This window comes from Halobacillus sp. HZG1, assembly GCF_035818575.1.
Taxonomy (GTDB): Bacteria; Bacillota; Bacilli; order Bacillales; family Halobacillaceae; genus Halobacillus; species Halobacillus litoralis.
The window spans coordinates 1-115,343 of sequence record NZ_JAYLVQ010000077.1 but is presented as its reverse complement, the minus strand read 5'-3'; the positions used below and the strand labels follow the sequence as shown (position 1 = coordinate 115,343).

Annotated in this window: 101 protein-coding genes and 1 riboswitch (1 of these 102 running past the window's edge); of the genes, 71 read left to right on the top strand and 30 right to left on the bottom strand. The window is 43.5% G+C overall.

Going from position 1 to position 115,343, the window contains the following annotated elements; translation table 11 throughout:
* The 19 genes from VKA52_RS15690 to VKA52_RS15600 form a co-directional block, all read left to right on the top strand.
* Positions 1-862: the 3' portion of a DUF3048 domain-containing protein gene (locus VKA52_RS15690; RefSeq protein WP_326316358.1), read on the top strand. It extends 197 nt beyond the left edge of the window; 862 of the gene's 1,059 nt are visible here — the last part of the coding sequence; its start codon lies beyond the left edge, outside the window; its stop codon occupies positions 860-862.
* A gap of 13 nt (positions 863-875) precedes the next feature.
* Complete coding sequence (locus tag VKA52_RS15685) at positions 876-1,178, top strand: YerC/YecD family TrpR-related protein (protein WP_089651501.1); 303 nt, start codon at positions 876-878, stop codon at positions 1,176-1,178.
* 131 nt (positions 1,179-1,309) lie between these two features.
* A complete protein-coding gene (locus tag VKA52_RS15680; protein ID WP_206947257.1) occupies positions 1,310-1,897 on the top strand; it encodes a YitT family protein in 588 nt (195 codons plus the stop codon).
* Positions 1,898-2,189: 292 nt separating this feature from the next.
* Positions 2,190-2,900: a heptaprenylglyceryl phosphate synthase gene (locus VKA52_RS15675; RefSeq protein WP_326316357.1), complete on the top strand. Its 711-nt coding sequence runs from the start codon at positions 2,190-2,192 to the stop codon at positions 2,898-2,900.
* Positions 2,897-5,134, top strand: coding sequence for a DNA helicase PcrA (pcrA, locus tag VKA52_RS15670; RefSeq protein ID WP_326316356.1), 2,238 nt, complete (start codon positions 2,897-2,899; stop codon positions 5,132-5,134). Before VKA52_RS15675 ends, pcrA begins: the two co-directional genes overlap by 4 nt.
* A 14-nt stretch (positions 5,135-5,148) precedes the next feature.
* Positions 5,149-7,149 (top strand): NAD-dependent DNA ligase LigA, encoded by a 2,001-nt coding sequence (gene ligA / locus VKA52_RS15665; protein WP_326316355.1) that lies wholly within the window; start codon positions 5,149-5,151, stop codon positions 7,147-7,149.
* A gap of 90 nt (positions 7,150-7,239) precedes the next feature.
* On the top strand, positions 7,240-8,385 hold the full coding sequence (locus VKA52_RS15660) for a CamS family sex pheromone protein (RefSeq protein WP_326316354.1): 1,146 nt from the start codon (positions 7,240-7,242) through the stop codon (positions 8,383-8,385).
* 440 nt (positions 8,386-8,825) lie between these two features.
* On the top strand, positions 8,826-10,376 hold the full coding sequence (gene pruA / locus VKA52_RS15655; protein WP_326316353.1) for an L-glutamate gamma-semialdehyde dehydrogenase: 1,551 nt from the start codon (positions 8,826-8,828) through the stop codon (positions 10,374-10,376).
* Between the two features lie 495 nt (positions 10,377-10,871).
* Entirely contained in the window at positions 10,872-12,383 is a 1,512-nt protein-coding gene (gene putP / locus VKA52_RS15650) for a sodium/proline symporter PutP (protein ID WP_160916099.1), read from the top strand.
* Positions 12,384-12,666: 283 nt separating this feature from the next.
* A complete protein-coding gene (gene gatC, locus VKA52_RS15645; RefSeq protein WP_089651494.1) occupies positions 12,667-12,957 on the top strand; it encodes an Asp-tRNA(Asn)/Glu-tRNA(Gln) amidotransferase subunit GatC in 291 nt (96 codons plus the stop codon).
* Positions 12,958-12,969: 12 nt separating this feature from the next.
* Positions 12,970-14,439 carry an Asp-tRNA(Asn)/Glu-tRNA(Gln) amidotransferase subunit GatA gene (gene gatA / locus VKA52_RS15640; protein ID WP_326316352.1) on the top strand — a complete coding sequence of 490 codons (1,470 nt, stop codon included), beginning with the start codon at positions 12,970-12,972 and terminating at the stop codon, positions 14,437-14,439.
* Positions 14,439-15,869 (top strand): Asp-tRNA(Asn)/Glu-tRNA(Gln) amidotransferase subunit GatB, encoded by a 1,431-nt coding sequence (gatB, locus tag VKA52_RS15635; RefSeq protein WP_326316351.1) that lies wholly within the window; start codon positions 14,439-14,441, stop codon positions 15,867-15,869. The genes gatA and gatB overlap by 1 nt, the downstream gene beginning before the upstream one ends.
* Before the next feature lie 156 nt (positions 15,870-16,025).
* Positions 16,026-16,946, top strand: coding sequence for a diacylglycerol kinase (locus VKA52_RS15630; RefSeq protein ID WP_160913944.1), 921 nt, complete (start codon positions 16,026-16,028; stop codon positions 16,944-16,946).
* A gap of 267 nt (positions 16,947-17,213) precedes the next feature.
* Entirely contained in the window at positions 17,214-18,596 is a 1,383-nt protein-coding gene (gene rlmD / locus VKA52_RS15625) for a 23S rRNA (uracil(1939)-C(5))-methyltransferase RlmD (RefSeq protein ID WP_326316350.1), read from the top strand.
* A gap of 48 nt (positions 18,597-18,644) precedes the next feature.
* Positions 18,645-18,830, top strand: coding sequence for a hypothetical protein (locus tag VKA52_RS15620; protein ID WP_244157098.1), 186 nt, complete (start codon positions 18,645-18,647; stop codon positions 18,828-18,830).
* A 295-nt stretch (positions 18,831-19,125) separates the two neighbouring features.
* On the top strand, positions 19,126-19,413 hold the full coding sequence (locus VKA52_RS15615) for a YkvS family protein (RefSeq protein WP_326316349.1): 288 nt from the start codon (positions 19,126-19,128) through the stop codon (positions 19,411-19,413).
* A gap of 178 nt (positions 19,414-19,591) precedes the next feature.
* Positions 19,592-21,001 (top strand): ABC-three component system protein, encoded by a 1,410-nt coding sequence (locus VKA52_RS15610; protein WP_326316348.1) that lies wholly within the window; start codon positions 19,592-19,594, stop codon positions 20,999-21,001.
* Complete coding sequence (locus tag VKA52_RS15605; RefSeq protein ID WP_326316347.1) at positions 20,998-21,702, top strand: ABC-three component system middle component 1; 705 nt, start codon at positions 20,998-21,000, stop codon at positions 21,700-21,702. The genes VKA52_RS15610 and VKA52_RS15605 overlap by 4 nt, the downstream gene beginning before the upstream one ends.
* Positions 21,699-24,086 (top strand): AAA family ATPase, encoded by a 2,388-nt coding sequence (locus VKA52_RS15600; protein WP_326316346.1) that lies wholly within the window; start codon positions 21,699-21,701, stop codon positions 24,084-24,086. The genes VKA52_RS15605 and VKA52_RS15600 overlap by 4 nt, the downstream gene beginning before the upstream one ends.
* Positions 24,087-24,181: 95 nt before the next feature.
* Here the strand turns inward: VKA52_RS15600 and VKA52_RS15595 are convergent, their stop codons facing one another.
* The 9 genes from VKA52_RS15595 to VKA52_RS15555 form a co-directional block, all read right to left on the bottom strand.
* Positions 24,182-24,961 (bottom strand): DeoR/GlpR family DNA-binding transcription regulator, encoded by a 780-nt coding sequence (locus tag VKA52_RS15595; protein WP_326316345.1) that lies wholly within the window; start codon positions 24,959-24,961, stop codon positions 24,182-24,184.
* A gap of 104 nt (positions 24,962-25,065) precedes the next feature.
* Positions 25,066-26,184 (bottom strand): 2-aminoethylphosphonate--pyruvate transaminase, encoded by a 1,119-nt coding sequence (phnW, locus tag VKA52_RS15590; protein ID WP_326316344.1) that lies wholly within the window; start codon positions 26,182-26,184, stop codon positions 25,066-25,068.
* On the bottom strand, positions 26,171-27,544 hold the full coding sequence (gene pbfA, locus VKA52_RS15585) for a (R)-1-hydroxy-2-aminoethylphosphonate ammonia-lyase (protein ID WP_326316343.1): 1,374 nt from the start codon (positions 27,542-27,544) through the stop codon (positions 26,171-26,173). Before pbfA ends, phnW begins: the two co-directional genes overlap by 14 nt.
* Positions 27,537-28,346, bottom strand: coding sequence for a phosphonoacetaldehyde hydrolase (phnX, locus tag VKA52_RS15580; protein ID WP_326316342.1), 810 nt, complete (start codon positions 28,344-28,346; stop codon positions 27,537-27,539). Before phnX ends, pbfA begins: the two co-directional genes overlap by 8 nt.
* Before the next feature lies 1 nt (position 28,347).
* Positions 28,348-30,114 carry a putative 2-aminoethylphosphonate ABC transporter permease subunit gene (locus VKA52_RS15575; protein WP_326316341.1) on the bottom strand — a complete coding sequence of 589 codons (1,767 nt, stop codon included), beginning with the start codon at positions 30,112-30,114 and terminating at the stop codon, positions 28,348-28,350.
* Between the two features lie 10 nt (positions 30,115-30,124).
* A complete protein-coding gene (locus VKA52_RS15570; protein ID WP_326316413.1) occupies positions 30,125-31,165 on the bottom strand; it encodes an ABC transporter ATP-binding protein in 1,041 nt (346 codons plus the stop codon).
* 93 nt (positions 31,166-31,258) lie between these two features.
* Positions 31,259-32,266, bottom strand: a complete 1,008-nt coding sequence (locus tag VKA52_RS15565) for a putative 2-aminoethylphosphonate ABC transporter substrate-binding protein (RefSeq protein ID WP_326316412.1) — start codon at positions 32,264-32,266, stop codon at positions 31,259-31,261.
* Positions 32,267-33,727: 1,461 nt separating this feature from the next.
* Positions 33,728-34,453, bottom strand: coding sequence for a polyphosphate kinase 2 family protein (locus tag VKA52_RS15560; RefSeq protein ID WP_326316340.1), 726 nt, complete (start codon positions 34,451-34,453; stop codon positions 33,728-33,730).
* A 333-nt stretch (positions 34,454-34,786) separates the two neighbouring features.
* Positions 34,787-35,356, bottom strand: coding sequence for a hypothetical protein (locus VKA52_RS15555; protein WP_326316339.1), 570 nt, complete (start codon positions 35,354-35,356; stop codon positions 34,787-34,789).
* A gap of 367 nt (positions 35,357-35,723) precedes the next feature.
* On the opposite strand from VKA52_RS15555, the gene VKA52_RS15550 reads away from it, so the two are divergent.
* The 11 genes from VKA52_RS15550 to VKA52_RS15500 are packed head-to-tail and all read left to right on the top strand — an operon-like array spanning position 35,724 to position 47,765.
* Positions 35,724-36,548, top strand: a complete 825-nt coding sequence (locus tag VKA52_RS15550) for a class I fructose-bisphosphate aldolase (protein ID WP_326316338.1) — start codon at positions 35,724-35,726, stop codon at positions 36,546-36,548.
* An 18-nt stretch (positions 36,549-36,566) separates the two neighbouring features.
* Positions 36,567-37,928 carry a phenylacetate--CoA ligase family protein gene (locus VKA52_RS15545; protein WP_326316337.1) on the top strand — a complete coding sequence of 454 codons (1,362 nt, stop codon included), beginning with the start codon at positions 36,567-36,569 and terminating at the stop codon, positions 37,926-37,928.
* Positions 37,929-37,958: 30 nt separating this feature from the next.
* A complete protein-coding gene (locus VKA52_RS15540) occupies positions 37,959-38,732 on the top strand; it encodes an amidohydrolase family protein (protein ID WP_326316336.1) in 774 nt (257 codons plus the stop codon).
* 15 nt (positions 38,733-38,747) lie between these two features.
* Positions 38,748-39,863 carry a 3-dehydroquinate synthase II gene (locus VKA52_RS15535; RefSeq protein WP_326316335.1) on the top strand — a complete coding sequence of 372 codons (1,116 nt, stop codon included), beginning with the start codon at positions 38,748-38,750 and terminating at the stop codon, positions 39,861-39,863.
* Between the two features lie 25 nt (positions 39,864-39,888).
* Entirely contained in the window at positions 39,889-41,142 is a 1,254-nt protein-coding gene (locus VKA52_RS15530; RefSeq protein ID WP_326316334.1) for a phenylacetate--CoA ligase family protein, read from the top strand.
* Positions 41,143-41,184: 42 nt separating this feature from the next.
* The gene (locus VKA52_RS15525) at positions 41,185-42,090 is read left to right on the top strand and encodes an ABC transporter ATP-binding protein (protein WP_326316411.1); all 906 of its coding nucleotides are present in this window, start codon (positions 41,185-41,187) and stop codon (positions 42,088-42,090) included.
* Positions 42,091-42,125: 35 nt separating this feature from the next.
* On the top strand, positions 42,126-43,463 hold the full coding sequence (locus VKA52_RS15520; RefSeq protein ID WP_326316333.1) for an ABC transporter permease: 1,338 nt from the start codon (positions 42,126-42,128) through the stop codon (positions 43,461-43,463).
* Positions 43,453-44,022 carry a hypothetical protein gene (locus tag VKA52_RS15515; protein WP_326316332.1) on the top strand — a complete coding sequence of 190 codons (570 nt, stop codon included), beginning with the start codon at positions 43,453-43,455 and terminating at the stop codon, positions 44,020-44,022. Before VKA52_RS15520 ends, VKA52_RS15515 begins: the two co-directional genes overlap by 11 nt.
* A gap of 18 nt (positions 44,023-44,040) precedes the next feature.
* The gene (locus VKA52_RS15510) at positions 44,041-45,342 is read left to right on the top strand and encodes an amino acid racemase (RefSeq protein WP_326316331.1); all 1,302 of its coding nucleotides are present in this window, start codon (positions 44,041-44,043) and stop codon (positions 45,340-45,342) included.
* Between the two features lie 12 nt (positions 45,343-45,354).
* Positions 45,355-46,845, top strand: a complete 1,491-nt coding sequence (locus VKA52_RS15505; RefSeq protein WP_326316330.1) for a class I adenylate-forming enzyme family protein — start codon at positions 45,355-45,357, stop codon at positions 46,843-46,845.
* Positions 46,846-46,880: 35 nt separating this feature from the next.
* The gene (locus VKA52_RS15500; RefSeq protein WP_326316329.1) at positions 46,881-47,765 is read left to right on the top strand and encodes a CPBP family intramembrane glutamic endopeptidase; all 885 of its coding nucleotides are present in this window, start codon (positions 46,881-46,883) and stop codon (positions 47,763-47,765) included.
* A 507-nt stretch (positions 47,766-48,272) separates the two neighbouring features.
* Here the strand turns inward: VKA52_RS15500 and VKA52_RS15495 are convergent.
* The 6 genes from VKA52_RS15495 to katG form a co-directional block, all read right to left on the bottom strand.
* Complete coding sequence (locus tag VKA52_RS15495) at positions 48,273-49,226, bottom strand: calcium/sodium antiporter (RefSeq protein WP_326316328.1); 954 nt, start codon at positions 49,224-49,226, stop codon at positions 48,273-48,275.
* A 212-nt stretch (positions 49,227-49,438) separates the two neighbouring features.
* Positions 49,439-49,738: a hypothetical protein gene (locus VKA52_RS15490; RefSeq protein ID WP_326316327.1), complete on the bottom strand. Its 300-nt coding sequence runs from the start codon at positions 49,736-49,738 to the stop codon at positions 49,439-49,441.
* A gap of 245 nt (positions 49,739-49,983) precedes the next feature.
* Entirely contained in the window at positions 49,984-50,226 is a 243-nt protein-coding gene (locus tag VKA52_RS15485) for a hypothetical protein (protein WP_326316326.1), read from the bottom strand.
* The gene (locus tag VKA52_RS15480; RefSeq protein ID WP_326316410.1) at positions 50,207-50,722 is read right to left on the bottom strand and encodes an RNA polymerase sigma factor; all 516 of its coding nucleotides are present in this window, start codon (positions 50,720-50,722) and stop codon (positions 50,207-50,209) included. The genes VKA52_RS15485 and VKA52_RS15480 overlap by 20 nt, the downstream gene beginning before the upstream one ends.
* 16 nt (positions 50,723-50,738) lie before the next feature.
* Positions 50,739-51,110, bottom strand: coding sequence for a group-specific protein (locus VKA52_RS15475; protein WP_326316325.1), 372 nt, complete (start codon positions 51,108-51,110; stop codon positions 50,739-50,741).
* 226 nt (positions 51,111-51,336) lie between these two features.
* A complete protein-coding gene (gene katG, locus VKA52_RS15470; protein ID WP_326316324.1) occupies positions 51,337-53,571 on the bottom strand; it encodes a catalase/peroxidase HPI in 2,235 nt (744 codons plus the stop codon).
* Positions 53,572-53,921: 350 nt separating this feature from the next.
* On the opposite strand from katG, the gene VKA52_RS15465 reads away from it, so the two are divergent.
* Complete coding sequence (locus tag VKA52_RS15465; RefSeq protein ID WP_326316323.1) at positions 53,922-55,295, top strand: hypothetical protein; 1,374 nt, start codon at positions 53,922-53,924, stop codon at positions 55,293-55,295.
* Positions 55,296-55,396: 101 nt separating this feature from the next.
* Here VKA52_RS15465 and VKA52_RS15460 read toward each other — a convergent pair whose 3' ends face one another.
* Positions 55,397-56,032 carry a YdhK family protein gene (locus VKA52_RS15460; protein ID WP_160913975.1) on the bottom strand — a complete coding sequence of 212 codons (636 nt, stop codon included), beginning with the start codon at positions 56,030-56,032 and terminating at the stop codon, positions 55,397-55,399.
* A 245-nt stretch (positions 56,033-56,277) separates the two neighbouring features.
* Between VKA52_RS15460 and VKA52_RS15455 the strand changes: the two genes are divergently transcribed.
* The 6 genes from VKA52_RS15455 (at position 56,278) to VKA52_RS15430 (ending at position 62,646) form a co-directional block, all read left to right on the top strand.
* Entirely contained in the window at positions 56,278-56,538 is a 261-nt protein-coding gene (locus tag VKA52_RS15455; RefSeq protein WP_326316322.1) for an SHOCT domain-containing protein, read from the top strand.
* Between the two features lie 17 nt (positions 56,539-56,555).
* On the top strand, positions 56,556-58,049 hold the full coding sequence (locus tag VKA52_RS15450) for a multicopper oxidase family protein (RefSeq protein WP_326316321.1): 1,494 nt from the start codon (positions 56,556-56,558) through the stop codon (positions 58,047-58,049).
* A 24-nt stretch (positions 58,050-58,073) separates the two neighbouring features.
* Positions 58,074-60,122, top strand: a complete 2,049-nt coding sequence (locus VKA52_RS15445) for a heavy metal translocating P-type ATPase (protein WP_326316320.1) — start codon at positions 58,074-58,076, stop codon at positions 60,120-60,122.
* A gap of 81 nt (positions 60,123-60,203) precedes the next feature.
* Entirely contained in the window at positions 60,204-61,601 is a 1,398-nt protein-coding gene (locus tag VKA52_RS15440) for a sensor histidine kinase (RefSeq protein WP_326316319.1), read from the top strand.
* Positions 61,576-62,247, top strand: coding sequence for a response regulator transcription factor (locus tag VKA52_RS15435; protein ID WP_326316318.1), 672 nt, complete (start codon positions 61,576-61,578; stop codon positions 62,245-62,247). Before VKA52_RS15440 ends, VKA52_RS15435 begins: the two co-directional genes overlap by 26 nt.
* A 72-nt stretch (positions 62,248-62,319) precedes the next feature.
* The gene (locus VKA52_RS15430; RefSeq protein WP_326316317.1) at positions 62,320-62,646 is read left to right on the top strand and encodes a four-helix bundle copper-binding protein; all 327 of its coding nucleotides are present in this window, start codon (positions 62,320-62,322) and stop codon (positions 62,644-62,646) included.
* 55 nt (positions 62,647-62,701) lie between these two features.
* Here the strand turns inward: VKA52_RS15430 and VKA52_RS15425 are convergent, their stop codons facing one another.
* A complete protein-coding gene (locus VKA52_RS15425; RefSeq protein WP_326316316.1) occupies positions 62,702-63,886 on the bottom strand; it encodes a cation:proton antiporter in 1,185 nt (394 codons plus the stop codon).
* 164 nt (positions 63,887-64,050) lie between these two features.
* Here VKA52_RS15425 and VKA52_RS15420 point away from each other — a divergent pair, with 164 nt between their 5' ends.
* Positions 64,051-64,650 carry a class I SAM-dependent methyltransferase gene (locus VKA52_RS15420; RefSeq protein ID WP_326316315.1) on the top strand — a complete coding sequence of 200 codons (600 nt, stop codon included), beginning with the start codon at positions 64,051-64,053 and terminating at the stop codon, positions 64,648-64,650.
* Between the two features lie 231 nt (positions 64,651-64,881).
* On the opposite strand, the gene VKA52_RS15415 is transcribed toward VKA52_RS15420, so the two are convergent.
* Positions 64,882-66,048: a DUF4317 domain-containing protein gene (locus tag VKA52_RS15415; protein ID WP_160913992.1), complete on the bottom strand. Its 1,167-nt coding sequence runs from the start codon at positions 66,046-66,048 to the stop codon at positions 64,882-64,884.
* Between the two features lie 177 nt (positions 66,049-66,225).
* Between VKA52_RS15415 and VKA52_RS15410 the strand changes: the two genes are divergently transcribed.
* Positions 66,226-66,702: a ferritin gene (locus VKA52_RS15410; protein ID WP_370551116.1), complete on the top strand. Its 477-nt coding sequence runs from the start codon at positions 66,226-66,228 to the stop codon at positions 66,700-66,702.
* A 64-nt stretch (positions 66,703-66,766) separates the two neighbouring features.
* Here the strand turns inward: VKA52_RS15410 and VKA52_RS15405 are convergent, their stop codons facing one another.
* Positions 66,767-66,940, bottom strand: a complete 174-nt coding sequence (locus VKA52_RS15405) for a hypothetical protein (protein WP_202412464.1) — start codon at positions 66,938-66,940, stop codon at positions 66,767-66,769.
* 195 nt (positions 66,941-67,135) lie between these two features.
* On the opposite strand from VKA52_RS15405, the gene VKA52_RS15400 reads away from it, so the two are divergent.
* The 4 genes from VKA52_RS15400 (at position 67,136) to VKA52_RS15385 (ending at position 71,978) form a co-directional block, all read left to right on the top strand.
* Positions 67,136-69,325 (top strand): ATP-dependent helicase, encoded by a 2,190-nt coding sequence (locus VKA52_RS15400; RefSeq protein ID WP_326316314.1) that lies wholly within the window; start codon positions 67,136-67,138, stop codon positions 69,323-69,325.
* 196 nt (positions 69,326-69,521) lie between these two features.
* Positions 69,522-70,106, top strand: a complete 585-nt coding sequence (locus VKA52_RS15395; RefSeq protein WP_326316313.1) for a sortase — start codon at positions 69,522-69,524, stop codon at positions 70,104-70,106.
* Between the two features lie 295 nt (positions 70,107-70,401).
* Positions 70,402-71,346 carry a homocysteine S-methyltransferase gene (mmuM, locus tag VKA52_RS15390; protein WP_326316312.1) on the top strand — a complete coding sequence of 315 codons (945 nt, stop codon included), beginning with the start codon at positions 70,402-70,404 and terminating at the stop codon, positions 71,344-71,346.
* Positions 71,347-71,465: 119 nt separating this feature from the next.
* A complete protein-coding gene (locus tag VKA52_RS15385; RefSeq protein ID WP_326316311.1) occupies positions 71,466-71,978 on the top strand; it encodes a DUF2199 domain-containing protein in 513 nt (170 codons plus the stop codon).
* Between the two features lie 151 nt (positions 71,979-72,129).
* On the opposite strand, the gene VKA52_RS15380 is transcribed toward VKA52_RS15385, so the two are convergent.
* Entirely contained in the window at positions 72,130-73,914 is a 1,785-nt protein-coding gene (locus VKA52_RS15380; protein WP_326316310.1) for a S9 family peptidase, read from the bottom strand.
* A 124-nt stretch (positions 73,915-74,038) separates the two neighbouring features.
* Complete coding sequence (locus VKA52_RS15375; protein ID WP_326316309.1) at positions 74,039-75,097, bottom strand: SDR family oxidoreductase; 1,059 nt, start codon at positions 75,095-75,097, stop codon at positions 74,039-74,041.
* Positions 75,098-75,368: 271 nt separating this feature from the next.
* Here VKA52_RS15375 and VKA52_RS15370 point away from each other — a divergent pair, with 271 nt between their 5' ends.
* From VKA52_RS15370 to VKA52_RS15340, 7 genes are all read left to right on the top strand, one after another.
* A complete protein-coding gene (locus VKA52_RS15370) occupies positions 75,369-76,550 on the top strand; it encodes a YecA family protein (protein WP_326316308.1) in 1,182 nt (393 codons plus the stop codon).
* A 31-nt stretch (positions 76,551-76,581) separates the two neighbouring features.
* Positions 76,582-77,043, top strand: coding sequence for a UPF0158 family protein (locus VKA52_RS15365; protein ID WP_326316307.1), 462 nt, complete (start codon positions 76,582-76,584; stop codon positions 77,041-77,043).
* Positions 77,044-77,246: 203 nt separating this feature from the next.
* A complete protein-coding gene (locus VKA52_RS15360) occupies positions 77,247-78,302 on the top strand; it encodes a M14 family metallopeptidase (RefSeq protein ID WP_326316306.1) in 1,056 nt (351 codons plus the stop codon).
* A gap of 605 nt (positions 78,303-78,907) precedes the next feature.
* Entirely contained in the window at positions 78,908-79,603 is a 696-nt protein-coding gene (locus VKA52_RS15355) for a phosphatase PAP2 family protein (RefSeq protein WP_160914010.1), read from the top strand.
* 71 nt (positions 79,604-79,674) lie between these two features.
* Positions 79,675-80,103, top strand: a complete 429-nt coding sequence (locus VKA52_RS15350) for a cell wall hydrolase (protein ID WP_160914012.1) — start codon at positions 79,675-79,677, stop codon at positions 80,101-80,103.
* A 169-nt stretch (positions 80,104-80,272) separates the two neighbouring features.
* Positions 80,273-80,737: a divergent PAP2 family protein gene (locus VKA52_RS15345; protein ID WP_160914014.1), complete on the top strand. Its 465-nt coding sequence runs from the start codon at positions 80,273-80,275 to the stop codon at positions 80,735-80,737.
* 44 nt (positions 80,738-80,781) lie between these two features.
* Positions 80,782-80,925, top strand: coding sequence for a hypothetical protein (locus VKA52_RS15340; RefSeq protein ID WP_202412465.1), 144 nt, complete (start codon positions 80,782-80,784; stop codon positions 80,923-80,925).
* Between the two features lie 66 nt (positions 80,926-80,991).
* Here the strand turns inward: VKA52_RS15340 and VKA52_RS15335 are convergent, their stop codons facing one another.
* Positions 80,992-81,165, bottom strand: a complete 174-nt coding sequence (locus tag VKA52_RS15335; RefSeq protein ID WP_160914016.1) for a hypothetical protein — start codon at positions 81,163-81,165, stop codon at positions 80,992-80,994.
* A 169-nt stretch (positions 81,166-81,334) separates the two neighbouring features.
* Here VKA52_RS15335 and VKA52_RS15330 point away from each other — a divergent pair, with 169 nt between their 5' ends.
* The 9 genes from VKA52_RS15330 to VKA52_RS15290 all read left to right on the top strand — a co-directional run bounded on the left by VKA52_RS15330 (position 81,335) and on the right by VKA52_RS15290 (position 92,100).
* Positions 81,335-82,321, top strand: a complete 987-nt coding sequence (locus VKA52_RS15330; protein WP_326316305.1) for a DUF3231 family protein — start codon at positions 81,335-81,337, stop codon at positions 82,319-82,321.
* A gap of 138 nt (positions 82,322-82,459) precedes the next feature.
* Entirely contained in the window at positions 82,460-83,287 is an 828-nt protein-coding gene (locus VKA52_RS15325; protein WP_326316304.1) for an amino acid ABC transporter substrate-binding protein, read from the top strand.
* The gene (locus VKA52_RS15320) at positions 83,274-83,972 is read left to right on the top strand and encodes an amino acid ABC transporter permease (RefSeq protein WP_160914022.1); all 699 of its coding nucleotides are present in this window, start codon (positions 83,274-83,276) and stop codon (positions 83,970-83,972) included. The genes VKA52_RS15325 and VKA52_RS15320 overlap by 14 nt, the downstream gene beginning before the upstream one ends.
* A gap of 12 nt (positions 83,973-83,984) precedes the next feature.
* On the top strand, positions 83,985-84,722 hold the full coding sequence (locus VKA52_RS15315; protein ID WP_326316303.1) for an amino acid ABC transporter ATP-binding protein: 738 nt from the start codon (positions 83,985-83,987) through the stop codon (positions 84,720-84,722).
* 252 nt (positions 84,723-84,974) lie between these two features.
* Complete coding sequence (locus VKA52_RS15310; protein WP_326316302.1) at positions 84,975-88,049, top strand: GNAT family N-acetyltransferase; 3,075 nt, start codon at positions 84,975-84,977, stop codon at positions 88,047-88,049.
* Position 88,050: 1 nt separating this feature from the next.
* Complete coding sequence (locus VKA52_RS15305) at positions 88,051-88,899, top strand: amidohydrolase family protein (protein ID WP_326316301.1); 849 nt, start codon at positions 88,051-88,053, stop codon at positions 88,897-88,899.
* Positions 88,900-89,024: 125 nt separating this feature from the next.
* The gene (locus tag VKA52_RS15300; protein WP_442788853.1) at positions 89,025-90,509 is read left to right on the top strand and encodes a protein adenylyltransferase SelO; all 1,485 of its coding nucleotides are present in this window, start codon (positions 89,025-89,027) and stop codon (positions 90,507-90,509) included.
* A 250-nt stretch (positions 90,510-90,759) separates the two neighbouring features.
* Complete coding sequence (locus tag VKA52_RS15295; protein ID WP_160914034.1) at positions 90,760-91,188, top strand: MarR family winged helix-turn-helix transcriptional regulator; 429 nt, start codon at positions 90,760-90,762, stop codon at positions 91,186-91,188.
* Positions 91,189-91,236: 48 nt separating this feature from the next.
* Positions 91,237-92,100: a pirin family protein gene (locus VKA52_RS15290; protein ID WP_442788851.1), complete on the top strand. Its 864-nt coding sequence runs from the start codon at positions 91,237-91,239 to the stop codon at positions 92,098-92,100.
* Positions 92,101-92,117: 17 nt separating this feature from the next.
* Here the strand turns inward: VKA52_RS15290 and VKA52_RS15285 are convergent, their stop codons facing one another.
* Positions 92,118-93,056, bottom strand: a complete 939-nt coding sequence (locus tag VKA52_RS15285) for a GGDEF domain-containing protein (protein ID WP_326316299.1) — start codon at positions 93,054-93,056, stop codon at positions 92,118-92,120.
* Between the two features lie 173 nt (positions 93,057-93,229).
* Here VKA52_RS15285 and VKA52_RS15280 point away from each other — a divergent pair, with 173 nt between their 5' ends.
* The 3 genes from VKA52_RS15280 (at position 93,230) to VKA52_RS15270 (ending at position 95,184) form a co-directional block, all read left to right on the top strand.
* Positions 93,230-94,441: a GNAT family N-acetyltransferase gene (locus VKA52_RS15280; RefSeq protein WP_326316298.1), complete on the top strand. Its 1,212-nt coding sequence runs from the start codon at positions 93,230-93,232 to the stop codon at positions 94,439-94,441.
* 51 nt (positions 94,442-94,492) lie between these two features.
* Positions 94,493-94,813, top strand: a complete 321-nt coding sequence (locus VKA52_RS15275) for a hypothetical protein (RefSeq protein WP_326316297.1) — start codon at positions 94,493-94,495, stop codon at positions 94,811-94,813.
* Positions 94,814-94,986: 173 nt separating this feature from the next.
* Positions 94,987-95,184 (top strand): cold-shock protein, encoded by a 198-nt coding sequence (locus tag VKA52_RS15270; RefSeq protein WP_089651440.1) that lies wholly within the window; start codon positions 94,987-94,989, stop codon positions 95,182-95,184.
* 313 nt (positions 95,185-95,497) lie between these two features.
* Here the strand turns inward: VKA52_RS15270 and VKA52_RS15265 are convergent, their stop codons facing one another.
* Positions 95,498-97,459, bottom strand: coding sequence for a hypothetical protein (locus VKA52_RS15265; protein ID WP_160914060.1), 1,962 nt, complete (start codon positions 97,457-97,459; stop codon positions 95,498-95,500).
* Positions 97,460-97,489: 30 nt separating this feature from the next.
* Complete coding sequence (locus VKA52_RS15260; protein WP_160914062.1) at positions 97,490-98,749, bottom strand: ATP-grasp domain-containing protein; 1,260 nt, start codon at positions 98,747-98,749, stop codon at positions 97,490-97,492.
* Positions 98,750-99,020: 271 nt separating this feature from the next.
* Between VKA52_RS15260 and VKA52_RS15255 the strand changes: the two genes are divergently transcribed.
* Positions 99,021-99,458 (top strand): YkvA family protein, encoded by a 438-nt coding sequence (locus VKA52_RS15255; RefSeq protein ID WP_160914064.1) that lies wholly within the window; start codon positions 99,021-99,023, stop codon positions 99,456-99,458.
* 88 nt (positions 99,459-99,546) lie between these two features.
* Positions 99,547-101,742: a Z1 domain-containing protein gene (locus VKA52_RS15250; RefSeq protein ID WP_326316296.1), complete on the top strand. Its 2,196-nt coding sequence runs from the start codon at positions 99,547-99,549 to the stop codon at positions 101,740-101,742.
* Between the two features lie 139 nt (positions 101,743-101,881).
* On the opposite strand, the gene VKA52_RS15245 is transcribed toward VKA52_RS15250, so the two are convergent.
* Positions 101,882-102,139, bottom strand: a complete 258-nt coding sequence (locus VKA52_RS15245; protein ID WP_160914068.1) for a hypothetical protein — start codon at positions 102,137-102,139, stop codon at positions 101,882-101,884.
* 256 nt (positions 102,140-102,395) lie between these two features.
* On the opposite strand from VKA52_RS15245, the gene VKA52_RS15240 reads away from it, so the two are divergent.
* The 3 genes from VKA52_RS15240 to VKA52_RS15230 all read left to right on the top strand — a co-directional run bounded on the left by VKA52_RS15240 (position 102,396) and on the right by VKA52_RS15230 (position 104,876).
* The gene (locus VKA52_RS15240; RefSeq protein ID WP_326316295.1) at positions 102,396-103,439 is read left to right on the top strand and encodes a MerR family transcriptional regulator; all 1,044 of its coding nucleotides are present in this window, start codon (positions 102,396-102,398) and stop codon (positions 103,437-103,439) included.
* Positions 103,439-103,909 (top strand): NUDIX hydrolase, encoded by a 471-nt coding sequence (locus tag VKA52_RS15235; RefSeq protein ID WP_326316294.1) that lies wholly within the window; start codon positions 103,439-103,441, stop codon positions 103,907-103,909. The genes VKA52_RS15240 and VKA52_RS15235 overlap by 1 nt, the downstream gene beginning before the upstream one ends.
* Before the next feature lie 163 nt (positions 103,910-104,072).
* Positions 104,073-104,876, top strand: coding sequence for a SurA N-terminal domain-containing protein (locus VKA52_RS15230; protein ID WP_326316293.1), 804 nt, complete (start codon positions 104,073-104,075; stop codon positions 104,874-104,876).
* Positions 104,877-105,037: 161 nt separating this feature from the next.
* Here VKA52_RS15230 and VKA52_RS15225 read toward each other — a convergent pair whose 3' ends face one another.
* Both VKA52_RS15225 and VKA52_RS15220 read right to left on the bottom strand, forming a co-directional pair.
* The gene (locus VKA52_RS15225) at positions 105,038-106,228 is read right to left on the bottom strand and encodes a NupC/NupG family nucleoside CNT transporter (protein ID WP_326316292.1); all 1,191 of its coding nucleotides are present in this window, start codon (positions 106,226-106,228) and stop codon (positions 105,038-105,040) included.
* A gap of 131 nt (positions 106,229-106,359) precedes the next feature.
* A riboswitch (purine riboswitch) is annotated at positions 106,360-106,461 on the bottom strand.
* Between the two features lie 170 nt (positions 106,462-106,631).
* Complete coding sequence (locus VKA52_RS15220; RefSeq protein WP_326316291.1) at positions 106,632-108,284, bottom strand: DUF2207 domain-containing protein; 1,653 nt, start codon at positions 108,282-108,284, stop codon at positions 106,632-106,634.
* Positions 108,285-108,586: 302 nt separating this feature from the next.
* Between VKA52_RS15220 and VKA52_RS15215 the strand changes: the two genes are divergently transcribed.
* Positions 108,587-109,807, top strand: coding sequence for a hemolysin family protein (locus VKA52_RS15215; protein ID WP_160914085.1), 1,221 nt, complete (start codon positions 108,587-108,589; stop codon positions 109,805-109,807).
* A gap of 58 nt (positions 109,808-109,865) precedes the next feature.
* Here VKA52_RS15215 and VKA52_RS15210 read toward each other — a convergent pair whose 3' ends face one another.
* The gene (locus VKA52_RS15210) at positions 109,866-110,963 is read right to left on the bottom strand and encodes an NADH:flavin oxidoreductase (protein ID WP_326316290.1); all 1,098 of its coding nucleotides are present in this window, start codon (positions 110,961-110,963) and stop codon (positions 109,866-109,868) included.
* 201 nt (positions 110,964-111,164) lie between these two features.
* Here VKA52_RS15210 and VKA52_RS15205 point away from each other — a divergent pair, with 201 nt between their 5' ends.
* From VKA52_RS15205 to VKA52_RS15195, 3 genes are read left to right on the top strand one after another with little or no spacing between them, the layout of a single operon-like run.
* Positions 111,165-112,577: a spore germination protein gene (locus VKA52_RS15205; RefSeq protein WP_326316289.1), complete on the top strand. Its 1,413-nt coding sequence runs from the start codon at positions 111,165-111,167 to the stop codon at positions 112,575-112,577.
* An 11-nt stretch (positions 112,578-112,588) separates the two neighbouring features.
* Positions 112,589-113,680, top strand: coding sequence for a GerAB/ArcD/ProY family transporter (locus tag VKA52_RS15200; RefSeq protein WP_326316288.1), 1,092 nt, complete (start codon positions 112,589-112,591; stop codon positions 113,678-113,680).
* Positions 113,677-114,768, top strand: coding sequence for a Ger(x)C family spore germination protein (locus tag VKA52_RS15195; RefSeq protein WP_326316287.1), 1,092 nt, complete (start codon positions 113,677-113,679; stop codon positions 114,766-114,768). The genes VKA52_RS15200 and VKA52_RS15195 overlap by 4 nt, the downstream gene beginning before the upstream one ends.
* A gap of 67 nt (positions 114,769-114,835) precedes the next feature.
* Here VKA52_RS15195 and VKA52_RS15190 read toward each other — a convergent pair whose 3' ends face one another.
* Entirely contained in the window at positions 114,836-115,099 is a 264-nt protein-coding gene (locus VKA52_RS15190; protein ID WP_160914093.1) for a hypothetical protein, read from the bottom strand.
* Positions 115,100-115,343 lie beyond the last annotated feature (244 nt).

The following is a 115,343-nucleotide window of genomic DNA, read 5'->3' as shown; positions in this document are numbered from 1 at the left end:
AGGTGAACCGACGGCGGATAAAGCCGATCATCGGGCCTTGTCCGTCATGGTGAACAACCACCCGAAAGCAAGACCGCAATCAGGGTTGAGCCAGGCCGATATTGTCTATGAAATTTTGGCAGAGGGGCAGATCACACGCTTCCTTGCTTTGTTCCACAGTGAGATTCCTGATACAATAGGGCCGGTAAGAAGTGCACGTCCATACTATTTCAAAATCGCTGATGGGTTTGATGCGCTTTACACGTACCACGGGGCGTCCATGGCCATCAATCAGCAGGTAGCCAGCAGCGGGATCGATTATCTGGATGGAGCGATGTATGATAACAACGGCTGGTTATTTGAACGGTCCTCCGATCGTTCAGCCCCTCACAACTCTTATCTTTTGACAGAGGGAGTCGAGCAGGCGGCTGCAACTAAAGGCTATGATGCTGAAGGGGCACCTGAAGCGCTGCCTTTTACTGAGAAAGACTCCTTCGATGGTACGCAGGTGGATGACGTACAGATCACATATGGCAGTCGGACGAATGTGAGGTTCACCTATGATTCTGAAAGAGAGCAGTTTTTACGTTCCAGTGATGGAGAGCCGACCATCGACCGTTTGAATGAGGAACGGGTGGCCGTTGATAATGTCTGGATCATAGAAACGGGTCACCAGATCATCGATGGCGCAGGTCGTCGAGCGATTGATCTTACTTCAGGCGGGAACGGGAATCTTTTACAAAAAGGACAAATGAAAGAAGTAGAGTGGAAGAACGTCGATGGACGATTGCTTCCCTATAAAGACGGCAGCCCGCTGGCATTTACCCCGGGTAAGACTTGGGTGAACATCATTCCAGGGAACGCCGCAGTAGAAACGGAGTAAGGAGGGAAAAGGCATGCAGATCGATAAATTGAGAGGAAAGACGCTTGATCAACTGTTCGAAGCGGTATTATCTTTGCAAAGTGTAGAAGAATGCTATGAATTCTTCGATGATCTCGCAACGATGAATGAAGTCCAGTCACTCGCTCAGCGATTGGAAGTAGCGCGCATGCTGCGTGAAGGCTTCACTTATCATAAAATTGAAACCGAAACAGGTGCATCCACGGCGACGATCTCCCGTGTGAAACGCTGCTTGAATTATGGAAATGACGCTTATACACAAGCGCTTGACCGTGTACAAGCGAAACAAACCGAATAGGTGAGGAGAGGCTGCCAACAGGATGTGGGCAGTCTTTTTTGATGGCTGCGGAGAAAAACCATCCATGATTCTAAGAGAAACCGGACAGGCATAGGCTAGTACTATGGAAGGGGACCTGTCCGATGAAAACGATGTTGAAAAAAGGCGCCATGATCATTCTCGGCAGTATGATACTTTCACTCGGCATCAACTTTTTCCTGATTCCGGATCATGTGTTGGATGGAGGCATCATTGGAATCGGGATGATTGCCAATTACATATGGGGGCTTGAAGTAGGGCTGACGATCATCTGCTTCAGCATTCCGATCTTTACGCTCGCCTGGTTCTTTTACCGCTCTTATTTCTACAACAGTCTGCATGGGCTGCTCATTTCTTCTTTTTCCATTGACGTTCTCCAAGGGCTGCGCGCCCATCACCTGCCGCTCGATCCAGCGATCAGTTCCATCATAGGAGGGGCACTTGTGGGTGGGGGAATCGGTTTGATGCTCCGGGTGCATACAAGCACAGGCGGCACTGACCTCCTCGCGCAAATGATCGCCGACTGGTGCAAAGTCAATGTCGGTTTCGTCATTCTCGCGATTGACGCTGTCGTCATCGGTGCGAGCGGCTACCTGTTCTCCCTCGAGACGCTCATTCTCTCCGCCATCACCATCCTAAGCGTCGGCCTCGTCACCATGACCTTCACATCCACCCGCCTCCTCCCCGAACAACCATCATGACTTGAGCGTGTGGGTGGTGGTAGTTATGGTAATAATTGTATGACCTGGTCATCCAGCATTTTACATCAGAAGAATATCACAACCCACCTCTCTTTTTGCTTAGAGAGGTGGGTTTTTATGTATTTGCAATTTATGGTGTACCAGGTCATACAGATATTTCCAAACTAATCCCACCGCCCCTTCAAACTCCCTCTTTTGATTGGTCATAGATTTGTTTGGTTGTGCCCCTCAACCCGGGGATGAAAATTTGCTATAATGGGTAGATGGATAACTGTTGTTTTGGAGGACGGAAATGTACAATATAAGCGAGTGGGATCATGTGTTCAAGCTTGATCCGAATAAGACGATCACAAACGCAGACTTAGAGAAGATAGGCTCATCAGGCACAGATGCGATCATCATCGGCGGTACAGACGGTGTCACGTTCGAAAACGTCACGGATTTGCAGGAACGCCTGGAGTCCTTTGACATCCCTTATGTGCTTGAAGTGTCAGACATCGAAGCCATTGCGCCCGAATTTCATGCCTATTTCATCCCTCTTGTCCTGAACAGTGGACATAAGAAGTGGATGATCGATGTGCAGCACCAGGCGATCAAAGAATATGGCGATGTGATCGAGTGGCAGGACATGCTGACGGAAGGGTATTGTGTCCTCAACCCGGAAGCGAAAGTGTTCAAACGGACCGATTGTACGCTCCCCGATCATGAAGATGTCCTCGCCTATGCCCGGATGGCTGAACACATCTTCCATTTGCCCGTCTTCTACATGGAATACAGTGGTACTTACGGGAACCCCGGCTTGGTCAGGGACGTGGCCCGTGAATTGAAAAATACATCTCTCGTCTACGGCGGAGGCATCCGTTCGGAAGAACAGGCGGCAGAAATGGCCGCTTACGCAGATGTCATCGTTGTCGGCGATGTGATTTATGATAACCTAGAGGTTGCTCTTAAAACGGTCGAAGCCGTTAAATCAATGAAGATGAAGGATGGTGGACCCTCATGACACAGGCATTGAACGCATTGATTCAAGGCTTGAATACAGAACAACGAGAAGCGGTGACCCACACAGAAGGCCCGCTGCTCATCATGGCAGGTGCCGGAAGTGGTAAAACACGTGTACTGACACACCGCATCGCCTATCTACTTAGTGAAAAAGATGTAGCGCCACGGAATATATTAGCGATTACCTTTACCAATAAAGCGGCACGCGAAATGAAAGAGCGTGTCGAATCTCTTGTCGGCAAAGACGGGGAAAAAATCTGGATGTCCACGTTCCACTCGATGTGTGTACGCATCCTGAGACGGGACATCGACCGGATCGGTTATGACCGCAACTTTTCCATCCTCGATTCGAGTGATCAGCTTTCTGTCATTAAACAAGTGCTGAAAGAGATCAATCTTGATCCGAAAAAATGGGACCCGCGTGCGATGCTCGGTGCCATCAGTAATTCAAAGAACGAATTGATGACGGCAGAGGATTATGAAAAACAGGCGAACAACATGCACGAAGAACAAATCGCCCAAATCTATAAAGGCTATCAAAAGAAACTCCGCAAAAATCAGTCGCTCGATTTCGATGACTTGATCATGCAGACATTGAGGCTTTTCGATGAAGTGCCCGAAGTGCTGGAATCCTACCAGCGCCGTTTTCAGTACATTCATGTCGATGAGTATCAGGATACGAACCATGCCCAGTATCAACTCGTCAAACATTTGGCGAGCCGTTACCAGAACCTATGTGTCGTCGGTGATTCCGACCAGTCGATTTATGCATGGCGCGGGGCGGATATTCAAAACATCCTGAACTTTGAAAGTGATTATCCGAAAGCTCGGACGATCCTGCTTGAGCAGAACTACCGCTCGACAGAATTAATCCTGGATGCTGCCAACAATGTCATCGATAAAAACAGCGGCCGTAAACCGAAGCGTCTTTGGACGGATAATAAAGGTGGAGAGAAGATCCATTACCACCAGGCAGGCACGGAACGTGAAGAAGGTCTTTTTGTCACAGATAAAATTGAAGACCTCGTCCGCCAAGGGAAGTTCCGTTACCAGGATGTTGCTATTTTGTACCGTACGAACGCTCAGTCCCGTACGATTGAGGAAACGTTCGTCAAAGCTGGCGTGCCGTACCAAATGATCGGTGGGACGAAGTTCTATGATCGTAAAGAGATCAAGGACATGCTTGCTTACCTGCGTCTGATCGCAAACCCGAACGACGACCTCAGCTTCCAGCGTGTGGTCAACGAACCGAAACGCGGTGTCGGGAAAACGAGTATGGATAAGATGCTTGCCTATGCGGCCGATCACGATATTTCCCTTTATGAAGCGGCAGCCGAAGTCGATTTCGTCGGCGTGAGTGCGAAAGCAGCGAAAGCGATCATGAGTTTCCGTAAAATGATCCAGACGTGGGCTGAGCAACAGGAATTCCTTTCTGCGACTGATATGGTTCAGGAAGTCATCGATAAGACCGGCTATGAAGAGATGCTTATGAACGAGAAGAGCATTGAAGCACAAAGCCGTCTTGAGAACATCGAAGAATTCAAATCTGTGACGAAGAACTTTGAAGAAAATGCGGAAGATAAGACACTCGTCGCCTTCCTGACCGATCTTGCACTGATTGCGGATATTGATTCTATGAATGAAGACCCTAGTAGTGATGATACAGTGACGTTGATGACCCTGCACTCTGCGAAAGGTCTGGAATTCCCGGTCGTCTTCCTGATTGGTATGGAGGAGAACGTCTTTCCGCACAGCCGGGCACTAATGGATGAAGAGGAGATGGAAGAAGAACGCCGTCTTGCTTATGTCGGAATCACCCGTGCAGAGAAAGAATTGTTTATTTCCCATGCAAAAATGCGCACGCTTTACGGACGGACGAATATGAATCCGATCAGCCGCTTTATTCATGAAATTCCGGAAGAGCTGGTTGAAGGAAAAGAACAGAAGGAAGAGCTGCCATTTTTCAATAAAAAACGGGAAAGCACGCCGTTCGGTGCGAAGCCTCCAGCCGCTCCGAAGAAACGGGCCGCGAAGAAACCGGAGAAGAAAGCTTCCTCAGGAGGCGAGAAAATCGGCTGGCAGCCGGGCGACAAAGCGCAGCATAAGAAGTGGGGCGAAGGAACGGTCGTCAAAGTGCAGGGCGAAGGAGATGCGATGGAACTCGATATCGCCTTCCCGGCACCGACAGGCATCAAGCGCCTGCTTGCCCGTTTTGCTCCGATTACGAAAGCGTAAGGAAGTGGATGGATATGAACGCAACGGAAGCTAAGCAAAAGATTGAAGCACTCAGAAAGGATCTCGAGCAGTACAGCTACGAGTACCACACGCTCGATGATCCGAGTGTTTCGGACTATGAATATGATAAAAAAATGCAGGAACTGATCAACCTCGAAGAAGAGCATCCAGATTTGCAGACACCCGATTCACCTTCTCAGCGGGTTGGAGGCAAGCCCCTTGATGCTTTTGTGAAAGTGCAGCACGACATCCCCATGCTGAGCCTGGGAAATGCCTTCAATGATGAAGAACTCCGTGATTTTGACCGTCGTGTCAAAAACGGCACCGATGCCGAGGTCAATTACGTATGTGAACTGAAAATCGACGGCCTTGCGGTTTCTTTGAAATATGAAGATGGGATCTTCGTTCGGGGAGCGACTCGTGGAGATGGGACGACAGGGGAAGATATTACGAAAAACCTTCGTACCATCCGAAATATCCCTCTTCGCCTGAACGAGCCGATGACCGTGGAAGTCCGCGGTGAAGCGTATATGCCGAAGAAATCGTTCATGGCTTTGAATGAAGCCAAGGAATCGAATGGGGAAGAGCCTTTTGCCAACCCGCGAAACGCAGCTGCGGGTTCCTTAAGGCAGCTGGACCCGAAAATCGCGGCCAAGCGTAACCTCGATATTTTCCTTTATGGCATCGGTGTGTGGGAGAACGATCCGACCGAAGCGCACAGTGAGCGTCTGGAAAAAATGAAAGAGCTCGGACTGAAAACCAACCCGGAATGGAAAAAGTGTAACGATATCGAAGAGGTCATCGACTATGTAAATAGCTGGGTCGAACACCGTGCAGATCTTGATTACGAAATTGACGGCATCGTCATCAAAGTGGACAGCCTCGATCAACAGGAAGACTTGGGCTTTACTGCGAAAAGCCCGCGCTGGGCAACGGCCTATAAGTTTCCGGCAGAAGAAGCGATTACGAAACTCAAAGACATTGAACTCAGTGTCGGTCGTACAGGTGCCGTGACACCGACAGCGATTCTTGATCCTGTCAAAGTCGCAGGAACAACGGTTCAACGCGCATCTTTACACAATGAAGACCTGATCATCGAAAAAGATATCCGCATCGGAGATACCGTCGTCATCAAGAAAGCGGGAGACATCATTCCTGAAGTCGTCCGTGTAGTTGAAGATCAGCGTACTGGTGAAGAAGAACCGTACCGCATGCCGGAAGAATGTCCGGAGTGTGGCAGTCAGCTCGTCCGTCTTGATGAAGAAGTCGCCTTACGCTGTGTGAACCCGAACTGCCCGGCTCAACTGCGGGAAGGCTTGATCCACTTCGTTTCAAGAAATGCGATGGATATCGAAGGACTTGGGGAAAAAGTGATCGCCCAACTGTTCCAGGAAAACTTGATTCATACGATCGCAGACTTGTATAAGCTCGACCGTGAAGAGCTGCTGCAGCTTGACCGTATGGGTGAAAAATCCGTGGAGAACCTTTTGAATGCGATTGAAGCTTCAAAAGAAAACTCCCTGGAGAGACTGCTTTTCGGCCTGGGAGTCCGTTACGTAGGTTCGAAGGCGGCGAGTACGCTTGCCCAGCATTTTGAACATATGGAAGCGCTCGTCGAAGCGGATGCCGCTGCGCTTGAAGCCATCCCTGAAATCGGCAGCAAAATGGCCGAGTCGATTGCCAGCTATTTTGACGAAGACCAGGTCATACAGTTATTGGAAGAATTGAAGCAGCTCGGCCTGAATATGGAGTATAAGGGTGCGAAGAAGAGTGATCAGCCGATCGATTCTCCTTTTAACGATAAGACCGTGGTCATCACAGGGAAAATGGAAGAATACAGCCGTTCGGACATGAAAAAGATGATTGAGGAACTTGGCGGGAAAGTGACAGGAAGTGTGAGTAAGAAGACCGACCTGCTCATCGCTGGCGAAGACGCTGGTTCCAAGTACACGAAAGCATCAGACCTGGGGATTGAAATTTGGGATGAAGAGCAGTTCAAAAACGCTCTATCCTGATCGTTACAAACGTTTTATGGTTATACAAGAGTAGCCGGAGCGTAGGAAAACATACGCGCTCCGGCTGGTCTCATTAAGGGAGTGGAAAGCATGAGGAAGATGCACGCACTGTTGCTTAGTTCTTTGCTCGTCGTAAGCGCGTGTACGCCCGTTTTTGACAATAGAGAAGAAGTCATACAAGAAACGAAAGATGAAAAAAATAATCAATCCGCCATCATCCCGAACTACAATATGTCGGAGCAGGATTACCGGATGATTCTCACAGAGAGCAGTCCGAAGGTTTCAACGGCACGTGCGGTGACGACGAACCAGATGGGGAACCGGATGGACATTGATGAATTCGAAAGCGGCCTTCGCCGTCATTCCAAAGAATACTTTGATCCGGACAAGTATTTCTTTCAACCGGGACAATACTTTGAAGGCGATACGCTGCTTCGGTGGTTAGGCAGGGAGAGTGGGAGCAATGAAGACGGCTTGAATCCCGAGCTTAACGAAGATGAAGCGACCGAAGAAGAGTTTCGTGAAAGCCCCCGTTATATCTCAAATATCATCGAGCAGAATTACTTAGTCAGACAAGATGAAAACAAGGTGGAATTGAGAGGACTGACCATCGGAATCTCATTGAGAACCGTCTACAACTTTACCGCTGAGGACCGAAGCTTTTCTGAGGACCACTCGACCGAAGAACTCCTTCAAAAAGGGAAGGAATACGCGGGAGAGATTTTGAAGCGGATTCGGGAAAGAGAAGAGCTCAACGGTGTACCAGTCGTATTCGCCTTATATGAAGAAGAGGAAGCAAGTTCGAAAGTTCCAGGCAAGTTTTTAAGTAAAACGTATGTCAAAGGATCGGACCTTACCATCAATGGTTGGGATAATATCGATGAAAAGCACGTGCTGTTTCCTTCCAAGGAAGCAGAAGACGATCACTTCGATGATTCACAGATCTTTTCAGACTTCCGAAAAGAAGTTTCCGACTACTTTCCGAACTTCGTAGGGATGATTGCCAATGGTTTTTACGTCAATAACGACCTTCGCGAAGTGTCGATTGAAATACCGATCCAGTTCCAGTCTGAATCGGAAGTTGTCGGTTTTACACAATATGTGTACAGTCTTGTAAACGAAATGTTTGCCGACCATTACAATGTTCAAGTGAATATCCACAGTATGGATGAACCGGAAAGCCTGATCGTTAAAAAAGCCGGCGAGCAGGAACCTTTCGTTCATGTGTATGAATAACAATAAGACCGCCCGGGCCTGCCCTGTGCGGTCTTTGTTATTAAAGTAAATAGCAGGATTGTTGAAGGCTCCGTTTCTAGACTATTGTGGGAGTTTAGGGCTCCGGGAAAAGGTTCGCTTTCCGTGGGCGAGTAATGAGCCTCCTCGAGCTGACGCTCTCCGAGGTCTCATCTACCACGCACTTCCCACAGGAGTCTCACCGTCTCCCTCTTTGAAATAGTGAAATTTCGACAAAAGAAGAAAAAAGTCGAGTAATTTTGATGAAATACACAAATATTTGAACTCAGTTTCACACAGTAGAATATTTGCTTAGAAATCGGTCTCAATCGATTGAACTAGATTCACCGTTACGATAGAATAGTTATGGAAACGCTTAATGTGGTAATTTTCAAACTATTACATAGCGTCACCCATCTTACTTTTCAAGGAGGCGGTTTTTCATGGTAGTCCCTTACAAACACGAACCATTTACTGATTTCACAGTGGAAGAAAATCGGAAAGCTCTGCAGGCGGCAATTAAGCAGGTAGAAGCGGACCTTGGAAAAGAGTACCCTCTCATCATCGGTGGGGAGAGAATTGTCACGGATGACAAGATCAAGGTCGTTAATCCGGCTAACAAGAAAGAAGTCATCGGCTATGTGTCGAAAGCGAACCAGGATCTTGCTGAGAAAGCTCATCAGGTGGCAGATGAAACCTTTGACTGGTGGAGAAAGACGAAAGCGAAGTTCCGTGCAGACATCCTTTTCCGCGCGGCAGCGATCGTCCGCCGTCGTAAGCATGAGTTCACGGCACACCTTGTCAAAGAAGGCGGAAAACCATGGAAGGAAGCGGATGCGGACACAGCAGAAGCAATCGACTTCATGGAGTATTATGGGCGGCAGATGCTTGAAATTGATAAAGGCGTGGAAATCAATTCACGTCCGATTGAAAATAACAGGTTCCATTACATCCCGCTTGGAGTAGGGGTGGTCATTTCTCCTTGGAACTTCCTGTTTGCTATCATGTGCGGAACAACGGTTGCCGCAATGGTATCCGGGAATACGGTGCTTCTGAAGCCGGCGAGTGCAACTCCGATCATCGCTTATAAAATGATGGAAGTGTTAGAAGAAGCCGGACTGCCGAAAGGGGTCATCAACTACATCCCTGGAAGCGGAAAAGAAGTCGGCGACTATCTGGTCGATCATCCTCGTACGCGTTTTGTAAGCTTTACAGGCTCCCGTGAAGTGGGTACCCGTTTATTCGAGCGTGCCGCAAAAGTTCACGAAGGCCAAAAATGGTTGAAGCGTACCATCATTGAAATGGGCGGGAAAGATACCATTGTTGTAGACAGTGATTCTGACCTTGAGCTTGCGGCAGATGCGATTACGTATTCGGCTTTCGGTTTCTCCGGCCAAAAATGTTCCGCCTGTTCCCGTGTCATTGCTCATGAAGATGTGTATGATGAGCTGCTTGATCGAGTCGTTCAGAAAACGAAGGAACAGGTCAACTATGGTGATCCAATCGATAACAGCAACTACATGGGACCGGTGATCGACCAGGGCGCTTATGATAAGATTATGAGTTATATCGGAATCGGTAAGGAAGAAGGAAGGTTAATGACAGGCGGCAAAGGAGACGACAGCAAAGGCTGGTTCGTCGCGCCGACTGTTTTTGCTGACCTTGCTCCGGATGCCCGTCTCATGCAGGAGGAAATCTTCGGTCCTGTTGTAGGTTTCACGAAGGCGAAATCTTTTGATGAAGCGATTCAGTTCGCAAACAACACCGACTACGGCTTAACAGGAGCTGTTATTTCCAACAATCGCGAGCATATTGAAAAGGCACGCGATGACTTCCATGTCGGGAATTTGTACTTCAACCGCGGGTGTACGGCTGCAATCGTAGGTTATCATCCATTCGGTGGCTTCAACATGTCAGGAACGGATTCAAAAGCCGGTGGTCCTGATTACCTTATTCATCATATGCAAGGAAAAACAACGTCTGAAATGCTGTAATAGAACGACCAAAAAATCCCTCTTCCACATGTATGTGGAAAGGGATTTTTTCATGAAAAATGGAACATACTAACGCTGTAGGGAAAAGGGAACATTTCCCCATTTTTCTATGACCTCTAAAATTTTTTAAAATAAATTTTGTGAATGAATATCATAAAAATGTCACATATATGTATTTTTATACTATATAAACGAATAAACATTCAATTATGACCTATTAACACAATTTTTGCAATGTTCGTATAAAAGTTATATGATATAGTTGTACCTGTGTTTGGTTTTTTTAAGTCAATATGACTTAAGAACCATGCGTCGGTACGATTTGCATAGGATTGTATAAACCAACATTTGGGAGGTGGAAATGTGTTTGAACTCGCTACTGCAACATCAGCATCCATCGCTGGAGCAACATGGTTCTGGTTATTTGTACCAATGCCAATTTTAATCATTCTATCTATCATTACACTATTCACTGAGAGGAGCGAATAACAAAACATGAGTACTGCTACGTTAATAACGTTTATTGTCTATTTAATCGGTATGCTGGGAATCGGTTTTGCTGCATATCGTCTTACAAGTGATTTATCTGACTATGTCTTAGGTGGTCGTCGTTTAGGTCCAGGAGTTGCCGCACTATCTGCCGGTGCATCCGACATGAGTGGTTGGTTGCTGCTAGGTTTGCCTGGTGCGATTTACGCTGGAGGCTTGTCCGCAGCTTGGATCGGTGTCGGTCTAGCTATTGGTGCATACTTAAACTGGCAGTTCGTCGCACGCCGACTTCGTGTATTTACGGAGATTGCAAATGACTCGATTACTGTTCCAGACTATCTTGAGAACCGCTTCCGTGACCACTCCCACGTGTTACGTGTCATTTCTGCAGCTGTCATTCTTTTATTCTTCACCTTCTATACATCTTCCGGTATGGTTGCCGGTGCGAAGCTGTTTGAAGCTTCCTTTGCTTTGAGCTATACACAGGCTCTATGGTTAGGCGCAATTGTTACTATTTCTTACACTTTCTTAGGTGGATTCCTAGCCGTAAGTTGGACAGACTTTGTTCAAGGTATCCTGATGTTCTTTGCCTTAATCGCTGTGCCGATTGTTGCAATTACTGAACTTGGTGGTTGGAATGCTGCGACAGACGCAGTAGCCCAAATCGACCCATCTCACTTGAACATGGTTCAAGGTGTCGGTGCCCTTGCGATCCTATCTTCTCTTGCCTGGGGACTTGGTTACTTCGGTCAGCCGCACATCCTTGTACGTTTCATGGCTCTACGTTCTCCTAAGGACGTTCCAAAAGCACGTTTGATCGGTATTGGCTGGATGGTTCTAGGTCTTTACGGTGCCATCTTCACAGGTCTATTCGGACTTGCTTACATCAACACAGCAGATGTAGCTGATCTTTCTACATTCAATGCAGAAGTGATGACAGAAGGCGGCATCCAGATGCTTGTCGACTCTGAGAAAATTTTCATCACGTTCTCTCAAATCCTGTTCCACCCTGTCATTGCCGGTATCCTACTAGCAGCGATTCTTTCTGCTATCATGAGTACCATTGACTCTCAATTGCTTGTATCTTCTTCTGCACTTGCAGAGGACTTCTATAAAGCACTGTTCCGTCAGAACGCGACAGAAAAAGAATTGGTATGGGTTGGTCGTGCTGCCGTAGCCGGTATCGCCTTGATTGCCGTGCTTCTTGCAGGTAACCCGGACAGTACCGTTCTTGGTCTTGTATCCTACGCATGGGCAGGTTTCGGTGCCGCATTCGGTCCCGTTATCATCCTGTCCCTATTCTGGAAAGGCATCACACGTAATGGTGCGCTTGCCGGAATCATCGTCGGTGCCGTTACCGTTGTCATTTGGGGAGACTTCCTGAGTGGCGGATTCTTCGACCTTTATGAAATCGTACCTGGTTTCATCCTAGGTGGACTTGTCGCTATTCTTGTCAGTCTTTCTGGTACACCACCGAAAGATATTGCTGAAGAATTTGATAAAGTTACGAAAATGTAAGAAGTTCTTCATTACAAAATTCCCGGTCTTATGGCCGGGAATTTTTTTGTTTCAGGGCCTTTAGCCCGAGGAAGCTCACTGTACGCTCATGGAAAGCGATAGATTCCCGGACCTTTAAGCACGATTGAAATTAACGGAAACACTCTCAGCAAGAGGAAACTTTCGCGATAAGACAGCGCCCTTCTGATGTGTTAAACTAAGAAAGGTGTATCCGTACGTTGAAAATGGATTCTGATATTTGGTATGATCATATATTATGTGAGATCGAAATGGAGGTCGCATTATGTCCAGAATTAGCAAAGAGGAAGTGAAGCACGTCGCGAATCTCGCGCGCCTTGCGATCACGGAAGAAGAAGCAACGACATTCACGAAGCAGCTTGATGACATCATCACGTATGCCGAACAGTTGAATGAATTAGATACAACAGGCGTCGAGCCTACGACCCACGTTCTTGATTTGAAGAACGTTATGCGTAAGGACGAGCCGAAGAAATGGATTTCTCAGGATGATGCACTGAAAAATGCACCAGACAAGCAGGATGGACAGTTCAAAGTGCCATCCGTATTGGAATAAGGAGGTTCGACGATGTCTTTATTTGACTATACATTACGTGAGCTTCAAGAGAAGCTACATAATAAAGAGATTTCCGTCACAGATTTAGTGGAGGAATCTTACAAACGAATCGAAGAAGTGGACGACGAAGTCCAGGCCTTCATCACGCTCAACAAAGAAGCGGCAACGAAGCAGGCGGCAGAACTTGACCAGGAGCGCGGCAACGACGATGCGAAGCTCTTTGGTCTGCCAATCGGTGTGAAAGATAATATCGTAACAAAAGGACTGCGTACGACAGCAGGAAGCCAGATTCTGTCTAACCTGGATGATCCTTTGTATGACGCGACCGTTGTCAACAAACTGAATGACGCCAAGTCCGTTACGATCGGAAAATTGAACATGGACGAATTCGCGATGGGTTCTTCCAACGAAAACTCAAGCTACGCAGCCGCTCGTAACCCTTGGAATACCGATTACGTTCCTGGTGGATCCAGTGGTGGTTCTGCCGCAGCTGTAGCCGCAGGAGAAGTTCCTTACTCCCTTGGTTCTGATACCGGTGGTTCGATCCGTCAGCCAGCCGCTTATTGTGGTGTGGTCGGATTGAAGCCGACTTACGGCCGTGTGTCCCGTTTCGGACTCATCGCGTTCGCCTCTTCTCTTGACCAGATTGGACCAATCACTCGCAGCGTCGAAGACAACGCGTTCTTGCTTGAGACAATCGCTGGTCATGACAAGATGGATTCGACTTCTGCCAACGTTGAAGTGCCGAAGTACACCGAGTCTCTGACTGGTGATGTGAAAGGCATGAAGATCGGTGTACCGAAAGAATACCTTTCTGAAGGGGTTTCTGAAGAAGTAAAAGAAGCGGTCAAAGCTGCTCTTAAAGAATATGAAAAAATGGGAGCGACTTGGGAAGAAGTTTCTCTTCCTCACTCCAAGTACGCGCTATCCACGTACTACCTGATTTCGTCTTCGGAAGCATCTGCGAACCTGGCCCGTTTTGACGGTGTCCGTTATGGTAAGCGTGCCGAAGATGCGAAAAACATGCTCGACATGTTCATGCGTTCCCGCGCCGAAGGTTTCGGTGACGAAGTGAAGCGCCGCATCATGCTTGGAACCTTCGCGCTGAGCTCCGGGTACTACGATGCGTACTACAAGAAAGCCCAGCAGGTTCGTACATTGATCAAGAACGACTTTGAAAAAGTGTTCGAAGACTACGATGTCATCATCGGGCCGACAACACCGACTCCTGCCTTCAAAGTAGGGGACAAAGTCGATGATCCAATGACGATGTATGCGAACGATATTTTGACGATTCCGGTTAACCTTGCAGGCGTACCAGGAATCTCCATCCCATGCGGTTTCTCTGGAGACGGTCTGCCGATCGGCCTTCAGATCATCGGAAAACACTTTGATGAAGGTACCGTTTACCGTGCCGCTCATGCCTTCGAACAGGCGACTGATTATCATAAACAACGCCCGTCCCTTGGAGGTGCGCGCTAATGAACTTTGAAACGATTATCGGACTTGAAGTCCACGTAGAATTGAAAACAGACTCGAAAATTTTCAGCCCGTCTCCGAACATGTTCGGAGATGATCCGAATACGAACGTGAACCCGATCGACCTTGGGTACCCAGGTGTGCTGCCGGTATTGAACGAAGAAGCCGTCAACTTCGCGATGAAGGCATCCATGGCATTGAACTGTGACATCGCGACAGACACGAAGTTCGACCGTAAAAACTACTTTTACCCGGACAACCCGAAAGCTTATCAAATCTCCCAGTTTGACAAGCCGATCGGTGAAAATGGCTACATCGATATCGAAGTCGATGGCAAGAAGAAGCGTATCGGAATTACCCGTCTTCACATGGAAGAAGATGCAGGTAAGCTGACACACAGCGATGACGGATACTCCCTTGTCGACTACAACCGTCAAGGTACGCCGCTTGTTGAGATCGTATCCGAGCCGGACATCCGTTCACCGAAAGAAGCGTACGCGTACTTGGAAGCCTTGAAAAACATCATCCAGTACACAGGCGTTTCCGACTGTAAAATGGAAGAAGGTTCCCTACGTTGTGACGCCAACCTTTCCATCCGCCCAATCGGCCAGGAAGAATTCGGTACGAAGACAGAGCTTAAGAACTTGAACTCCTTCTCCTTTGTACAAAAAGGTCTGGAATTCGAAGAGAAGCGTCAGCAGAAAGAATTGCTTTCCGGAGGAGAAATCCTTCAGGAAACTCGTCGTTACGATGAGCAGACGAAAGAAACGATTCTGATGCGTGTCAAAGAAGGTTCTGACGACTATCGTTACTTCCCAGAGCCGGATCTTGTGCCTCTACACATCGATGAAGCTTGGAAAGAACGCATCCGTGCCGAAATTCCTGAGCTTCCAGATGCTCGTAAGAAGCGTTACATCGAAGAACTGAAGCTTCCAGAATACGATGCAATGGTTCTGACAAACAACAAAGAGCTTTCCGATTTCTTCGAAGAAACCATTGCCGAAGGAGCGGACATCAAGCAGGCATCGAACTGGTTGATGGGTGAAGTTTCTGCTTACATGAACAAGCACTATAAAGAACTTCATGAGCTTGAGCTGACACCGGCTTCTCTTGCGAAGATGATCCAGTTGATCGAAGACGGAACGATCAGTTCCAAGATCGCGAAGAAAGTCTTCACAGAGCTAGTAGAAAAAGGCGGCGATCCTGAGAAGATCGTTAAGGATAAAGGACTTGTTCAGATCTCCGACGAAGGCCAACTGACGGAAATCGTTGTCGGCATCATGGACAACAACCCGCAGTCCATCGAAGACTTCAAGAACGGAAAAGACAAAGCCCTTGGATTCCTTGTCGGTCAGGTGATGAAAGAAACCAAAGGACAAGCGAACCCGCCGATGGTCAACAAGATCATCCTTACAGAAATGGAAAAGCGCTAAACGCTTGAATAATAAGGAAAGCACGCACTTGCTGGTGCGTGCTTTCGTATGGTTTAGGACTTGCCATCATATACTATAGAAATGGTTTGCAAATCCAGGAAAAAGCGCTATGATGTAGAATGGAACATGCTTGGATAGAAAAGGGGGTCATACACGATGAAAAGTGCCCGAATTATATATAACCCGACCTCTGGAAGAGAAGTCATACGCAAGGTTCTCCCGGACATTTTGCAACGGTTCGAACAGTCCGGTTATGAAACCTCCACTCATGCCACAACATGTGCTGGTGACGCCGTCAAAGCAGCAGAATACGCCGTCGATCGTGAATTCGACCTTGTCGTCGCTGCAGGGGGAGACGGAACCATCAATGAAGTGATCAACGGACTTGCCGAAAAACCACACAAACCGAAAGTCGGCATCATTCCAGTCGGGACAACGAACGATTTCGCCCGTGCTTTACACGTGCCTAGAAACATTCATAAAGCGGTGGATATCATCCTGGAAGGCTACAGCCATCCGCTCGATATCGGCCGTGTCAACGACCAATATTTCATGAACATCGCCGGTGGCGGTAAAATAACCGAAATCTCGTACGAAGTACCAAGTAAGCTGAAAACAATGATTGGGCAACTCGCCTACTACTTAAAAGGTATCGAGATGCTGCCATCCATTCGTCCGACTTATGTCGAGATGGAGTATGACGGCAAATGGTATGAAGGCGAAATCATGCTTTTCCTCGTCAGTAACACCAACTCTGTCGGCGGCCTTGAAAAACTGGCGCCATCTGCCCGTATGGATGACGGACTTTTCGACCTGATGATCATTGAAAAAATGAACATCGCAGAATTCGTCCGCTTAGCGACACTCGCCATCCAAGGCAACCACTTGAATCACCCGAAATTCATCCACACGACCGCAAGCCGTGTGAAAGTGAAGACAGATGAAAAGATGCAGTTGAATATTGACGGAGAATTCGGTGGATTATTGCCCGGGGAATTTGTCAATTTATACAGACATCTGGACTTTTTTGTCCCAGAAGATATATTCAAAGAAGAAGAAGCTGACGAAGAAGAATAATGGGGAGCGCTGCTGTGTGAGACAGTGGCGTTCTTTTGTTTTGTTTAAGGGGAGTACAAGCCTACCGGGGCGACTCCCCACTTAGAGATATCCCGCTGCGTCGCCCAGCTGCTCGAGGTCATAAGTCCACCGGAACTGAAAAGAAAGGTCACTTTTCAGTTCCGGTGTTCTTATGCTTGTCGCAGCTACCCAGGGCGACTCCGCACTAACTGATATGATAAACTAAAAGTAGAGTATATAGATAAAGCGATAAAGGACGGATGAACAATGGCGAAACCGAAACCGCCGGTACAGAAAAACGAGACGATTGAACTGAGCTTTGAAGATTTGACCCACGAAGGCAATGGGGTAGGGAAAGTCGATGGTTATCCACTTTTCGTACCGTATGGCCTTCCAGGTGAAAAGGCCGAAGTGAAAGTCGTCAAAGTGAAAAAGAACTTCGGCTTTGGCAAGCTGGTGAAAGTGACAGAATCAAGTGAAGACCGTGTCGAGCCGCCATGTGATGTTTTCTACCAGTGCGGCGGCTGTCAGCTTCAACATATGAGCTATCAAATGCAGCTCGATATGAAACAGAAGCAAGTGAAAGACAACATGAAGAAAATCGGACACCTCGAGCATGTCCCTGTCCACCCGACAGTCGGTATGGAGGACCCGTGGCGTTACCGCAACAAAGTCCAAATTCCTGTCGGGCAGAAAGAAGACGGCGAATTGATGACTGGTTTCTACCAGAAACGAAGCCACAACATCATCGACATGGACACATGCCTGATCCAGGACGAAATGAACGATCGCATGGTCGAAACCGTCCGCCGCATCGCATCCAAACACGGAATCGATGCCTATGATGAACAGACCCATCGCGGTGTACTGAGACACATCATGGTCCGTACCGGCCAGAATACGAAGGACATCATGATTGTACTCGTCACAAAAACGAAAAAGCTTCCGCACAAAGACAAAATGATCGATGAGATCCGTGATGCTTTTCCAAACGTGAAATCGATCGTCCATAACGTCAACAGTGCGAAAACGAACGTCATCCTTGGAAAAGAAACGAACATCATCTGGGGCGATGAGTACATTTATGACACGATCGGCGATATCCGATTCATGATTTCACCGAAGTCGTTCTACCAGGTCAACCCGACCCAGACGAAGAAACTTTATGACCAGGCGCTAGACTATGCCGATTTAAGAGGCGGGGAAACCGTCATTGACGCTTACTGCGGTATTGGAACCATTTCCTTGTTCCTCGCTCAAAAAGCGAAGAAAGTGTACGGCGTAGAAATCGTACCAGAAGCCGTCACTGATGCGAAGAAGAATGCCCGCCTGAACAAGATGGAGAACGCAGAATTCTATGTTGGACAAGCGGAAGAGCTTATGCCATGGTGGCGTAATCAGGGACTTCGTCCAGATGTGATTGTCGTCGATCCTCCACGTAAAGGTTGTGACGAAGAGCTGTTGAAGGCGATGTTGGATATGGAACCGGAGCGTATTGTCTATGTTTCCTGTAATCCGTCGACGCTTGCTCGTGACTTGCGTATTTTGGAAGATGACGGGTATGAAACGAAGGAAGTTCAGCCGGTCGATATGTTCCCGCAGACGAGTCACGTAGAGTGTGTGACATGGTTAGAGAAGAAAGAAAAGTAAATCTCAGGAGTATTTCTTAAGGGAGTTTTTGAAGTGGAAGCGAACAAAATGTGGTTGTCGTTACCAAAGGATTTTAGAAAGCAACTGATAGCCAATGTCTATTGTACAAACTGTAGTGATATTGTCACAATCACTGACTTCATCATCGTTGATCATCCTGTGGGTGTTATGTTGGATGGCAAATGCGAAAACTGTGGCAGTAAAGTAGCGAGAGTAGTGGAGATGGATGAATGAAGTGAAAGTGAATTCTTAAGCCTATAAGGGACCGATTGTTGTGTTTGGTGAGGTAACCACACAACAAACGGCCTTTTTTTACATGTTATATTCTTTGAAGTGCGGGGTAACTTTATATAGGAAGCGTTGTCCCATTCTTATAAAAAAAGAATCGTGATAGAGTAATACGCTAAGGTGAATGAGGGCACTTAATTAAGGGTATAGATAAGGAAACCCTTGGCCAGAATCTTGACACCAACGAAAGCGAAACTACAAAAACTACATTACATTCACTCACTAGGAAGGGGAATTTCTCATGGCTGATGAAAATATAAGCAAAGATTTAGTAGATGCTGCGTTTAAAAAGAAAGAATCAGAAGAACAAGAGGAAGTAAAAAAAGAGGAAAAAGCGACCGTAGGCGATATTATAACTTTCCAAAAAGACGGCCAACAGTTTGAAGCTGTCGTAACTTCTGCTAATTTACAAAACTCGGTTGTTTGCGATATGACCATTATGGATGATTTCCACGAGCGCAATTTAGATTTCGAAAAAACTGTAGTTGCTCATACAAACTACAGCATTAAAAAACGTCGCGACATTTAAGTAATATATATAAGAGCATCCCACTTTATAAAGTGGGATGCTCTTTTTGATGTTGTAATGTATTTACCAATTATTAATAACCAGCTTTTCATGTGACGAAAATCCCATACTGCTTGTTGGAATCAAATGGAATTTAATATAAAATGAGAGTAAATTAGTAATTTTAGGAGTGGTTATTATGGACGATAAAACACCACAAGTAATAGATAGAAAGGATACACATAATGCAACATCATCATGGAGTGGATATACATATCAGGGGAGAATTGCTATTTACACAACTCTATGTTTAATAAACGACTTGAAGATTTATAATTCTGAAGCAGATATTGATTTGTATGAATTAGAGATAGAGAGCTTTGAAGACTTTTCTATATTAAAAAGAAATTTTTATGAATCTATACATCAAGTCAAATCATATAAAGATAATAGCTACATAAATTCGTATAAATCTGCAATTCTAGATCTTCTTGGGAAAGTAGGAAAGTATAAAGATGTATCCAAAAGTTATTTACATACTGCTTGTGAAGTTGAGAAAACCACAAAAAGTGCATTAAGGACTCTATTAGAAGGATATACACCGCAAAGCAAAATAGAGGTGCAAAATGAGTATAAACAGGTTTTATTTGATGAGGGTTGTTACGATCAAGCATTTGAAGGATTTACATATAGTACTGTGAATTCTGATGATAGATTTAAAACAGTTATTGACTTAGACGAAACTAAAAACGAAATTAAGAATCAAATTGCCCGTTTTTATGAACTGTTTGAAAGTGAAATGGATAAATCTAAATCAATATACATAGAAAACATTGAATATATTTACCTGAACTTTATATCTGAAATAGACGATGTAATAGCATACCATCATAAATATTGTACAAAGTCGAATCCACCTAAAATACAATTCAAGGAATTTTATGACATTCTTCTAAAAAGAAATATATTTGATTTAAGCCCTAATACTTTAGCGCAAATGTTGAAAGAAAAAATGTATAAGTATTATATAGAATTTAAAGATGAATCAGAAGGAGATATTACGGCAAGTCAGTATGATTTTTGGGAGCAGAATTGGGATTATTTAAGAGAATTAGATAGTGGTAAAGTCTTGACTTTGTTTAAAAAAATTTCTCCTAATAAAATGATGAACTCACATGGAAATCTTGATGTGGATGATTACCTAACACTCTCAAATGAGCATGGCTTTAAATTTAACCTTTTTTGGATGGTAGTTTGGGCTAAATGTTTACCCGAAAGTTATGAAAACTTATTTGTTTTAAAGAAAGAAGGATTTAATTATCTCATTACTACGATAACAAACAGGCAGAGTAGTTCAATAATTGATAAACTTGGAAGAAGCATAAGTGAAAACATAAAAAAACATAATGATTTATTACCATTAATGTATGATATGAATTCTCTTATTACAACGGATATAACGGGTGAATATAACGGTAACATTTTAGAGCTTGCTTCTGCTTATAAAAAAGAGTACCCAAGTCTCTATGAAGAATATGGTAGAAATATAACAGAGCCAAAAAGAATAGAATTTATAGAAGTAAAAAAAGCATTGGAGGAATTTGAATGATAAGCATATTGAAAAGGATTTTTAGTGAAAAAGGGTTTATCTTAAAACATGATTTACTGGATTCTGAAAATCACTTTTTTGCAGAAAGGTATTCAAAGAATCAATTCGACTTCTATTTAGTGTTGTTCGAGAAGATCAGTGATACAAGTTTAAAGGAAATTAGAGATAAAATTGATGAATATAAGTCACTCATTTTACTTGACAATCAAGACGTACTAGGGATTGATAAAAATTTATCTTTATTGATAGTTTTAAATGTTTTGGATGAAAGGGATGAAAATAAGATTGTAAACTTTATTTATGATATAGAAGAAGATCCTTACGACTTCAAAAAGTATGTGCTCCCCTATGATAATGAGCAATTAAAAATTCTTCGTGATAATACGAATGGTATTAGTGATAATGAATTTATCAGCTATTTAAGAAATAGATTACATAATTCGGAAATCTTTTCATCTTTTAAGAATAATGAAAATGTTGATGAAGCTAAAGAGTTTGATTTAATATCTAAGTTCTTTATAAAACTACCTTTCTTAACTATTAATTATGAAGAAAAAGAAGTGAAAGATCTTGAACAGGAAATAAGAGATGGATTAGATGAATCTCATTTGAAAATTCTAGATGTTTTACTTGATTATTCAGAGTCAGAAGAATTTGATTTGGAGAATATTTTAAAGTTAGTTGAGGAGGTAGAAAAATGAGCAGTTACATAATAAGTAAAATCTATATTAAAAATTTTAAAACTATAGATGAGTCTGAAATTTCATTTGGAAATAACCAACTAAATATCTTAGACGGGCCAAATGGTTTTGGTAAGACAACAATTTTTGATGCATTAGAGTTGCTGATAACTGGTAGAGTTAGAAGAATAGAAAACAACAAAATAGTGCACGGATCAAAGGGCTTTAACGATATTTTATTAAGTAAATATCAAGATGAAGAGACCATAATTAAAGTTGAATTTATAAATGTGAAAGAAAGGAAGAAAGTAGTATTAGCTAGAGCGCTAACAGAAACAACTAGCTTAAGAAACAAAGATAAAAGACCTGAGGAGTTTTCGAAGTATAAACTTTTTAAGTTGAATAATTTTAATGATTACATATCAGAGGGGATTTTAGTAGAGAATAGTGAAATAGATCAATACTTGAATGTGGATAAATTAACTGATAAGTATAATATGTATCACTATGTAGAACAAGAAGATTATTCACATATCTTTAAATTGTCTGAGTCAGAAAGAATGAATGCTATTTCTAAGCTGTTTAATATAGAAAAGGAAAGCAGACAACTTGAATATGTTAGTGGGGTGAAAATAAAGCTGAATAATCACTTGAGGGCTTTAAACAAAGAATTAGAAAATGAGGAAAATCATATAGATCCAAAGCTTGCTAGTGAAGAATTGGAAGAAGTGTCTTATCAAAGTATCCTCCCTCCAGATTTATCTTTGAAGGCGATATGGGACCAATCAAACCCACCTATTGGTAATGAGGAAAAATATCAATATATTGAAGAGTTAAATCATGTTTTATCATTAAAAAATAATTTAAATGAGTTTAAAAAAGAATTGAAAAATGAGCAAATCGATAAGGTATCTAATAGTAATAATAAATTGAGTGCGATTATAATAGGTACATACTTTCATAAGGAAATAGAAAATCTTAGAAGGAAATTTAATATACAACAACATCTAATATCAATTAAAAACAAAATCGAAAGTAAAAATATTTTTGGGCAAGAAATTGATTGGGATTTTGTAAATGAAAATATTGATATAGCTATTAATAAAGAGGAAATAAGAGGGCTTATTAATGAAATAACTGCACTTCGAACAAACAGTAATAATCTATCTTCAATTGTAAATACTCTCAATGAAATAAGGGATAATCTAAAAAAACAATATCAGGCTTATTTGGATGCAACTACTCCAACCTTAGATATAGGTGATATAGATTGCCCATTCTGTGGCCAGGAATGGACAAACAAAGAAGTTCTGTACGAAAATTTCAGCGAAAAAACCTTACAATACAAATCATTGTATGATGATACAACCAAAGAAATAGAAAAAAAAATGAAGGTTTTATATGAGGAGAAACTTAATCCAATTTTAAATAAGTTAAACTTTACACTCGATAAGGACTCTGATAATTATATTGATAAAAATTTTATGGATCAACTAGAACTCTACATTAACAAAATTACCGATTATAATTCAGTTAAAGAATGGTTTGAAAGTTTAGGCGTAGATTTAAACTTGCATATTAATAAATCAAAACAATATGTAAGTGACCTTAATGAAAAAGTAAACGACATACAGGCAATATTAAGGTCTAAGAAAAATCCAGTAAAAGATGTTATTAAGGAAAATATAAAAATTTATAAACATCTTTATACAGAAATTTTTAACCAAAGAGATAACTTATTAGAGGAGATATCGGAAGAAAATATAAAGAGAAAAAAGAAATACCTTGAATATATAAATTATTTGAAAGCGAATAAATCTTTTGATAAATATCAGAACTTAAAGAAAAAGAAAGAAAAGATTGTACACTTACTTGATCAGGTTAAAGAAATACATTCATCTTATACAAAACAAATTAATGCACATAGAGCAAAGATGATTAAAGATGTGGAGATTCCTTTTTATGTGTATAGTGGTAAGATTATACAAAATCATCAAAGAGGGATGGGAGTATTCATAAAAGAGGCTAATGATAGTACTAGTGGAAGTGCAGAGTTAAAGTCAATAAACTTCATTCCACCAGTCAGTACAGAGCATGATGTATTACACTCATTTAGCTCAGGTCAATTGTCGGCAACGGTTTTAGCTTTTACACTGGCTTTAAATAAAGTTTATAGTAAAAGAGGTTTTTTAACTCTACTTGTAGATGATCCACTACAAACAATGGATGATATGAACATGGTCTCTTTTGTAGAAACATTAAGAAATGATTTCAATGATAAGCAAATTATTATATCAACACATGAAGATAAGATATCAATGTTCATGAGGTATAAATATCTTAAGTACGGACTTAATGTTCAAAGTCTCAATGTCAAAGACCTTTTTCACAACAGTGTTAAATAAAGGAGTGGTACGAAGTAATAATTATAAGTCGAAAGATGATAAAGATAGAAGCGGTATTCGTGTTTGGGAGGAACTAGACACGGATACCGCCTTTTTTACATAGAAATCCATTTCGTACCTATACGCTGCAAGTTCGATCCCCAATCCTCAGGCGGCGGAACATCACTAACAACAGCATAAACATCCTCTAAATTCGACATCTTCACGTACGTCCTCATCCCGATCTTAGAAGAATCCGCCAGAATATAAGATCTCCCGGATTGTTCAATCAGCTTCCTAGTAAAGAGCGCCTTGTTCGGGTCGAAGCTTGTGATCCCGTGATCGATGTCGACACCGTCTGTAGCGATGAATGCTTTGTTGACGTAGAAGTCTTCCATCATTTTTTCAGCGATGGGGCCGGATGTGCGCAGGTGATCGACGCTTACTTCACCGCCGATGAAGATGACGCGGGCTTCGAGTTCTCTGCGTTTCGTGTATTCCATCAGCCGGTTCAGGGCCGGGATGGAGCTGGTCATGATCGTTAAGTTTTTCTTTCCCCTTAGAAAAGGAATCATCTGCAGCGGCGTGCTTCCTTCGTCGATGACGATGGTGTCGTGATCTTCGACTTGATCAGCGGCTGCTTGGCCGATGGTTCTTTTTTCTTCGATGTGTATCGATTCTCGTTCATAGTGCGGCAGTTCGTTGGACGTTTCGTTTCTTACAGCTCCGCCATACACTTTTTTCAGTTTCTGTTGGTTTTCCAGGTCATCCAGGTGTCGTCGAATGGTTTCGGTCGACACGTCCAGTTGTTCGGCAAGTTCGCTGACTCGGACTTTGCCTTGATGTTCTAGCATTTGTAGTATTTTTTGTTTCCGTTCTTCTGCGACGAGTGACAACGTCGTCCCTCCTAACGTGACAAAAACCTTCCTTTCTTTCCATTATACATGAAAGAGGGGTACGCTAGGTTTCCTCTTTCATGCATGGAAAAGCAAAGGGTTCTTTATTTGGTAACGGGTTCGAGCCAGTATAAACTCTCTCTAGTAGCTTCAAGCAATGCTTCTATATCTGAAGGGTGAATGTCTCCGATATTACCGATTCTGAATGTCTTCAGGTCGGTTACTTTCCCCGGGTAAATGACAAAGCCGCGGGACTTCAACTCTTCATAGAATCGTTCAAATTGGAACGCCTCATGTTCCGGATAGTAAAACGGTGTGATGATTGGTGATTGCCACTCATCGGGGAGAAGGGGCGTGAAGCCGAGCGCACGCATCCCATCGACGAGTGTCCGTTGGTTCTGCTCGTAGCGGTTCTGTCTCGCCAGAATACCGCCTTCCAGCTTTAATTCTTCGAGTGCCTGTTTGAACGCCCTAACAGTATGAGTCGGGGACGTGTAGCGCCACTTCCCTTCCTGACCCTCCATCGTTTGCCATTGATCAAACAAGTCGAGCGACAGCGAGCGGGCCTGCCCTTCGCACTGTTGGATGGCCTGTCGTTTAGCGATGACAAAACCGAAACCAGGAACGCCCTGGATGCATTTATTGGCACTGCTGATGACATAGTCGGCGTCCATGCCCGTGATCGACATCTGGATCCCGCCAAAGCTGCTCATGGCATCGACGATGAACGTCTTATTGTAGCGTTTGACAATATCTGCGATGTCGTGGATCGGATTCAGGAGACCGGTCGTCGTTTCACAATGGACGACGGCTACATGAGTGATTGCTTCATCTTGTTCCAGAGCATTCTCTACTTTTTCTAGGTCAGGTCTTTCTGTTTCTCCGTATTCAATCGTCCGTACGTTCAGCTTGAGCCGTTCGGCAATCTCAGCGATGCGTTTCCCGTACGCGCCGTTGACGAGGACACACAGTTTTCCATCGTCAGGGACGGCGGTGGAGATGACAGATTCGACACTGAACGTGCCGCTTCCCTGCATGAGCACACTGGTGTAGTCTTCTTCGGATACTCCGGCGAGGGATAAAAGGTCGGAGCGGATCGACTGGACGAGGGATTTGTAGTCGTCATCCCACGTGCACCAGTCTTTCAGCATCGATTCTCTTACTGAAGCGGTCGTTGTCAAAGGACCTGGAGTGAGCAGTAGATAGTGATCATGATTTTGCATACGTATTCTCCTCTCTTAGCTGTACGTCTTCGATCGCTGATTCCAGAATGTTCAGCGCTTCGTTTAAATCTTCGTGTGATAGGTTTAATGGCGGACAGATCTGCAGGACGTTTCCTTTTGAAACTTTGAAACTGAGTCCGTGATCTAAGCAATGGTACATGACCGCTTCTGCTGCATCTGTCGCTTTTTCTTTCGTTGTACGGTCGGTAACGAGTTCGACGGCAAAAAGAAAACCGATGTGCCGGATATCTCCTATAAGAGAATAGCGTTGTTTCCAATCTACCAAACGCTCTTTCATTTTTTGTTCCAGGAGGGGGAGTTGCTCCAAAAGCTGTTCCTCCTGAATGACGTCGATCATCGTCAAAGCCGCTGTAGCCCCGAGTGGGCTTTTTTCGTGGGTGTAATGACCAAGCGATGTATCTTTTGCAACGTCTAAGGAACCATCGACGAGTAAGGCTGCCATTGGATAGACGGCGCCGCCTAATCCTTTTCCGAGTACGACCATGTCAGGGACGATGTCGTAGTGCTCGAATGCGAACCAGCGGCCGGTCCTTCCCATACCGATGGCGGTCTCATCGAAAATGAGTTTCACATCATATTCCGTACACAGTGCTCTTATTTTTTTCATAAACACATGAGAAGGAAGTTGTACGTCTGTATTCCGGACGGTTTCCATCACGAATGCGCCGATGTCTGAGTCTTGTTGGAACAGGTATTCAATATGTGAAGCGAGCTGTCGATCATCAAGGCCCGCCCCCTCCCAGTTCGGCCGGTAGTTCTGAATAGGGGGAACGTGGATCGCGCCGGGAAGGAGCGGACCTATTTGGCGACGGAAATGAGCTTCACCTCCAACAGATAAGGCATCCATCGAAGCGCCGTGAAACGATTCCCACATCGAGACGGTTTTATGTTTCCCTGTTGCGATCCGCGCAAGTTTCAGCGCCATACCGATGGCAGAAGTAGCCCCGGGTGCGAACAACGATTTGTTCAAAGGATCCGGCGCAAGTTCGGTCAATCGTTTCGCAAGTGCGATGGCGGCACAATTCGTATAGCGTCGTGTTGAGAAACTGAGAGTATCGAGCTGCTGTTTCATCGCTTCAATGACCCTTGGGTGTTGGAAGCCGATTTGATGGACGGCATTGCCGTGAAAGTCCAAGTATCGTTTTCCTTCGATATTGTAAAAGGCAGAACCCTCGGCACGATCGATGACATCCAGGCACGGGGTTGATAGCGACTGATGTAAAAAGTAGTGCTCATCTTCTTTCAGGATGTGAGTGGTTTCGTCCGAAAGCCTTTCGTTCCAAGCCTGGCGGAGAGGGGACTGGTTGACGTCCCCTTCGCCGCGGTACACCTTAGGCATACGCACTCACTTCTTCATTCATCTGCTTTTCAATTTCATCGATTCTTTCAGGTAGCTCACTCATGTCGGGTATGACATAATCGGCACCGGCTTCAAGCAATGTTCGCTTGGCAGCTTCGATTTTCGTCTGAAGGAGGACGGGATCCATTTCTTCGACCTCTTGCTGGGAGAGTCCTAGCGTGCTGCTGCCTTTGACGACACCGATGGTCCACGTCCCTGCGTTGCGACCTTCCTGCATATCCGTCTCCGTGTCGCCGACTTTGATCATTTGACTTGTCGGGAAGACGTTCAGTTGTTTCGCATTTTCATAGATCATCCATGGATAAGGGCGTCCGGCAGGTACCTCTGTGGAAGCGACGATCGTGTCCGGCTCGTATCCTTGTTTCTTCGCTTCACGGGCAACGATTTCAATCATTTCTTCCGTGTAGCCTGTAGTGGATCCGATTTTAATGCCGCGCTCTCTCAATTGTTCCATCACTTCGGTCACGTGCGGAAGCGGAGTCGCGAATTGGTGGAGACCGCGGAATAGCAGGTCTTCGAAATCTTTGTACATCGCTTCGATATCTTCCTCTGACGGCTCACTTCCATGGGTGTTCGTCCATTCGGTGCGGACGCGCTCCATTTCAGTAATCGCGCGGATGTGATCGATTTTCAATAACCCCATCGGCTTTCGCGCTTCATCGTATGTGATCTGAATATCACGCTTGTTGAAAACCTCGATAAATACTTGGACAGGGGCAAAGCAGCCGTAGTCGACCGTTGTTCCGGCCCAGTCAAAAATGATCGCTTGAATGTTTTTCATATTAGATCCCTACTTTTCTTTTTTTTATAGTTTTGACAATTGTTTCGTACGCGACACGGACGATGATGTTGGTAACGATAATCAGTAAAGACATCGCTGCTGCCGGTGCAATGTCTCCGGCATCGTTCATGTTGACGATAGCGATGGAGGCAAGCTTCCACTCGGAAGAGTACAGAAAGACGACCGCGCTGATCGTCGTCATCGAGTTGACGAACAAGTACATCATCATTTCGAGAATCGCCGGCCAGGACAGAGGCACCGTCACTTTGGCGAACGTTTTGTAAAAGGGAACCTTCATCGTTTCAGAGATGGCTTCGTATTCTGCATCTTGTTTCTTGAGAGATGTCGTTGCGGTGATGAACGACACAGAGTAGAAGTGGATGATATTCGCAAGGACGAGAATGATCATCGTTCCGTACAACCATTGAAAAGGGTTGGCGATTTCCATGGATGTAAACGGGATGCTGATCGCCGACTGGTTAAAGAAAAAGATGAAGGCAAGACCAATGACCAGTCCAGGTAGGGCAATCGGCAGAATCGATAGAAAGTATGATACTTTTCGGACCCATGCCAGGTGACGCGATTTTTCAATCAAGTACGCGCCGATAAAGATGACCACCGTTCCGATAACGGCCGTGACCGCAGAGACGATCAGGCTATTGTAGAAAGGCTGAAGCCCGTCTCCCGCCACTGACCCGAACCCGAAGTGACGGAGCGTCAGCGAGAAGTCGTAAGGCCAGACTTTTACAAAAGCGGCAGCGATTATCGCCAGGAACAAAGTGATGATGCCGATCGTAATGGTTGTACAGTACGCCGTGAATAGACGGTCGCGCACAGGGTTTGATGGCGTCTTGTACGGAGTTGCCTTTGAGCTGATGCTCGACTGCTTCCGTTGGATCCGCTGATCGACGATAAAAGCGATCACGGCTGGAATGGTTAAGATGATGCCGACGGTTGCTCCCATGGAGAAGTTTTGCTGACCGATCACCTGCTTGTACACATCAGTTGCTAGCACATTGTACTGCCCACCGACGACCTTTGGTGCGCCGAAGTCGGTGAAGCTGAGTGTGAAACTGACGAAAAAGGCGCTCACCAGCCCATACTTGATACTTGGGATGGTAACTGTAAATAGCTTTTTCAATGTTCCTGCGCCCATCGTATCCGCCGCTTCATATATACGTTGATCGGCGGTGGATAGCGAAACTTTTAAAATCAGGAAGGCTTGCGGGAAGGTGAAAATCACCTCGGATATCACAATGCCTTTGAATCCATAGATGTCAAAATCGGACTCCTGCCAGCCGAACCACTGCTCGAATAGTCCAAAGAACCCGGTCGTGAATACGCCGTTGTTTCCGAGCAAATAGACGAGAGCGATGCCGTACATCATGGTCGGTGCGAATAAAGGCAGCAGGGCCATGTACGTAAACAACGTTTTTCCTTTCATCTTCGTCCGTTCAATCGCATAGGCGAAAAGAAAGGCTAGACTCACCGAGAGAATCATCGTGATCGATGCGACCGACAAGGTATGCACCGCGGATTGAAACAAGCTGGGAGAGGAAAAGTAAGTGATGAAGTTCTCCGCTCCGATGTATTCTCCCTGGGTGTTCTGCATCGCCCGTTTCAACAGCTCGATGACGGGGAGGATGATGGTCGTTCCAAGTCCAACGAACATGAGCAGGAGTAGTATGCGTTGGGTGTGCGCATCTTTACTTAAGGACTGCCTCACGACAGGTTCCCGGCTGAATAAAGATTGTAGTGCTGTAATCATGATGGACCTCCTAGGTGAGCACAGGCTGCTTCGTTGTTATGGGCTCGGGCTGGCCGTGAAAGAAGATGACCTTATCTTCCTGCAGTTCGGCATAGACCACTTCGCCCACAGCAAGCGGTTGTTGTTTGAACGTATCAGTATCCAAATCAGCATAGAGAACGTTGTCCTTCGTCGTCTGCCTCAGCACGACACGATAGGAGCTGCCCCGGTACTCTAAATTCTCAACCCGGGTGGGAAGGGAAGAGGCGGACGGATGGGTGTGAATCGTCACATGCTCCGGGCGGACCGCTACATCTTGTTTTTCTCCGTTCGGGATGAGCTGATCGCCGACGAAATTGACCGCCCCGATGAAGTCTGCAACAAAGGGGGAATGGGGGCGGTCATAGATTTCCTGCGGTGTTCCGGCCTGTTCGATTAAGGCATTGTTCATGACGATCATCCGATCCGCCATGGATAGGGCTTCTTCCTGATCGTGCGTAACCATAACGGTCGTAATGCCTAACTGTTTCTGTAGACGTTTGATTTCGTTTCTTAACTGCAAGCGGACTTGAGCATCCAGGGCGGACAGTGGCTCGTCCAGCAAAAGGAATTCCGGGTTCATCGCCAGGGCGCGCGCTAAAGCGACACGCTGCTGTTGTCCCCCGGATAATTGGGCAGGGTAACGGTCAGCCATCTGTTCTAAATTGACGAGTTTGAGGTTTTCCAGTGCCGTTGCTTTGCGCTGCTTCTTGGAAAATTGTTTAGGGTTCAATCCATAGGCGACGTTTTGAGCCGCTGTTAAATTCGGGAATAAGGCATACGACTGAAAGACGATGCCGAAATTCCGCTCAGCCGGAGGAAGGTGTGTCATATCCCGGCCATTCATCAGGACGCCTCCCGCGTTTGGCATTTCCAGTCCTGCCAGGATGCGAAGGAGCGTCGTTTTTCCGCAACCGCTTGGTCCGAGCAAGCAGATGAATTCCCCTTTTTCAATCGAGAACGATATATCTTTCAAAGCGGTAAAGTTTTGGAACGTTTTGGTGATCTGTTCGACAGCGAGATGATTCATGATTGGACTCGCTCCTTTTTCATGAGATAATAAGAGACCGAAGGCGGGAAGACCCGCCCCTTTTGGTACAAAAAGTTTGCCGACTTCCGTTGTACCTTACTCTTTAGGGGCGCTCTTTCCGTCATATTTTTTGGTCCATTGTTCAAGAATGACGTCACGGTTCTCAGCTGCCCAGTTAAAGTCGTTTTCAATCAACTGCTCTTCAGGATTCTCAGGGAAACCTTCAGGAACCGGCTTGTCCGTTGGTACGGAAGTGATCGCGAAGTTCTCGCTGTATTCTTTCATCGCTTCATCAGAAATGGCCCAGTCCAGGAACGTCTTAGCAGCTGGTTTGATTTCCTCTTTCTTCACAAGAGCGTTTGCTTCTAAATCCCAGCCAGAACCTTCTTCAGGGAAAATGGTCTTGATCGGCTCACCTTTTTCCGCCTGCGTAATGCCACGGTAACCGAAGGAAATTCCGATTGGATATTCCCCTTGTCCTGCAAGTTTAGCCGGCTTAGAACCAGAGTGTGTGTACATGCCGATGTTCTGATGAAGTTTGTCCATGTAATTCCACGCTTCTTCTTCACCCATCTGCTGCATGAAGGCAGATACGGTTAAGAATCCTGTACCTGAGGAAGCCGGGTTAGGCATAACGATCAAATCCTTGTATTGTGGATCAAGCAAGTCTTCATAGCTTTGAGGGATATCCAGTCCCATTTCTTCCATTTCCACTGTGTTGACAGCGAACCCGGTCATCCAGGCGTTGATCCCGACCCAGTGCGGTGTTTCCTTTGAATCTTTGTATTGAGGAGCTACACGATCGATTCCTTCTGGTGCATAGTCTTCAAGCATCCCTTGCTGATCAGCGACAAGCAGGCTCGTTGCGGCTGTTCCCCAAACAACGTCAGCGACAGGTGCATCTTTTTCAGCCAAAAGTTTTGAGGTAATCACACCTGTTGAGTCACGGACGATATTGACTTTAATGTCTGGGTTCTGTTCACGGAAAGAGGTTAAGTATGTTTCGATCATGTCATCTTCGAGTGCGGTGTACACCGTAATTTCTTCTTTCTCTTCTGCGTTTCCACCTGAGCAGGCTGCCACAAAAATCAACAAAAGTGTCATAACAGTCAACATTAATTTCTTCATCATTTTGAAATCCTCCTTAATTTTCCACAATCTATAAAAACAACGACAACGTTTGAATATGTGATTGATCCTTCGCTAATCCCTCCTATCTCTTACTGCATCTTCACTATAAAGCCTGTTTGTAAAAGCAGTATTAATCATGTGTTAAAGGTGTGTTTTATTGTGTTTTAATGTTGTTTGTTGTGGTTTTTGTTGTGGGAATATAGAAAACAAGCACTATTCTAGAAAGGGAACAGGTGGCAAGTAGAGGAAGAGGGGGAACGATGAATGGTTTGGAAAATGATTAAGAAGCTGCGGTGTTTTTAGTAGGGGACGATCAAGAGCGAAGGTCATTTCATCTTTTAAGAAAACGTTTACAAAGTTGCCACAACTGCCCCCGTTGAAATCAGGGAATGGTGATATAATAAGAGTGTAAAGAAGATAACACAAACAAATAAACAACTTAGGTGGCTCAACCATCGCGAGTTCGTTTCCAAGCGAACGAAGGTCACAGCCGATGAAAGAAGGTTCATCCGTGAAATGAGGATGAAAATACCGTCTTGAGAGGTCAGGTGATAGTTGCCTACAGATGGTAGGTGGCGAGGAAGTCTTGGTATACGATGATTCCCTCTTGGAGTTAGATAGGGGGGAGGAGTAAGGAAACAAAGAGTCTTCCCGTAGTTAGTGCTTTCTCTCTTCTTTTGAAATAAAGGAAAAAGAAGGGGAAGGAAAATTGGACTTAACAGGAGAAGGAAACGGATTCTCTGAAGAATTGTCCTTCGAGAACGTCTGAATCCAAAAAAATGTGTAGGATCAAGGATGATTCTTACATGGTTGGGTCACCTAAGTTGTTTACTTCGCCCCGGCACTTTCTTAAGTGTCGGGGCTTCTTTCTGTGCAAGGAAGTTAAGGGGATCAGTTTATAACAGGTCTAATGTAAACGTTTACAAAGTTGACACAACTATCCTCGTTGAGATCGGGAAATGGTGATATAATAAGAGTGTAAAGAAGATAACAAATAAACAACTTAGGTGGCTCAACCATCGCGAGTTCGTTTCCAAGCGAACAAAAATCACAGCCGATGAAAGAAGGTTCATCCGATGTATGGGATGAAATAACAGTCTTGATTGAGGCAGGTGATACAGTTATCTACAGATGGTGGGTAGTGGCTAAAGCTTGGAAAGACGATTTAGATTGAAGGTTGAGTAAGGAAACAATGAGCATTTCCTTAGTCTTCTGTTGAAGTAAGGAAGAAGAAAAAAATAGACTTAACCGGAAAAGGAAACGAATTCTCCTTAGAATTGTCCTTCGAGAAAGTCTGGAATCTAGAAAAATATGTAGAGTCATGGATGATTCTTACATGGTTGGGTCACCTAAGTTGTTTACTTTGCCCTGGCACTTCTTCAAGTGCCAGGGCTTTTTATGTACCGGAGACAGTTTCCCTGTTGGTAGCCACTACTAGAAAGGGTGGGGAAGCTGTGTTAATTTATTCTCAATTTCTTGGATAATGATGTGATTGATTTTCACTCTGGCATAATGTTTATTTTCTCCTGCTACGATATGCCACTTACTTTCTGGAGGAGACGTGTGCTGAAACATATCCTCTACAGCTTCTTCATACATCTCCCATTTGGAACGATTTCTCCAGTCCTCATCCGTGATTTTCCATCTTTTTAAAGGGTCTTCCTGTCTTTCTTCAAATCGTTTTAGTTGTTCTTCTTTAGAAATGTGCAGCCATACTTTGATGACGACATATCGATCTTGAGCAAGCAGGTGCTCAAATTGAACGATTTCGTTGTAAGCTCGATTCCATTCGGATACAGAAGCGAACTTCTCGACTCTTTCCACAAGAACACGGCCATACCAGGAACGATCAAAAATTGCTATTTTCCCGTAAGGTGGGAGCTTATTCCAGAAACGTTTAAGATAATGATGGCTCTTTTCGTTCGACGAAGGAGCGCCAATGGCATGGACCTCAAAACCGCGCGGATCGAGCCCGCTGGTTAACCTCTTGATTGCGCCTCCTTTTCCTGAAGCATCCCATCCTTCAAAAACAACAATAACGCCTAACTGTTGATCATAGATGGATCGCTGCAAATGAAGTAACTTCAAATGTAAATGCTTCATTTCCTCCTTATACTGCTTTTTGTCTATGTTCAAGGATAGATCTACAGATTCGAGCATACTTTGCTCTCTATAATTTTTGTTTATAAAGACTTCCTTAAAGATATTCTTCAGAAATAAACAAATACGCTTTAAACCCTATATTATATGAATAAAGCGGCAGTCGTTCTTAGCAACTTGAAGTATTTGATTTATAAAATCTTGTCCCCTAGACCAATAAAAAATAAACTCATCACTATGAACGTGTGATGAGTTTTAACGTGAATAGTAAAAAATCTGATAATGAAGGAATAATAAAGAAGGTAGGGATGTATAAAGTGAAAATAGGAAAAAACCTATGCTTTTTAGGAATTTCGGGCTCTGTCTTCGCCTAGTCAATTAAAGGTCATAGGGTTATTTATGTAGTATTTTTAAAATATTTTTCAAATGAGAAGTGCTAAAACAAATAATGAAGTTGCGAGCTTGTATATTTTGTATCATCACTTCTATAACTACCTCGGCTTTCTTTAAAATTTCTAAGCAATCCTTTAATCCTGCTGAATAGTGTTTTTTATTATTGAAAGTGAATTTTAGAGACACTATATTTTTTGTAGTACATATTTGGGATGGTTTAATCTCTTTGTTTATTTTATTTATCAGTTCTTCTTGTTTGATATTTGACAGTTGTATGGGGTTGAAGCCAATGGAAATGTTATCTAACCCATTAGCCACATAATCATATAATAAATTTTGGCTCTCAATGATCTTGTAGACTTTAAATAAAAGGTTGTTGCCTCTGTACATAAACGGTTTATCAATGCGGATAATTATGTTCTCTGACTCAACACCCAATTGAAAAAAACTTTTATATTTATATTCGAGAGGGTGAGCGTGAAGAAATTTGCAATTATCTATAAAACATTTTTGAGAAATTATGTTCAGTATATTAACGCTTATTATATGTTCAGTATGTAGTTTAACCATCATACACCTCTCGGTAAATATTGAGCTAGAAAATACAATGTTGCATCTAGCTTGTAATAAGAATCTCATTATCAGTATCCCACTGGATTTTCACTCCTTAAATGGGTATTATTTACTATTTTTCATAAATAATGTTGATTAATTAACATTAATTACATGATATATGGTAGGTTATATGTGAATAAAAGGAAAGTGTGGTGAGACGAAAGAATTAATGGTGGGATATTTTAAGAAATGTTTAGGTATTTAACATCATAAATGAAATCCTTCACCTTTGCCCTTGCATTATTACCTCTTAGATTACCTATATGATTTCTAAAGAAAACTAACCACCAATTTTAAAATTGAAGGAAGTGGGGAAGTTTTTATGAATTATAAACCTTTACGAATGCACCGTCTTTTCCCTCATGAATCACAGAAATCCTTATTTTTACCCATTGATCACGGTACTACATTAGGGCCGTTAAAAGGCTTGGTCAACGTTCCGAAGTTAGTTAGCGATGTTCAAACAAATCATTATCAAGCAGTTATAGCGCATAAGGGTGTTATCCAATCTTTAATGAGGTACCCAGAACTGAGAAAAATGGAATACATTCTCCATCTAAGTGCTTCAACAAGTATGGGTTCTGACGCATCTTTCAAGCAACAAGTAACAAGCGTAGAGCATGCTTTAAGGTTAGGTGTGTCAGGAATCTCACTACATACGAACTTGGGAGTTATGCATGAACACCGCATGTTAAGAGAGTTTGGTGAAATATGCGATACCGCGTACAAGTGGGGACTTCCTGTTTTGGTCATGATGAACGTTGCTAAAGAAGAAAACACATTAAGCGATAGTAGTCATGGAAGGAAAATAGCACATGCCGTCAGAATTGCAGGAGAAATGGGGGCTGATATGGTCAAAGTGGAATGTCCGGATAATTTAGAAAGTCTACCTGATATTATTAATTCTTTTGATATACCCATTTTCATCGCTGGAGGAATTGAAACTAAATCCAAGGTAAGTTGGTTTGAATCTTTAGAAATGTGCTTGAATGCAGGTGCTAGGGGATTGTGTATTGGTAGAAATGTCTTCGAGGATGAAAATCCTTTTGCCATGAGTTTAGCTTTAAAGTCTTTAGTGCATGACCAGAAATCAGCTTCTCAAGCTTATGAATTATACACAAATACGGATGTTCTTATAACTTCATAGTAAATAGGGGGAGAGTACATGGAAAAAACTACAGTAAATATTCGGCCAAGGAAAATGAATGTAGAGATTGAGGGACATCAATCATTCTTGGAGAAGCATGTTCCTTTCTTTGAGAAATTAGACGAAGAGGATAGAGCAATAGAAACGATCTCCAATCAAGAAATAAATGAATTTCATCTCGAAGCATTAAATTCTACATTGCGACATGCGTGGGAGAACAACGAATTTTATAGGAAGAAAATGATAGAAGTCGGTATGGATTCTCCTTTGATTGATAGCTTATCTAGTTTATCAAAAGTTCCTTTTCTTAAAAAAACAGAAATAGCAGGAGATAGATCTAAGCTGCTTTGCTGTCCTACTAGCGAAGTTGGCCAAGTACATTCAACGTCAGGGACTACAGGTAAACCAATGTATGTGTCGTATACACTCGCAGATCAATTTAAATATGATGTACTACCGAAATATCCTGTTCTATTCCCTGACAGTGATGAAGATGTTGTAGCCGTTTGTTTGCCATATGAAATAGCACAACCTGGCCTGGGATTTCAACGTGTATATCAATTCGTATTTGGAGCGACTGTAATATCTCTTGGTAAAGGTGGATACATGGCACCTGTTCAAAAGTCTCTTGAGTTAATGAAAGAGTATCAAACAACCATTTTAGCAACTACCCCATCGTATGCTGCTCTACTAGCTGAAGAAAGTGAAAAATTAGGATATAAATTAGGGGATGATATAGAACTACGACGTCTGATCTTAACAGGTGAAGGTTGTTCACCTGAATTCCGTAGTCGATTAGAAGAATTATACGGCTGTCAAGCTACTTTTTTCTATGGTTCTACAGAATGTGGAATGATTGGTGTAGAGTGTAGTGAGCAACATGGGTATCATGTAGTACCTGGTCACGTAAAAGTGGAAATTATTCATCCCGAAACAGAGAAAGTATTAAACTATGGAGATGTTGGAGAGATTGTAGTCACTACGTTAATGAGGGAAGGTATGCCTATTATACGTTATCGAACAGGTGATATGGGCTATCTTATGAAATCTACCTGTGATGCAGGGGTCTCTTCTGACATACTGCATTTACGAGGAAGGAAAGAACATCAAATTTGTCTTTATAATGAAGAATTTTCTCCATACTTACTTGAAAATTTCTTGCTGCAAGTGAAAGATATTGGTTTATGGTTTGAATTTATCATTTCCGATAAAGAATTAACAATAAATGTTGAGCGGTATCAGACTTCCTTATCCAATGAGCAAATAATAGACAAAGTAGAAGGTCACATTTCTAGTACATTAGGGTTCAATTGCAAGGTTGTTGTGAAGGAGAAAATTGATCGAACGTACGAAAAAGTTAAGCGTGTGTACTTCCAATGATAAAGTTCTTTAAAACAGGGGGAAGATAGAATGATTATAGATGCGCATGCTCACATTTCTAAGAGTAATTTGGCAAAACCTGAAATACTTCTTAAGGATATGGATCTGGCTGCAATTGACATGACTATTCTAGTACCCGGCGGAATGCTAGATATAAGAAAAATGTCTGATTACACAACATTGAGAGAAGAAGCTGAACCGGTAGATCCTGATAATGCTTTTGTAGCAGAATGTATTCAAAAGTATCCTGAGAGATTTATAGGTTTCTATTGTTTCAACCCTCTTAATCTAGAAGAAGATTTAGATGAAAGTTTTAATGGTTTAAAAAAAGATGGTTTTAGGGGAGTGAAACTAGCTCCCCTAGTTCATAATATATCGTTCTCAGACCCTACTATAGAGAAGATCGTCAATTGTTGTGGAGAATATAATATGCCTTTATATACGCACGTTACAGCTAATCAAGTTTCTAGTGTAGCTGCATTAGCCACTTTAATAAAAAAGTACCCAAAGACTAAATTTATTATTGGACACATGGGACTAGGGGACGTAGATCAACAAGCCATAAATATAGCTAGCAAGTTTTCTAATGTCTATTTGGAAACATCATTGGCTCCTTTACTTTCATTAAAATTAGCTATAAAAGAGGTTGGGGTGGAAAAAATCCTTTTTGGTACAGAATTCCCTCTATCTGATGTAGTAGTTGAACTAGAAAAAATTAAACGTCTTCCCATTTGTGAAAGTGAAAAAAACTTAATATTGAGTGGGAATATATCAAAAATATTAAATATAAAAGTGAAGGTATAGGGGGAGTACATATAAATGGTTTTAAAATCTACTTTGTATGATGCAAGAGAAATTACTGAAAAAGAAGCTGAGATCGTTTTACCATCGATTAACCAGAGTATCTCTTTCAAAGGTGTTCTTTTATCTAGTACACAAGTGAAGGAATTTCCAATTTCATCTCGTTTAGAAAAACATATATTCACAGAAAGCATTGACGAAATCAAAGATGTCAATGCAAAAGATGAAATGATTAATATCGTGTCTTTAGATTTAGAATTACTTAAAGAAGCAAGAAGAATAGGCTTCCAAACAAGCTGGTATATTGAAGTATTTGACCAAAAGACAATGAATGAAGCCGTAAAACATGGTGTAGAGAATCCAACATTAATTTTAGACTTTAAAGATGAAACCAATATACCATTAGAACTAGTTATAGCTAAGTTGCAGGAATATAAAATAAACATTGTAAAACGTGTAACAAGTACAAATGAGGGACGAATATCATTTGATGTAATGGAAGTTGGTGCAAACGGTATTTTACTTTCTTCTCATAATGTGGAAGAGATATTAAGTATTAATAATCTTATACAAAAGACTAAAAATACAAAGTTGGAAATTATAAAAGCTACAGTAAAAAAAGTTGAACATTTAGACGCTGGGGAAAGAGCATGTATAGACACTACAAGTCTATTAACAAAAGAAGAAGCTATGGTTGTGGGTTCTACTTCTTCTGGAGGTTTAATGGTTTGTAGTGAAACCCATTACCTTCCATACATGAATACCCGCCCTTTTCGGGTGAATGCAGGTGCTGTACATTCGTACGTTTGGTGCCCTGATGATACTACTGAATATATTACTGATCTGAGAGTTGGCAATCAAGTTATAGTAGTGGATTTAGAAGGTAACTGTAGGGCAGTAAATGTAGGTAGAATGAAGATAGAGGTAAGGCCTTTACTTTTGATTGAATGTGAATATCAGGGGATCTCAATAAACACTATTGTTCAAGATGATTGGCATATAAGGATATTTGATGGTAATGGAAACCCTAAAAGTGCTACAACCTTTAAGCCGGGTGATGAAATTATGGCTTATGTTTGTGACCCTGGCCGGCATATGGGAGTGAAAATATCAGAAACAATCACAGAACAATGACCAAACTCATAGGAGTGTATAAAAGATGACTGTTCTCTTAAATAAAAAGGCAGTGAAGCTCAGAAATTTATTATCAAAGCAATCGGATTTTTATAGAGTAAAGTTATCAAATTATAATACAGAAAACATATCAATGAATGAGTTGTCCTCCATTCCTTTGACTACGAAAAATGAATTATTGTCTGCATCACCATATGATTTATTAGGTGTTGAATTTTCAGAAATTGCTCATTACCACGAATCCTCAGGAACAACTGGTAAAAGTAGTTCTTCTTGGTTTACACGTGAAGACCTAAAAACAGGGGGCACCCAGCTTAACCAAATGGGGGTCAATCTAAATAAAGATGACTTAGTTTTAATTCGATTTCCATTTGCGCTTTCATGTCCAGCATATTTAATGCAAGAGGCTTGTGCTCAAGTTTCAGCTGGGGTGGTTCCAGCTAGTAGCAGAAACACGATTACCCCTTATGTGAAAGTTTTAGAGCTTATGAGGAATTTGGAAATTACAGTATTTGCAGGGTTAGCAAGAGAATTAGAACTTTTAATTGAAACTGCTAAAATGCTTGACTTCACTATGTCCGAGGCTTTTCCTCATCTGAGGGCAGTGTGTGTAGCGGGTGAATTACTAGGGGACCAAAGGAAAGAGTATCTGGAAAGAGTTCTTAATGTGCCAGTGTACGGTTTTTACGGGTCTACAGAGACTGCAAATATTGCTTCCATGTGCCGTAATGGGAAAATGCACATCTCTGAAGAGGATTTTATAACGGAGGTTTTGGATGAACATTCAAAAGTACCGTTGGCTAACGGGAAAGGGCTTTTAGCTGTGACTACGCTCTCACATCAGGGGTCTCCTTTAATTAGATATTTAAATGAAGATGTAGTGTCAATTAAGGAAACTAAATGTAAATGTGGACATAAAGGCAGTGAGATTATCGTCCATGGTCGTCAAAGAGAGAGAATATTTAATTCTAATGGGGAAATATTAGAAGCTTTACACATTCAAAATGCTATTTATTCCCTGAGAAGTATCCCGATAGCTTGGCAAGTTAATGAGGAGAGTGACCATCTAAGAGTGATTGTTAATTACAGACAATCCATGCTTGAAAAAGACATCAATAGGATTGAGGCTCATTTATCTCAAACATTAAATAGCTCAGTTAAAGTTCGCCTAGACTGGGACAATAAACTAATCAATCCAGAGGAACTTCTCAAAAATAAAGTGAGTTTAAAGCCTGTGTATATAAACACACTCGATAAGACTAAAAATGAAGAAGGTTGAGATGATAAAGTGTCCATGATTGTTTGTGAGAGAGTGAATAAAATGTATGGAGAAAATCATGTTGTAAAAGACTTTGACTTAACTATCAACCAAGGGGAAGTTTTTGGACTATTGGGGCCTAACGGAGCTGGTAAAACCACAACTATATCAATGATGACTTCTCAAAACATTCCAAATCGAGGGAAGATATTCATCAATGGGATGAATGTAAGGGAAAATAGAAAGAAAGTTAAAAGTATCGTAGGGATTGTGCCACAAGATATTGCGTTATACCCCATGTTAAATGCTGTTGATAATCTTAAATTTTTTGGAGAATTATACGGGATAAAGCGTAAAAAATTAAATACTAAGGTACTGGAGTTGTTGGATCTGGTCGGGCTGAAAGAACGCGCCAAAGATCCCATAAAAAATTATTCTGGCGGTATGAAAAGAAGGATTAATATAGCTGCAGCTTTACTTCATGATCCAAAGGTTGTTTTTATGGATGAACCAACTGTTGGGATAGATCCACAGTCTCGAAACCAAATATTCAGCTTGATCAAGTTACTAAAAGAACAAGGCATTACGGTAGTTTACACTACTCATTATATGGAGGAAGCGACAACTTTATGTGACCGTGTTGCTATAGTAGACAATGGAGATGTTATATCTCTGGGAACTACAAAGGAATTGGTTGATCAGGTTTATGGCGGGGTAATTGAATTCACTTTCAACGAGAAAGAAGACCCTTATCAATATAAAAATAGTCTCTCTGAAATGCCTTGTGTGCACGACATGAGATACGCAAAGGGAAAGGTTGAAGTGGTAGTTGAGGACGCTAATGATGATATTACAGAAATTCTTGAATTCTTTAAACAAAAGAACAGCAAAGTGAAAGTCACCAATATAATGCAGCCTTCTTTAGAGACGCTATTCTTATTTAAAACTGGTAAGAAGTTGAGAGATTAGGAATGCAAATGAAATGAAGAAGGGGGTGCCAGGATATGCAATGGCTAGCAATTGCAAAAAAAGATTTAAGAGTAATGATAAAAGACCCAGGGGCTGTAGTGGTCTTATTCATGCTTCCTTTAATGCTTATGACTATTATGAGTTTTGCCCTTATGCCTGTATTTCAAGGGGGAGATGAAGGTACCATAATTCTTCCTGTAGTAGACAATGATAAGTCAGAAGATTCAATGAAATTTATTGACAGTCTAGAATCTACAGAGGGTATTGAGGTTTTAGTAGGGGATGAGGCAGTCACTGAATCCGTGGTTAGGGAACAAGTTAGCGGTGGAGAATATCCTTATGCTTTAGTTATACAGGAAGACTTCGGTAATAAGATTGATAGTGGTAAAGATTTAGAGATTATTTCTTATGAAGACCCAGCCCAAGCTAATATGAGTTCAATTATCAACAGGGCCATTGAGGGTGTATCTCAAGCATTTGAAGTTGAATATATAGTTAGTAGGATGGTGGATGAGCAAGTTTCTGATATTAATCAGATGTTTACAGAGGAGATTGAAGAAGTAGAACTTGCATATGAGAATCAAATAGAGACTATTACAGAACAAGCGAATATTAAGGATCCTATCAATGAGGTCAGTGCAACCACAGATGAAAGTAATTCACCAGACCTTGGGAACATGAAGGAAGAACTGGTAGAAACAGCTAAGAGTTCTTTTGATAATCCTAGCATTACGATTGAAACATTTTCTGCCACGGAAAACGAACGAGTAGAACGACCAAATGCATTTGAGCAAAACGTCCCTGGTTACACTGTAATGTATGCTTTTTTTATTATTATGTTTGCTGGTCGATCATTTATAAATGAGAGAAATGACGGAACATTTCGGAGGATACTGGCGGCACCCGTAGATAAATGGCAGTTGTTCATGGGGAAAATGATACCAAACTACATAATTGGAATCATTCAAGTGGTCGTTTTGTTTGGATTCGGTAATATAGTATTTGACATGTCATTAGGGTCCTCATTTCTTGGACTATTGATTGTAACATTATCACTAGTCTGGTCAAGTTCTTGTTTAGGGATGTTAATAGCAGCAACTTTCAAGACAGACTCTCAAATATCGGGATGGTCGGTTCTATTGGCTTTAACCCTCGCAGCTTTAGGAGGAACGATGGTCCCTCTCTTTATAATGCCTGAAATAATGCAAAATATAGCGTTGATTACTCCCCACGCATGGGCGTTAACAGGGTATCAAAACCTTTTAGTGAGAGGGTTGGGTTTTCAAGATGTGCTCTTGCATTCTATGGTGTTAGGAGCATTTGGGTTATTTTTCTTAATCATATCTTTATGGAGAATGAATTTTGATAAATAAAAATGAGCGGGGTTTTGAAATGAAAGAAATAGACCGAATAGTATTTGAGTTGTTATTAAATTCAAATGGAAGAACCACCGACATGTTAGAGAGTATATGTGGAGATGAAATAAAGGTTGAAGTTGTAAAACAAGAGAAAAAAGCAGATAAAATCTATCGAGAATCTTATTTATATACTAGTTTTGGAAACTTCATAGTTTCCCATAATTTTATGATTCTCTATCCTGATCATGTTCCAGTTAATTTCTACCAAAAAGTATTAGAGGAGGAACATGTGATAGGTAACATATTAAAGGCAGATAGATTGATTTCCTCTAGAAATATAACTGAAAGAGGATGGTGTTTACCTAATCAGACCAAGGATTGGGATGGGATTGTCAAAAGTCTTAAATTTGAACCTTTATCGACCAGAGAAAGCATTCCTTACAAGCAATATGACCTGCACTTCTTTTCTACAAATAATACTGGAATAAAACTTTTAGAATATTTTAATCCAGAAATAATTCAATATCGTCTTCAAAATGACCCTGAGTCTTTAAATGTGCTAGAGAGACGGTAAGCAATGGAGGAGTAAAAAATGAGTTCTTTTAAACACATTGGAATTGTTAGTGTAACAGCTGTAGGTGCAGCATTATGTTATAAAGAAATTGTAACTAAATCTATTAGTCGTTACAATAGATCCCCGGAAATTTCCATGCATGCTCATCCCCAGAACGAGTATATAACCGATGATTTTAGTTATTTGACTAATTTACTATTAGAATCAGTTGAAATTGTGAAAAATTCAGGTGCGGAGTTTGCTGTTATTCCTGCCAATACAGCGCATTACGTTTTTGATGAGGTTCAAGAGAATTCTTCTATACCATTACTTAATATTATAGATTTAACCGTGGAAGAATGCGTGAAGAATGATATTCGTAAGGTTTCAGTACTAGGGACATTCCCAACTATGCAGTTTTCTTTATATAGAGAAAAGCTCAAGGAAGCAGGGATTCAACTCGTGGAACCGAATGAAGTTGAAAAGGGTACTATAGATACAATTATTTCAGATGAACTCCTGATTGGTCGTCTTAATGAGAGAGCTACAAAAATTATCTTATCAATTATTAATAGGTTAAAGAATAAGGGAAGTGAGAAAGTAATATTAGCATGTACGGAACTACCTCTGTTAATTAATAATTTCAATTCACCTTTGCCTTGTATAGATACTACCGAGTTGCTAGCGCAGAAAGCTTTATCATGTTCTGTACATGATAGTTTTAAGCATGAAATTAAAAATAAAAATGAAACATATCAAAGAGAAGAAACAATAGAAAATATTAGTCATGAGAGAGAAACAGTGGTGGATAAAATCGTTGAACTTCCTAAGGGGAAGTACTCTATTGTTGAAAAGGGTGTAGAAAGGTGTAAGGAATATCTTACACAAAAGTCCTATAAAAGAGGTAAGGAAATCATGGAAGAAGTAGTAAAAGAAGTGCCTGAATCCTGTGAAGCGCATGCCTGGCTTGCTATTTCAATAGGACGTTTAATGGAGAATACAGGTGTTCTACAGAAGATGCGGCTCCTTCCTCAATTTGAAAGGGAGATACTTAAAGCGTTAGAGATATCTCCTAATTCGTTATTGGCACGTAAGGTGAATGGTATGCGTTTATTAAATACTCCAGAAGGTTTTGGTGGGAACATTAACAAAGCAATCGATGAATTTAACTTTTGTTTAACTAATGGCTTGCAAGATGACGAACTTTATTATTCATTAGGTCAAGCATATATGAAAGTCAAAAAAGTAGAAGAAGGAAAGGAAGCTTTTCAATCAACACTTCATTATAATCCTGATCATAAGATGGCAAAGAGACACTTGGATATAATAGAAAAAACATAGTGGAGGAGCATAATGGACTCATTAATTGAAAGAATTGGGAAATACGCTTTCTATTACCCAGAACGTATCGCTGCAATAGATGAAATGAAAGAGCTCACATACAAAGAACTTAATGAAAAAGTTAATCAATGGTTTCGGTATTTCGAGGTCAGTGGTATGAACTCTAAACATCCTGTAATGATTTATATGAACAATACAGTAAGTTATATTGAAGTTTTATTAGCTCTAATTAAAATCAACGCAAATATAATTCCCTTGAATACTCAATACAAAAAAGAGGATATTGAATTTTTGTGGAATAAGAATCCTGGTGCATTTTTTATTTCAGATCATTCTGTATGTGAAGACTTAGAAAATTCGGCGAAGATTAATAATGTCACCCTGATTGCGGTTGAAAAAAGTTATAGGGATGTTAAGAATCAAACCCAGAAGGAACCAGACTCACGACTAGAATTTAGTTCCCCTCTAATATTCTTCACATCAGGCACGACAGGTATCCCAAAAGGGATTCTAGTTCAGCCGGATTCATTTTTCCTGAAAATACATCCAGATTATTTTCGAGATCATACGGAATATATCTTAGTTACGCGTCCTTTGTTTTTTCGCTCTCACCTTACATTGGCTGTTTCAGTTTTGCAAGAGGGCAAGACACTTGTGCTCTCAGAGAGTAATTCTAACGAAAAAACATGGTTGCTGTGTGACAAGTATTCTATAAATCAACTTATTTCAGGACCGCTTGGCATTACAAGCTTTCTTGATTGGATAGAAGCCAATAACAAAAAATTCCCAGAAACATTAGAAACTATTATGACTACAGGTTCTCCAATAAGTTATACTTTAAAGGAGCGTTTAATGGTGAAAGCACCTCATTCGTCCTTTATCGATTTTTATGGTACCAGTGAAGTTGGAGGTATTTCCTTTATTGATGAGTCAGAATGGTTAGAAAAACATGGATCTGTAGGAATGCCATCTTTTTTTGTGAAGTGTTTGATCCTTGACGAGACTGGAAAGGAATTGCCCACAGGAGAAGTTGGAGAAATATGTATTGATTCACCCCATACAATGGAAGGATATTTGAATGATCTAGAGAATAATCAGACTTTTTTTGGCGATTATATTCGTACTGGTGATTATGGTTATATTGACTTCAGAGGTTATCTGTATTTAAAAGGAAGAGAACAGGATCGGATCAATCATGGAGGCTTTCATTTTTATTCCACCGAAGTAGAAGATTACATCATTGATGTTCCAAATGTGAAAGAAGTGGTTGTATTAGGAAAGAAATGTAGCAATTATGGGCAACGCCCCATTGCTTATGTGGTATTTGATGCTTCTAATGAAACGAAAGAAACACTAATAAACATGATTAAGCAAAGCATAAAAGCGCTGCCCTCTTTTAAAAAACCGGTTTATTTTCATGCATTACCCACGATTCCTCTGACAGCTGCAGGGAAGCCAGATCGTGAAAAGTTGTTATCATTAGAAGAAAATGAATTAAGGTAGAGAGGGTGAAAATATGTTTTATTTACTCTCTTTTTTTGCAAGTTCAAAATGACGGGAGTAAAGGAATGCTACAATCTTTGATAAACATAGGTTTAGAATTTAAAAGAAAAAACAACATACGAAATTTAGTTATTTTCTTTTTGTTTTTGACTAGTGTTCTATTTACACAATTGTTTCCTCATTACTTAATTATGGTAATAATACTTACTGCTTTATTTTTAGTTTCTCTTATTTTCAGCAGTTTTAGAATTGTAGCACTTACAAGCTCTGCATTTGTATGTGGATTTAGCATTTTTCATGTGTTAGAGGATCCGCTTGTAAATTGGCTTCTTCAGTCAGGAATTTCCCCTGAACTTGGTGTTATATTAAGTCGTTTTCTGCTTGTTTTCTATATTGTTTTTTTGTTATTAGTCTCTGTTATTATTCGTTCCAAACCAATTTATTATTGGAAAGTTGGTGACTTTAAACAACGTCTCTCTTTCCCTTGGATTTGGAAGGGCTTTGATCACCCTCCAATCTGGCTGTTTTTGATTATATTTTCGATAGTTACATGTGGTATTTTTCTAGTTAATATCAGCCTTAATCCTAATTTTGAAATTTCAACAGTTCTTTTAATTTATAGTTTCTTGTTTGCAATCATTAATGCACCCTTGGAAGAATTTATTTGGAGGGGGATAATCCTGAGTCGTCTGTCTGAATCTACAGATATAGTGTCAGCTTTATTAATTACAAGCTTTGGATTTGGCTTTTATCATTACAGCCTAGGTATTCCTCTTGCTATTTGTTTAGCATTTGGAGTAGGAAGTATTTATATGGCAGGTCTAACTGTTAAATCGGGCGGTCTTTTACCTGTTGTGATTTTCCATTTCGTATTAAATTTTTGGATGTTTTTCAGTGGTGCAATCACAGTACATATATAAATAATAATATTTGTCCTTAAACTTTCCTTATCTATTATTAAAAATAGTGATGCATCATGATTGTCCGCATCAGCTTTCACTTCAATCATGTTAAATGTAGGGCAAATCATTTACAGCCTGGTGGACATATAAGGTAGAATCATATTGTCCTTTATTGATTTTACCGGATATCTCTTTAACCGAGTTTCAATTATGTGTTTTTGAGGTTAGATCGAGGATTGAGTAATGAAACAGTGAGAATTCTCTTAGCTGGTGTTTCACCTTTCATTTGCGAATCACGAAAAATGGAAGGGAGGCATATGAGGCTTAACCGGAAAAGCAAACGAATTCTCAGAAGCATTGTCCTTCGAGTTAGTCTGAATTTCAAAAAATGTGTAGAATCAAGGATGATTCTTACATGGTTGGGTCACCTAAGTTGTTTATTTTTGCCCCAGCACTGCTATAGTGCCGGGGCTTTTTTATTTCAGATTTTCAAAGACGAAAGTGATTTTCCCTTTAATAACCCTTTCAGTTTCTCAAAATAATGTAAACAAGATAAATGATATACATGGCCACAAGGATGAAACCCTCGATCTTTCCAATTTTATAATGGGTCCTTGAGAATAGAAACAATAATAAGCTCAGTACAATCATAATCATGACATCGATAAAGATTTTTCCATTTACAGATAAAGGCGAAATGACAGCGGAAGCCCCGAGAACAAACAAAATATTGAAGATATTGCTGCCCACTACATTCCCTAATGCTATTCCACTTTCTTTCTTTAATGCTGCGGATATGGAGGTTACGAGTTCGGGAAGGGATGTACCTATCGCAATGATGGTTAATCCCACCAACGTTTTACTCATACCGAGGTCATAAGCAATTTCTGTGCCGCTGTCTACCACCAGGTCGCCGCCAAAAATAATAGCTACTAAACCTGCCAGCGTCACAAGACTGTTTTTTCCCCACTTGATTCCAGGGGGGATGGCTTCAGGTGTCGATTCTTTTCTACTTTTCAGCCCCACCTCAATCACATAGTACATAAAAATAGATAGGAACAATAAAAAGATGATACCGTCGCTACGTGTAAGCAAGTTTTCACTTAAACTTTGTAACTCCGTATCACTAATAAGTACGAGTAATGCTCCACTAGCGAGCAATACAAATGGGATTTCTTTTTTCGTTGTTTCGCTCTCTACCATTAATGGGTAAAGGAAAGCGGCAATCCCTACAACTAGAGTGACATTGAAGATATTACTTCCTACAACATTGCCCAGCGAAATTTCAGCATTTCCTTGTAAAGCTGCGATGATGCTGACTGTCGCCTCGGGAGAGCTTGTGCCGAAAGCTACAATCGTTAACCCTATTAAAATAGGAGGTACACGGAGTAGCCTGGCAATGTTGGAAGACCCATCAACGAATAGATCGGCTCCTTTGATTAATAAACCGAAGCCGACAATTAATAAAACGTATGCCATATTTGCCCCTCAAACTCCTTTTATACTTTTTACTAGTTTTACCATACCCTCATTCGTTGCAGTTGAAAAGCAGGGGCAGCTTTTCAAGCTAGTCACTTGGTAAAGGATAGACGGAGTAAGGGAAGTGCGACAAAATAACACGCACCAAAAGAAAGCACCTTCTCGTGGTGCCCCGGTGGCATCACGAGAAGGTGCTTTCTTTTTAGTTTTACTTACTTCAAATTTTTACGGCTGATTAAATCAGATACAACAAAAGCAAGGTCGTCATTTCCATAGAGAGACAGCACTTCAAGAAGAGTCTCAGAATCAATGGGATCGGACTCCTGCTTCGATACGGTCAGCTCCAAGGCATCGATCAGCTCTTTATTTTTCTCCTGATAAGGATAGGCCTCTTTATAAATAGCCACTGGATCCAGGTCATGATTGATACACCACTGGGCAAAAAGCAAAATCATCATTTTTTCGCCTTTTTGATAATTTCGTATCACTTCCTCTTCATGGTTACGATCCACACAGCATACCTCCTTTGTAAGCGGGGGCTTTTTTTAGTTGGTCCACTCTCCGCAGTAGGAATATTGATCCCCTCTACCATGATAGCAGATATCTATGAAAGCGTGGTCCGTTGTCTAAAGCCACATTCATTGGTTATTCTTGAAGTGGAATCGATACCCACATGACAAATTGTATATCGGTGACTGTCCCTACTGTACTCCTGCATTAACGAAAGGGAGAGTGGCAGGCTATTCTTCTGCTCGCGCTACAGGAAGATGACCTGCAAAATGGCCAGACACATGGAAAGAACAGCCGGAATGACTTTCGTCAACGTCCAGCCCCGCATCGTTTCCATAAGAAGGTCTAATGGATTGTTCGTCGGGGAAGCTAAGTAATGAATCCACCGGCTTTTCCGGCTCCTCTCCCATTCGACATTTGAAACGTCCACCTTGTATTGGTCTAACTGATGCTTCAATTGTTCTTCTCGTTCAAAGGGGTTTTTCTTCATTACTTTTCACCTCGAGGTCTTTTTTTAACAGTTGAATGGCTGTATGCAATCGTGATTTGACCGTTCCAATGGGAAGATTGAGAATACTCGAGATTTCCGCGTGTGGCAGGTCGTGGTAGTAGGATAAGAGAATGACAGCCCGATGAGTGGCAGGTAGCTTAGATACCGCTTCCTGAACCGACATTTTATCTTCTTGGGAAAAGGAGTCGGCCGGCTGTGGTGTTAAAAATGGTAGAAGGGATTGCCATTTCTTACGGCGATTTAGTTTCGTAATCATGATGCGATAAGCGATTTGAAAGAGATACGCTTTAAGTGTGCCTCGCTCTGGATCGTATTGCATTTTATTAAGTTGCAGTCTTACAAAGGTATCTTGAACAACGTCCACACTGAACGGTTCGTCTCGGGTATAGCGGTAAATGAACGAGTACAGAGGCTCTTTGTACAACTGATAAAGTGATTCCAGAGCATTTTTGTTTCCATGCTGGTAATCGCTCATCCAGTCTTCAGCCGTTTTATTCAAGGGTTCCTCCATAGCGGGCGCGGATGGACTTCAGGGTGTTCGATAGTCTCATAAGCAGGTAGATGAAAGCTACGATCGTCCAAGCTTGCGATTGATTCGTAAAGAATTGGACATAGACATTGTCTACCGTCTGCCCTAATGAAATCAGCAAGTTAAGCGCCTGTACGCAAATGATGGTATAAACGACTAAAGCGAGTGTCAGCGTATCGAACACATTCCATCTTAGGAAAATCGTTGTTTTATGATAATCAATTTTTCCGTTCTTTCTTACGATGTGTTTTCTTTCCAATGGAATCATAATGCCTAAAATAATGACCATCCAAATTCCCACAACAATCAATGAGACAATCCAGCCTGCATCCATTGCGTACACCTCCAAAGGTTCTTTTACTAACTATACCAATGAGAAAGCGGGATGGTTCACATGAAATTGAAAAAAGTGGAAATGATTGGGGCAAGTAAAAAAGACAGGGGTTTTTGTAGATCGGGCCTGCCCCTTAACTATGGTAAAGCTTTAACGCAAGCGAAGTGGAGAGGAGTAGCTACATGAACGAAAAAAAACAGGAGGCTAGAGGCCTCCTGCTTTTTACTTACGCGTTATGATAAGCTAAATCTTTCTTCTTCTTCAAATCAAAACGATCCGCGTTCATTACTTTCACCCAGGCAGCAACAAAGTCATGGACAAATTTCTCTTTGTTGTCTTCCTGTGCATACACTTCACCAAGCGAACGCAGGACAGAGTTGGATCCGAAGACGAGGTCGACGCGTGTTGCTTTTCTGACAAGATCGCCTGTTTGACGATTGCGACCTTCATATTCATTGTAATCACTCGGCTTCCACTCGATGTTCATATCAAGAAGGTTCACGAAAAAGTCGTTTGTTAGTGTGCCGACTTTGTCAGTGAATACGCCGTAGTCTGTGTCTTTGTAGTTGGCACCAAGTACGCGCATACCGCCGACCAGTACAGTCATTTCCGGTGCAGAAAGACCGAGAAGCTGTGCTTTGTCGACGAGCAACTCTTCAGGGCTCAACGTATATCTCTTCTTCTCATAGTTACGGAATCCATCCGCCATCGGCTCGAGGACTTCGAAACTTTCTTCGTCTGTTTGTTCTTGAGTGGCATCTCCGCGTCCGGAGACAAATGGAACGGGGACTTCGACGCCTGCATCTTTGGCCGCTTTTTCTACGGCTGCGCTTCCGCCAAGGACGATTAAATCAGCAAGGCTGACTTCTTTATCGAACTGTTTTTGAATGCCCTCATAGACGGCAAGTACCTTGGAAAGCTGTTGTGGTTCGTTCACTTCCCAGTCTTTTTGTGGAGTGAGTCGGATGCGGGCACCATTCGCGCCACCACGCATGTCCGATCCACGATATGTGCTTGCTGCAGCCCAGGCCGTTTTCACAAGTTGGCTGACAGAAAGACCTGAGTCGAGAATTTTTGTTTTCAGCTCTGCCACTTCAGCATCGGTTAATTCGTAATTCACTGTTGGAATCGGATCCTGCCAAATCAAGTCTTCATCCGGAACTTCTGGTCCGAGGTATCTTGCTTTTGGTCCCATGTCACGGTGAAGCAGCTTGAACCATGCACGAGCAAAGGCATCGGCAAATTCATCCGGATTTTGATGGAAACGACGGGAGATCTTTTCGTAATCCGGGTCCATACGAAGCGCCATATCGGCTGTCGTCATAAACGTAGGGACTTTTACCGAAGGATCCTCCGCATCCGGGGCCATGTCCTCTTTTTTAGGATTGACCGGCGCCCATTGGTTCGCACCTGCTGCACTCTTCGTCAATTCCCATTCATAGCCGAACAATAGATCATAATAGCCGTTGTCCCAAACGGTCGGGTTCGCTGTCCATGCACCATCGACACCACTTGTGATCGTGTCGCGTCCTTTCCCGCTTCCGTGAGAGCTCATCCAGCCTAAGCCTTGATCCTCAATGTCAGCGGCTTCAGGGGATGCACCGACTTTGTCAGGGTCGCCGGCACCGTGAGCTTTACCGAAGGTGTGACCACCAGCGACTAGAGCAACAGTCTCTTCGTCATTCATTCCCATACGGGCGAACGTTTCGCGGATATCGCGTGCACTTGCAAGTGGGTCCGGGTTGCCGTTTGGACCTTCCGGGTTTACATAGATGAGCCCCATTTGCACGGCAGCGAGTGGGCTTTCAAGTTCACGGTCCCCGGAGTAACGATTGTCACCGAGCCACTCTTTTTCATTTCCCCAATAGACATCTTCTTCTGGATGCCAGATGTCCTCGCGTCCTCCGCCAAAGCCAAAGGTCTTCAATCCCATGGATTCAAGCGCGACGTTTCCAGTAAGTACGAGCAGGTCTGCCCAGGAGATTTTATTGCCATATTTCTGTTTGATCGGCCAAAGCAGACGGCGTGCTTTATCGAGGTTCGCATTATCCGGCCAGCTGTTCAGAGGTGCGAATCGCTGGTTTCCTGTGGCACCACCACCGCGTCCATCTCCTGTACGATACGTACCGGCTGCGTGCCAGGACATACGAATGAAAAGGGGGCCATAATGTCCGTAGTCTGCCGGCCACCAGTCCTGGCTGTCTGTCATCAACTCGTGCAGGTCCTGCTTCAGGGCGTAATAATCGAGTTTGTTGAATTCCTCTTCATAATCGAAGTCTTCTCCCATCGGATTCGACTTTTTATCATGCTGACGTAAAATATGCAGGTTCAGCTGGTTGGGCCACCAGTCTTTGTTCGTTGTGCCGACTTTCGTTGTCGTTACGGCGCTTTCTTCTTTCGTTTTTTCGTGGGTTACGGGACACTTACCAGCTTGGCTGTCATGCATTTCATTTTTGTCCATGAATGATACCCTCCTATATTTGTGAAAAAATTATAATCGGTCTTAGATTATAATTATAATAAAAAGAGTCATTTTTTGAAAGGCAGAACCCTCTGATTTACTGGAAAAATTTTATTTCATTATATAGAAGAAAAACGTGAATCATATTTTAATAGATTGATAAAGTTACGAATGGGGCTGTTAGTGGATGGGAAAGAGAAATCTGCATGGATAAACGCATAAGAAAAAGTCTCTGCTTTTCAAATACAAATTCATTGAAAAATATTCCCATTGTGTATAGCATGAAAGCATTGATTCTAGTAATCGATGCACCCAAACAAACATAGAAATCCAGTCGATGAGATAGGGGAATGATTGTGCGTCACATATCCAACTACTTGTACATATTTTACTCATTCGTGTTCGCCTTGAATGTCGTTCACGTGTTTTGGAACAATTCGACTTTATACACCATCATCGGAATTCTTGGAATCGTCATGCTGGCGATCAGTTTTCCTCGATCGGATCGTGTGTTCAAGATCTTAGGAATGGTGTTGTTAGTCGCCGGTGCGTTTTTCTTCTTCTCGAGTGAGACGACCTTCCAGGAGATTCCCTCGTTCTTTGCCGGGAACATTGGACTGCTCTTCCTATTATCCATGCTTCCATGGATGAATAGTGTAGTAAAAGCGGGAAGGTATAACAAACTCCTGCAATCCTTATTAGGAAGTAACGCCAAGGGACTTGGTTCTTTATATGTCCGGAGTGAAGTCACCATGGTTTCTCTTGCCGCTTTCCTGAACTTGTCTTCCGCCACCATTTCCCAGGACTTGTTGAAGGAACAGTTGAAAGATGTGAAAACGAAGGTGAAGAACAGCTTCATTTTAATGGCGACACTTCGTGGGTATTCGCTTGCTTTGTTATGGAGCCCGCTCGAAATCCTGCTTGCGACTTCGATTTTCATTACAGGGGCGAATTATTTAGAAGTGCTGCCGTGGATGCTGCTGATCGCGGTTCTTGGTATTTCGATGGATTCTTTCATGGGGAAAATGATGTTTCGCAAATACGGGATGGAAGCACCCCCTTCACTAGAAAAAGGGACAGGGAAAAGCAGGAAGAAACTCGTCCAGTTCATTGTCGCGCTCGTCCTGTTTTTATCCGTGGTCGTATTTTTAGGAAACGTCATTCAGCTGGACTTTCTTTTTGCTGTCACCGTATCGATCTTCCCCTTCGCTTTCACATGGGCGGTGCTTGTGAAGCGGAGACGGAGTTTCCTGCATGTCGGCTGGCCGACATGGAAATGGAAGACGAACCATTTAAGTAACTTCATCGTTCTCCTGCTGTCGCTATCCTTTTTAACAGAGACGTTGAATGCTTCGCCATACTTGAAGTATTTACAGGATCCTCTGATTGCGCTTGAGGGAAGTCCGCTTCTCATCATGCTCTTCATTCAGGCTGCTTTCCTTGTGATGACGCTGCTGGGCGTTCATCCGCTTGCGACGATGGGGATCTTTGGGGGTGTGAGTGAACTGTTGATTGGAACGTTCCCTGAGGTGACCCTGACCATTCTTCTGTCTGCCTGTGCGATTGCTACGGTGCCTTCCGCCCCTTATGGTCTGATCGTTACCATCACTTCAGTAGCTTTACGAATGAATCCTTATCAGATTGTGCTGAGAAACCTGCCCTATAGTATTCTGCTCGGTTTCTTAGGAATAGGAATCTCGCTTCTTACACTACTCGTCTACTAAGGTGTTTTTTAAAGGGGAGTTTCTAAAGCAATGGTCACCATATTTGGATAAGCATGGGGCGGTAGAAGATCATCTTCTACCGCCCCGTTTTTGTATGACTATTATTCAGGTGAACGCAATTCGTTTTCCGTTACCCATTTGTGGTCGGTCACATCCTGCTCCCCGTCAACGGTTGTAAAGTCAACCATGTAGACAGTGGTTTGTTCAGCTGTGTCGATGGTCGCCTTTACACCATCCATTCCTTCCATATGATCAGCCGCCAGCGTCACTTCTGTTCCTTCTGAGAGAGGAGCACTTTCCGCATTTTCGAGCTCTTCATGTATGACCCACTTGTGATTCGTCACCGGGTCTCCACCGGTAGTCGGGGTGAAAGATACGGCATAAGCGGTGGTATCAAAAGCTCCTGTCACGGTAGCCTCTGCCCCCTTCATTACTGAGTCATGACCCTCCGTGTGCTCGGCTTCAATAATCACCTGATCGCCTTCGTTATAGGCAGGGTTTTCAGCGGTTTGCAATCCTTCTGGAATTTCTCCATCACTGGACATGCTGTGACCATGTCCTTCTTCCGTAGAATGATCGCCTTCCATATCATCTCCGCTCATTTCATCCTGACTGGTTTCTTCTGTCGGTGGTGTTTCTTCCGTATTTTTTTCAACTTCTTGATTTTCGCTATTCCCACACGCGCTTATAACCAGAAGCAGACTGAACAAAATTGTGATGACATAACCATTTTTCATTTCGCATTCCTTCCTTTTCTATATGATGGAAAACAATATACCAAATTTTTCTTCTATAGAGAAATGACAGCCCTCTTACAAGCGATAAATGAATCTAAGGATATAGAGCAATGAAAAGAGGATGAAGAAAAAGTCTATAAAAAATCCATAAATTCTGCACAATTGATGGGGATAGACAAATAGAACCTGTTAGCTTAAATATATACAGTACAAGGTATAGGTATTATGAAAAAGGAGGAATGAAAATGGGTGGAATGATGGACGGTAGTGGAATGGGAAACAGCTTCTTCGGGGGCTTTTTCGGCTTTGGATTGATTCTCTTGATTCTGATCATCGCCATTTTTTTCATTGTCAGATGGATGATGAAACCAAATGCAGAAGAGCGCAATTCCAATGATCGAGAACATAGGGAGCCAAGGTCTAAAGAGGTATTAAAGAAACGTTTGGCAAGCGGGGAAATTACAGAAGAAGAATACGACCGCTTGAAAAAGAAATTGGATGACTGATGTTGGAGGTGCAAATCATGAACAGGATGTGGCTCGGTTCATTTATGATCGTCGTGCTCATCGGCATAGGAGTCTGGGTATTTTTCCAATCTCCATTCCTGCAGCAGAAGAGCTCGGGGAATTTAAATACCAGTGAAGATGGAACAAGTATTTTGGATATTCAACCGATAGAGGCTGGAAGCCGACCAACCAAAAAATTTGAACTAACGGCGGAAGAAACCGAGTGGGAAATACAAAAGGGGGAGTCCGTCCAGGCCTGGACCTATAACGGAAAAGTTCCTGGTGAGTCCTTACACGTTGAACAGGGCGATTTAGTCCAGGTGGAACTGCACAATGAATTAGATGTTCCTGTGACCATTCATTGGCATGGGGTTATTCTCCCTAACCGGATGGACGGGGTGCCAGGGGTGACCCAGGATGCTGTTGAACCAGGGGAATCCTTCACATATGAATTCATAGCAGAAGACCCTGGAACGTATTGGTATCATTCACACCAACATAGTTCTCTCCAAGTAGACAAGGGATTATATGGGCCACTTGTCGTTGAAGAAAAAGAAGACAAACGCGAACAGGATGAAGTTTTCATTTTAGATGAGTGGGCGGTCAACCAGGACCGTGAGAATTGGACCAATATGGGCGGCATGATGATGGGTTCCATGCAGGGAGATGGAGAAGCCGATACAAAAGAAATGTACGATACTTTCACAGTGAACGGCAAAGCTGGCGAGGCCATCGAACCTTTGAGAATGGAAGAAGGCGAAACAGCGAGGCTTCGGTTTGTGAATGCCGGCTACCAGCTGCACCGTCTCGTTTTTCCTGAAGGATCGATGGAAATGATTGCTGTTGATGCGGAACCTGTACAAAACTCCGGGGAAGACAACGTTTTGGAGATTGCCCCTGGTGAAAGGATCGATGTCTTATATACGAAGGGAGAAGCTGATGAAATGATTGGGGAAATGCCAGTGATTGAACACTCTCAAGATATGCAGATTCCCGTTCTCTCTTCGGATTCTAAAGCGGAGAATTTACAAGTAGAGGCTGAAGGTAAGGCGGTAAGCAAGGGTACTTCCCATGCCAGTAAGGATCTGCTTTTTGATAACGTACCGGATGTGGACGTGTCGTATGATATGAACCTTAGTATGGGGATGAACATGGGAGAAGGGATGGTCTGGCAGATTAATGACGGTGTTTTCCCTGATACACCACCGATTCAAGTGGAAAAAGGAGATATTGTAAAAGTGGACATCACGAATGAAGGGCGGTTGAATCATCCCATGCATTTGCATGGCCACCGTTTTCAAGTGGAAGCAGAAGGCGGAGGAGCTGTCGTGAAAGATTTGATTAATGTGAAACCTGGAGAATCGTATACGATTTACTTCGAAGCGGACAATAAAGGGGAATGGTTGTTCCATTGTCATGATAATAATCATGCGGATCGTGGCATGGTAACCATTGTCGATTACGAAAGTGTTTTTTCACCTTTCGAACTGAATCAGACGAATCAGCCTTAATTCACAGAAATGGAGGTTTTAACGATGAGTGAAGAACATTCTCATGAAAAACATAAAGAGCACCATCATGAAGAGTCTCATGAAGATCATGATCATTCTCATGAAGGCCATGATCATTCTCACGAAGGTCATGACCACGGGGCGATGATTGATGATTTCAAACGAAGGTTTTATATATCCTTAATCGTAACCATCCCTATCCTCGTCCTTTCTCCTATGATCCAGGAGCTTTTGGGATTCAGCTTTACGTTTCCGTTTGATCAATACGTGTTATTCGCTTTAGCTACATTCGTATTTTTCTACGGAGGATGGCCGTTCTTGACGGGCGCTATCGATGAACTGAAAAATAAAAATCCTGGAATGATGACTCTGATCGGGCTTGCTATATTCGTGGCCTATGCCTACAGTTCCCTCGTGGTATTCGGATGGTCAGGAAGGAACTTCTTCTGGGAGCTTGCGACGTTGATCGATATTATGCTCCTTGGTCACTGGATTGAAATGAAGTCCGTGATGGGAGCTTCCAATGCCTTACAGGAATTGGTGAAGCTGATGCCGAGCGAGGCTCATCGCCTGACAGAAGGTGATCAAGTCGAAGATGTTCCAGTGAGTGAATTGAAGGAAAATGATCGGGTCCTTGTGAAGCCGGGAGAAAAAATCCCGGTTGATGGGAAAATCATAGATGGAAAGTCAGCCATTGATGAATCCATGCTTACGGGTGAATCGGTGCCGGTAGAGAAAGAAACGGGAGAAGAAGTCATCGGTGGTTCTATTAATAAAGAAGGAAGTCTCACGCTGGAAGTAGAAAAGTTAGGAGACGACACCTATTTATCACAGGTCATTACCCTTGTGGAAGAAGCGCAGAACTCAAAATCCAAAGCACAGGATTTCGCAAACCGGGCGGCTAAATGGCTGTTCTACCTGGCTCTGGGCGCAGGGATTACGACGTTTGTGGTGTGGCTCGCCTTAGGCTTTTCATTGGATGTCGCTCTAGAACGTATGGTCACGGTGATGGTTATTACTTGTCCTCATGCTCTAGGGTTAGCGGCACCATTAGTTGTTGCAGTATCCACTTCTCTTTCTGCAAAACAGGGGCTTCTCATAAGGAACCGGACACAGTTTGAAAATGCACGGAATGTTGATGCTGTTATTTTTGATAAAACAGGAACGCTCACCAAAGGGGAGTTCGGGGTGACCGACCTTATGCCGGAAAAAGACGATGAAAAGGATCTTCTTTACTGGGCTGCAAGTGCGGAGCAGAATTCTGAACACCCATTGGCTCAAGGGATTCTGAAGGAAGCAGAAGACCGGGAGATTTCTCTTGGAAAAGTGGAAGACTTTGATTCCGTTACAGGAAAAGGCTTGAAAGGAACCGTGGATGGAAAAGAAGTGAAAGTCATGAGTCCGGGATATATGGCAGAGAACGATTACGACTATGATCAGGACACGTTCAGCCGCTTATCGGAACAAGGCAAAACGGTCGTATTTGTTCTTCTGGATGACACTTATATCGGGATGATTGCTTTAGCAGATATGGTCCGGGATTCTGCGAAAGAAGCTGTATCTGAATTGAAAGAAAGAGGAATCCGCTCGATCATGCTTACAGGGGATCACCAACGAGTAGCTGACTGGGTGGCTGAACAAATCGGCATAGATGAAGTGTATGCAGAAGTTATGCCGGATCACAAAGCGGAGCAAGTGAAAAAAGTACAGGCAGAAGGCAGGAAAGTGGCGATGACCGGGGATGGAATCAATGATGCGCCGGCTCTCGCAACTGCCGATGTAGGGATTGCCATCGGAAGCGGAACCGATGTTGCGGTGGAAACAGCGGATATTGTACTCGTGAAGAGCAATCCGCGAGATATTGTATCAATCGTAACCTTATCGAAAAACACGTATAAGAAAATGGTTCAGAACTTATGGTGGGCAGCAGGCTATAATATCTTTTCGATTCCACTGGCCGCAGGCGTTCTTGCTCCTGTCGGCATCGTATTAAGTCCTGCTGTCGGAGCGGTCTTCATGAGTTTGAGTACAGTGATTGTAGCGATTAACGCAAAACTTCTCAAAGCATCCTGATTCCCATTTTCTGCACAGTTTCTGCACAAATAGAGGGTAGAATTGAATGAACAAGGTATTCCCCTGAAAATGAGAGGTTATATGAAGCATAAAATATCAATCAAATTAGGATTACTCTTTTTGATTTCTATGATTTTAATTGAGCTTTTGCTTTTTGCCGTATTATATACAACCGTTTCTTCCCATCGAATCAATGAAGTAATGGAGGAGTTATTGACGCGCGGCGCCGGTCATCGGGATGTGTTGGAGAATAATTTTGATGCATCCACTCTCGCTCACGTTGCCTTGATGGAATCGGAGGCTGTAACAGAGGTGATCATCACCGACGGGGATGGAAAGATCCTATCAGAATCGTTTAATGGAGAAACCTACCCTAATGTATTCTATGAAGCAATTGACGGAAAGGCAGAAGAAAAAGAGAGAATCATTGAGGATGAGTGGAGAACGGAGTCCTATGTGGCTACGGTCTCCCCGATTATCGTGGAGAATGAACAGATCGGAAAGGTGATCATGTTTTCTCCCTCTGAAGTAATACGCAGCATCATTGGTCATCTCACCCGTCAGTTTGTTCTTGTTATGGTCGTCCTTATCCTGGTTACAGTCCTGATTGTTGTGGCTTTGTCCAAACTTATCACGCGTCCTCTTATTCGGATGAAAGAAGTCACAGAGAACTTAAGTACCGGCAAAGTGGAAGAGTATCTGGATGAACATCCGAATGATGAGCTGGGGGTTCTCGCCTCGTCGATCAACCGATTATCTGAGGATCTCGAACGGATAAAAAAAGAGCGTCACGATTTTTTATCTGCGATTGCTCATGAACTGAGGACCCCGCTCACCTATGTCAAAGGCTATGCCGATGTGGCGTCAAAAAAGGAGACATCCTTCAAAGATAAAGATAAATATTTGAAGATCATCAAAGAAGAAGCCACTCACTTGACCGACATGGTTCAACAGCTTTTTCAACTTGCAAAAATGGATGAAAATTCGTTTGTTATTGAAGCTCAACTCGTTGACGTGTCGAAGATTCTTGCAGAGGTAAAGGAACATCTAAAGCCTGCCTTAGAGGAAAAGAAAGCCCGTTTGTTCATAGATGTTCCATCAAACACGAGAATTTATGCCGACCCTATGCGGTTCAAACAGGTCCTTTTTAACATCGTGGAAAATGCTCTCCGTTATGGAGGCGAAGAAACAAAGATAATGATTACTGCTGTAACAGAAAGACAGCACGTGATGATAAGAATATCTGATGACGGGCCCGGGGTCCCTGAAAGCTCTCTGCCTTACTTATTTGAACGTTTATATCGTGTAGATAAAGCGAGATCCAGAGAGATCGGAGGAACGGGACTGGGCTTATCCATTGTACGGGAAATCATTGAATTGCACGGGGGATCCGTGAAAGCTTTCAATGATGAAGGGTTGACCATCTCAATCACTTGGCCAAAGGAAGATAACGATGAAAAGAATTCTCTTAGTCGATGATGAAAAGCGAATGTTGGATTTATTAGAATTGTATTTGGTCCCTCACGGATATGAGGTTCGCAAAGTTAGAAGCGGAGCGGAAGGTTTGGAAGAACTCCGGAACTATTCTTACGACCTGGTCCTTCTGGATATTATGATGAAGGATATGGATGGAATGGAAACGTGCCGGCGCATACGTACATTCAGTGAGGTTCCCATCATTATGCTGACCGCAAAAGATCAGAAGGAAGATGTCATCCGAGGTTTGAAGACAGGTGCGGATGACTACATAACCAAGCCTTTCGATGAAGAAATCCTGATCGCACGAATTGAAGCGTTATTAAGGAGAGAAAATCCACAAGCTTCCATCGAAATGAATGGCTTGGAGTGGAATAGTGATACATATGAGCTCCACTATGGGAGCGAACCGATCCCTCTGACTCCGAAAGAGTTCCAACTCTTAGGGCTTCTGCTCAAACACCCGAATCATGTCTATGATAGGAATGATCTGCTTGATCTCGTCTGGGGCATTCAATCAGACACAGGAGGAAGAACGATTGACTCTCATGTCCGACACATCCGTGAGAAAATCCGGCGCACAGGTTTTCCAATCAATGACCACTTGAAGACGGTATGGGGTGTCGGATACAAATGGATAAAAAAGTAAAAAATATGTTTACTTATACCGGTACTGGGTATTATAACTGTGTAAGATCAAAATTTTAAGGAGGAATTATGTATGGCTCACCAGCAGTATCAGGAAACGCTTAAGGTGCTACATGATTGTATGGAGGCATGCAACCACTGTTATGATGCCTGTCTTAAAGAAGAAAACGTGAAAATGATGGCTGAGTGTATTCGTCTGGATCGTGAGTGTGCAGATATTTGTGGATACTTAGAAGCAGCGATTACAAGAGGAACTCCTTATGTGGCGGAACTTGCATCCGTCTGTGCGAAGATTTGTGATGATTGCGGGAAAGAATGTGCCAAGCATGATCATGACCACTGCCAAGCGTGCGCGAAAGCCTGCCAGGATTGTGCAGATGCTTGTAGAAAAATTGCATAAACAAAAAAACAGATCAGCTTTTCAGCTGATCTGTTTTTATTTTTGTAATAGGAGGCTACAGCAATTTCTTTGAAAGTGGATAGACTCCAAGGCTTTGGATGATAAGAGAAATCAGGACAGTGGCAAAAGCTAACGATAGAAACATTTCATGGTTACTTGTCTGCTGCACTTGAAAACTTAAAATGAGAAACACAGACATTGTTCCTTTAAGTCCGGACCACGAAATGACCGTGGATTCACGCCAGGATATTTCCTTCCGCCAATGGGGGAAGAGGGTTGTGCTGCCGGCGATAATGAGGAACCGTACGAGCATGGATAGGATAAAGACGACAAACGCGAACCCCCAGACAGGGGTGCTCAAATAGGGGGCGGCTTTGATTCCGATCAGCAAGAATAATAGAGAGAGACCGGAGATCTCTACAATCCCCCAGAAACCGTCCAATGTATCCTTGAAATGTTCTTCTTTGATCGTTCTGCCGTATTCGAAAGAAAGCATAAGACCGGCCGAAACGGTTGCAAGAACCCCAGAAACACCAAGGGCTTCTGCCAGGTTGAAAATGCCATAAGCAAGAACGATGCTCAGCATCACCTGGTATTCTTTGTTAGGCGTATAATGGATTCCTTTACTCATCAACCAACCGAACGCAATCCCAAGACCGGCCCCCCCTAAAGAAACGAGTAAGAACTCGCTTGCGAAGGAGAGGAGAGTGAAATCCTCAGCGCTCGTATAGATGCCCAGAAGTACAGAAAACATGACGATGCTGGTTCCGTCATTCAGAAGGGATTCACCCTCCACCACATCCGCAATCTTTTCATTGCCGGTAGAATTCTTTAAGATCGAAACCACAGACACAGGATCCGTTGGCGTTAAAATAGAAGCCAGCAGTAAAGCGCCTATGAACGAGAGTGAAAGAAAAGGTCCGCTGATCGCATAGACAAGACCTCCTAAGAACCCGACTGTCAACAGAAGACCGGCCGTAGCTAGAAAAAGGATCAAACCCATATGCTTTTTAAATTGATCTGCCGGGAAACGATAGGCGGACACAAATAATAGAGCGGGCAGAAACACATGATAAATCATATGCTCGGTCACTTCGATGGAAGAAAAGTAAGGGATGAAAGATAAAGCGATGCCGATAAAGACGAGAACCGTCGGTACAGGCAGGTTTTCCTGCTTTTTATCGAGTGTAAATATGAAAAAACCGATAAACAATAGGAGAATTCCTTGTGTAATGGACATGGTCGCCCTCCTTTATTTCTATGTATGGTTTGCCATTATCCTTTGAGTAAAATAATGAAACGTGTGTTTATGCAGTTATATGATATCGAGCTGCTTTTTCGCATAAGAAAGTGAACCCGTGCTATGCTAACCGCAGTCATCATATACAGAAGGGGGTATAGAGGATGTCTAAAGAATTTTGGAATAAAAGCTTTTCAAAAGATACTTATGTGTATGGGAAGCAGGCGAATACGTTCGTAGTTGAAAAGACTGAACAGTTGAAAGAAGCCGAAAAAATCGCTTGTTTCGCAGAGGGTGAAGGTAGAAATGCTGTGCACCTGGCAAAGCAGGGACATCACGTAACGGTCTTCGATCAATCGGAAGAAGGGCTGGCAAAAGCTGAACGGCTGGCAGAAGAAGAGGGTGTTCATATAGATGTGGTTCAAGCGGATTTGACGAAAAAAGAAATGGAACCTGGACAATTTGATGCAGCGGTTATGGTCTTCGGTCATGTTCCGAAAGATCATCAGCGTTTTCTTATTAATCAGATGATCAAGTCCGTGAAGCCTGGAGGATATGTTCTCTTTGAAGTCTATTCTGAAGATCAAATCATTTATGGTACCGGAGGGCCGAAGGATAAACAAATGCTTTATAAACCTGAAGAGGTGCTGGATTGGATCAGGGATTACAAGTGCCTTCACTTCTATTATGGCGAAGCGGACCGGACGGAAGGGGAACGGCATACAGGGATCGGACATGTGATTCAAGCATTCATTCGAGTATGAGGAAAGGCACGTACATTCTTTATACGTGCCTTTCCTCATATGTTTTGTCCTAACTGAAAGTATATCGATCAAGGATATCAATTAAAGTTGTGAGATATCAATTAAAAATCGAATATATCAATTAAATTTCCAACATATCAATCAATAATGAAAAATATCAACCAAAACTCTGTGAAAGTCCCTGCCCCCCCACGTGGAGGGTCAGGGACTTCCTTTTGAGTCTTATCACACTTATTCTCCGAAAGCCTCCGGCAGCATTTTGAATCCATCCACCTCTGCATCTTCTTCCACTTCAATCATGATGCAGCGTTTCCCTTTGTAATTGACCTGTCTGACATACTGCAGGTCCTGAGGGCTGATTGAAATATTAGCGATTTTCGTATTGATTTTAATTGATTTCGAGTTGTATTTCGGTACGATACTGCTTGCTTTCAGCTCATAGCCTTCATTATCGGTAATCTGGGCGAAGGCGTGTTTTACTTTTTCCGAATCGACCTGTTCACCGCTCGATTTCAAGACGCGTTCGACATCCCGGTAGTCGAGCTTCGGAGGAGTATCGTCTTCGTTTTCTTCGACGGTGCGGTTGATCTCCCCATACACATTAGCAAGGGTGGAAGGGCTCAGCTGGTCGCCGACGACGTCGCGGATGACTTCTTCGAAAATGGCTTTATCTTCTTTCGCCGTCATGATTTCTTCTCCGTTCAATACGTCTTCAATGAAACGATAGTCCGGTTCGTTCGCTTTTCCTGCAGAGTAGAGGATATGGTTCACGTCGGAAGCACCGTCTGTAATGCCTGGGAAAAGGAAGCCGGTCATCGGGTTCTTCAAGTCGATGACAGGATCGACTTCAATTTTATATTTAAACTCTTTCTCTATATAGTCGAACTGGATTTCTTTTTTCGGGTCCTCGGTTTTATTGATGCTGCAGAGGATGAATGGGTTTGAATACACAGCGTCGCGGCTGCTTTCCTCTGATTCTTCACTGCGGCGTCTCGTCGGTTTCATGTATTCGGCGCGGATGAAAGAAATGACGACATCCTTCTCATAAGGGTTGTCGCGGATGATTTTTTCTGTCATCTGGAGCATTTGTTCCTTCCAGTCGTCTACATGATTACTTAATAAACCTTTATGTAATATCAGCTGGCTGTTTTCTTCGGCTTCGCGCTGAAACTTCAGTTCGAACAACTTTTCATCCAGCTGCCCGGTGAGAAGCTTTTTGAAATTGTTCATATAAAGTTCCTGCTGGTCTTTATCGAGCATTTCAAATGGCTGGCTTTGGTGATGAAAAATTTCCGTCGTTTCTTTCATAATATAGACGTTGAAGATGTTCTTGATCTTCAGTAGGTCATTATCCACTTTAAGCTGCCTGCGGATACCGGCGATGTCTTTTTTGTCCATCCATCGTTCACTCCTAAATTTCGCTCTCTATCGTTCTCTTATTTTAACACAGGTAGAAGAAAGAGGATAAGAAAAATAAGGAAGTGCAGCCGCTCTTCTCCGTATATCTTTGCCTTCATGGTCATACATTTTTAGGGTGAGCCATATACAAAGGGAGGTGAAAGCTTGAATAAGGAAATGGAGCAATTATTCAATCGGCTAATTGAAATTGAACACGTATCAACGACCTTATACTTAGCGATGTCTGCCTATATGGGGAAGAAGAATTATACAGGAATGGCCAATTGGTTGCGCCTTCAATCAGAGGAAGAACGGACACATATGTTGAAGTTGATTGATTATGTCGTAGATAAAGATGGGACGGTGCAGTTGTCTCAAATTCCTGCCCAGCCGACAGAATATGGTTCACCACTCGAAACGTTTCAAAAGGTGTTGGAACATGAGCAGTTTGTCACCAATTCTTATCGTCAGGCTTTCAATTATGCGAACCAGACCGACCCTCAAGCGGCCGTCATCATCCAGGATTTCTTAAGAGAGCAGATAGATGAAGAAGCTCAAAGCCAAACGATTGTGGACCGCTTGAAACTGGCACAGGATAATCCTTCAGCCATTTTATTACTGGATCAGGAGTTAGGCCAAAGGCAGGCGGTCTAGAATGGAAGGGGGTATTCTGCCTTCAGAATAAAAAGGATTCCCACAAAAGGGAATCCTTTTTCTATTAGTTGTCTTGTTTTGCTTTTTTAGATTTGCGTGCTTTTTTAGCTTCTTGTTTGTGAGCTTCGTTAGCTGCTGCACTTCCGAATTCCTGAGAAAACTCAGTATCGGCTTGTTTAGGGTCAAATCCCTTTTTGTTCTTTTGTTCTGCATCATGTTTCTTCGTTCTTTTCGCCATGATCTTTCACCTCCCTCTCTTTTTTATTATGAATCGGATTGTAATTTCTCATGTAAGTGAGGGAAGAAATTCATCTAGAAACGATTGCAAATCCAATGTATAATAAGTGAAGTTGTAAAAATAGATGGAAGAAGCGCGTGTGCCTTCTTCCATCTATTTTTTCGTTATACGTTGATCGGAAGGAGGAGGAGAGATATGGATTTTTTTGAGCGGATGAAACAGGAGACGGGTGTCCTTTTGAATGAGGTGCAGCAACAGGCGGTGGTGCACACGGACGGGCCGCTGCTTTTGCTTGCGTCACCCGGGTCAGGGAAAACGACGACACTGAATATGAAGATCGGTTATTTGATTCTTGAGAAGAAAGTAGACCCGGACCGGATCATGGCGGTCACATTCAGTAAAGCGTCAGCCCGGGATATGTCGGAACGTTTCGATCGTTTCTTTTCCGGTCTGACGAATGAAAAGGTCCACTTTTCCACTATCCACAGTTTCGCATACAAGGTGGTCCGCGAGTCCTTACGAAAGAATAGTCAGGATTTTCAGCTGATTGAAGGAAACATCAGTGATGAAGAATTGAAAAAAGGCTGGGACGGCCCGGAAGTTCCTCTTCATAAGAAGTTCATTTTGAAGAAGTTGTATGAAGACACAAATGGCGTGCAGATGACGGATGATGAGATGGACGAGCTGATGAGGTACATCAGTTTTGTGAAGAACCGGATGTTGGAAGGGAAAGAGCTTGACCGTGTCTCTTGTCAGGTGAAACAGGCCTCAGCCATTTATCAATCGTATGAAGCGTTCAAAAAGAAAGATCCGTTCAAGTTGCTGCTGGATTTTGATGACATGCTGACGTATTGTCATCAAATTTTATTGGACGATGCTGAAATCCTATCCAAATATCAGCAGCGGTTTGAGTACATGTTGACGGATGAAAGTCAGGATAACTCGTTGGTTCAGCATGAAATCGTTGAATTGCTGGCAAAACCTCAGAACAACCTTTGTGTCGTAGCGGATGATGACCAGTCAATCTTCATGTGGCGGGGTTCAGATGTCGACAAACTTTTAGATTTTGAAGAGACGTATCCGAACGGGACGGTCCTGACGATGTCCCAGAATTACCGTTCATCTGAGGACATTGTGAGGGTATCCAATCAGTTCATTAAACGTAATAAGAAGCGGTATGCTAAAGAAATGTTCACGGAAAATGAGGCCTACACCCCCATTGAGATCAAAAACTTGAGCAATTATGAAAAGCAGGTGAAATATCTCACTGAGCAGCTGAAAAAGAGGAACCCGGGTAAAGAGGTGGCTGTCCTTTACCGCAACAACGCCTCGGCTGTACCGATCGCTGATCAGCTCGATAAAGCCGGCATCAATTTTTACATGAAAGACATCGATCCGAAGTTTTTTAAACACTGGGTCGTAGAAGATATCCTGAACTTCATGCGGTTTTCCTATAATGACCGCCGTGTCGATATTCTCGAGCGTATTCATATGAAGTTTAATGCTTACATTTCGAAAAAGCAGATCTTCTTTTTGAAAAAGAGAAACAGCCAGGTGTCGGTTTTTGATCGGCTTTTGGAGAAGGACATTCCTGACTATCAATCAAAGAACATCAAGAAGGCGAAAAAGCTTTTTAAAGAAATCAACGAAATGGAGCCCGCCCAGGCGATCCGCACGATCAGGGAAAAGCTCGGTTACGATCATGCCCTGCAGAAGATGTCCGAGAAGTTTGGGTTCAATGCTGAACACTTGATGAATATCTTGAACACTCTGGAAAAGATCGCTGAGGGATTAGGGTCACTGAAAGGATTTGCTGACCGCTTGAAGGAGTTGGAGAAACTCCTTCAAACTTCAAAGTACAATAAAAATCAAAGCACCCTGACGCTGACGACGTTCCACAGTGCTAAAGGTCTTGAATATAACAAAGTGTACATGATCGACCTCGTCAATGGCGTCATTCCATCGAAGGATGATATGGAAACGTACCGCAATAAGGAGGCTGGACCGATGGAAGAAGCCGTCCGCCTTTTCTATGTCGGCATGACGCGCGCACGAACAAACCTTGAGTTACTGACGTACAACTACAAAGGTAGTGAACGCGTAACGGAGTCGATTTTCCTGATGAACGTGAGAAGGATCCTTCAGCCGGAAGGGGAGAAGAAGACGCTGAAAAAAAGGAAGCGGCAGGCTCCTGATTTATCAGACGAAAATCTGCTCCGAATGGATGATGTGGAGATTGGCAAACGCATCACTCACCGGAAGTTCGGTCAGGGAATGATTAAGGAATTTGATCGTGACCAGATCGGCATCCAATTTGAAGACGCCGGTTACAAGGAACTGTTGTTAGAAGTTTGTTTGGATAATGGGTTATTGAGTAAGGGATGAAAAGAAATAGAATGTAAATAAAACCACCAGGAAGGTGCCGGGTCTTTAGGATCCTGGCACCTTTTTTATTCCATTCAGTAAGGCATTTACATTCTTTTACAACCCTTTCATCTCTTCTTATCGTTTACTTAATAAAAAGTATTTAACATAGGTCCTAGAAGCGAAGTTTACTGAATCACAAAGGAGATGAAGTCTGATGATCCGAAAACTTAGCATCATCTTCATAGCAATGGGGCTCTTGGTGGTTTTGTGGAACGGTTACCCATGGTGGATGCAAAGTCAGGTCGTTACGGAGGGACCCGGAAATACTATGGTTTCTGAACAGTTGAGTGACTCTTCCTATCCAATGGATTATGTGTATGCTGACACGTATGAAGGGGACGGAGAGCTTACAGTTCCTAAACTTGGAAAAAAGTATCCTGTGGATTACGATTCTGATCCAGACACCTTAAAGAAAGGTATCGGGATGTTTGATACATCCATTGCATCATCCCCTTCTGAAGGTGGGCACACGGTTCTTGCTGGTCACAGTGAGACGACGTTTGCCGGTCTAAATGGTTTAGTAGAAGGGGATTTTATCTATCTAACAGAGAACAATATCGAATATGAATACCAAATTAATAAAATATGGGTGGCGGACTCGGAGGATACATCATTCCTTGTTCCTACATCATCTCCAACTTTAACATTCACCACCTGTTATCCGTTCGACATTACAGGTTCTGCCCCTGAGCGTTTCATCGTACAAGCGGATTTAGTGAAACAGCAGCAAATACAATAAAGACTGCCCCCTCCTTTTATGATGAAAGGAGGGGGGTTTTCGTTTATTTTCATTACGTGAAGGGCGGTGGGGGAGATATTATAGGGGGGGTGATCTTTAGAAAAAATGTACGACGGGCATACTTTTTGGTCAAATCAATGGGGAAAGTTCCGAAAATATTGAAGTTCTGCTTAAGAACAATGAGGCTGCTCTCTCTTTTAAGAAGAAGGGAGTCTATTGCTTTTGCAGGAATGCAGCCCTGTACTGTCGAAAGGTCCTTAAAGCAAAAAAGATTAGTTAGAAGGGGGAGGCACGGATGAATATCGATCCAAGCAAACAAATCCTAAAGCAGGATTCCATTATGGTCCTGGATGGGGCATTAGCGACAGAACTTGAAGCACATGGATGTGACCTGGATGATCCTTTGTGGTCAGCGAAAGTTCTACTGGAAAAGCCAGAAGCTATCCAGGCCGTACATAAAGAATATTTCCAAGCGGGAGCGGATTGTGCAATCACTGCCAGTTATCAGGCAACGCTCCCTGGCTTTGTGGAGCGGGGCTTTTCCGAAGAGCAAGCGATATCGTTGATTAAGAAAACGGTGGAGCTTGCCAGGAGCGCAAGAGACGAATATTGGGAAGAAACAGGTGCTGTTAACAAAGTGAAGCCGTTAGTGGCCGCTTCGATCGGACCTTATGGAGCTTATCTTGCAGACGGGTCGGAATACATCGGGAACTATGGAGTAACGGATCAACAGTTGATCGATTTTCACCGTCCAAGAATGAAAGCAGTGGTTGAAGCAGGTGCAGATCTTTTAGCGATGGAAACGATCCCTTCTTTTCAAGAGGCAAGAGTGTTGGCTTCCTTATTAAAAGAATTTCCTGAGTCATTCGCCTGGGTGTCTTTTACTTTAAAAGATGGAGGTAAAATCAGTGACGGTACGGCTCTTCAAACGTGTGTGAAAGAGCTGAATGATCACGAGCAAATCGCTGCAATTGGAGTGAACTGTGCACCAATGGAAACAGCGGCAGATGCTGTGGCGGTTCTGAGAGCCTATACAGACAAGCCGGTGCTCATGTATCCGAACTCCGGCGAAACGTATGATCCGGTTTCCAATACGTGGCACGGAGAGGGAGCCGAGGTGTGTTTTGATGATGCATCCGAGCGTTGGGTTGTAAGAGGGGCATCGATTATCGGTGGATGCTGCCGGACGACTCCTGACCATATTCGTAGGTTGACGGAGAAGTGGAAAATGAAAGGGTGACCCCAAAGGAACTTTCTTTACAAATCAACACCTGCAACAAGGTTGGGAATATCTGATAAAGCCTTCTCGATGAATGATATAATTGAATTATATAAACTTAAAACCAATGGAGGAACGGAATGACTAAAATCGGGGGTTACACTTGCAGGTGCTGCGGAATATATCACGAAGAACTTCCTACTAGCTATGGGAACCCAGCTCCTGTCTATTACTACGATGCTGAACCTGAAGAACGAGAGGATAGGTTTGAACTGGATGATGATGTTTGTGTTATGGATAATGGAAATTTCTTTATTCATGGGTGCATTGAAATCCCTATGATCGAGACTCATGAACACCTGACATGGGGAGTATGGGTTTCGTTAAGTGAAGCTAATTTTGATGAGCTAATAGAGCACTGGGATATACAAGAAACATTGGAACCAATGTTTGGCTGGTTGTCTACTGACTTACCTTGTTATCCTGATACAGTAAACTTAAAAACAATGGTCCATTTCAGACCAGACAGCATTCGACCTTCTATTGAACTAGAACTGACTGATCATCCTTTAGCAGTGGAATTTAGAGATGGAATAACCCTTGAACGTGTTCAAGAAATAGCTGAACAACTTTGTGATAACAATGATGATTAATGAAAAAGAGCATTGAAGTCAATTCAATGCTCTTTCTACTGCGATTTAATAGGCTAATTGAAATGCTGTTCATATTCACCTTATCTTAGATAACTTTCCCTCCAAAATAAGAGAAGGCGTTATCGATAAATTCCGTCCTTCATATTCCTTTTTATTGCGTGTACCTTTTAAGGAAGTCGAGGACTTTCCTATACACGAGGATTTCGTTTTCCTTCTTGGAAAACCCATGTCCTTCATCCTCAAGTACGATGTATTCCACGTCTCTTCCTTTCTTTTTCAAAGCCTCAACGACTTGATCGGATTCGGCTTTGACTACGCGGGGGTCCTTTGCGCCCTGGATGACGAGCATCGGCTTTGTCATGGTATCTAGGTAGTTGATCGGAGAATCTTCTTCGAGCTTTTCTTTATCCTTTTCAGGGTCACCGATAAACTGGGCCATAACCGGCTTCCAGTGCTCGGGGACAGAGTCGATGAAGCTGAACAGATTGCAGGGACCGAAGATATCCACGACCGCTTTAAAGTATTCTGGATGCCTGCCATGAAGTAAGAGCGACATGTAACCGCCGTAACTGCCGCCCATCAACAGAATGTTATCTTTCCTTGCGTACCCCTGATCGATCAGCCATTCGATCCCTGCAATATTATCAAGTCTTGGTGCATTTCCCCAGTCACCCTCAACCATTTTTGTGAATGTCTGTCCATAACCCGTCGAACCCCGGAAGTTCGGGGCGAAAAGGCTGTAGCCTTCATGGACGAGGAACAGGAATAGCGAACGGAAGGAGTCGCGCTCTGCGAATTGTGGACCTCCATGCGGCCAGAGAATCATATGACCGTTATCCTTTTCCGGCTTCGGACGGTAAAGCAAGGCTTCAATTTCCAACCCATCAAAAGATTTGTACTTAACATGGGCAGGAGCGATTAAATGGTCTTCTTTCACCCCAGGAACCCCGTACTTAGTCAACGGTTCCCATCCTTTATCCGTCTGTTTGTACAGATTTGCAGGTACAGTCGCGGAATTTCCGCGAAGGTACACACGGCCGGACTCGGCAATCACCAATTGATCGATGACGTTGACAGGGGAGTCCAGCTCTTCCAGTTGGGCATCTTGCAGCTTATATTGATAGAGATGATCGCGAACGCCTTTCTCGCTGATGATATACAACGAATTCGTTGTTTGATCATACTTCATCCGTTTGAATTCTTCTGCCTTTACTTGGACGACTTTTTCAAAAGTTTTCGTTTCAAGGTCAAAGCGCGCGAGATAGGAAAAGTCACTCTCATAATTGGTAAGTAAATATATTTCATGTTCTGATATGAAAATCGCATCGGACACCGTGTGCTGAGGATCCGGAGAGGGAGTCAGAAGTACGTCCTCGTTTTTGTTTTTTACGTAAACCAATTGGTATGTATTCGCAAAAGCTTTCATATAAAGAAAGCTTTCCTCCTCCGGGCTTGTATCGCCGAGAATCGTCATGGCCTCTTCCCCGTGGACAATCACTTCCTCTTCTTTGGTTTCCAAGTTGTAACGATAGCCTTTCATGTACGTTGCATCATCTTTTGTGGACGTATAGTACAACTTCTTTCCGTCTTTTGATAAAGAAGGGTGGATGTGGCGCGCGCCTTCTTTTTCTCTTACAGGTAGAAGCGTTCCTCCCTGAGTCGGGACGGCATAAATCTGGCCATTTTCATCACCATCTTCATCTATAACAGCCAACACGAATTCACCTTTAGGATCGTAGGTGATGTGCTCACAGCTTTGATTATGGAACGTAAGTGGATAGGGGAACGTATTCGGCAGGTCCATGGCCCATAGGTTGTATTTGCCATTCAAGTTGGTGCTGAATACAAGCTGGGACTCATCCGGGCTCACGGCAAACGTCTCTATCCCATAGGTTTGAAAAAATTGTTCCACATCGGGTTGTGGGAAGTCTAACATAATTGATTCCTCCTGGTCTTTTGTAGTGTACCTTTTATACCATTCGATATTTTCCTGAATATCCCTTTTTCCTTAAAAAAAAATGACCGAAGAAAAGCTATGGCTTCTTCGGTCATTCTTGGTTTTAGGGCTTAACCGGCGTCCTGTTTCCATAAAGGATCCGTTCAATCATCGCCTTGTCCATATCCAAATGGTTCATTCCATTCTTATGAAGGAGTTCCCGGGTGTTTGTATCATCAAAATCAATGTTTTTATTCCAATAAGGACGGAATACCTGCATCGGAGCATTAAATCCTTGTTCTTCTTTCGTTAATTCACCATCGTAATCGGATGGGACCATCTCGATATTATGAAAGTCAAGTTTCTCCTTGACCATTTCAAACAACAACCGATTCGTTGGTGGATGAGGATTGGTAATGTGATAGATGTCCTTTGGGTGATCCGTGATCAGGGCTGCGTGGAGTACATCCACTACATAGTCGACGGGCACGAAGTTTTGACTCGTCTCTCCATTGCACAAAAACTTAAATGTTTGGTTTTGGAGTTCTTTTTTCCGTGCTGTCCGTTTCTTGAGGATTTCCAGGCCGCGAATGACTCCATACAAGGCAAAACTTGTGTCCGCTTCTCCGGTTTGCGAATCTCCGATAATAATCGAAGGACGGAAGATTTTAATATTTAATGCATGATCATAGCTGAGCACGAGGTGTTCGGCATGACATTTGCTTTCTTCATAAGCGTTCACAAATGTCTGGTCTTTTTCGTGTAACTGTTCCGTGGCATGACGCTTCATTCCGAGTGTATAGGCTGTGCTTACATAGTAGAAGTTTTTAGCATGAATGTCTTCAGCCAGGTGAAGCACGTTTTCTGTCCCGTCCAGGTTGACTTTGAAAGTTTTATCGCGTTCTTCTTCATCAAAAGAAAGGAAAGCGGCACTATGGTAAACCGTATCTATCTTATCGTTCAAAAGAAGAAGTTGTTCTTCACTGACTCCCGCATCTTTAAGAGATAGATCGCCTTCGATGATGTGGAGGTTTTCTCTGGTGTCCACCGGAACTTCCTGCCTAAGGTTTTCCGCTTTCCGTTTATTCCTTACCAAGGCATAGACATCATGGCCCTCTTTCAGTAGTTTCAATGTCAGTTGTTTCCCCAAAAAGCCTGTAGCTCCTGTGATTAAAATGTTCATGTTAGCTCCTCCGATGTTTCATTCATGAGTCTATCTAACAGTTGTGTCGCTCATAATAGAATGAAAGATTTCCAAATCTATATCCATGGCTAGTTTTCGCTATCATTCGTAGTGGATACAAGGATAACATATAGCAAACGGATTGTTGTGAAAAAAGTATGAGAAAAGATTGGAAAAAGCCTTGGGTCGTTATCCCTTGTATTGTCTCTGAATATGGGGGACTAAAATGTTAGAATGAACACATCAAAAGGTCGTCATGGAGGTGCTATCTGTGAATCGTGAACAGATGATTCAGAACTTGAGAGAAGGTCAAGAGCGTGAAGCGATGAGGCAAAGGAAGCAGGAACAAAAATTTTGGAATCATTCCCCTGATATTGATGATCTCGAGGGTGTATTGAAACAACGTACGAAGTTGGAACTGGATAATATGAGAAAGAATTTCGGGTTTCAAGGAATGAGTTCGATGAATAAGAGGGACCTAATTGATCACCTCAAAGAACTTCTTCCCGTACATTTGCATCGGACTTTATCTTATTTGAATGAAGATGCCTATGAGCTTGTGAAAAAGTTGGCTGATGGGAAGGAGGGGGTATGCGGGGAAGACCACTCTTTTTCATATGCTAGTAAAATTGTAAGTCGGGCCTGGGCGTTTCCAATCATTCAGGATGGAAGACGGATATGGATCCTTCCGAAAGAACTAAGAGGAGCGTTCCGTGAAGCCGATGGGCAAAAGCTTCAACAGCAGGTCCGTGAAAATACGGAGTGGATTCTTCTGACCAAAGGGATGCTCCATAATTATGGGTATATCGAACATGGTGCCGCCATTTCAACATTAGAACGACTTAGCGGGCCAGAAGTAGATATCCGGCGTTATTTTGAAGTGATGCGGCTTTGTTCTTATTATGAATTAAATATGGTTACGGGAGGATTTTTGAGTGCTGGTCTAGATTTTGAAGAAAAAGAAAAACTGATTACCCATCACGAAACTCGCCCTGAAATCCCGTATTATCCATTTTCCAAGAAACAGTTAATGGAAGCAGCGCCAGGTGGAGGGATCGAACCGTCGGAGTCGATGAAGCCTTTGATAGAAATGGTCAAAACCTCGTATGATTTGGAACAAGAAGAGATTTTGGATCATGCCAGTTTGTTGGAAGGGCTTCTCAAAGAAGGAATGGATATCAATGAGCTGCTTGAGGTTTTTCAAGAAGTATTTGAAATTCCTGATCAACGGGTCATGCAGCAAGTAGCAGACACACTTGTTTACGCCAATAATCATACCCGGTTGTGGATGTTGAAAGGGCATAAGCCTGTAGAATTGTCGCGGCAAAAGCAAGCTGCATTTAAAGAAGAAACTCGAGGAAAGGTCGTCCCTTTTAAACAGGACAGGAAAATCGGGAGAAACGAACCTTGTCCGTGTGGAAGTGGAATGAAATATAAAAAATGTTGCGGATAACCAAAATAGCATGGGGTGAGGAGGAATGCTTATGCCGGTAAAGCTGAAAAGCATTGCTGGTGAGTTGGAAATTCTTATGGAAGAATATATGACTTTTTTTGATCGCGAAACGTTTGCTGTCGTTCATTTTCCTCCGGGGATGTATGACGAAGTCGAAATGGGTGAGCCATACGAGACACGTATTGATTGGATAGAAGAGGACTGGAAAAGTGCGGAGATGGTGGTCCATAATGAAGAGAGGTTTGTGAAACTGCCCAGCAAATGGGACATTGATGATTATGAAATCATAGAAGATTTCTCTTATTTAATAGAAGATGAACAAGTCAGGAAACAGGTTCTCCATGCCATCCGTGGACGCGGGGCTTTCCGCCGCTTCCGGGAGCATGTAGAATATCACGGTTTGTTGGATGATTGGTACAAGTACAAGACAGGTCGTTACATGGAAATCGCAAAAGAATGGTGCGAAGAGAATGACATTCCTTATGAAGAATAGGTGAAGGAAGGATCAGGATTCCCGAAGAGGGTCTGATCCTTTTTATTTTGTAAAAAAGGTGGGAGGTCCTAGTTCGGAATGTATACATATAGGGTTTCTTCATAAAAATGGTTAGTCACTTTTGTTCATTTTGTCTGTTTGAGCAGGTTTTTGCGGAAAGGATGAAGTATTTGGTAATTAAGCTATTAATTGGGAGGTATTTGATGAAAAAGAAACTTTTAACAGTAGTGGTCACAGGAGCGCTTTTGACAACAGGCGGGTTAATTCCAGGAAGCGGCACGGTCCTGGCAGGAGAAAACGGACCAAATGGACCAAATTATAACGGAAATGAAACCATTAAAAATGAACGGTTGCACTCTTATGAAGAAATGGCTGATTTCTTACATAAGCTGGATCAGCGTTCAGAAGCGCTTGAGCTTGAAGTCTATGGCCAGTCTGTAAAAGGAAGAGATTTGTATTTAGCGAAATTCGGCACGATGGACGAAGACAAGCCAACGGTCCTTTTCCTTACGCAGCAGCATGGGAATGAAACTTTGACAACAGAAGGAGCCTTGCAAGTCATCAAGTATTTGACTTCTAATGGTAAGAGCGTAGAAAACATCCTTGAAAATGTGAATATTCTCATAGCTCCACGATTGAATGTGGATGGAGCAGAGGGAGATGTAAACTTCTCTTTGGATGATTACGTATCAGGCACACACACGCGATACAATGCGAACGGGGTAGACTTGAACCGTGACCACGTTGACCGTGAACAGCCTGAAACGAAGGCTCTGCATGAGGAAGTGCTGCAAAAATACAGCCCAGACTATATGATCGATTTACACCATCAGGGGACACAAACGACGCTTGGGGATACAGGTGAACTTGTTTCTGGATCTATTTTGTATCCAACCAATTCAGAAGTGGATGCAGAAGTCCGTGAACAGTCGAAAAAATTGGGAGCGGTCGTCTATAACGCCGTAGAGTCCAAAGGTTATGGCCTCCTTTCCAAATATCCAGGAGGAACGGCACAAACGATCAGCCGTAATGGCCTGGCTGTCGAATACGGCATCTCTACCTTACTATTCGAAATGCGAGGCATGGCCGATCACTACCGTGAAGATTATGTCCTTGGACAGAAGAGTAATGGATACTTGATCCAACAAGCGGTAACAGCTATGAAAGCTACACTGAATGCTTTGGCGGATGGGGCGCTTGAATCTGCAGATCCTTCCTTTTGGGATACACTGCCGGAAAGCAACTATGATGGTGAATAATAAAAGGGGAGCTTCCTTAGCGGGGAGTTCTTTTTTTTACCAGTTTTTCGTTGGACCAGCGCGCGTTCCGTCGCTCCAGCGCGCGTTTCGCTGATCCAGCGCGCGTTCCGCTGATCCAGCGCGCGTTCCGCTGATCCAACGCGCGTTTCGCTGATCCAGCGCGCGTTCCGCTGATCCAGCGCGCGTTCCGCTGATCCAGCGCGCGTTCCGCTGATCCAGCGCGCGTTCCGCTGATCCAGCGAGCGTTCCGTCGCTCCAGCACGCGTTTCGCTGATCCAGCGCGCGTTCCGCTGATCCAGCGCGCGTTCCGTTGGTCCAGCGCGCGTTCCGTTGGTCCAGCGCGCGTTTCGTTGGTCCAGCGCGCGTTTCGTTGGCTCAGCGCGCGTTCCTCTGCTCCATAGCGCGCTTCAATGATGCAGCGCGCGTCTCAGTCTCCCCACACATGTTTCGAGTACACGGACTATACAGAACACCGTACTAAAATACTTCTCCTCTCTTATATCTTTAAAATACGGAGAAAACCAGAGAAATTCTGCGATGAGCCGTTTATTTTCAGCAGGTAAGGGAATGGTTTCTCACGAAAGAAAAAAGAAGGTGGAGAAGGTATGCTATTTTCTGGAACAAAATTATCGGATTTATCCATCACCTCTGTATTACTTATTCTGATCGGATTTATTTCACTTGGGGTGAGCATTTATTTCTTTATTGATTTGACCAACAGTATCTTACAAGAAGAAAAGTTCGCGATTGACCAGCAGGCGTTCGATTTGGCGCAGGCGGCTTCCTTTGGGGGAGCAGAAGCATTGGCAAAAGGAATTTCTAAGGCGGGATCGGTGATCTTCATGGTGATCATTTCCCTTATTCTTGCTGTCTATTTGTTGTTCTTCTCCCCCTTCAGTCGCTGGGTAGGTGTGTATTTCATTCTGGCTATGGGAGGAGTCAGTGGACTCACGGCAGGTTTGAAATCATTCTCCAGTCGCGACAGACCAGCGTTTAAAGGTGATTATCATGGGGCTACATCCAGTTTTCCGAGTGGACATGCGTCCGGGGCCCTCGTTTTTTATGGTTTTATTATCTATCTTTTCGTCATCAGTCAACTTGAACAGAAATGGAAATGGACAATCAATACAGTTTTGGCTCTTATTGCTCTCTTTATCGGGGTCAGCCGTGTTTATTTAGGGGTTCATTTCTTTACAGACGTGGTTGCCGGTTATTTATTTGGAATCGCCTGGCTGCTTCTGTGCCTCACTGCTCTTGAAGTGACCCTTTGGCATCAACGGAGGAGACAAAGATTGTCATAATCCCTTCTTTTTTCATGCTCCCTCTTTTTTTGAATAAATATAAAAGAGTGAGCTAAAAGGGGGATGACATCATGGCTGTTATTAAAGCTCCAAGTAAACATATCGACATGTTGGCACGATTGCTGCGAGCGGAAGCTGTCGGAGAAGGAAAGCAGGGCATGCTGCATGTAGGAGCTGTGGCTGTGAACCGGGCAAGAGTGAATTGTTCGGATTTCAAAGGGGTAAGTACACTGCCGGAGGTGATCAATCAACCGAAAGCCTTTGAAGCCCTGCAGCACGGCATGTACTACCAGAGAGCGCGGGAAAGTGAAAGACGTTTGGCGCGCAAAAATGTGAAAGGGTATCGATCCTGGCCGGCGAAGTACAGTTTGTGGTACTTCAGGCCGGACGGAGACTGCCCGCCGACGTGGTATGGTCAGAGTCAGGTCGGAAGATACAAATCCCATTGTTTTTATGAACCTGTAGCGGGTGAATGCGATGTGATTTACAATACATTTTAATAAAGCTGACAGGTGGAAGTCCCGCCTGTCAGCTTTATTTTTATAGATGAACCCATTTGAAATTCCTGATAAGGGAAGAAAAAGCTTTGAGATTCTTGCATCCGGCTGAATAAAACGAAACACAAAGGGTATGAACATATATAGATGTTCATGAACTGGAGGGTCAAGAATGGAGAAGATGAACCGAGGGATTATTACAGCCTTATCGGCAATTGGAATTGCTCAAGCACTAAAGATTGTCACTCATAAAACAGTGACCGGAGAATGGGATTTGAAGCAGATCGCGACTACAGGGGGCCAGCCGAGTTCCCACTCTGCTGGTGTCTCGGCCCTTGCCACATATATCGCTGCCAACAAAGGCTCACGTCATACGGAAACAGCTCTCGCTACGATTTTTGGTGTGATCGTTATGTATGATGCTCAAGGGATCAGACGTCATACCGGTGAAATCGCTCAACTGGTCAACGATCTGGAAGATAACTTTGCCGCGATTTCTGTTGACTTTCCGAGTTCTGATTTCGTAGAACGGGATAAGGAACTGAAGGAGCTTCTTGGTCATCAGCCCATTGAAGTTCTGGGCGGAGCTATTCTGGGAGCTGCTCTTGGGTACTTTTCTGCAAAACTCGAAGGATAAAGGCATCCAATCGGGCGAAAAGTAAATCCAGGAGGTGAATTCGAATGAACCAATCGAACAATCCTGGACAAGATGTGTTTGCAAAATCGGGAACGAATGTGAGTGAAGTGAAACGTCGGAATGAACAATCCGGGCTTTCCTACAATCAAGTGAAAGAGATGCTCGCTCATAAACAAAATCAAAAATGATGATAACAAAGGCCTGTCCGATAAAGGGACAGGCCTTTTCCTCGTAAGGAAGTGTTACCATTGGTGCTATTGTTCTTCATTCACATCTACTGCTGCTGTATTGTTGTTCATATAGGCAGCGGATAAGTGATCCTTTTCTTTGTTGTGTCCCTCGAGAGCTGCCTGCAACTTCTGGTTAGCAGATCCGCGGTCTCTCCCTTTCGGATTGTTTTTCTTTCTGCTTTCGCTATTTTTACTCATCGTCATCCTCCTCCTGGTGGTTCCTTATTAATTTCTCCAAGAATTCATTCCCTATGTCCTACTTTTCGTCCTTATTCGTGAATGAATACGATCAGTTTGAAAAGACTAAGAAAAAAGCACGGATATTGCAGTGAATGACTGAATGCAATCCAAATTGGAGGAGTTCAAAATGCCAGAAAGCCCTCGTTTATCCTCATCCGAAATCGGAACTTTATGGATGACTTATCAGCAGAAAACCATGATTCTTACCATGCTTGAGTATTTCATAGAACAAGCGGATGATGCAGAAGCCAAACAAATCATGACGAATTTGAGATCAACGATCCAGCCCTATGTTGGGAAAATTGAATCGATGTTTCGAGCAGAAGACATTCCTGTTCCCATCGGCTTTACACATGACGATGTAAATAAAGGGGTACCGAAGCTTTATGATAACGGTTTTGATATTATGTTTTTGCGTTTGGTGAAAGAAATAAGCATGGGCATGCACACATTGAATTTAACCATGTCTTATCGTCCGGATGTCACATTGCTGTATCAGGAGCTGACCCAGATCACTCAAAAGTGCTATGACGATTGCACACAATTCTTATTGACCAAAGGTTATCTACCTAAATCTCCTTATGTGTCTGTTCAAAAGCAGGTGGAGCATGCGAAAGGGACGAATTATTTAGGGATGATCAATCCGTTAAAAGGGAAGCGGGCGTTAAACACGGTCGAAATCGCTCATATCCACCATTCTATCGAATCAAACGTAACGGGGATGCACATGATATTTGGTTTTGCTCAATGTGCTACCCATAAAGATGCCATTGATTATTTTTATAGAGGCGGAGAATTAGCGAAAGGCGTAATCAAAGAAATGAGTGAAGTCCTATTGCAGAACGACATTCAGTTCCCTACAACCGCGGGTGGAAATATCACCACTTCGAAAGTGCCGCCATTTTCCGATAAGATCATGATGTATTGTGTGAGTTTATTCTGCAGTTTTTCACTAGGAGGCAATTCTTTAGGAACTGCGTTCAGTTTACGGAATGACCTGCCTGCGAAGTTGACCATCTTTATGAAAGATATTTTCGAGTATGCTCATAAAGGTGCGAAACTCATGATCGAGCATGGCTGGATGGAAGAACCGCCACAAACCATTAAGCATTGAAAGAAAAGAAACCTGACGATCTCTCGTCAGGTTTTTCTATGTCAAGATTTCCATATTGACATCCTCCTCTTTATCGTTTAACATCGTAAAAGTCATTAAAACATATCAACTTACTTGGTTTTAAGGGAGGATTCTTATATGAAAAAATTCGTTTTGATTTTATCCATAGGTTTTCTAGCGATGGTTCTCGTCGCTTGCGGAAGCAGTGAGGAAGGCGATCAGGCTTCTTCCAGTGAAGGAAATGAGTCCGACAATTCTGATCAGACTTTACTTGAACAAATTCAGGAAAGTGGAGAATTGGTGATTGGTACAGAAGGTACGTATCGTCCCTACACCTTCCACGATGAAAATGATAAACTGACGGGTTTTGATGTAGAGATTGCGCGTGAAGTAGCGGATCGTCTTGGAGTCAAACCTGTATTCAACGAAACGAAATGGGATTCCATGTTCGCAGGTCTCAATGCGGAACGTTTCGATATGGTTGCCAACCAGGTAGGAATTACGGAAGAACGCCAGGAAGAGTATTCCTTTTCTGATCCTTACATCCAGTCTTCAGCGGTCATTGTCACACATAAAGACAATGAATCCATTCAGAGCTTCGAGGATTTGGAAGGTGTCAATGCGGCTCAGTCGATGACGAGTAATTATGCAGACATTGCCCGCGATAATGGCGCGGAAATCACAAGTGTAGAAGGATTCAACGAATCGATGCAGCTGCTTGCAACGAAACGCGTGGAAGCCACTGTCAACGATCGTTTGTCTGTGCTTGATTATTTGAACAACCGTGAGGATGCACCGGTCAAAATCGCTGCCCGTCAGGACGATGCTTCTCAAAGCGGCTTGCTTTTCCGACAAGGCAATGAAGATCTTGTAAAAGCCGTCAACGAAGCACTCCAGGAAATGAAAGACGACGGCACATACCTTGAAATTTCCGAGAAGTGGTTTGGTGAAGATGTATCTAAGTAACATCTTCACAGACCCTGAAATGGAAAAGTATATCGATATTATCGTAAGCTCTTTTCTCCCTTTGGTGAAAGGGGCTTTGTATTATACAATTCCGCTCACATTGATTACATTTGCTATCGGATTAGTGTTGGCTGTGATTACTGCACTCATGAGGCTTTCCAACATGAAAGTTCTTCAGTGGATCGCCAGGACCTATGTGTCGATTATTCGCGGGACACCTTTGCTTGTGCAATTGTTCATCATTTTCTTTGGACTCCCGTCTGTGGGCGTAACGATTAACCCGTTGTATTCTGCCATCATCGGCTTTTCCTTGAATATGGGAGCTTACAATTCTGAAATTATTCGTGCGGCCATTTTGTCGATCCCAAAAGGGCAGTGGGAAGCCGCTCATTCAATCGGGATGACCAATTTTCAGGCTCTCCGACGTGTTGTACTCCCTCAAGCGACGAGAGTATCGATCCCACCATTATCGAACTCCTTTATCGGCTTGATTAAGGATACCTCGCTGGCATCGACAATTACGTATACGGAAATGTTCCGAAAAGCACAGGAAATCGCAGCAACGAACTATCATTTCCTGCTCGTCTATACCGAAGCTGCCGTCATTTACTGGATCATATGTATCGGTCTTTCCTTCGTTCAGGACCGTGTAGAGAACAGGTTGGATCAATATGTCGCAAAATAGGAGGGTGCTGCTATGATTACCGTCAAAGACCTCAACAAATCTTTTGGAGATTTGCATGTACTGAAGAATATCAATATGGATGTCGACCGAGGGGAAGTGGTTGTTGTCATCGGCCCCTCGGGTTCTGGGAAAACGACGCTGCTCCGTTCTTTGAACATTCTTGAGACACCGGAAGAAGGAGAAATTACGATTGGAAATCAGTCGATGGATTTTTCCAAGCCTTCAAAGAAAAAACAGGTCGTCGAATTCAGAAAACAAACTGGGATGGTCTTTCAAAACCATAATCTCTTCCCTCATCTCACCGCACTCGAAAATGTAATGGAAGGGCCAGTGACTGTACAAAAAGTATCCAAAGCGAAAGCACGCGAGCGAGCGGCGGATATCTTAACGAAGGTCGGCCTTGGAGAGAAGCTGGATGTTTATCCCCATCAACTCTCCGGGGGGCAGCAGCAGCGCGTCGGCATTGCCCGTGCCCTTGCGACCGGAGTGGAAGTCATCTTGTTCGATGAACCGACTTCGGCTCTCGACCCTGAGCTTGTCGGTGATGTTCTTGATGTTATGAAAGAACTTGCGGAAGAAGGGATGACGATGGTTGTCGTCACCCACGAAATGAGCTTTGCGGAAGAGGTGGCCGACCGTGTCATCTTTATGGACCAGGGGGCTGTTGTCGAACAGGGAACCCCGGAGCAAATTTTCCAACAAACGAAAGAACCACGTACCCAGCAGTTCTTAAACCGGATACGGAAATGAAGTCAGGCGTTTCTGCCTGGCTTTTTTATATGCAAGTCAGGTCGTTACTTTTCAACATTAGGACGCTGTTTGCCTTAAGACGGACGCTATTTTCGATCGTTAAACCCTTATCCACCGGCGTTAGGATGACATCATAAAAAGCCAGGTCACCACTACACGTAGATTTGTTTGAATATTCTTTACTTCCTGGTCATAAACTCATAAACTGTGAGTGAGCAAGTATTTTCCATTACATACGTTGGAGGAAATGCTATGAAGACATTAGAGCGCGTAAACATTGTAGAATACGAAGACAAGTATGCAGCATCCGTTGCAAAAATGTGGAATGAGAGCCGTGATAACTGGGGCGGCGATGCGGTGGTCACAACGGCCGAGGACGTCGTGGAAAAAGAATCGCAGTCTACGAATCTTCATTTGTTTCTTGCTGTAGTAGAAGATGAAGTGGTCGGTTATTGCGGGCTTTCCGAATATAAGGAAGATACAGGGGCTCTTTATATTCCTCTTTTGAATGTCCATCCCGGGTACCAAGGGTTGAAGATCGGTAAAAAATTACTGCTTCAAGCCATAGATAAAACCGTCGAATACGGGTGGCCGCGGCTTGATCTTTTTACATGGCCGGGGAATACGAAAGCGGTACCGCTTTATAAAAAATGCGGGTTTTTCTGGGAGGATCGTGATGATGCGACTCATTTGATGAATTTCATGCCACAAGTTCTCCAAATCGAAGCCTTGAAACCCTTTTTCAAAAAGCACGACTGGTACTCCACGAGCGTGAGACCGATGGAGATCAAACCTGATGGAACGAAGGAAAAAGGGTTCACGTTCTATGAATATCGTTGGGAAGCAGGAGATGAATTTGTCCGGATCCAAGTTGAACGCACAGGACGTGGAATGACTCTCATCGAAACGAATGACTGGCGGGTAGAGATGGAGGTCCCGGAATTTAAACTGTTGGAAAAGACGGACTATCCTGTGAGCTATCGCGTAAAGAACTTCACGGAAAAGCCAATGGAAGTTTCTATGTCAGGAGATTCTTCGGCACTTGTTAACGAGGACCTGAATGAAGAAACAGAAGTGGAGTCCGAATGGAGTGCGGTATCTAACGTGCAAGTTCAAGTGCCGGACCAGGAACCGAGCGCATGGAAAACGCATCCCGTCATCGGAGCAGTCATCACAATCAACGGCGATCGTATTCCATTGAGATCGGGTGTTTTCCCGCTGCAGGCAGGGAAGGTGGATATTCGGACGGTCCAAAAATATTGGCGGCCCCGGCAAAAAGGTACACTTTATCTGGATGTAGAAAGTCGTATGGCAGACAAGGCGGTGTTGACAGTCAAGTTGCCACACCAGGAAGTGGTTGAGTGGTCGGCATCATCGGTTCAAGTGGAGGTGGAAGGAAAAGGACGCGCGACCATTCCGGTTTCTGTTGAATTGTTGAAGAATGGCTTTTTACATGAGGAAGTGCAGGTAGATGGACGTACGGACGCTGGTCATTCTTTTTCCTTCCGTACAAAGATTGCGCTCGCTTTTCCGGGATACGGTGGGAAATTTGGAGGAGACACCGATACAGATTGGTATGGATATAACGGACCTTTTTTTGTGAAGGTTGAAAAAAGAAATCACATGGTGTTTGTGGGATCAGTCCGGTCGAAAGAAGACCCGCTGCTCCTCATGACACCAAAGCTTGGCCTGCCATTCAGTGAAGAGTTTTCGAAAAAGATGGCGACGGTCGAGTATGTGGAGCTGGCCGAAGCGTTTGTAGTGAAAACCTCTCTTGAGTCGGAGGCGTTCCCGGGGATTTTGTTGAACAATTATTACAAAATCTATGGTGATGGACTTGTCGAGGTCCATCACGAACTCATCAATAACGGGGAGGATAATTATAAAAATCTTCATTTGCTGCAGCCCGTCTTTCCGAAATATAAGGCCTTGGCTCTTCCGAATAAAGATGGTGTTGTCATTGGTACAGAAGCCTTGATTCCCTTTACGGAATACTTACGCGAAAAAGATCTCTCTGAACGGTGGCTCTACACGACGAATCGCGCTGGAGATACGTTCGGTATGGCGTGGCCGGAAGAAGCGACGGGAAGAAAAGACGACTGGCGGTTCGCTTTTGAATATCAGCTTGACCAACTTTCCTCAGGAGAAAAAAGGTGTATGGGCCCCCTTCAAATCGGTGTAAATGCTGCGGGTGACTGGTCTGCCTGGCGTGAAATGGTCATCGGTGAGGCTGATCCACTTCCGGAGAAACCAGTGTTTGAGATGGTACCGAAAGAAGGGATTGTTTCAAAAGCAGGGCATGAAGTGACCCACTCATTCCGTTCTTTACTGACTCCGCATGTGTATGGAACGTTGACGGTTGGAAATGAAGGCAATTCTTATAGAAAAGAAGTGAAACGGGAGGACGGCGTCACCGCTATCGATGTGCCGATCGTCCATGAACGTCCGGGTTTCGCTGCTTTGTCTGGTACTTTCCGTTCTGAAGGAAGAAACGCGCAGTTCAAGTCTTATCAGCTCGTCCAGGGAGATCAGAAGGTGGACGTCAGCCAAAAAGATGATTGTTGGACGGTCGATAACGGTGTCTTGACGTATTCAGCCTCGGCCTCTTATTTTCCTGGTTTCTATTCTCTCTGTCATCAAGGACGTGAGTTCCTTCATCATCAATATCCGGAAGCAGGTCCGAGAAGCTGGTGGAATCCATGGGGTGGAGGACTGCGTTATGTTTTGGACGGTGTGAGTCCTTTTTCGATGATGAAAGAAGAAACGAAAGTAGAAGCCATTTCGAAGGAAGACCAGGGTGGGAATGATTGGACGGGAATTTGTCTCACTACAACTTTCCATGAGCACGAAAAAATGAAAGGTTTGACCTTGAAACAATATGCGCTGACATTACCTGAAGTGCCGATCGTAGCCGTCTATGCAGAAATTGAACAGGGAGCCCCTCGTACCTTTGCTGCTGAGAAAATAGCATTGGAAGCCTTTTTTAAACCGGATGAACACTTATCCTCAAGCTTTGCCAGAGTCCCGACAGATGGTGTTTTCCATACGTATTATGCCGGGGTAGAAGAATATGATCTTGAATCCGGTCCTTCTGTTGTCATTGGATCGGATGGGGAGAAAGATCACCTGATGATGGTCCACCCCCAAACGCGGAAGCAGGCAGAAATGTATATGAACCAGGACGTTTTTCTCGTGGAATCCGTTCACGAATGGTCCGCCTCCTCACAGAAGGTAGCGGCGGTTGAGCCAACCTTCTTCATCATCGGTGAACATGAAGAACCATGGAAGCAGCACCCGTTCCACCGGATTTCTTTCAAGGGAATATAAAATGAAAATCATCGATGCACACATCCATTTTTCCAGCATCCAAAGTTTTAAAGACACGGGGCAGGACCTTTCCCGTGTCGATTATACAAAAGAAGGACTACGTAAAGAGATGGAAACGGGTGATATTGCTTTTGCCATTGGAATGGGCGTGACGGAAGGGAGAGAGGGCTTTCCGGACCGCTACGTTCAGACTCCGATGGGGCTTGATTTGGCTGAAGATTTACCGTCACGATTGGGTGTCTGTCCAGGGATCAACCCTTTCTGCCTGGATCAGGACGCACTGGACCGATTAGAAACGGCGCTTCAAAAGCCGGAGACCGTCGGGGTCAAAATCTATCTCGGCTACTATCCGTTTTACGCTTATGACGATATCTATCAGCCCGTCTATGATCTTGCTGCTGCCTACGGCGTCCCTGTTGTTTTTCATACAGGAGACACGTATTCGGAACGAGGGTTATTAAAGTATTCTCATCCGTTGACGCTGGATGAAGTTGCCGTCGCTAGAAGGGATGTCAACTTCGTCATGGCTCACCTTGGGGATCCCTGGGTGCTGACAGGAGCGGAAGTCGTTTATAAGAACAGGAACATGTTTGCCGATTTATCCGGTTGGCTCGTTGGAACAAAAAAAGAACTGGATGCTCGTCTAGTGGACAATCATTTCGATCATGTCCGCCATGCGTTGACCTATTGTGACCATTACGAGAAGCTGCTCTTCGGTTCTGATTGGCCGCTCGTTCCGATCAAGGCCTATGCAGACTTTATCGGCGCACTTATTCCTTCGAAGCATGTAGAAGATGTTTTTTATCAGAATGCCTGCCGGGTTTTCTCTAAAATTGAAAAAATGATGTAGGAAAAGTCTGTCCCTCCGCAGGGGCAGGCTTTTATGTGCGAATAAAAAAAGCTTATGGTCTTAGAGTAGAGTCTGATGTGTGCCGGACTGTGCTAGGTGAAAGAAAACGTGGGAACACTTATGATATGGTAGAGGAAACGACGAAAGCGATAAAGGAGATTGTTATGGACGCACATAAAGGATGGAATTTGCAGCAGAGTTATACGGAACTCCCTGATGCTTTTTACACAAAAACGGCACCTTCAGAAGTCGAGAATCCTGAACTCGTTCTTTATAATGAAGATCTTGCAGGAAAGCTGGGTTTACCTACTAAACCGGATTCCGCCATTTTTGGAGGGAATGCAGTACCGGAAGGGTCCGTACCGATCGCCCAGGCATACGCCGGGCATCAGTTTGGACAATTGACGATGCTTGGTGACGGAAGAGCTGTATTGCTTGGCGAACAAATCACACCTGAAGATGAGCGCTTTGATATCCAGTTGAAAGGATCAGGCCGTACCCCGTTTTCCCGCGGGGGTGACGGACGGGCGACGCTTGGTCCGATGCTCAGGGAATACATCATTAGTGAAGCAATGCACGGATTAGGAATCCCGACTAATCGAAGTCTTGCCGTTGTAACGACAGGAGAATACGTGCAGAGGGAAGACTTGCTTCCTGGTGCCGTCCTGACCCGGGCAGCTTCCAGTCACTTGCGTATCGGGACTTTTCAATATGCGGCGGGTCTTCAAGACCACGACCAGTTGAAGGCCCTAGCTGATTATGCCATCGAACGCCATGCTCCGGAGCTTCTTCATACTGAAAATCCTTATTTATCCTTTTTTGAAAAAGTGATCGATCGTCAGGCATCTCTCATTGCTCAGTGGCAGCTCGTCGGCTTTATTCACGGTGTGATGAATACAGATAATATGACGATCAGCGGAGAGACAATTGATTACGGGCCGTGTGCGTTTATGGACACGTACAACCCGAAAACCGTCTTCAGTTCCATAGATCGAAAGGGCCGTTATGCCTATATGAACCAACCCCCGATTGGAGCCTGGAACCTGGCTCGCTTTGCAGAAACCCTCCTCCCGCTTTTCCATGAAAATCAGGAGGCCGCTGTTGAAATGGCGCAGGAAGCGCACGCCAAGTATGAAGAATCTTATCACGCCTACTGGCTTAACGGGATGAGGGCGAAATTGGGAATGGTGACAGCGGAAGAGCAGGACCAGCCTTTGATTGAAGACTTATTGGAAATGATGGAGAAAAACGAAGCGGATTATACGAACACTTTCCGCGCTTTGACGCTTGGTCGACCTAATGAAACATCTCTGTATGGGAAGCCGGCATTTACCAACTGGTATAAGCAGTGGCAGGCGCGTTTGGAGCGTCAGGAGACCAGTGACCATGAGGTTCAGGTATTAATGAAAAAATCGAACCCTTCCATTATTCCGCGTAACCATCGGGTGGAAGAAGCTCTTGAAGCCGCGGTGGAAGAGGGAGATCTCAGTGTTGTGAAGCAATTGCTTTCTGTCTTGGAGGATCCTTATGCTTATACGGAAGCACAGGAAGCTTATACCGAATTACCTGATTCAGGCGATCAGCCTTATCGGACATTCTGTGGGACTTGAGTGGATGATATTATAGGCGGAAAGACAAAAATCTCCTGATTTGAGTTGAAAGTGTCCTTACTCCAGACGAAAGTGACATAACCCGAGATGAAAGTGCCCTAACTCGAAGCGAAAGTGGCTTAACTCAAATGACAAAGTGTCTTTCTGACATTCAAGAGCGATGTTCTGGTCATCTATGGTCGGAACTTTTGACAGAGGACTTTGGTCTGATTATAATAGTATGTATAGCAACTATTTAGGGAGACTGCCTATGAATTTAAGTTTTCAAGATTATATCAGCATTAAGCTGCACCAAACGGATTTAAAGTTGACAAGTTACGTGAAAGCACAGCTTCAACCTTACAATCTTGCGCCTGAGCAGAACTTGATTATGATGCTGCTTTGGGAAAAAGACGGGATGACGCAGAATCAGCTGGCTCATCATTTGAAAAAAGATAAGACGAATATTGCCCGGATGGCTTCGAATCTTGAGAAAAAAGGGTTTATCAAACGGAATTTTTGTACAGAAGATCGACGTTCCTTGGAACTTTATTTGACGGAAGAAGGAAGAGACTTGAAGGAACAAGTGGTACCTGTCGCAGAAGCCTTTAATGACGCGGTGACTGAAGGAATTTCAAAAGAAGAACTGCAGGAATTGGACCGGCTCCTTACGAAAATGCAAAACAACATTGAAGGGTGAGGAGCCCTTTTTTTCATCATATAGTAGTTATAGCAACTAATTGAAAGGATGGTTGAAATGGCAAACTTCCAAAGAGAAGTGAAAGATCATTGGTACGTTCAATATCAAGAGATGGGGTTTCCGGCTATTCAAAAAGGGTGGGTTCTCCCCGCTGACAGGTGGCGCGACTTCGACCCATTTATACTGATGGCTGAGGATTGGTTTAAAAAAGGAACGTTTCCGGATCACCCGCACCGTGGATTCCAGACCGTCACGTATGTCGTTGATGGACGATTGGAGCACATTGACAATGCAGGCGGCCGCGATATTCTTGAGCCTGGGGACGTGCAGTACATGAATGCCGGCTGGGCAGCAAGGCACGCCGAAGACGGAGTGGATGATGATGTCGCGCATACGCTGCAGCTATGGCTGAACCTTCCGAAAGATAAGAAGAACTCTGAAACCATCTATCAAAATGTATATGGAGAAGACGCTCCTGTCGTTCCTTTTGACGGGGGAGCAGTGAAAGTGTTTTCCGGCAATGTTGCCGGAGTGGAGGGACCCCTGGACTCCATTGTTCCCATTACGCTCAGCGAAATCACTTTATCTGAGGGGGCGGCATTCACCCTTGAACTGCCTGACAACCACAATGCTTTCCTCTATGTCCTTGCTGGTGATGTGGTAGCAGGTGAAAATGAAGTGAATGTGAAGAAGCATGGCGTCGGTACCCTTTCTTTTCAGGAAGATGGGGAAGGAACGAGTGAATTAAAGCTCATCTCTAAGAAGCGACGGACGAAGGTGCTTGTCTATTCCGGTGCACCAATCAGAGAAGAAATTGTCCCACATGGCCCGTTTGTCATGAATTCAATGGAAGAGATCAAACAGGCTTATGACGACTTCCGTAAAGGGAAATTTGGGCCTCCTGCGGTCTGATCAATAAAGACTCCTGCTTATTCAGGAGTCTTTATTTTTTTGCGTATTGTTTTATGTTCATACATTCGCTCATCAGCCAGATTAAGATACAAATCCAAATTTAAATCCTCAATGAAAGCTTCCGTTGGGAGTTGGATCAAGCCGTAGGAAATAGAAGCTCCTTCCTCGACCTGTTTAATCGTTTCATTAAGGGCCTGAGCTATTTTTTCTGCATCATTTTCCCTGTACCCTGACAGGACGAGGACAAATTCATCGCCTCCGAACCGGAAAGCTCCGTCAAAATCTTCGTGGATGTTGGAAAGGCATCCCGCGAATTTTTTCAACACACGATCCCCTTCCTGGTGGCCTCGGCGATCATTGATTTCTTTAAAATTGTTAAAATCAACAAGGATCAGGGTGACAGGGAAGGCTTCTTTCTGCGCTCTTATCAGTTCTTCTTTTACATAGGGATAAAAATACCTGCGGTTATACAGCGAGGTTAGTGGATCTCTCATGCTTTGGTGCTTCAGCTTTTTGTTTTGCTCCCCTATGTATCCTTGGAAAAATGAATTCTGTCTCTTATTCGTAATGTCAAAAAAACGTTCAATAATGGGAGAGGAATCAATGTCAGCCTCCACGGCTGTGATGGCTCTCAATACGCTTTGGATGCTGGACATTCTGGTGCTGTGTGTCAGCTGGAGCATCAAATCAATCGTAAAAAAATCGCGTTCAGCAAAAGAAGCACCCACGCTGACTCCTTCCTTATAATCTTTCTTTATATACATGTCATATTCTTTTTCTGGTAGAAACAAGGCATCACAGGATCTCCGTAAGGTCTGAATCAAGTGACTGGAGTACTCAGGGTAATGCTCTACATAGGATATGAATTCTCTTATGTGGCTCATATCCAGTAGATGATCTTCAACAGCCTTCGGGATGATCGCTTGTAAAGCTTGAGCATACGTGTGTTCTAACATGGCCCAGGGGATGGGACCTTCCATTTTCTTCACCTGCCTGAAAGGGAATTTTACTTCTGAGGTCTTCAGACTCAAGCAAAAATACTATAGAATGTTCTTTATAATAGAATAGATGAAATATTTGGAAAATGCTAGGCTTGAGGAATAGAAATGTTCACCAAGGAGGAAAAGGTATGGGCTTTCAAAAATTAAAAGATTTCTACGCATTCACAAACTTATCGAGACGCTGTTACCCGGGGATGAAATTAAATACTCGGGAAGAGCAGGAAAGGTACACCGAGCACCGGAGGAAAATGGCTCAGAAGAATGACATACACACCATCGGTCTTTATGAAGATGAACAGCTCGTCGGTGGATACATCGCTTATGATCACCTCATGAATGTATATGGTCAGCAAGTAGAAGCTGGAGGAATTGGGACCGTAGCGGTTGATCTTCCTTATAAGAAACAAGGGCATGCCAAACGGATCATTGAACATTTCATCTCAGAGGCTAGGGATAAAAAGCAGGTCATCGCCCATCTGTATCCGTTCCAGCCGTCGTTTTACAAGCGGATGGGGTTTGGACTGGGCCCGCGGTTGTCGACCTACCATTTCCATCCTTCTCAGCTCCCTGCCTATGATGAAGGAGAGAAGGTAGAAGTGTTGCATACGCATCATCAGGATAAAGTGAAAGCTTGTTATGACACATGGGCAAGGGAGAACCACGGGGCAACAGCCATTCCTCGGTATGGATTCGCTTTCCTTGAGAAAGAAGAGCTTCACACTTTTGGCGTAAGAGAACAGGGGAGGCTTACGGGATATGTGACGCTTGAATTCAGGGAAGGCGATCACTTTTTGCAAAACGATGTTCATGTCAAAAACTTTTTCTACACGTCGACAAAAGCGTATCGGACACTTATTCAATATCTACATAATCAAAAAGATCAAGTGCGCTCCATCTATTTCCCGACGTTTGATCAGGAATTTGCTTATTCACTGAATGATCCTGTCCATGTAGATGAACAGCTCATCTTTTCCATCTACCATAAAGTCAGTGAAGAAGGCCGGGGGTTGATGTATCGCATCCTGGACATCCCTGCTTTCCTTGAGAAATTGGGAGAGGTCAGCTTTGGAAACGATACGGTCAAGGTTGGATGGAAAGTGAGCGACTCTTTCCTGAATGAAACGTACGAGTCGGTCTGGCAGTTTACGAATGGAAAACCGGAAGCCACCGATGAAGAGGCTGAAGTGATCATTGAAGTAGACATCGCCCATTTTTCTTCCTTAATGATGGGCTGCGTGTCGCTTTCGAGTTTGTTGAGGGGTGGAGCGGCTGTCAGGGATGGACGAGCTGTGAACCTGTTTCACCATCCGGTTCAGCCGAAAAGCTGGACATTTTTCTAACTGAAACCATACCTATATAACATGGAGATTCAGGTGTAGGGAGAGGGAACGATGAGACAGAAAAAGGTATACGCAGCTGTAAAGCACTTTGAAAGTGGTCCTTTTGCAAACGTGCTAGAGGCTTTTCGGGTGCGTTATGAAAGGATAGGGGAGCCAGCAGGGACCATTTATACGACTCCACTTTCCTATGAAGAGCTTGCCGCACTCGCTGACTTTATGGATGTGAGTGTGTACGCTTTGGACTTACAAAGGAAACTTTCTTTAAAGAATTTTGAAGGGAAATTACAGGCGAAATACCCCGGAGTGAAGCTTGAACAGCTGCTGAGCGCGTACTATGGTAAGGAGACCGTTCCGCTAATGGATAAAAAATAGTGTTGCCAGAAGGTTGACGCGTGGTGGATATGGGTATATAATAAAGTTAATTATTCTTGTTCGGTTAGGAATGAAAGCTAAAGGAACTTGAAAGTGACTTTCGTCTTGAATGAATAGGCAGAGCAATTATAGTAATACAATGTGGATCTTTCATCCACGCAGGAGGTAACAACATGTTACAAGGTACAGTTAAATGGTTCAACGCAGAAAAAGGTTTCGGATTTATTGAAGTAGAAGGTCAAGACGACGTATTCGTACACTTCTCTGCTATTCAAGGCGAAGGTTTCAAAACTCTAGAAGAGAACGAACAAGTTTCTTTCGAAATCGTTGAAGGCGACCGTGGCCCACAAGCGGCTAACGTTCAAAAATAAGTAAGTAAAAAAGACTTCCGACTCGTTCGGAAGTCTTTTTTTTTTTGCAAAATACTGATGTATTTGTGAAAGTCACTGATAAAAGCGCCAAACCCACCGATACATACGCCAAACCAACCGATAAATGACGAAAACCTACCGATAAACGGCCAAAAGTCACTGATAGAACGAGAAGTTGATAATAGCTGGTTGGGAATCGCTAAAAAAAAGGGCAAAAGCTACTAATATATTGCGCAAACCTGCTAATAAAACCTACAGCCCTATAGCTCCAACAAAAAAGCCAGACTCCCATAAGGAGTCTGGCTTTTGACAATTACACCCACGTATAATCTTTGCCCCAGCTCTCCTGAGCAAGCTGGCGGATGCCATCAACAATGGAATTTTCCACTGCATAGGCATCCCCTTGTTCGTAAGGGTTATAGTGGAAGGCGTATAACCGGGAAACAAATTGGTGGAAAGGAAGAGAGCTTTCGCCTTCCATTTCGCCATTCCCGATGACGCTTGGTTCAATGTTCTGCCCCCAGTTCTGGGAACCGTCATTGTTCGGGTTATAAAAGTAGATTCTTTCCTCGCCGCTCGGGTCTTTCGTTATCCTTGTAATTGATACAGCATGGAGGCCGAGCAGTTTGCCGTGCACGTTGGTAATGAAAATGCCGACAGGGTTTGGATAAATCAATTCATAATCATCATTGTATTCTGTATGATGGGTAGCGTAGAAAAGTTTAACGAATCCAGGGTAATCCAACACGTATCCGGTAATCGGATCGAAGACGGAACTGAAACCTTTCTGGACCCAGTTTCCATAAAACGCCGGGTTAACCCAGCGGTGACCGTCTTCTCCTCGCAAAGCGACACGCGTCATCATTTCACTATAGATCTTGTCCAAGTGTGGAACGAGGACAAGGGATACAGGATCGAGCTCTTTATCAAGATCTGGAGCAAGTCCACCTGTTAGCTCTTTGGAATGAATCGGTGTTCCTTCAAACGTAAAGTCAAGGTCGCCGTCACGTGCCGCACGCGGAATGATTTCAAGCAGGAATCCCGGTGCGTGCTGTGCCCATAAGCTAATGCCACGGGCAGCCTGACAGGTCGGATTGAACCCTTGACCAACGCCGAGGGGTTGACCGAGCACTTGGATCGTCCCCGCGACAAGTATACTGTTTGCTGTGACACCTTCACCCGTATTCGTCGTTGAGTATAGTGCATTTCGGACATCCGGGCGGATATCAAGTTCCACCAATCGCCTTAGGCCCGGTGCGACAGGGGAGTGTGACAATACCCCACGCTCAAGTAACATGGATAGACCATAAATCGCCTGGCGGGTTCCGGGGAAAATGGAAGCCCGGATCAACTGGATGACGAGTTCCCGGTGCTCTTCAAGGTTCGCACTGCCTTTACTATTTAGGTTTAGGGCATAGACGAGAAGGGCAGGGTTTCTTTTGCTCAAAAAACGGATTAAGGTTGCGTGATGAGGGGCGACAAGTCCTGTTTCACGCATGGATTGAGCGAGTGCAACGCTTTCAGAAATAAGGTCGGTACGCGTGAGTGTTTTCAACTGGGAACGGTATGCATGGACGTCGTTGAATTGGGCACTCAGTTTAGAAGGACCTTCGATGGCTGCAATGAATTGTTTTAGTTCAGCCTTCCCGTGTTCATCTGAATCGTGGTCGAGCATTTCCTTAGCCATTCTAATCATGGATAAGATGCGCTTCACCATAATAGGACGTTGCGCTGTGAGTCGTTTAATTTCATTGATAAGGGTTTGGATCAGAGCGGTTGACGAAAGGTGAGTAGATAAAAATTGGAATAACTTACCCGCTTTTTCATCATTCTCATGCTTTTCAATCCGGGAACTTTCACTGGCATCCGGGAACAAGAGGTTCAGATTCAGGACCATCACTTCATTCAAAAATTCTTCAGCCATTTCAGGAGGAACATTCGGATTGGTCGCTTTTCCTTTAGCTAAAGCGAGCATGCGCATTTCACTTAGAACTTCAATGATCATAGGCAGACCTTTCGCTTTCAGGGAACCTGCGACAAGAGGGGGCTGTAGCTTCTCCGCTGCTTCCCAAGGTCCATCCTGAAATACACCCGCTTCTTCCAATCGGCCGGCATGCTGATATAAATTATCAAAGCCATCTTCTGCTTCAATCAGCCGGTTCGCTTCCTGATAGACATCTGTCTGGTATTTGGATTTGGCAAAGGATGGAGCTTTATCTAATTGATCTAAAGCATAGATGAAACGTTCGACAAGGGCACTCGTCGTTTGAGGCATAAAAACCTCTCCTTTCTCTATCGCATGCGATTATACGTAAAAGTTGTATTGCTCGTATGACTTCAGCAAATCGGTCATTTCTTCACTGTCACGGCCATAGAAAAAGATCGTTCCATAGTGGTTTCCGAAACCGACACGTTCAGCTACTTTTCCTTGAGGAGGGGTGAACATATCGTGCTTCTCAAAGTACGGATGGTCTTCAAGTTCTTCAGGAATCTTCAAGTCTTCAACATAATCCACATTCGGGTGAACCATTAGGCAACCGGCATAATTTTGGTAATCGTAAGGATCTGGGAAAAATTCACGGATTTCCTCTTCTGTTGTATTCGGATCACTGCAAAGGATTTGAGCTTCATAGGCACTGAATCCATAAGCGCGCTCAATCAACTCGAAAATATGACCTCCAGGTACACGGGCCGCTACTTCTCCAAAGTGAAGCGTGCCGTCCTGGGTGATAAAGTATTCGGGATGAATGACACCGTATTCGATTTCAAAAGCGTCGACCAGTTGCTGGACAGCACGTTCAATGAGCGGGCGCTTTTCCTCTAAGCTCGGAGAAGCCGGAACGAAGTTGGAATAGCCAAGCTTCACATACTCCGTAATATTGAGAAAACGAACCTTGCCTTTATGAATGAATGCTTCGCAGGAGAATTCCTGTCCATCCAGGTGACTTTCCATCAATAATGGGAAGTCAACATCCTGAATTCGTTCAATATCCTCATTATTATAGATGGCCAGGTGACCGACAGAACCCGCCTTGTCCAATGGTTTGACGTGGATCGGATCGAGGTGATCTCCTTCAAGTTTCAACAAAGCTTCGTTGACACGCTTCAAGAAACGCTGGACGTCATCTTTATCGCGGGCCTCTTCAAAAACGCCGACCTTGATGCCGGAAATTTGTGCTTTCCGCTTCATCATTCCTTTATCACGAAGCAATAGGGAACGGTTGAATACACGAGGGTCTTCACGGAAACGAGCATTGAGTGCGCCCGCCCATTCCACACATTCTTCATATAAAGGAACAGCAAGCTCTACACCCATGTCCTTCAATTGCTTATACAAATGATCAGAGCTTTCATTGAGCTTGTTGAAGTCCCATCCTACAAACGGAATGTCGTGCTTTTCTGCATACGTCTCAAATTCTGCAGGTCCGACAACGACGAATGGACGGTTCATGCGAGCTGCAGCCTCGATGGCCTGCACACTCCAGCCGACTAAAGCCGTGTAATACGGTTTTGTTTGAACCGTCTCATCTACAGTCGCATTCAATTCAAGTTGATCTAAATCCATTACGAACCTCTCCTTTGTCAGTGAAAATATAAGTATAGGAAACTTTGACACTGTTACTCTTAAAGTATCAGAATAGGCCAAAAACTGTAAGCTTTATCCGCGTATTCGACAAAACTAGTGTTCCTTCTACAATGATTACAAGGGGAGAAGTCATAGAAAGTCCCAACCTGGGGAAGTCGATTTCCCAGGAAATAAAGCGAATCATCGTTCAAGAAGTTTAGATAAAGGGATTTACGTAAAAAGTATAGTACTGAAAAAAAGGAAGGTGCCTATGACAAAACAAAAGACCTATCAGGATCGTTTGAAGAACCTTGATCCACGTAAAGCGGTGGAGCGGGGACGAGCCTATTTCTCTGAGAAAGAATATGGGGAAAAGCTTCGTACGTACAGCAGTCGAATCGGGACTAAAATCGTCTATTACAGCCTGCTTCTGTATTATGCCTTCAAAAGCCCTGATACACCCAAGAAAGCCAAGCTGACGATCGCAGGCGCATTAGGGTATTTAATCTTACCCGTTGATGTCATTCCGGACTTCATTCCGGTCGTTGGTTTTACGGATGATAGTGCCGTCATCATCTATGCTGTCTATCAAGTAATTTCCCATATAGATGATCAGGTGAGGGAACAGGCGAAAACAAGACTCTTAAAAATCTTTAACGGTCAAGTGGACGTTGATGACTTGGAAGACCCCGTACAGAAAAAAGAGTAAGCAAGGAGACCATTTCCAGGTTTCCTTGCTTTTTTCATGTTTCACAATCATGTATAATAAGCGTGTTTTGTAAAAGGGAGAAGATACAATGACAGCTACATTCCAACACTTGAAAACGAATGGAGACTTTTTCAAGTATTTAAATAAAAAGAATCAATATAAACAGCCTGTCCGGGAGTGTATGCTGCGGACGATGGCAAAACTTCAAGATACAACTACGACCGAGCACCGACCCGGCATGCTTCTTGGGAAAATCCAATCTGGGAAGACACGTACGTTTATCGGTTTGATGGGACTCGCGTATGATCATGGTTTTGATCTCGTTATCCTTTTGACGAAAGGGACGAATGCGCTTGTTAAACAGACGTATGCCCGTCTGCACGAAGAGTTCGAAGGGGCAATCGAACACGATGCCCTGCAGGTTTTTGATATTATGAACATGCCTGATAATCTACGAAAATATGAATTATCACAAAAGCTGGCCCTTATCGTCAAAAAGGAAACTCATAATCTCGATCGGCTGCAGCAGGCGGTGATGGAAAAATATCCATCCCTGCAGAATAAACGCGTGCTTTTCATCGATGACGAAGCCGACTTTGCAAGTGTCGCTTACGAATACAAGCGGGAGCAGAATATCAAACAAATGCGCGTGATTGCATCAAAAATCAATAAGCTTAGAAAAGCACTGAACCGCCCAGCGTTTTTACAAGTCACTGCGACTCCTTATTCCCTTTATTTGCAGCCGGAAGAAATGAAAGTCCATGAAGGGAAGGTGTTCGAACCGATCCGCCCGGCGTTCACAGAACTTGTGCCTGTACATGATCGCTATATCGGTGGGAATGTTTATTTTGACAAAAGTGAGAAGGACGGTCACCTTGCTTCCTACCTTTACCATGAAGTCGAGGAAAAAGAGTTGGAGGTCATGAAAAAGATGGATGGCCGTCGTGTGAAGATGGATCGTTTGCTGAGTCAGAAAAATATTGCAAACATTCGGAGGGCGGTTGTGAACTTCATTGTAGGCACGAGCATCCGTCGTTTTCAGCAACGGATGAAAGGCCGAAGACAACAAAAGTATTCTTTTATCATTCACACAGAGCGCGGGAAAAATGCACATGCCTGGCAGGCTGAACTGATCCAGGGTTTTGAAACATTGCTTATCGAAGGCGCCCGGTCGGAATCGGAAGAGTTTCAAAGGCTTGTTCGTGAGTCTTATGACGACCTTATCCGTTCAGTGAATACTTTGAAAAAGACTCCGGCTCCTACTTTTGACGATGTGTACGAAGAAGTCCGGCATTCTTTGGATGAAGAATATTTGGTCAGCAGTGTGGTCAACTCGGAAAAAGATGTGAACGAACTGCTCGATCATAAGGGAGAGTTGAAGCTTAGAGCTCCCATGAATATTTTCATCGGCGGGCAAATCCTTGACCGCGGAGTGACGATTCACAACCTCATCGGCTTTTTCTATGGAAGAAACCCGAAATCTTTTCAACAGGATACGGTCTTGCAGCACTCCCGAATGTATGGAGCAAGACCAGCCGCAGACCTTGCCGTCACTCGTTTTTACACGACACAAAAGATTTACGCCGTCATGAAACGAATCCACGAGTTCGACAGGGAACTGAGGAACGCTTTCGAACGCGGCGGCCATCATAAAGGTGTTGTTTTCATTCAAAGAGATCTCAAAGACACGATCATGCCATGCAATCCTAATAAAATTTTATTATCCAGCCTTACGATGATTAAACCATACAAGCGTATACTGCCTGTCGGTTTCCAAACGGGATATAAAACGCATATCGAAAAAACGGTACGCAAGATCGATCAGCTGGTCGAAAACGCTAAGAATAATGCTCGTGCCACTAAAGATGGGGCGTATCTTATACCGGTAACGAGGGCGAAGGAGATCCTTCGTCTGATTCATGAGACGCTGGAAATGGAAAACGGTCATGAGTTTCATTTAGAAGAGTATGAAGGAATCCTCGATTACTTGGGTTCTGATGCGCAGGATGAGGCTTTCGTCTGGCTGCTTACAAGAGCGAACAGGCACATTCGCCGTTTCAAACAGGATGGAAAGTTCGAAAACTCCCCTGATACACCGGGGAAAGGGACAGGGGAACTCACTGTGGCAAGGAAGGTCGCTCAACAACACCCGGCTTTCCTTATGCTTCGTCAGGAAGGAAAGAAAGAACATGGTTGGCGCGGGACACCATTCTGGTGGCCTGTCCTCGTTGCCCAGGCCGAGACAGCTCCAACTGTGTATGCGAATAAGACTATCCAGAACTAGTAGAAAAGCCTGTACCCGAGAGACAAAAGGTACAGGCTTTTCTACATATTGAACGGAGTCTTCCAAAATAGTGCTTTGGTTGACTTTTTGATTTTAGTGTAGAAAAAAAGACCCAGTGAAAGGGTCTCTTTTATATTTCTTATTTTTCAATGGGTTCATCAAATAAATCCGTGAACTTGGCGACGTTCTCGTAACTGAATTCGAACGCCATACGGACCTCACCAAATCCAGGTTGATAGAAATACCCCTGAACTTCATAACTGCCCGGGTTTTCTCTGACTTTTGTGAGATGGAAGTATCTTTGGATGAACTGGGCCATTTCCTCCAGTTTCTTATTCCGTACCTTGATCCATTGGTCTCTTAATTCTTCTGTTGGAAAGTCAGATTCTTTTAACATTTGCTCACTCCTCTAAGGAAATCAAAGCTATGAAACTGTTTGTTACCATTATACTATAAAAGCTCACAGTGATTTTCAACTACTATCCGAAAATTATGACACTCTCTCCCTAAACCTTAAAAGCTTATGAGCATGTGTACTAGATTATTAGTCGTTTTTGAGAAAGTGTCATTTTTAAAGGATGTTTTTTGAAAATACACTTTACCTTTACGTAACGTTACCCTTTATAGTGGGGTTTGAAAAGGGGGATTCCTACATGAAAATTGCCGAAGCGGCAAAAAAGTTAGAAACAACGCCAAGAACGATTCGTTTTTATGAAGAGAAAGGATTGATTGCACCGAAAAAAGCGAGCAATGGATACCGGATCTACGCAGAAGAAGAGGTCAGGGATTTGCGAACCATCCTTGCTTTGAGAGAGGTTGGCTTATCTACGAAAGAAATTAAGAAGGCATTGGAACAGAATGACGATTTTACGGAATACCTCCATACCCAGCGTTCAATGCTTAATGAGGAAATGCTTCAAATCAGAGACATGATGGCAACGGTAGACCGTATGATTGAGGTGAGTGGGAAGGCAGGAGAGGAGGAACAGATGATGGATATGGCACGAGAGTTAAAGGGATTGAAAGAGAAACGGACCCACTGGCACGATCGGTGGAATTTTGATCATCAAGCGAGAGATTACGATGACAACATTAAAACCACGGGGTATCGTTTCAACGTTCATCAGGATTATGAAGAGGCTCTGGAAAAGGTACATACATGGGTGGATGCATCACACGAAGAAAGAGGGGCAGATATTGGGGCAGGTACCGGTAACTTGACACGGCTGTTTTTGCAGCAGGGTATTTCTATGGCTGTCGTGGATCAGTCAAAAGAGATGCTGAAGGTGTGTGGAGAGAAACATCCCGGGGTGGAGACACGTCTCGGTCACTTTCTTTCTCTTCCATTGAATGATCAAGAGGTGGACTTCGTCGTTTCGAGCTACGCACTTCATCATTTACCGGATGAGGATAAGGAGCTTGCGCTTGAAGAGATTGACCGGGTCCTGAGTGACTACGGGCGGGTAGTGATCGCCGATTTAATGTTCAAAGATGAATCAGACAGAAAAAGCACCCTGGAAAGCTATCAGGAAGAAAGGAACGACGAAGCGGTAGAAGCGATTGAAGATGAGTACTATGCTGATCGTTCACGTTTGATCAGGTGGTGGGAAGAGCATGGATATGAAGTGAAGGTTCATCAGTTCAATCCCATTCTCCACTTGCTCTATGCTCAAAAGATGGAAAGGGGAGTGAGTTAATGAATGACTATATTCAGATGATGCGCCAAATGATCGGTCAAGAAACATTGCTGACTGTTGGCTGTGGGGCAATCATTGAAGATGTCCATGGTCGTATTCTGCTGCAAAAACGTTCGGACCATGGTTTATGGGGAATCCCTGGTGGGCTGCTGGAGATTGGAGAGACTTTCGAGGCGACAGTCAAAAGGGAAGTGAAGGAAGAAACGGGCTTCGATTTGGAAGAGTTGGAACTGTACGGCATCTATTCTGGTGAAAATGGTTTTGCTACTTATGAGAATGGTGACAAAGTATTTAGTGTGCAAATTGTTTTTAGAAGTACGTGCTATGTGGGAACGCTATTGCTTAACTCCGAAAGTAAGAGTCAGGAATTTTTCTATGCTGAAGAAATTCAGGAAGATCTTTTAAATCCTCATCAGGCACCCTTTATACGTGATTGGATAAAAGGGAGAAGCGTCCCGGTAATCCGCTGATGAATTCCCTTTCATTCTTTCCACAAATTTTCCACATTTGTAAGAAAGACAAAATATTCCTTGAAAAAGCCTTGGCATGACAGGGTTTTGAAGTGGTTGAGTGCAGCCGGGTAGTGGGTAACGGCGATATGGGTGTGTTTACAGAAAGTAGTTCCGTGTTACAATGGCTATCACAACGATGAATAAAGGAGTAATGACATTGAATAAAAAGTGGTTATTGAGTTTACTATTTGTAGCGTTCGTTTCTCTACTTGCCGCCTGCGGTAACGATGAAGGCGCTTCTGATGATAAGGAAAATGAGAAAGAAAAAGAAGAGAAAACCGAACAAGCAGAATCTGGTGAACAGCCTGAAGCTCCTGAACCGGATCTTGAAGGTGTACCGGAAGTTGTTGCTAGTGTAAATGGTACGGAAATTAAAAAAGAAGAATTTGAAATGACTTATAAAGGACAGTTCCAACAAGCAGCGATGCAGTCTCAAATGACAGGGCAGGAACTTGATCAGGATCAATTGAAGAAGCAGGTAGCCGAAAGCCTTGTAGGACAAGAACTGTTGATGCAGGAAGCAAACAATCGTGAATTTTCAGCGTCTGAAAAAGAAGTAAACCAGACACTTGAGGAATTGGCTAAGCAACAGCAAGTGGGTTCCGCTGATGAATTTCTTGCTGCGCTAGAAGAGCAGGGAATGAGTGAGAAGGAAGTAAGGTCTCAAATTCAGACTCAAGTTAAAATTGATAAGCTGATTGCTGAGGAAGCAGGAGATGTGAAGCCTTCCGAAGAAGAAGTCAAGGAAGCTTATGACAAAATGAAAGAACAACAAGAGAGCATGGATACCGAACAAGAAGTACCATCCTTTGAAGAAGCAAAACCAACCATCGAGCAGCAGTTGACTCGTCAAAAAGAAGGACAAGCCACTCAAAAACTTGTCGATAAACTTCGCGAAGAAGCAGAAGTTACAGTTAATCTTTAATAATAAGCACAAAAACCAGACCTCATGAGGTCTGGTTTTTTTGATGTATTCAATAGTGCAAAGGTGAGATTAGATGAAATTGGTTTAAATTGTAAGACCTGGTCACCCATTTTATGGGCGACCAGGTCTTACATATTATTACATATGCTCACTTGTGCTCTTTATATAAACATGGATACAAAGATGGCGGTGATGAAGCTTGCGAGTGTTCCTCCGATAATGGCTTTTAGACCTAGCTTGGCTACTTGGGATTGTTTATTAGGTGCCAGCGAACCTAGACCCACAATCAATTGGCCGATGGATGAGAGATTCGCAAAGTTACATAGAGCCACAGACATGATGGCGACTGTCTTCGGAGACAATTGATCGACCATCTCTGTCAGATTTCCATATGCGATGAATTCATTCGCTGCTAGTTTCGTTCCGATGATCGAAGCGGCCTGGAAAGCATCTGAGATCGGAATTCCAATGAGAAGGGCGAAGGGATAGAATAAGAATCCGAAAATGGTCGATAGGTCAGTGTTGATTAAGCCTAAGAGTCCGTTGACAAGGGCAATCATACTGATGAAAGCAATCAAAAGTCCACCGATATTTAAGGCGAGTTTCACTCCACTAACGGCTCCATCAGAAATTGCTTCAAATACATTGGCGTGACCAGATTCTGACATCTGTATTTCCTCATTAAGTTCAGATTCTTCCACTTCCGGCTCAAGCAGTTTGGCTATGACCAAAGATACGAAAGGTACACTGAAAATAGAGATTAATAGATATTTCAGATCAATTCCCATTCCCACATAACCAACTAAGATGGCTCCACTGGCTGAGGCTGTTCCTCCAACCATAATTGCAAAGGTTTCAGAACGAGTCATTCGGGCCAAATAAGGCTTCACGAGCAATGGTGCCTCTGCCACTCCAAGAAACGTATTTCCGACTGCGCTGAAGGACTCAACTTTGGATGTTTTCAGCAACTTTCCAATTACAGTTCCTAAGAATTTCACAATCAAAGGGAGCAGGCGGATGTGATAAAGAGCAGAAATCAGGGCCGATATAAAAATGAGTGCGCCTAACACGTTGATTGCAAACAAAAAGTTGATATCTGTTTGAGTAAATAGTGGACCAAAAACAAATTCAATCCCTGCAGAGCTGTAATCAATCACGCTTTGTATGAAGAGGGCAGCTTGCTTTAACAGCTTTTGTCCGATAGAAACATTGAGCATGGTGTACACAAAGATCCCTTCTAAAGCTAAACCGACAAGAATGGTATGCCATTTCACCATCTTTCGGTTGCTGCTAAGCAGCCAGGCTAAAGCAACGATGACGAGTAAAGAGAGTAGTCCTGTAAGAATGTTCATGATGTGTTCCTCCTTGGAATAGTATACGGATTCCTTTCATTGGAGGTAGGATGTCTGACAACCTATGATAAATAAAAAACCTCTTTCCATAGAAAAAAGGAAAGAGGTAGAACAGGTTATAATATAAACAGCCTGTGTGTATCTTTCCTTATAGTCCGGTCATTTACGGTAGCCGGGTAGAGACTTGTGGACCATATTTCCACATTTATATAAGGAATCCGTATGAAGTTGATAGTTTGAAATTCTAGCAGACGAAACAGAGCGTGACAAGACAATGGTGTAATGTTGTAAAATACGGAATATTCTAAATGAATATAAATGCCGGTGTAACTGAAAAGGTTACACCATCTATTGGTCTATATAAAAAGGTGTCCCTACTTGAAAAAGTAGAGACATTTCTAGTTCAAAAACCACCGGAACCACCACCACCGCCACCGACTCCTGCGCCGCCACCGCCGGCGCTGACCCCGCCTGTAGAGGCGGAAACGGAAGCGTGCCCACTAGCTCTTTCGAAGCTTGTTTGTACCGCTGCGCTGAGTGCCAGAAACATAATCCAGTCATCGCTGGAGTTCGATAGGGGAGCAGGGGAGTGATGGGTCAGATTGCGTTTTCCCATTCCGACCTGGTAAAGGAGGGCGAGGGTTTGGTCTTCTTTTTCCCACTCTTTCCACTGATCACTGATTTTTAATGGTTTTAATTCTTCTTTCAGTTTGCGTCCTTCCACGTTCAGAGGTCTGTAAGCGATGCTGAAGCTCAGGAAAAAGGTGAAAAACATTATAGAAACAAACATCCATAGGAAGTGGTCATATAAAGGAAACAACCCTATGAATGGAAGCGTCACAAAGGATGCGATGCCTGCAATCCAGCGTGGGACGGGTGCTTTTTGCTTAAGCTCATATTGCCGGAATTCCTGTTTCACCTGTTCCTGCCAGGCTTGAATACTCATTTGATACTTCTCATGGTTCGTCTTTTCTTCCGCATAGGCTTCAACGTCTTCCAGATGAAGGTGATCTGAATCAGCGATGTCATCAAATAGCCATTGTATCAATCGATGTTCGTGTGGATAATCGGTATGCCGATGACTCAGTTTAAACTCTTGATCCGATATCTTTTGGATATTCCCCTTACGCACCAGGTCCAACAGAGCAGTTGTCAATGCAGATATGGGCAATTGTCCATGATTGGTAAAAAGCATCAACGCAGGCAGACTCATTTTTTCTTTAGGAAAGCTCCCCGTACTGCTTTTTTGCCTTTCTACTTCTCGGCCCGTTTCGTTTCTTTTCCGGAGGGCGTGGATGAGAAGCCCCACTGCAACGAGAGCGAGAGCACTACTGAAATAAACAGCGAAATTTCCCCACCACTTCTTTGCCTCTGCTCGTGCTGCTACTTTTTCGTCTAATTGTGCTTGATCCGCTTGTATTTCTTCTAACATGGGTTCAAAACTCGTGACAGGAGCATCAGAGAAGGTGGCGGCTTCATAAGCCACGCGTATATCTCCATTTGATCCATCACTGACTTCACCTAAATGAAAAACGACTTTCCCGTCAGATGAAGAGGAGGCTGTATCGTAAGCAGCATCAAATCCGTATGCCGACAAAACTTCCGTAGGTACCGGAGGTTCAACGGTAATCGTCAAGTCCTCATAAGTCGATTCATTACTTTTATCAAAAAACGGCCAATAGAATTGAGCGACATCTGTATACACTTCTACGCCATCATTGATGGTGTAAAAAAGATCAATCGTGATGGTTTCGTCAGAGCCTTTCCTGTGGATTTTATACAGGTTTTCCTCTTGTTCAACCGTAAGCTCAGAGCCATTTTCCGTAGCCCTTACACCTGTGATAGTGGAGGTCTTTTTCGGAATGAGCGTACGGGTGATCCCGTTAAACTCGTCGCTGAAATCATACGTGTGAGTCTCTTTCACCTCCACGGAGCCATCTGATTTTAGAGTCGCATGGATGTTTGATTCTTCGATCGTAAATTCAACCGCAAAAACTTGGGTGGGGATGAATACGAGAAGAGTAAACAAAAACACACTCCACAATAGTTTCTTCATTTGCGTCACCTGCTTTCCTTAACTTTTACGTGTCATTACAGTCAAAGGTTTCATATAAAACTTTACGCATGAAGAAGTTTCTTGAGAGATCTTCCTTTCATAAAATGATTTTCACAGTAGAAGCAAGAGATAGTTTTCATATTTCTTCTAAGGGAAAAGGAGGTAGTGTACAATAGGTAAGACTGAAGTTTCGTGTGAATTTTATTGAGTATCAAAAAAATTCACGTGAACAAGAAGAGGGAATCTGTTTTTTATCCCTCTTCACTTAAAAATGTGTCCATTATTCAAGGAGGAATAGCCCCGTGATCATTGCGATCATCTTTTTGCTGTTCGTTTCGCTTTTCTTCTCAGGAAGTGAAACGGCCCTTACGGCAGCTAACAAAATGAAGCTCCAATCGAGAGCAAAGAAAGACGATAAAAAAGCAGGGAAATTACTGGATTTACTCTCACACCCTAGTGAGTTCATCACTACAATTTTAATTGGGAATAATATTGCTAATATCCTGCTTCCTACACTTGTGACTACACTAGCTATCCAATATGGGTTCAGTGTTGGGCTGGCCTCTGCCATCCTGACGGTGACCATTATTATTTTCTCAGAGGTCATTCCGAAATCAGTGGCTGCTGCTTTTCCGGATCGCATCGCTTTGACTGTTTATCCAGTCATTCGTTTTTTTGTGATCCTTTTCAAACCCATCACCATTGTCCTGAATCGGTTAACAGGATTTATTACAAATGCTTTATCGAAAGGGGAGGTGAATGAATCTTCCATTTCAAAAGAAGAGCTGCGTACAATGGTGGACATCGCGGACTCCGAGGGGACTTTCAATGAAGCGGAATCCCACCGGATTAAAGGTGTGCTTGATTTTTATAATCTGAACGTAAAAGATGTTTTGAAAACACCACGTGTCGACATGATTGCCATTGATCAGGAAGCTTCCTTCGAGGAGGTCCGGGACATGGTCGTGCAACACCCGTTCACCAGGTACCCGGTCTATGGGGAGGACATTGATGATATCATCGGCGTTTTCCACTCGAAGTATTTAATTTCGTGGGCGATGGAACCTGAAAAACCGTTTATGGACTATACGTATAAAGATCCCCTGGTCGTCTATGAGTTCCATAAGATCGAATGGGTGTTTAGGAAAATGACGAAAGAGAAGAAGCACATGGCGATCGTTTTGGATGAATATGGGGGAACCGAGGGGGTTCTAACCCATGAAGATGTCATTGAAGCGATGATTGGTTTGGAAATAGAAGATGAAATGGACGTAGAGAGTGATTCCATCATTGAAAAAATTTCAGAAACAGAGTTGATCTGTGATGGGAAAATTACACTGCGTCGCCTGAACTCTATTTTTGACACGGAAATTCCAGAAGAGGAAGATGTGCTTGCTGGTTATCTGATCAAGGAATTCAACGATTTTCCTAATGAAGGGGATATATTGGAACAAAATAATCTAACGTTCAAAGTGTTGGAAATCGAGGGACGTATGGTGCGGAAAGTTCAGATTATTAAATGATTTGGAGTGCAGGAAATAGAGAAGACCCGGTCGTATGTGACCGGGTCTTTTTTGATGTTTATTCTTTGATTGGTGCCTCGAGTTCGTGGTCTTTGACTTCTGCCTGTGGGAGCAGGATTTTTTCGAAATCGAAAGCATTCAGTTCATCATTGTTTCTCACTTTGTTCGGTAAATCAGGGTTGGCAAGCGCTCCGGTACCTATCGCTACAAGATCGGCTTCTCCTGATTGTAGAAGACTTTCGGCACGCTCCTGTTCCTGGAGCTGGCCGTTTGCGATGACTGTGATGCCGCCGTAAGTCTTAGCTGCACCGGCAAGCGTCTTGGATCCTTCACCGAAAGAAGGGGCTGTCGCATCCCCATCTGTGACGTGGATGTAATCCAGTCCTGTCTTTCCTAATGCACCGAAGATTTGCTCGGCTTCTTTTTCACCGCCTGCCCATTTGTGTGATTGGTCAGCAACTTTACCTTGAGAGATTCGGATTCCGATGATGAAGTCTTCTCCGACTTCTGCAAGCACTTCATCCACGACTTCCAATACAAAACGGAGGCGGTTATCGACAGACCCCCCGTATTCATCCTCTCGCTTATTCAAATAATCTGTTAAAAATTGATCCAGAAGATAGCCGTTAGCTCCGTGAATTTCCACTCCATCAAAACCGGCTGCTTTTGCACGGCGCGCAGCTGCAACAAAATCCTCTTTCACTTCTAAAAAGTCCTGGTCATCCATGGCACGAGGTGTCTGGAATGTGCCTGATCCTCCATAAAAACCCAGCTGTTCCCCTTTAGGAGGGATGGCAGATGGGGCGATGGTTTCATCTGTATAGGCATTTCCCTGGCTTTGTCCACCGGCATGCATCAGTTGAGCAATCAGGAAACTGCCTTCCTCGTGGACAGTGTCCACTATTGGCTTCCATGCATCTGCGTGGATATCTGTAGCCATTCCGGGTTGATTGTTGTACCCCTGACTGAAGGTCCTGTCTGGATAGATGCCTTCCGTAATGATGGTACTGAATCCACCCTTAGCGAATCGTTGATAATATTTTTTCATACGGTCATTCGCGCGGCCGTCTGCTTCGGCACTGATGCGAGTCATCGGTGCTACCACATATCGGTTGTCTAATCTTTTGCTGTCTAGTTTATATGAATCAAATAACATGGAACATCCACCTTTCTTCTGATCATTGTTTTAAAGGTTACTTGATTTTTATCTCAGCTTCAAAATAAATGCTCATCTTGAACATATTCAGGTACTCCGTCCTATGAGTCATAAATAAAATACTAGCCGCCTGGCTATCGCATAAATTTGCTTCCGCGTTACAAGCTAATAGCAGTGAATCTTATAAGGGAGGGGGAAACTATGTCTCAAGGCAAGAGCGAAGAAAGGATCCTTACAGATAATTTGAATCAGAATGTCCAGCTTATTCAACAAGCTTTTTTCCACACCGAAGATTTAGTTGTGGAATCCGTCACCTTTGGGGGGGAAGAGGGACAAATCCTTTATATCGATTCACTTGTCGCTAAAGATAAAGTCATGGAGTTTATCATTCGACCTCTAAAATCAAGCAAAGTCAAAAATGCTCTGGAAGCTCTCCAAGTTTCTGAGGACAAGCAGACAGGGACAGTTCATACACTTGTATCCGAACTCCTAAGTGGAAGCTGTGCTTTCTTGTTAGAAGGGCAGGAAACAGCCATTTTAGCTTCAGTACCTGTGGAAGAGAAAAGGGCCATCAAAGAACCTGACTCCGAGCATATCATCAGCGGTCCGCACGATGGCTTCGGAGAATCAATGGTTACAAATATGATGCTTTTAAGGAAAAGAATCAAAGCCCCTTCTTTTAAAGTGAAAAGATATGTGTTCGGCGAGTTGACTGATACAAACGTGGCTCTCATGTACATGGACGAAGTTATTGATCAGAAGGTACTGCACCATATTGAAGAAAAGTTAGATGGTGTCCACCTTCAGGACCTGCAGACATCTACAGGCCTCCTGGAAGTGATTCAGGATAACATGCATTCCCCTTTTCCTCAGGCTTTAAGTACAGAACGGCCGGATCGTGCAGCCTCTTATTTGCTCGAGGGAAAAGCAGTTTTAATTGTTGACGGTACACCTGAAGTGCTTGTGTTACCCACCACTTTTTTTGCTTTCTATCAATCGGTTGATGACTATTCCATGCACTGGCTTGTAGGGTCGTTTTTCCGTATTATTCGTTTAATCTCCTTTTTGATAGCGGTGACGCTTCCAGCTATGTATATTGCGATTGTCAGTTTCCATCCGGAAATTCTGCCTCTCGGGCTTTTGTACAGTATTCGGACATCTATTGAATATGTTCCTTTTCCACCAATATTAGAAGCCTTATTGATGCAGTTCATTTTGGAGATTTTAAAAGAAGCGGCCATTCGTCTGCCATCCCCGATTGCCCAGACGATCGGGATTGTCGGAGGACTCGTGATCGGAACCGCTGTGGTGGAGGCAGGCCTTGTATCCAACACGATGATCGTCATTATCGGCCTTACAGCAATTGCTTCATTTGCTGCTCCATTTAACCAGATGGCTGTCATCTCTCGTCTGCTTGGATTTGTATCAATGATTGCGGCTTTTTTATTCGGTTTGTTCGGGATAGCCATCATATTAATGGCTATTATCATCCACCTGTGCAAGCTCGAGTCGTTCGGAGAACCTTATTTCGCCCCCTTGGCCCCGCTTAGATCGAATGAAATGGGAGATTTTATTCTTAGGAAACCAAATAAAAACGGAACATCTCCAAACTAGGAGGGAGTCCATTGAAAAACGGGCGGCTGCTCACAAAACTGCAAATATATCTGATGATCATTCAGGCCCAGTTAGGGTTGGGGATGCTTTCGCTTCCTAATATTCTGGAAAAACAAGTGAACCAGGACGCATGGATTTCTGTCCTCGTAGCCAGCGTTTTTGTTCAAATGACTTTAGTCATCTATTGGCTTTTACTTAAACGTTTTCCGGGATGCTCTTACCATGACATTACGCAAATAATCACCGGCCCCTTTTTAGGAAAGACGATTAATATAGTCAACTATGCTGGGTACATGATCATCGGGGCCTATACGATGATTCTTCTTGTTCAGTTAGTGAATGACTGGCTTCTCCCTTTTACGCCTGTCTGGGCAATTGCCTTATTAATTATCGGACTCAGCATGTATTTGGTCGTTCAGGATTATGCAGTGTTTACAAGGTATTTAGTCGTCTTATCCGTGGTTCTCATTCCTGTCTTTCTTTTGATTATCATTGCTTTGTTCCAAATACCTTTAGAACCGCGTAATTTAAGACCAGTGGGTGGAGAAGGGGTCTTGTCTATCATTCAAGCCAGCGAAGGAGCTTTATTCGCTGTCTTAGGGTTTGAAGTCCTTTTGTTTATCGGCCCGTACGTACATATGAAAAATTCAAAGCTGTTACGTACGTTTTCCCTAGCGAACGCTACGATCGCATTGCTGTACATCGTGGTCGTTGTGCTTTGTATAATGGTATTCAGCCCGGATGTGTTGAAGCAGGTGAGAGAACCTGTCCTCTATATGATCCGTTCCCTTTCATTTCGGGCCGTTGACCGTATTGATCTCCTATTTGTGTTCATATGGCTCAGTCCTATGACCGCGTCTGTCATGATCTACCTATTGATTGCCAGTAAAAGTTTGATGGGGGAAGGGAAGCCTTTTCAAGTAACCGTCCTACTAAGCGGAGCGATCATTTACATCGCCACTATTTCCTTTTCCTATAATGAAGAAGCTTTGCAGTTGTATGCACAATTCCTTAAGTATGTGATTTATACGGTTGTATTTTTTCTTCCTGCTATGCTCCTCCTCTTATCTTATCTTTTGAAAAAGAAGAAGGTGAACACATGAAAAAATCTATGTTTCTCTTCTTATCGCTTCTGTTGCTTACCGGGTGCTGGGATCAGGAAAACTTAAGTGATCGGAGACTGATTAATGGCATTAGTTTTGATCTCTCTGATGAAGACCCCAACCTCATTCAAGGAGGTGTACGTGCGCTTAACATTAAGTCCCAGGGCGGTGGGACTATTGAAGTGAAAGATGAGTTGTTAACTTCGAAAGAACCAACGACAGGAGAAATAGGTCATGAGATCAAGAAGAATCTGCCCGGCCGTCTGGATGTCACGAAAACCTTCATTATCTTTATAGGGGATGAATTGGCAAAAGAAGGGATCCATCCATTATTGGAGACATTTTATCGAGGAAATCTCGGATATTTGCCTTCAAAAGCGGTAGTAGTCAAAGGGAAAGCCATAGACATTCTCAGCATCAATGAGGAGGACAGTCCAATCGCCTTCCGCGTATTGAACGGGATCCGTGCGGCAGAAGCAAACACTCTTATCCCGGAACTGAATCTATTCACGATATGGAATAAGATGGGGGATGAGAGAATAGACATGGTCCTCCCATTACTTGAGAAAACAAATGACAAGCCGGAAATAGCGGGTTTGGCCCTTTTTGACCAAGACAAATATACAGGGAAAAATTTGGACACCGAGCAGTCGACCCTTTTGCTTATTATGCGGGATGATCTAGGATTTATCGCAGATGTCTTTATCCCTTATGAGCAAAATCCTGAGAAAAAGTATCGATTATCCATCATGGGATTGAATAGGAAGCTTGATACCACAGTCTCAAAGGACGATTCCATTACAAGCACACTTCGTTTAAAAGTTAAAACAGAACTGAACGCGAATCCATTTGGAGGTTCAGATCTTAAAAGTATGGCAGCCCAAGCCGAAAAGGTGATGACAAAAAGAATGGAGGAAGTTGTAGCCATCCTTCAGGAATCCAATAGTGATCCTTTAGGTATCGGGATGGACGTAGCAACGAAGTATCCGGAGAAATGGAAACGAATCAACTGGGAGAGTGAATATAAAAAGGTTGAGATTCAGTTGGATGTGAAAGTAGATATTGAAAAGACCGGGGGACTGTTTTAAACAGGAAAATCCTGTGTAGTTGGCAACTCACACAGGATTTTCTTATGCTGTACTTTGGAGCTAAAGTTTAAGCAAACTGTTTTAAGGCCTGGTACATTTCTTCGCCTTCATCGTTCAGCACGTGACCATTTCCATGGCACCGTCCACATTCCGTACTGTAACTCGTTTCTTCTACCGCCATTTTCCATGCTGTCTTTTCACTGGCATGATTCACGCGACTGTAGTGGTCCATGATCATGTTTGCTTTGCTGTCATCATATTCCTTATAAGTCCCGGTTCCGTGGCAGAGGGGGCAGACGTTGTAAAGATGACTCACCGTTTTTGTATTCAAAAGAACACTTCCTTCTGATTTGATATAGTTAAATTATGATTGATTTTATGGAATATTCAGACTAATTGCAATAGGTTTTGGACAAATAAAAAAGAAAAAAAGTCATTCGTTCACAGATTTGTGAAAAACGCCTATGTTTTTATAGATTATAGATATGTCAGAGCTGCTGGGAGATGAACATCACGGCTATAATTTCTGTAGTAAAGAAAGCGAAAGGTCATCCGATTTGAGGATGGCCTTTCGC

Excerpts from the sequence above, each read along its gene's own strand:
- VKA52_RS15270 (WP_089651440.1), top strand. The coding sequence starts at position 94,987 with ATGTTACAAGGTACAGTTAAATGGTTCAACGCAGAAAAAGGTTTCGGA.
- VKA52_RS15505 (WP_326316330.1), top strand. The coding sequence starts at position 45,355 with ATGGACTCATTAATTGAAAGAATTGGGAAATACGCTTTCTATTACCCA.
- VKA52_RS15275 (WP_326316297.1), top strand. The coding sequence starts at position 94,493 with ATGAGACAGAAAAAGGTATACGCAGCTGTAAAGCACTTTGAAAGTGGT.
- VKA52_RS15360 (WP_326316306.1), top strand. The coding sequence starts at position 77,247 with ATGAAAAAGAAACTTTTAACAGTAGTGGTCACAGGAGCGCTTTTGACA.
- VKA52_RS15335 (WP_160914016.1), bottom strand. The coding sequence starts at position 81,165 with ATGAGTAAAAATAGCGAAAGCAGAAAGAAAAACAATCCGAAAGGGAGA.
- VKA52_RS15550 (WP_326316338.1), top strand. The coding sequence starts at position 35,724 with ATGAATTATAAACCTTTACGAATGCACCGTCTTTTCCCTCATGAATCA.
- VKA52_RS15195 (WP_326316287.1), top strand. The coding sequence starts at position 113,677 with ATGAAAAAATCTATGTTTCTCTTCTTATCGCTTCTGTTGCTTACCGGG.
- VKA52_RS15600 (WP_326316346.1), top strand. The coding sequence starts at position 21,699 with ATGAGCAGTTACATAATAAGTAAAATCTATATTAAAAATTTTAAAACT.
- VKA52_RS15280 (WP_326316298.1), top strand. The coding sequence starts at position 93,230 with ATGGGCTTTCAAAAATTAAAAGATTTCTACGCATTCACAAACTTATCG.
- VKA52_RS15375 (WP_326316309.1), bottom strand. The coding sequence starts at position 75,097 with ATGAACATTTTAATCACAGGAGCTACAGGCTTTTTGGGGAAACAACTG.
- VKA52_RS15385 (WP_326316311.1), top strand. The coding sequence starts at position 71,466 with ATGACTAAAATCGGGGGTTACACTTGCAGGTGCTGCGGAATATATCAC.
- pruA (WP_326316353.1), top strand. The coding sequence starts at position 8,826 with ATGGTAGTCCCTTACAAACACGAACCATTTACTGATTTCACAGTGGAA.
- VKA52_RS15420 (WP_326316315.1), top strand. The coding sequence starts at position 64,051 with ATGTCTAAAGAATTTTGGAATAAAAGCTTTTCAAAAGATACTTATGTG.
- VKA52_RS15520 (WP_326316333.1), top strand. The coding sequence starts at position 42,126 with ATGCAATGGCTAGCAATTGCAAAAAAAGATTTAAGAGTAATGATAAAA.
- ligA (WP_326316355.1), top strand. The coding sequence starts at position 5,149 with ATGAACGCAACGGAAGCTAAGCAAAAGATTGAAGCACTCAGAAAGGAT.
- katG (WP_326316324.1), bottom strand. The coding sequence starts at position 53,571 with ATGGACAAAAATGAAATGCATGACAGCCAAGCTGGTAAGTGTCCCGTA.
- VKA52_RS15240 (WP_326316295.1), top strand. The coding sequence starts at position 102,396 with ATGAAAATTGCCGAAGCGGCAAAAAAGTTAGAAACAACGCCAAGAACG.
- pbfA (WP_326316343.1), bottom strand. The coding sequence starts at position 27,544 with ATGCCTAAGGTGTACCGCGGCGAAGGGGACGTCAACCAGTCCCCTCTC.
- VKA52_RS15510 (WP_326316331.1), top strand. The coding sequence starts at position 44,041 with ATGAGTTCTTTTAAACACATTGGAATTGTTAGTGTAACAGCTGTAGGT.
- VKA52_RS15615 (WP_326316349.1), top strand. The coding sequence starts at position 19,126 with ATGGCTGATGAAAATATAAGCAAAGATTTAGTAGATGCTGCGTTTAAA.
- VKA52_RS15330 (WP_326316305.1), top strand. The coding sequence starts at position 81,335 with ATGCCAGAAAGCCCTCGTTTATCCTCATCCGAAATCGGAACTTTATGG.
- VKA52_RS15260 (WP_160914062.1), bottom strand. The coding sequence starts at position 98,749 with ATGGATTTAGATCAACTTGAATTGAATGCGACTGTAGATGAGACGGTT.
- VKA52_RS15210 (WP_326316290.1), bottom strand. The coding sequence starts at position 110,963 with ATGTTATTTGATTCATATAAACTAGACAGCAAAAGATTAGACAACCGA.
- VKA52_RS15225 (WP_326316292.1), bottom strand. The coding sequence starts at position 106,228 with ATGAACATTCTTACAGGACTACTCTCTTTACTCGTCATCGTTGCTTTA.
- VKA52_RS15435 (WP_326316318.1), top strand. The coding sequence starts at position 61,576 with ATGAAAAGAATTCTCTTAGTCGATGATGAAAAGCGAATGTTGGATTTA.
- VKA52_RS15305 (WP_326316301.1), top strand. The coding sequence starts at position 88,051 with ATGAAAATCATCGATGCACACATCCATTTTTCCAGCATCCAAAGTTTT.
- VKA52_RS15540 (WP_326316336.1), top strand. The coding sequence starts at position 37,959 with ATGATTATAGATGCGCATGCTCACATTTCTAAGAGTAATTTGGCAAAA.
- rlmD (WP_326316350.1), top strand. The coding sequence starts at position 17,214 with ATGGCGAAACCGAAACCGCCGGTACAGAAAAACGAGACGATTGAACTG.
- VKA52_RS15405 (WP_202412464.1), bottom strand. The coding sequence starts at position 66,940 with ATGGCGAAAAGAACGAAGAAACATGATGCAGAACAAAAGAACAAAAAG.
- VKA52_RS15220 (WP_326316291.1), bottom strand. The coding sequence starts at position 108,284 with ATGAAGAAACTATTGTGGAGTGTGTTTTTGTTTACTCTTCTCGTATTC.
- gatB (WP_326316351.1), top strand. The coding sequence starts at position 14,439 with ATGAACTTTGAAACGATTATCGGACTTGAAGTCCACGTAGAATTGAAA.
- VKA52_RS15395 (WP_326316313.1), top strand. The coding sequence starts at position 69,522 with ATGATCCGAAAACTTAGCATCATCTTCATAGCAATGGGGCTCTTGGTG.
- VKA52_RS15460 (WP_160913975.1), bottom strand. The coding sequence starts at position 56,032 with ATGAAAAATGGTTATGTCATCACAATTTTGTTCAGTCTGCTTCTGGTT.
- VKA52_RS15410 (WP_370551116.1), top strand. The coding sequence starts at position 66,226 with ATGGAGCAATTATTCAATCGGCTAATTGAAATTGAACACGTATCAACG.
- VKA52_RS15430 (WP_326316317.1), top strand. The coding sequence starts at position 62,320 with ATGGCTCACCAGCAGTATCAGGAAACGCTTAAGGTGCTACATGATTGT.
- VKA52_RS15325 (WP_326316304.1), top strand. The coding sequence starts at position 82,460 with ATGAAAAAATTCGTTTTGATTTTATCCATAGGTTTTCTAGCGATGGTT.
- VKA52_RS15555 (WP_326316339.1), bottom strand. The coding sequence starts at position 35,356 with ATGGTTAAACTACATACTGAACATATAATAAGCGTTAATATACTGAAC.
- VKA52_RS15495 (WP_326316328.1), bottom strand. The coding sequence starts at position 49,226 with ATGGCATACGTTTTATTAATTGTCGGCTTCGGTTTATTAATCAAAGGA.
- mmuM (WP_326316312.1), top strand. The coding sequence starts at position 70,402 with ATGAATATCGATCCAAGCAAACAAATCCTAAAGCAGGATTCCATTATG.
- VKA52_RS15365 (WP_326316307.1), top strand. The coding sequence starts at position 76,582 with ATGCCGGTAAAGCTGAAAAGCATTGCTGGTGAGTTGGAAATTCTTATG.
- VKA52_RS15415 (WP_160913992.1), bottom strand. The coding sequence starts at position 66,048 with ATGGACAAAAAAGACATCGCCGGTATCCGCAGGCAGCTTAAAGTGGAT.
- VKA52_RS15455 (WP_326316322.1), top strand. The coding sequence starts at position 56,278 with ATGGGTGGAATGATGGACGGTAGTGGAATGGGAAACAGCTTCTTCGGG.
- phnX (WP_326316342.1), bottom strand. The coding sequence starts at position 28,346 with ATGAAAAACATTCAAGCGATCATTTTTGACTGGGCCGGAACAACGGTC.
- VKA52_RS15565 (WP_326316412.1), bottom strand. The coding sequence starts at position 32,266 with ATGACACTTTTGTTGATTTTTGTGGCAGCCTGCTCAGGTGGAAACGCA.
- VKA52_RS15480 (WP_326316410.1), bottom strand. The coding sequence starts at position 50,722 with ATGAGCGATTACCAGCATGGAAACAAAAATGCTCTGGAATCACTTTAT.
- putP (WP_160916099.1), top strand. The coding sequence starts at position 10,872 with ATGAGTACTGCTACGTTAATAACGTTTATTGTCTATTTAATCGGTATG.
- VKA52_RS15560 (WP_326316340.1), bottom strand. The coding sequence starts at position 34,453 with ATGCTCGAATCTGTAGATCTATCCTTGAACATAGACAAAAAGCAGTAT.
- VKA52_RS15465 (WP_326316323.1), top strand. The coding sequence starts at position 53,922 with ATGATTGTGCGTCACATATCCAACTACTTGTACATATTTTACTCATTC.
- VKA52_RS15445 (WP_326316320.1), top strand. The coding sequence starts at position 58,074 with ATGAGTGAAGAACATTCTCATGAAAAACATAAAGAGCACCATCATGAA.
- VKA52_RS15545 (WP_326316337.1), top strand. The coding sequence starts at position 36,567 with ATGGAAAAAACTACAGTAAATATTCGGCCAAGGAAAATGAATGTAGAG.
- VKA52_RS15290 (WP_442788851.1), top strand. The coding sequence starts at position 91,237 with ATGGTTGAAATGGCAAACTTCCAAAGAGAAGTGAAAGATCATTGGTAC.
- VKA52_RS15685 (WP_089651501.1), top strand. The coding sequence starts at position 876 with ATGCAGATCGATAAATTGAGAGGAAAGACGCTTGATCAACTGTTCGAA.
- VKA52_RS15320 (WP_160914022.1), top strand. The coding sequence starts at position 83,274 with ATGTATCTAAGTAACATCTTCACAGACCCTGAAATGGAAAAGTATATC.
- VKA52_RS15310 (WP_326316302.1), top strand. The coding sequence starts at position 84,975 with ATGAAGACATTAGAGCGCGTAAACATTGTAGAATACGAAGACAAGTAT.
- VKA52_RS15350 (WP_160914012.1), top strand. The coding sequence starts at position 79,675 with ATGGCTGTTATTAAAGCTCCAAGTAAACATATCGACATGTTGGCACGA.
- VKA52_RS15315 (WP_326316303.1), top strand. The coding sequence starts at position 83,985 with ATGATTACCGTCAAAGACCTCAACAAATCTTTTGGAGATTTGCATGTA.
- VKA52_RS15265 (WP_160914060.1), bottom strand. The coding sequence starts at position 97,459 with ATGCCTCAAACGACGAGTGCCCTTGTCGAACGTTTCATCTATGCTTTA.
- VKA52_RS15450 (WP_326316321.1), top strand. The coding sequence starts at position 56,556 with ATGAACAGGATGTGGCTCGGTTCATTTATGATCGTCGTGCTCATCGGC.
- VKA52_RS15380 (WP_326316310.1), bottom strand. The coding sequence starts at position 73,914 with ATGTTAGACTTCCCACAACCCGATGTGGAACAATTTTTTCAAACCTAT.
- VKA52_RS15475 (WP_326316325.1), bottom strand. The coding sequence starts at position 51,110 with ATGGATGCAGGCTGGATTGTCTCATTGATTGTTGTGGGAATTTGGATG.
- VKA52_RS15295 (WP_160914034.1), top strand. The coding sequence starts at position 90,760 with ATGAATTTAAGTTTTCAAGATTATATCAGCATTAAGCTGCACCAAACG.
- VKA52_RS15660 (WP_326316354.1), top strand. The coding sequence starts at position 7,240 with ATGAGGAAGATGCACGCACTGTTGCTTAGTTCTTTGCTCGTCGTAAGC.
- VKA52_RS15250 (WP_326316296.1), top strand. The coding sequence starts at position 99,547 with ATGACAGCTACATTCCAACACTTGAAAACGAATGGAGACTTTTTCAAG.
- VKA52_RS15355 (WP_160914010.1), top strand. The coding sequence starts at position 78,908 with ATGCTATTTTCTGGAACAAAATTATCGGATTTATCCATCACCTCTGTA.
- VKA52_RS15485 (WP_326316326.1), bottom strand. The coding sequence starts at position 50,226 with ATGAAGAAAAACCCCTTTGAACGAGAAGAACAATTGAAGCATCAGTTA.
- gatC (WP_089651494.1), top strand. The coding sequence starts at position 12,667 with ATGTCCAGAATTAGCAAAGAGGAAGTGAAGCACGTCGCGAATCTCGCG.
- gatA (WP_326316352.1), top strand. The coding sequence starts at position 12,970 with ATGTCTTTATTTGACTATACATTACGTGAGCTTCAAGAGAAGCTACAT.
- VKA52_RS15630 (WP_160913944.1), top strand. The coding sequence starts at position 16,026 with ATGAAAAGTGCCCGAATTATATATAACCCGACCTCTGGAAGAGAAGTC.
- phnW (WP_326316344.1), bottom strand. The coding sequence starts at position 26,184 with ATGCAAAATCATGATCACTATCTACTGCTCACTCCAGGTCCTTTGACA.
- VKA52_RS15345 (WP_160914014.1), top strand. The coding sequence starts at position 80,273 with ATGGAGAAGATGAACCGAGGGATTATTACAGCCTTATCGGCAATTGGA.
- VKA52_RS15230 (WP_326316293.1), top strand. The coding sequence starts at position 104,073 with ATGGCTATCACAACGATGAATAAAGGAGTAATGACATTGAATAAAAAG.
- VKA52_RS15575 (WP_326316341.1), bottom strand. The coding sequence starts at position 30,114 with ATGATTACAGCACTACAATCTTTATTCAGCCGGGAACCTGTCGTGAGG.
- VKA52_RS15440 (WP_326316319.1), top strand. The coding sequence starts at position 60,204 with ATGAAGCATAAAATATCAATCAAATTAGGATTACTCTTTTTGATTTCT.
- VKA52_RS15400 (WP_326316314.1), top strand. The coding sequence starts at position 67,136 with ATGGATTTTTTTGAGCGGATGAAACAGGAGACGGGTGTCCTTTTGAAT.
- VKA52_RS15285 (WP_326316299.1), bottom strand. The coding sequence starts at position 93,056 with ATGTTAGAACACACGTATGCTCAAGCTTTACAAGCGATCATCCCGAAG.
- VKA52_RS15620 (WP_244157098.1), top strand. The coding sequence starts at position 18,645 with ATGTGGTTGTCGTTACCAAAGGATTTTAGAAAGCAACTGATAGCCAAT.
- VKA52_RS15530 (WP_326316334.1), top strand. The coding sequence starts at position 39,889 with ATGACTGTTCTCTTAAATAAAAAGGCAGTGAAGCTCAGAAATTTATTA.
- VKA52_RS15605 (WP_326316347.1), top strand. The coding sequence starts at position 20,998 with ATGATAAGCATATTGAAAAGGATTTTTAGTGAAAAAGGGTTTATCTTA.
- pcrA (WP_326316356.1), top strand. The coding sequence starts at position 2,897 with ATGACACAGGCATTGAACGCATTGATTCAAGGCTTGAATACAGAACAA.
- VKA52_RS15245 (WP_160914068.1), bottom strand. The coding sequence starts at position 102,139 with ATGTTAAAAGAATCTGACTTTCCAACAGAAGAATTAAGAGACCAATGG.
- VKA52_RS15525 (WP_326316411.1), top strand. The coding sequence starts at position 41,185 with ATGTATGGAGAAAATCATGTTGTAAAAGACTTTGACTTAACTATCAAC.
- VKA52_RS15205 (WP_326316289.1), top strand. The coding sequence starts at position 111,165 with ATGTCTCAAGGCAAGAGCGAAGAAAGGATCCTTACAGATAATTTGAAT.
- VKA52_RS15610 (WP_326316348.1), top strand. The coding sequence starts at position 19,592 with ATGGACGATAAAACACCACAAGTAATAGATAGAAAGGATACACATAAT.
- VKA52_RS15235 (WP_326316294.1), top strand. The coding sequence starts at position 103,439 with ATGAATGACTATATTCAGATGATGCGCCAAATGATCGGTCAAGAAACA.
- VKA52_RS15675 (WP_326316357.1), top strand. The coding sequence starts at position 2,190 with ATGTACAATATAAGCGAGTGGGATCATGTGTTCAAGCTTGATCCGAAT.
- VKA52_RS15255 (WP_160914064.1), top strand. The coding sequence starts at position 99,021 with ATGACAAAACAAAAGACCTATCAGGATCGTTTGAAGAACCTTGATCCA.
- VKA52_RS15425 (WP_326316316.1), bottom strand. The coding sequence starts at position 63,886 with ATGTCCATTACACAAGGAATTCTCCTATTGTTTATCGGTTTTTTCATA.
- VKA52_RS15680 (WP_206947257.1), top strand. The coding sequence starts at position 1,310 with ATGTTGAAAAAAGGCGCCATGATCATTCTCGGCAGTATGATACTTTCA.
- VKA52_RS15535 (WP_326316335.1), top strand. The coding sequence starts at position 38,748 with ATGGTTTTAAAATCTACTTTGTATGATGCAAGAGAAATTACTGAAAAA.
- VKA52_RS15300 (WP_442788853.1), top strand. The coding sequence starts at position 89,025 with ATGGTAGAGGAAACGACGAAAGCGATAAAGGAGATTGTTATGGACGCA.
- VKA52_RS15340 (WP_202412465.1), top strand. The coding sequence starts at position 80,782 with ATGAACCAATCGAACAATCCTGGACAAGATGTGTTTGCAAAATCGGGA.